Origin of the sequence: Pseudarthrobacter sp. YAF2, assembly GCF_052113345.1 — a bacterium.
Lineage (GTDB): Bacteria > Actinomycetota > Actinomycetes > Actinomycetales > Micrococcaceae > Arthrobacter.
The window spans coordinates 114,181-219,620 of record NZ_JBFRDA010000006.1 but is presented as its reverse complement, the minus strand read 5'-3'; the positions used below and the strand labels follow the sequence as shown (position 1 = coordinate 219,620).

At 63.1% G+C, this 105,440-nt stretch carries 84 protein-coding genes and 8 pseudogenes; 36 read left to right on the top strand and 56 right to left on the bottom strand.

The annotated features are described in order from the left end of the window. The first annotated feature begins 206 nt into the window (after nt 1-206). Nucleotides 207-2,624, top strand: coding sequence for a TOTE conflict system archaeo-eukaryotic primase domain-containing protein (locus tag AB4Y79_RS08665; RefSeq protein WP_441860452.1), 2,418 nt, complete (start codon nt 207-209; stop codon nt 2,622-2,624). A 2,423-nt stretch (nt 2,625-5,047) separates the two neighbouring features. On the opposite strand, the gene AB4Y79_RS08660 is transcribed toward AB4Y79_RS08665, so the two are convergent. Then, nucleotides 5,048-6,439 carry an MFS transporter gene (locus AB4Y79_RS08660; protein ID WP_441860451.1) on the bottom strand — a complete coding sequence of 464 codons (1,392 nt, stop codon included), beginning with the start codon at nt 6,437-6,439 and terminating at the stop codon, nt 5,048-5,050. Nucleotides 6,440-6,612: 173 nt separating this feature from the next. Beyond that, nucleotides 6,613-7,404, bottom strand: a complete 792-nt coding sequence (locus tag AB4Y79_RS08655) for an IclR family transcriptional regulator (protein ID WP_441860449.1) — start codon at nt 7,402-7,404, stop codon at nt 6,613-6,615. A gap of 55 nt (nt 7,405-7,459) precedes the next feature. Here AB4Y79_RS08655 and AB4Y79_RS08650 point away from each other — a divergent pair, with 55 nt between their 5' ends. The 5 genes from AB4Y79_RS08650 to AB4Y79_RS08630 all read left to right on the top strand — a co-directional run bounded on the left by AB4Y79_RS08650 (nt 7,460) and on the right by AB4Y79_RS08630 (nt 13,440). Then, complete coding sequence (locus AB4Y79_RS08650) at nt 7,460-8,509, top strand: Ldh family oxidoreductase (RefSeq protein WP_441860448.1); 1,050 nt, start codon at nt 7,460-7,462, stop codon at nt 8,507-8,509. Further along, complete coding sequence (locus AB4Y79_RS08645; RefSeq protein ID WP_441860446.1) at nt 8,502-9,770, top strand: iron-containing alcohol dehydrogenase; 1,269 nt, start codon at nt 8,502-8,504, stop codon at nt 9,768-9,770. Before AB4Y79_RS08650 ends, AB4Y79_RS08645 begins: the two co-directional genes overlap by 8 nt. After that, nucleotides 9,767-11,194, top strand: a complete 1,428-nt coding sequence (locus AB4Y79_RS08640) for an NAD-dependent succinate-semialdehyde dehydrogenase (RefSeq protein ID WP_441860445.1) — start codon at nt 9,767-9,769, stop codon at nt 11,192-11,194. The genes AB4Y79_RS08645 and AB4Y79_RS08640 overlap by 4 nt, the downstream gene beginning before the upstream one ends. 70 nt (nt 11,195-11,264) lie before the next feature. Next, nucleotides 11,265-12,461 carry an enolase C-terminal domain-like protein gene (locus tag AB4Y79_RS08635; RefSeq protein ID WP_441860443.1) on the top strand — a complete coding sequence of 399 codons (1,197 nt, stop codon included), beginning with the start codon at nt 11,265-11,267 and terminating at the stop codon, nt 12,459-12,461. A gap of 34 nt (nt 12,462-12,495) precedes the next feature. Further along, nucleotides 12,496-13,440, top strand: a complete 945-nt coding sequence (locus AB4Y79_RS08630; RefSeq protein ID WP_441860441.1) for a DUF4862 family protein — start codon at nt 12,496-12,498, stop codon at nt 13,438-13,440. Nucleotides 13,441-14,044: 604 nt separating this feature from the next. Here the strand turns inward: AB4Y79_RS08630 and AB4Y79_RS08625 are convergent. Continuing rightward, nucleotides 14,045-14,986, bottom strand: a complete 942-nt coding sequence (locus AB4Y79_RS08625; protein ID WP_441860439.1) for a 2-hydroxyacid dehydrogenase — start codon at nt 14,984-14,986, stop codon at nt 14,045-14,047. Between the two features lie 156 nt (nt 14,987-15,142). Between AB4Y79_RS08625 and AB4Y79_RS08620 the strand changes: the two are divergent. Both AB4Y79_RS08620 and AB4Y79_RS08615 read left to right on the top strand, forming a co-directional pair. After that, nucleotides 15,143-15,247 (top strand): annotated as a pseudogene (locus AB4Y79_RS08620) (gluconokinase); the annotation flags it as partial. Nucleotides 15,248-15,447: 200 nt separating this feature from the next. Continuing rightward, nucleotides 15,448-15,690, top strand: coding sequence for a hypothetical protein (locus AB4Y79_RS08615; protein WP_441860437.1), 243 nt, complete (start codon nt 15,448-15,450; stop codon nt 15,688-15,690). A 79-nt stretch (nt 15,691-15,769) separates the two neighbouring features. On the opposite strand, the gene AB4Y79_RS08610 is transcribed toward AB4Y79_RS08615, so the two are convergent. From AB4Y79_RS08610 to AB4Y79_RS08595, 4 genes are read right to left on the bottom strand one after another with little or no spacing between them, the layout of a single operon-like run. Next, nucleotides 15,770-16,591, bottom strand: a complete 822-nt coding sequence (locus AB4Y79_RS08610) for an ATP-binding cassette domain-containing protein (RefSeq protein ID WP_441860435.1) — start codon at nt 16,589-16,591, stop codon at nt 15,770-15,772. Next, entirely contained in the window at nt 16,588-18,354 is a 1,767-nt protein-coding gene (locus AB4Y79_RS08605) for a dipeptide/oligopeptide/nickel ABC transporter permease/ATP-binding protein (protein ID WP_441860433.1), read from the bottom strand. The genes AB4Y79_RS08610 and AB4Y79_RS08605 overlap by 4 nt, the downstream gene beginning before the upstream one ends. Continuing rightward, complete coding sequence (locus AB4Y79_RS08600) at nt 18,347-19,399, bottom strand: ABC transporter permease (RefSeq protein WP_441860432.1); 1,053 nt, start codon at nt 19,397-19,399, stop codon at nt 18,347-18,349. The genes AB4Y79_RS08605 and AB4Y79_RS08600 overlap by 8 nt, the downstream gene beginning before the upstream one ends. Before the next feature lie 16 nt (nt 19,400-19,415). Continuing rightward, nucleotides 19,416-20,990, bottom strand: coding sequence for an ABC transporter substrate-binding protein (locus AB4Y79_RS08595; protein ID WP_441860431.1), 1,575 nt, complete (start codon nt 20,988-20,990; stop codon nt 19,416-19,418). A gap of 291 nt (nt 20,991-21,281) precedes the next feature. Here AB4Y79_RS08595 and AB4Y79_RS08590 point away from each other — a divergent pair, with 291 nt between their 5' ends. The 9 genes and pseudogenes from AB4Y79_RS08590 to AB4Y79_RS08550 all read left to right on the top strand — a co-directional run bounded on the left by AB4Y79_RS08590 (nt 21,282) and on the right by AB4Y79_RS08550 (nt 29,493). Continuing rightward, entirely contained in the window at nt 21,282-21,914 is a 633-nt protein-coding gene (locus tag AB4Y79_RS08590) for an RraA family protein (RefSeq protein ID WP_441860430.1), read from the top strand. 48 nt (nt 21,915-21,962) lie between these two features. Continuing rightward, nucleotides 21,963-23,312, top strand: a complete 1,350-nt coding sequence (locus tag AB4Y79_RS08585; protein ID WP_441860429.1) for an MFS transporter — start codon at nt 21,963-21,965, stop codon at nt 23,310-23,312. Nucleotides 23,313-23,403: 91 nt separating this feature from the next. Next, nucleotides 23,404-24,210 (top strand): LamB/YcsF family protein, encoded by an 807-nt coding sequence (locus tag AB4Y79_RS08580; protein ID WP_441860428.1) that lies wholly within the window; start codon nt 23,404-23,406, stop codon nt 24,208-24,210. A 41-nt stretch (nt 24,211-24,251) separates the two neighbouring features. Then, nucleotides 24,252-25,030 (top strand): annotated as a pseudogene (locus tag AB4Y79_RS08575) (carboxyltransferase domain-containing protein). Continuing rightward, entirely contained in the window at nt 25,014-26,063 is a 1,050-nt protein-coding gene (locus AB4Y79_RS08570; protein WP_441860426.1) for a biotin-dependent carboxyltransferase family protein, read from the top strand. The pseudogene AB4Y79_RS08575 and the gene AB4Y79_RS08570 overlap by 17 nt, the downstream one beginning before the upstream one ends. Before the next feature lie 129 nt (nt 26,064-26,192). Continuing rightward, the gene (locus tag AB4Y79_RS08565; protein ID WP_441860424.1) at nt 26,193-26,996 is read left to right on the top strand and encodes an SDR family oxidoreductase; all 804 of its coding nucleotides are present in this window, start codon (nt 26,193-26,195) and stop codon (nt 26,994-26,996) included. Nucleotides 26,997-27,071: 75 nt separating this feature from the next. Beyond that, nucleotides 27,072-28,241, top strand: coding sequence for a pyridoxal phosphate-dependent aminotransferase (locus tag AB4Y79_RS08560; protein WP_441860422.1), 1,170 nt, complete (start codon nt 27,072-27,074; stop codon nt 28,239-28,241). A 7-nt stretch (nt 28,242-28,248) separates the two neighbouring features. Next, nucleotides 28,249-28,863, top strand: a complete 615-nt coding sequence (locus AB4Y79_RS08555; protein WP_441860420.1) for a TetR/AcrR family transcriptional regulator — start codon at nt 28,249-28,251, stop codon at nt 28,861-28,863. A 30-nt stretch (nt 28,864-28,893) separates the two neighbouring features. Then, nucleotides 28,894-29,493: a TetR/AcrR family transcriptional regulator gene (locus AB4Y79_RS08550; protein WP_441860418.1), complete on the top strand. Its 600-nt coding sequence runs from the start codon at nt 28,894-28,896 to the stop codon at nt 29,491-29,493. 33 nt (nt 29,494-29,526) lie between these two features. Here the strand turns inward: AB4Y79_RS08550 and AB4Y79_RS08545 are convergent, their stop codons facing one another. The 12 genes and pseudogenes from AB4Y79_RS08545 to AB4Y79_RS08490 all read right to left on the bottom strand — a co-directional run bounded on the left by AB4Y79_RS08545 (nt 29,527) and on the right by AB4Y79_RS08490 (nt 40,355). Continuing rightward, nucleotides 29,527-30,033 carry a hypothetical protein gene (locus AB4Y79_RS08545; RefSeq protein ID WP_441860417.1) on the bottom strand — a complete coding sequence of 169 codons (507 nt, stop codon included), beginning with the start codon at nt 30,031-30,033 and terminating at the stop codon, nt 29,527-29,529. Nucleotide 30,034: 1 nt separating this feature from the next. Then, on the bottom strand, nt 30,035-30,244 hold the full coding sequence (locus tag AB4Y79_RS08540; RefSeq protein ID WP_441860415.1) for a hypothetical protein: 210 nt from the start codon (nt 30,242-30,244) through the stop codon (nt 30,035-30,037). Nucleotides 30,245-30,262: 18 nt separating this feature from the next. Beyond that, on the bottom strand, nt 30,263-31,324 hold the full coding sequence (locus AB4Y79_RS08535; protein ID WP_441860414.1) for an L-idonate 5-dehydrogenase: 1,062 nt from the start codon (nt 31,322-31,324) through the stop codon (nt 30,263-30,265). A gap of 1 nt (nt 31,325) precedes the next feature. Next, entirely contained in the window at nt 31,326-32,102 is a 777-nt protein-coding gene (locus AB4Y79_RS08530) for an SDR family oxidoreductase (protein WP_441860412.1), read from the bottom strand. A 613-nt stretch (nt 32,103-32,715) separates the two neighbouring features. Next, nucleotides 32,716-33,561: a fumarylacetoacetate hydrolase family protein gene (locus tag AB4Y79_RS08525; protein WP_441860410.1), complete on the bottom strand. Its 846-nt coding sequence runs from the start codon at nt 33,559-33,561 to the stop codon at nt 32,716-32,718. Nucleotides 33,562-33,563: 2 nt separating this feature from the next. Next, nucleotides 33,564-34,349, bottom strand: a complete 786-nt coding sequence (locus AB4Y79_RS08520) for a 2-keto-4-pentenoate hydratase (protein WP_441860408.1) — start codon at nt 34,347-34,349, stop codon at nt 33,564-33,566. A 90-nt stretch (nt 34,350-34,439) separates the two neighbouring features. Continuing rightward, on the bottom strand, nt 34,440-36,020 hold the full coding sequence (locus tag AB4Y79_RS08515) for an aldehyde dehydrogenase (NADP(+)) (RefSeq protein WP_441860407.1): 1,581 nt from the start codon (nt 36,018-36,020) through the stop codon (nt 34,440-34,442). A gap of 44 nt (nt 36,021-36,064) precedes the next feature. Further along, nucleotides 36,065-36,481, bottom strand: a complete 417-nt coding sequence (locus AB4Y79_RS08510; protein WP_441860405.1) for an ester cyclase — start codon at nt 36,479-36,481, stop codon at nt 36,065-36,067. Next, nucleotides 36,478-37,059, bottom strand: coding sequence for a flavin reductase family protein (locus tag AB4Y79_RS08505; protein ID WP_441860403.1), 582 nt, complete (start codon nt 37,057-37,059; stop codon nt 36,478-36,480). The genes AB4Y79_RS08510 and AB4Y79_RS08505 overlap by 4 nt, the downstream gene beginning before the upstream one ends. A gap of 45 nt (nt 37,060-37,104) precedes the next feature. Further along, nucleotides 37,105-37,623 carry a flavin reductase family protein gene (locus tag AB4Y79_RS08500; RefSeq protein ID WP_441860402.1) on the bottom strand — a complete coding sequence of 173 codons (519 nt, stop codon included), beginning with the start codon at nt 37,621-37,623 and terminating at the stop codon, nt 37,105-37,107. Beyond that, nucleotides 37,620-38,930 (bottom strand): annotated as a pseudogene (locus tag AB4Y79_RS08495) (flavin monoamine oxidase family protein); the annotation flags it as partial. The gene AB4Y79_RS08500 and the pseudogene AB4Y79_RS08495, both read right to left, overlap by 4 nt. Before the next feature lie 27 nt (nt 38,931-38,957). Then, entirely contained in the window at nt 38,958-40,355 is a 1,398-nt protein-coding gene (locus tag AB4Y79_RS08490) for an LLM class flavin-dependent oxidoreductase (RefSeq protein WP_441860400.1), read from the bottom strand. 345 nt (nt 40,356-40,700) lie between these two features. On the opposite strand from AB4Y79_RS08490, the gene AB4Y79_RS08485 reads away from it, so the two are divergent. The 5 genes from AB4Y79_RS08485 (at nt 40,701) to AB4Y79_RS08465 (ending at nt 46,311) form a co-directional block, all read left to right on the top strand. After that, nucleotides 40,701-42,065 (top strand): MFS transporter, encoded by a 1,365-nt coding sequence (locus tag AB4Y79_RS08485; RefSeq protein WP_235509896.1) that lies wholly within the window; start codon nt 40,701-40,703, stop codon nt 42,063-42,065. Nucleotides 42,066-42,123: 58 nt separating this feature from the next. Further along, nucleotides 42,124-42,981 carry an HpcH/HpaI aldolase family protein gene (locus AB4Y79_RS08480; RefSeq protein WP_056393941.1) on the top strand — a complete coding sequence of 286 codons (858 nt, stop codon included), beginning with the start codon at nt 42,124-42,126 and terminating at the stop codon, nt 42,979-42,981. Between the two features lie 111 nt (nt 42,982-43,092). Further along, a complete protein-coding gene (locus AB4Y79_RS08475; protein WP_441860398.1) occupies nt 43,093-43,929 on the top strand; it encodes an IclR family transcriptional regulator in 837 nt (278 codons plus the stop codon). 1,174 nt (nt 43,930-45,103) lie between these two features. After that, nucleotides 45,104-45,379, top strand: coding sequence for a hypothetical protein (locus AB4Y79_RS08470; RefSeq protein WP_441860396.1), 276 nt, complete (start codon nt 45,104-45,106; stop codon nt 45,377-45,379). A gap of 173 nt (nt 45,380-45,552) precedes the next feature. Continuing rightward, nucleotides 45,553-46,311: an SDR family NAD(P)-dependent oxidoreductase gene (locus AB4Y79_RS08465; RefSeq protein WP_441860459.1), complete on the top strand. Its 759-nt coding sequence runs from the start codon at nt 45,553-45,555 to the stop codon at nt 46,309-46,311. 392 nt (nt 46,312-46,703) lie between these two features. Here the strand turns inward: AB4Y79_RS08465 and ppgK are convergent, their stop codons facing one another. The 12 genes from ppgK to AB4Y79_RS08405 all read right to left on the bottom strand — a co-directional run bounded on the left by ppgK (nt 46,704) and on the right by AB4Y79_RS08405 (nt 60,882). After that, on the bottom strand, nt 46,704-47,495 hold the full coding sequence (gene ppgK / locus AB4Y79_RS08460) for a polyphosphate--glucose phosphotransferase (RefSeq protein WP_441860394.1): 792 nt from the start codon (nt 47,493-47,495) through the stop codon (nt 46,704-46,706). A gap of 195 nt (nt 47,496-47,690) precedes the next feature. Next, complete coding sequence (locus AB4Y79_RS08455; protein WP_441860393.1) at nt 47,691-48,692, bottom strand: sugar phosphate isomerase/epimerase family protein; 1,002 nt, start codon at nt 48,690-48,692, stop codon at nt 47,691-47,693. A gap of 46 nt (nt 48,693-48,738) precedes the next feature. After that, nucleotides 48,739-49,911 carry a Gfo/Idh/MocA family protein gene (locus tag AB4Y79_RS08450; protein ID WP_441860458.1) on the bottom strand — a complete coding sequence of 391 codons (1,173 nt, stop codon included), beginning with the start codon at nt 49,909-49,911 and terminating at the stop codon, nt 48,739-48,741. A gap of 143 nt (nt 49,912-50,054) precedes the next feature. Next, entirely contained in the window at nt 50,055-50,333 is a 279-nt protein-coding gene (locus tag AB4Y79_RS08445) for a hypothetical protein (RefSeq protein WP_441860392.1), read from the bottom strand. A gap of 241 nt (nt 50,334-50,574) precedes the next feature. Beyond that, complete coding sequence (locus AB4Y79_RS08440; RefSeq protein WP_441860390.1) at nt 50,575-51,495, bottom strand: alpha/beta hydrolase; 921 nt, start codon at nt 51,493-51,495, stop codon at nt 50,575-50,577. 569 nt (nt 51,496-52,064) lie between these two features. After that, a complete protein-coding gene (locus AB4Y79_RS08435; RefSeq protein WP_441860389.1) occupies nt 52,065-52,808 on the bottom strand; it encodes a sugar phosphate isomerase/epimerase family protein in 744 nt (247 codons plus the stop codon). A gap of 43 nt (nt 52,809-52,851) precedes the next feature. Continuing rightward, complete coding sequence (locus AB4Y79_RS08430; RefSeq protein WP_387449750.1) at nt 52,852-53,739, bottom strand: carbohydrate ABC transporter permease; 888 nt, start codon at nt 53,737-53,739, stop codon at nt 52,852-52,854. After that, on the bottom strand, nt 53,739-54,698 hold the full coding sequence (locus AB4Y79_RS08425) for a carbohydrate ABC transporter permease (RefSeq protein WP_387449752.1): 960 nt from the start codon (nt 54,696-54,698) through the stop codon (nt 53,739-53,741). Before AB4Y79_RS08425 ends, AB4Y79_RS08430 begins: the two co-directional genes overlap by 1 nt. A gap of 9 nt (nt 54,699-54,707) precedes the next feature. Next, entirely contained in the window at nt 54,708-56,036 is a 1,329-nt protein-coding gene (locus AB4Y79_RS08420; RefSeq protein ID WP_441860388.1) for an ABC transporter substrate-binding protein, read from the bottom strand. A 67-nt stretch (nt 56,037-56,103) separates the two neighbouring features. Next, nucleotides 56,104-56,892, bottom strand: a complete 789-nt coding sequence (locus AB4Y79_RS08415) for a hypothetical protein (RefSeq protein ID WP_441860387.1) — start codon at nt 56,890-56,892, stop codon at nt 56,104-56,106. Then, the gene (locus AB4Y79_RS08410; protein ID WP_441860386.1) at nt 56,889-57,971 is read right to left on the bottom strand and encodes a Gfo/Idh/MocA family protein; all 1,083 of its coding nucleotides are present in this window, start codon (nt 57,969-57,971) and stop codon (nt 56,889-56,891) included. Before AB4Y79_RS08410 ends, AB4Y79_RS08415 begins: the two co-directional genes overlap by 4 nt. A gap of 517 nt (nt 57,972-58,488) precedes the next feature. After that, a complete protein-coding gene (locus AB4Y79_RS08405; protein WP_441860457.1) occupies nt 58,489-60,882 on the bottom strand; it encodes a GH116 family glycosyl-hydrolase in 2,394 nt (797 codons plus the stop codon). A 463-nt stretch (nt 60,883-61,345) separates the two neighbouring features. Here AB4Y79_RS08405 and AB4Y79_RS08400 point away from each other — a divergent pair, with 463 nt between their 5' ends. Beyond that, a complete protein-coding gene (locus AB4Y79_RS08400) occupies nt 61,346-62,026 on the top strand; it encodes a TetR/AcrR family transcriptional regulator (RefSeq protein ID WP_441860385.1) in 681 nt (226 codons plus the stop codon). 143 nt (nt 62,027-62,169) lie between these two features. Then, entirely contained in the window at nt 62,170-62,595 is a 426-nt protein-coding gene (locus AB4Y79_RS08395; protein WP_056393970.1) for a Dabb family protein, read from the top strand. 452 nt (nt 62,596-63,047) lie between these two features. Here the strand turns inward: AB4Y79_RS08395 and AB4Y79_RS08390 are convergent, their stop codons facing one another. After that, nucleotides 63,048-63,359: a 4a-hydroxytetrahydrobiopterin dehydratase gene (locus tag AB4Y79_RS08390; protein WP_387449766.1), complete on the bottom strand. Its 312-nt coding sequence runs from the start codon at nt 63,357-63,359 to the stop codon at nt 63,048-63,050. Nucleotides 63,360-63,738: 379 nt separating this feature from the next. Between AB4Y79_RS08390 and AB4Y79_RS08385 the strand changes: the two genes are divergently transcribed. The 3 genes from AB4Y79_RS08385 to AB4Y79_RS08375 all read left to right on the top strand — a co-directional run bounded on the left by AB4Y79_RS08385 (nt 63,739) and on the right by AB4Y79_RS08375 (nt 66,155). Continuing rightward, nucleotides 63,739-63,945: a ribbon-helix-helix protein, CopG family gene (locus AB4Y79_RS08385; RefSeq protein WP_240685144.1), complete on the top strand. Its 207-nt coding sequence runs from the start codon at nt 63,739-63,741 to the stop codon at nt 63,943-63,945. Beyond that, nucleotides 63,942-64,310: a type II toxin-antitoxin system death-on-curing family toxin gene (locus tag AB4Y79_RS08380; protein ID WP_441860384.1), complete on the top strand. Its 369-nt coding sequence runs from the start codon at nt 63,942-63,944 to the stop codon at nt 64,308-64,310. Before AB4Y79_RS08385 ends, AB4Y79_RS08380 begins: the two co-directional genes overlap by 4 nt. A gap of 921 nt (nt 64,311-65,231) precedes the next feature. Continuing rightward, nucleotides 65,232-66,155, top strand: coding sequence for a phosphotransferase family protein (locus AB4Y79_RS08375; protein ID WP_441860383.1), 924 nt, complete (start codon nt 65,232-65,234; stop codon nt 66,153-66,155). Between the two features lie 260 nt (nt 66,156-66,415). Here the strand turns inward: AB4Y79_RS08375 and AB4Y79_RS08370 are convergent. The 5 genes and pseudogenes from AB4Y79_RS08370 to AB4Y79_RS08350 all read right to left on the bottom strand — a co-directional run. Further along, nucleotides 66,416-67,357, bottom strand: a pseudogene (locus AB4Y79_RS08370) (sugar phosphate isomerase/epimerase family protein); the annotation flags it as partial. Nucleotides 67,358-67,386: 29 nt separating this feature from the next. Then, nucleotides 67,387-68,568, bottom strand: coding sequence for a Gfo/Idh/MocA family protein (locus AB4Y79_RS08365; RefSeq protein ID WP_441860382.1), 1,182 nt, complete (start codon nt 68,566-68,568; stop codon nt 67,387-67,389). 10 nt (nt 68,569-68,578) lie between these two features. Next, the gene (locus AB4Y79_RS08360; RefSeq protein WP_441860381.1) at nt 68,579-69,715 is read right to left on the bottom strand and encodes a Gfo/Idh/MocA family protein; all 1,137 of its coding nucleotides are present in this window, start codon (nt 69,713-69,715) and stop codon (nt 68,579-68,581) included. Then, nucleotides 69,712-69,870 (bottom strand): annotated as a pseudogene (locus AB4Y79_RS08355) (sugar phosphate isomerase/epimerase family protein); the annotation flags it as partial. The pseudogene AB4Y79_RS08355 and the gene AB4Y79_RS08360, both read right to left, overlap by 4 nt. A 106-nt stretch (nt 69,871-69,976) precedes the next feature. Continuing rightward, nucleotides 69,977-70,126 (bottom strand): annotated as a pseudogene (locus tag AB4Y79_RS08350) (glycoside hydrolase family 32 protein); the annotation flags it as partial. A gap of 222 nt (nt 70,127-70,348) precedes the next feature. Here AB4Y79_RS08350 and AB4Y79_RS08345 point away from each other — a divergent pair. The 3 genes from AB4Y79_RS08345 to AB4Y79_RS08335 all read left to right on the top strand — a co-directional run bounded on the left by AB4Y79_RS08345 (nt 70,349) and on the right by AB4Y79_RS08335 (nt 74,528). Next, nucleotides 70,349-71,833: an MGDG synthase family glycosyltransferase gene (locus AB4Y79_RS08345; protein WP_441860380.1), complete on the top strand. Its 1,485-nt coding sequence runs from the start codon at nt 70,349-70,351 to the stop codon at nt 71,831-71,833. 743 nt (nt 71,834-72,576) lie between these two features. Further along, nucleotides 72,577-73,557, top strand: coding sequence for an alpha/beta hydrolase (locus AB4Y79_RS08340; protein ID WP_441860378.1), 981 nt, complete (start codon nt 72,577-72,579; stop codon nt 73,555-73,557). A gap of 26 nt (nt 73,558-73,583) precedes the next feature. Then, on the top strand, nt 73,584-74,528 hold the full coding sequence (locus AB4Y79_RS08335) for an alpha/beta fold hydrolase (RefSeq protein ID WP_441860377.1): 945 nt from the start codon (nt 73,584-73,586) through the stop codon (nt 74,526-74,528). Between the two features lie 1,265 nt (nt 74,529-75,793). On the opposite strand, the pseudogene AB4Y79_RS08330 reads toward AB4Y79_RS08335, so the two are convergent. Next, nucleotides 75,794-76,092, bottom strand: a pseudogene (locus AB4Y79_RS08330) (cyclase family protein); the annotation flags it as partial. Between the two features lie 489 nt (nt 76,093-76,581). Between AB4Y79_RS08330 and AB4Y79_RS08325 the strand changes: the two are divergent. Next, nucleotides 76,582-78,216, top strand: coding sequence for an amidohydrolase (locus AB4Y79_RS08325; protein ID WP_441860375.1), 1,635 nt, complete (start codon nt 76,582-76,584; stop codon nt 78,214-78,216). Nucleotides 78,217-78,289: 73 nt separating this feature from the next. Here AB4Y79_RS08325 and AB4Y79_RS08320 read toward each other — a convergent pair whose 3' ends face one another. From AB4Y79_RS08320 to AB4Y79_RS08300, 5 genes are all read right to left on the bottom strand, one after another. Then, nucleotides 78,290-78,421: a hypothetical protein gene (locus tag AB4Y79_RS08320; RefSeq protein WP_441860374.1), complete on the bottom strand. Its 132-nt coding sequence runs from the start codon at nt 78,419-78,421 to the stop codon at nt 78,290-78,292. Nucleotides 78,422-78,796: 375 nt separating this feature from the next. After that, nucleotides 78,797-79,486, bottom strand: a complete 690-nt coding sequence (locus AB4Y79_RS08315; protein ID WP_441860372.1) for an ABC transporter ATP-binding protein — start codon at nt 79,484-79,486, stop codon at nt 78,797-78,799. Next, complete coding sequence (locus AB4Y79_RS08310) at nt 79,483-81,147, bottom strand: branched-chain amino acid ABC transporter ATP-binding protein/permease (protein ID WP_441860371.1); 1,665 nt, start codon at nt 81,145-81,147, stop codon at nt 79,483-79,485. The genes AB4Y79_RS08315 and AB4Y79_RS08310 overlap by 4 nt, the downstream gene beginning before the upstream one ends. Before the next feature lie 67 nt (nt 81,148-81,214). Beyond that, a complete protein-coding gene (locus AB4Y79_RS08305) occupies nt 81,215-82,072 on the bottom strand; it encodes a branched-chain amino acid ABC transporter permease (RefSeq protein ID WP_441860370.1) in 858 nt (285 codons plus the stop codon). A 96-nt stretch (nt 82,073-82,168) separates the two neighbouring features. Then, the gene (locus tag AB4Y79_RS08300; RefSeq protein ID WP_441860369.1) at nt 82,169-83,353 is read right to left on the bottom strand and encodes an ABC transporter substrate-binding protein; all 1,185 of its coding nucleotides are present in this window, start codon (nt 83,351-83,353) and stop codon (nt 82,169-82,171) included. A gap of 375 nt (nt 83,354-83,728) precedes the next feature. Between AB4Y79_RS08300 and AB4Y79_RS08295 the strand changes: the two genes are divergently transcribed. Then, complete coding sequence (locus tag AB4Y79_RS08295) at nt 83,729-84,700, top strand: helix-turn-helix domain-containing protein (protein ID WP_441860368.1); 972 nt, start codon at nt 83,729-83,731, stop codon at nt 84,698-84,700. Between the two features lie 741 nt (nt 84,701-85,441). Beyond that, nucleotides 85,442-87,034, top strand: coding sequence for a GMC family oxidoreductase (locus tag AB4Y79_RS08290; RefSeq protein ID WP_441860367.1), 1,593 nt, complete (start codon nt 85,442-85,444; stop codon nt 87,032-87,034). Nucleotides 87,035-87,247: 213 nt separating this feature from the next. Here the strand turns inward: AB4Y79_RS08290 and AB4Y79_RS08285 are convergent. Beyond that, nucleotides 87,248-87,628: pseudogene (locus tag AB4Y79_RS08285) on the bottom strand (aldehyde dehydrogenase family protein); the annotation flags it as partial. Between the two features lie 693 nt (nt 87,629-88,321). Between AB4Y79_RS08285 and AB4Y79_RS08280 the strand changes: the two are divergent. Next, the gene (locus AB4Y79_RS08280; RefSeq protein WP_441860365.1) at nt 88,322-88,594 is read left to right on the top strand and encodes a hypothetical protein; all 273 of its coding nucleotides are present in this window, start codon (nt 88,322-88,324) and stop codon (nt 88,592-88,594) included. A 101-nt stretch (nt 88,595-88,695) separates the two neighbouring features. Here AB4Y79_RS08280 and AB4Y79_RS08275 read toward each other — a convergent pair whose 3' ends face one another. From AB4Y79_RS08275 to AB4Y79_RS08245, 7 genes are all read right to left on the bottom strand, one after another. Continuing rightward, a complete protein-coding gene (locus AB4Y79_RS08275; protein ID WP_441860364.1) occupies nt 88,696-90,252 on the bottom strand; it encodes a glycoside hydrolase family 32 protein in 1,557 nt (518 codons plus the stop codon). Then, the gene (locus AB4Y79_RS08270; RefSeq protein ID WP_441860363.1) at nt 90,249-91,346 is read right to left on the bottom strand and encodes an ATP-binding cassette domain-containing protein; all 1,098 of its coding nucleotides are present in this window, start codon (nt 91,344-91,346) and stop codon (nt 90,249-90,251) included. The genes AB4Y79_RS08275 and AB4Y79_RS08270 overlap by 4 nt, the downstream gene beginning before the upstream one ends. Beyond that, on the bottom strand, nt 91,343-92,305 hold the full coding sequence (locus AB4Y79_RS08265; protein ID WP_308931142.1) for an ABC transporter ATP-binding protein: 963 nt from the start codon (nt 92,303-92,305) through the stop codon (nt 91,343-91,345). The genes AB4Y79_RS08270 and AB4Y79_RS08265 overlap by 4 nt, the downstream gene beginning before the upstream one ends. Next, nucleotides 92,302-93,228, bottom strand: coding sequence for an ABC transporter permease (locus AB4Y79_RS08260; RefSeq protein WP_441860362.1), 927 nt, complete (start codon nt 93,226-93,228; stop codon nt 92,302-92,304). The genes AB4Y79_RS08265 and AB4Y79_RS08260 overlap by 4 nt, the downstream gene beginning before the upstream one ends. 10 nt (nt 93,229-93,238) lie before the next feature. Continuing rightward, nucleotides 93,239-94,216, bottom strand: coding sequence for an ABC transporter permease (locus AB4Y79_RS08255; protein WP_441860456.1), 978 nt, complete (start codon nt 94,214-94,216; stop codon nt 93,239-93,241). Nucleotides 94,217-94,322: 106 nt separating this feature from the next. Further along, nucleotides 94,323-96,002, bottom strand: coding sequence for an ABC transporter substrate-binding protein (locus AB4Y79_RS08250; RefSeq protein WP_441860360.1), 1,680 nt, complete (start codon nt 96,000-96,002; stop codon nt 94,323-94,325). Between the two features lie 78 nt (nt 96,003-96,080). Beyond that, nucleotides 96,081-97,151: a LacI family DNA-binding transcriptional regulator gene (locus tag AB4Y79_RS08245; protein ID WP_308931139.1), complete on the bottom strand. Its 1,071-nt coding sequence runs from the start codon at nt 97,149-97,151 to the stop codon at nt 96,081-96,083. A 240-nt stretch (nt 97,152-97,391) separates the two neighbouring features. Between AB4Y79_RS08245 and AB4Y79_RS08240 the strand changes: the two genes are divergently transcribed. Both AB4Y79_RS08240 and AB4Y79_RS08235 read left to right on the top strand, forming a co-directional pair. Next, entirely contained in the window at nt 97,392-98,459 is a 1,068-nt protein-coding gene (locus AB4Y79_RS08240; protein ID WP_441860359.1) for a LacI family DNA-binding transcriptional regulator, read from the top strand. 11 nt (nt 98,460-98,470) lie between these two features. Continuing rightward, complete coding sequence (locus AB4Y79_RS08235; protein WP_441860358.1) at nt 98,471-99,466, top strand: aldo/keto reductase family protein; 996 nt, start codon at nt 98,471-98,473, stop codon at nt 99,464-99,466. Nucleotides 99,467-99,532: 66 nt separating this feature from the next. On the opposite strand, the gene AB4Y79_RS08230 is transcribed toward AB4Y79_RS08235, so the two are convergent. The 5 genes from AB4Y79_RS08230 to AB4Y79_RS08210 are packed head-to-tail and all read right to left on the bottom strand — an operon-like array spanning nt 99,533 to nt 105,366. Beyond that, complete coding sequence (locus tag AB4Y79_RS08230; protein WP_441860357.1) at nt 99,533-100,489, bottom strand: carbohydrate kinase family protein; 957 nt, start codon at nt 100,487-100,489, stop codon at nt 99,533-99,535. A gap of 29 nt (nt 100,490-100,518) precedes the next feature. Continuing rightward, nucleotides 100,519-102,036, bottom strand: coding sequence for a glycoside hydrolase family 32 protein (locus tag AB4Y79_RS08225; RefSeq protein ID WP_441860356.1), 1,518 nt, complete (start codon nt 102,034-102,036; stop codon nt 100,519-100,521). 23 nt (nt 102,037-102,059) lie between these two features. After that, a complete protein-coding gene (locus AB4Y79_RS08220) occupies nt 102,060-102,971 on the bottom strand; it encodes a carbohydrate ABC transporter permease (protein ID WP_441860355.1) in 912 nt (303 codons plus the stop codon). A gap of 8 nt (nt 102,972-102,979) precedes the next feature. Then, nucleotides 102,980-103,909 (bottom strand): carbohydrate ABC transporter permease, encoded by a 930-nt coding sequence (locus AB4Y79_RS08215; RefSeq protein ID WP_441860354.1) that lies wholly within the window; start codon nt 103,907-103,909, stop codon nt 102,980-102,982. Beyond that, on the bottom strand, nt 103,906-105,366 hold the full coding sequence (locus AB4Y79_RS08210) for an extracellular solute-binding protein (protein ID WP_441860353.1): 1,461 nt from the start codon (nt 105,364-105,366) through the stop codon (nt 103,906-103,908). Before AB4Y79_RS08210 ends, AB4Y79_RS08215 begins: the two co-directional genes overlap by 4 nt. Between the last annotated feature and the right edge of the window lie 74 nt (nt 105,367-105,440).

Here is a 105,440-nt window from a genome sequence, read left to right as displayed (position 1 = left end):
TAAGGGACATCAGCGCCGGGAACAGGGCATGCAGCGCCAGTTCCCGCCTAGGGCCAGCAGCATCACATCCAGCCGGCGCTGCAGGACCGCCCGGCGATAATGGGCCGGACCCGGACAGGAGTAACCGTTTCACTTCATATCGTCTAGACTGCCGCGGATTCCGCAAGTTTCCGTGGTTCCCTGCCGGCTGTATGAGAATTGGAACCGTGATTGAAGACACTCCTGAAGTTGGTGCGCAAACTGCATTGCCGGGCCTTTCCCGTGCGGCAGACAGGGCGTTAAGACGTGAGCTCGAGGAGCTTCGTCTGGACAACGCCAGACTGCGGAAGCTCTTGGAACTCACGGAAGCGGAGTCAAAGCCAGCCCACTTGGCTCAGGCTGTACTTCCTTCAGTGGTGCACCATGGTCCGGTCACCATGGATTCGTCTCCGGAAGCGAAAGTCCGGCTCTTCCAGGATCTGTTCAGGGCGCGCAATGATGTGTACGCAGTCCGGTGGGAAAACTCGCGGGACGGGCGCTCCGGCTGGGTTCCTGCCGTCGCCGGTGGTTGGCGTAAAGGCGCGAACATCGCAGGCGCCAGGTTCCTGCCGCTTACTCCATTAGTCGTTGCCGACCATTTGCGCGGAGAGCAGCACATTGGCCTCTATCCCTTGACGGAACAGGACACCTGCTGGTGGGTCGCAGCGGACTTTGACGGCGGCGCCGCAATGCTCGATGCACTTGCGTACGCTAAGGCTGCTCGGTTTCGAGGTATTCCCGCGGCCCTGGAAGTGTCCCAGTCCGGTCGTGGTGCCCATGTTTGGATCTTCTTCAGCGCGGCAGTCCCTGCCTCTGCAGCTCGCCAGCTTGGCACCGGCCTCATTCATGAGGCGATGGCACTGCGAGGCAGCATGAGCCTGGCCAGCTACGACAGGCTTTTTCCCGCCCAAGACGTTCACTCAGGCAAGGGTATGGGGAACCTGATAGCCGCACCGCTAAACGGCAAGCGCCGGCAGCATGGCACCACCCTGTTCCTCGACACCACGACCCTCGAACCATATGAGGACCAGTGGGCGTATCTTTCCAGTTTGGATCGGCTTTCGGACCGTGAAGTTCGCGAACATATCCGGAGACTTCCGGCAGTTAAGCTGGGAAATGAAGTTCGCCGGCTGGAATTGCCCCAATCGTCCAAAATTGTTCCGCGCCCCGCGATGATTGTCCGCGCAGGTTTCGGTTCCCGTCTGACGATCAAAGCTGCGGACCTTGGACCAGCAATGATCGCGGCCGTCAAGCATGCCGCGTCCATGCCGAACCCGGAGTTCTATGAACGCCAACGCCAGAGGCGGTCCACCTGGAACATTCCTCGATACCTGCGGAACTACGACGAAACGCTTGACGGCGACCTTATCTTGCCCCGTGGTTTGTTGCCCCTGTTACAGCAACTCGTCGAATCGAGTGGCAGCTCGCTGCGCATTGATGATCAACGGGCGCGAGGCACGGCTCAAAGCTTCGAGTTCTCGGCCAGCCTGCGCTCCGAACAACAAAGCGGCTTGGACGCCGCCACTGCCGCCGAGCACGGAGTCCTGGTAGCCCCGCCCGGTACGGGAAAGACTGTGATGGCGTGTGCTGCGATGGCACTGCGCGGCGTCTCAACCCTCATTCTGGTTGATCGCAAAGCCTTGGCGGAGCAATGGCGCAGCCGCATCCGCCAATTCATGGACGAGCAGTGCGGCCAAATCGGAGGTGGCCGTTCCAAGACGACGGGGCGGGTCGATGTCGCGCTGTTGCCTACGCTGGCACGGCGGGAAAATGTTGCCGAGCTGACCGCCGACTACGGTTTCGTCATCGTAGACGAATGTCACCACGTCCCGGCGGCAGCGTTCACCCACGTCATGAACCAGATCCAGGCCCGGTACTGGCTGGGGCTGACGGCAACACCATACCGCCGCGACAAGTTGGACTCGCTGATCTATCACCAGCTCGGCCAAATCTCCCACACGATTTCCCCAGCTGTTCCGCAGCAGCTGCCAACCCACGCCCACGCGATTGCCGAACCGACGCTGGCCTTGGAACTGCACCGGACCTCATACGTGTACGACGGCGCCGCAGACCCCAGCGAACCGGGCGGGATCTCTGCCATCTACAAGGACTTGATCGCCAACGAGGAACGCCTGCAGCAAATCTACGACGACGTCATTGAAGCCTACGAACAGAACTCCCGAATCCTCCTACTGACGACGTGGAAAGCCCATCTTGAGTCCCTGAGGTCCCGGTTCGAGGCGGCTGGTCTGAACCCGGTGGTTTTCACCGGGGCGATGAAGGCCAAGGAACGACAGGCCGCCGTCGACCTCCTTGCCAGCACGGATGATGCGCAGCCTCTGCTGGTCTTGGGCACCGGCTCATACATTGGAGAAGGCTTTGACTGCCCAAAACTGGATACCCTGTTCCTTGCAGCGCCTGTGTCGTTCAAAGGCAGACTGGTCCAGTACGTCGGCCGGGTAATCCGGCCGTACCCGGGGAAAACTGTGTCGACCGTTCACGACTACTACGACGAATCCACACCCGTACTGGCCGCGTCCCTGAACAAGCGGGCTCCGGGGTATGTCTCGCTCGGGTTCCCTGATCCGCGGAAGCTCAAAGCCTAGGTCTAGCTGTTCCGGAGGCCGCTTCTCGGACGCGTCCTCGTTGTCCCTACTGGAGCGCAGTTCCCGCCAGCTGACGCCGTAGGTTTAAAGACATGACAAACTTCCATCGCTTGCCTGATTCTCGACCCCAGTTTGCTAGGAATCAGCCGCGAGGTAACTTTGAGGAGCGATTCGGAATCCTCTCCAAGTACTCCGGTGTCTGCGGTGTTTGCGGAGCTCCTTGGATCCCCGGGGAGAGGATTTTCAAGTTGCCAGAGTCCCGCCGTTCCACTCAGAACCCGTGGGTCTGCCGAGGCTGTCGCTTCCCGGAGAACCACTCCGAGCCAACACTTGCGGATGTATTCGTTAAGTTGAACCACCGCAATCACACCGGCCGTACACCCGGGCTCAACCGGCACGACGTCCAACACTTGCTTGCTCTGCACGGATCGCTCACCGGAGAAGCCGCGCTCGCGATGGATGATCTGCCAGCAATGAATAAGCTTCGGAGAGCTCACCAAGAACGAGTTTCGACAAACCTAAATCGCGTTGAACTCCTGGATCTTTTGGAATGCTTTGTCCGTGGCGGTCTAGTTAAGCGCGTGGGGCGGACTCGTTACTACTGCATCCCCTCGAAGATCGAGTCGGCCGGCTCCTAGACTGTGGCTCAAGTTCTTGTTCGGCGCATTAGGGCTGAGCGCATTTCCTAGACGGGCCCCTGCGTCCATGTGTCCGTGAAGCGAAGTTTCTTCACGGGATACCGTCTTACGGTGCTGGTGAGGGACAGGTTCGCCTTGAGAGGACGTGACCTGGCTGACCACCGAGCGTGAGTACCGTACTGCTTTCTTGCGATGGAGAGGCGCTTCCTTTGTCCTATAGCAAGTAACTTGACTCGTTCCGTCGACGAGCGAGAGTCGCCCGTGCCACACGGCAGTGTCGCTGTCGGTTCCTGTCTCGCCCAAGGCAGCAGCGACCGCTTCAATTCACGGGGATAGATATTGGTCAACCACTAGCGTCATGGCTTTGAAAGATGAAGGAGGCAGCCCGATTTCAGGTTGATTGAAGAAGTCCATCGACTTGTGGTGACTCGTGTCACGCTGACGAGGGGGAGCTCGTACAGGCGTTCATGCACCTTGCTGATTTTTCGACCTAAGGGAGCCTGTGGACATTGTCTACACTTTTCGTCTCGGACTGCTTTGTACAGCCCTCGAACTGCTCCGGATTCCGCATGTTTTCGCGGGTTCCCAGTGTTTTCAAGGGCTGGAAGACAGTTCGAGTCCCACCTCGGGCACAGTGTTTCTGCAGGTCAAGGGCCTGTTTCTTCCTCTGGTGTTGACAAAGCTTGACTTTTTGGAAGGCTTCATGCCTGAAGATGGGGGCATCACTAGCGCATGCGCTGGATCGGGCACCGTTCCCTGTGACCAGCAGTTCAGATGTTTCTTTCGAGGAATCAACCCGGATCCCTTGCTGGGTGGGAGCTGGAATCAGGGTGTAAGCCATCCAGGTCGGATGGGTGCGTCCCTGCGGTGTCGCCTCTAGTGGACGGCGGCGTGGCACCTTGGGGTGGGGCGCGGACCCTGAGACGGCGCATATGTGGGAGACCTCCAACACGGCCCGGGAACTGGAGGCCCTCATAGGTTTGGCGGTTCTCACCGAGAACGACACGAATTCGGTTGCTCTTGGCACTTTTTGGTCCGGAGGGGCCAACGCGATCGTCGTCGAGGCCGATGGAATTGGGTGCTGGTGCGGGTCCCGCGGATGCCTTGACACCGTCGGTCCGCCCCGGGAATAGTCCGGCAGCTAATGAACGATCAGCAGTTGGCCATGTTATTTGATGATCAAAAAGTCAGGTGACGAAGCAGCTGTCTACGGGCGTGTGCTCGCTGAGTTGGTTGAGGGCGTGCCCGAGGCAGAAGGGCTGATCAGCCCCTCAGTCCGAAGCATCGCCACTGTGTTGCTGGGCCTTGCCAATATCCTGGACCTTGACTGGATCGAACTCACAGGACCCGGCTTCGCGGCCACTAGGAAACGCTATATCAATGAGGTGAAGACACTCATTGAAAATGCATCCTTCACCCGAGGGGTCCAGACCATTGCCGTGGAACCAGGCGGCACGGGACCGGAAGTGGCCGCACTCGGTGCAGCCTCGGTCGTACTTCACAGGAGCCCTACGCCACATCGCATACGCGCTTGGGGTGGGGGTCCCTCTGCTGGAAACCCCCACCCTACGGTCGACTGGTTGCCATCATTTCCTGTCGCAGCATGCCCGACGATTTCTGGGACCCGACTTGGCCGAGATGAGGCAGCACTGCTTGAGGCTAGTGGACTGGGCTCATCTCATTGGGGCGGGATCGGTAGGCGGTCTCGATATGCCGAACCCGTGCCCAGGGCTGCTGCGATCGGACAATACCGACCTCTGCCTCGCTGCCCTACCAATATGCGGTCTAGTTCGACGCCACGAGGGGGCGGTCAGCGTCTTGGCGGGGGTTCAGGGTTTTGAACATCCGTGGGAGGGTTGCGGTGAGGATGGCGGCGAGGATCAGGATTCCGCCCATGAGGTAGCTGGGCAGTGTGTAGTTGCCGGTGGCGTCTTTCAGTGCGCCGAATACGGTGGGGGCGACGAATCCGCCGAGGTTGCCGAGTGAGTTGATCAGGCCGAAAGCGGTGGCGGCGGAAGCGCCGGTGAGGAAGTAGCCGGGGATTTGGTAGAACGGTGCGCTTTGGGCGCTCAACCCGATGGTGGCTACGCAGATCGAGATCATGATCAGGATGGGTTGATGGAAGGCTGCGGAGGCGCAGATTCCGACGGCGCCCAGGATGGCGGGGACGGTGGCGTGCCAGTAGCGTTCACCGGTCTTGTCTGAGTGGCGTGCCCAAAGGATTGCCGGGACGACGGCTGCAACGGCTGGAATTGCGACCATGAGGCTTACCTGGAAGGTGGTCATCTTGATTCCGGCCTGGGTTTGGAATGCGACAACCATGAGCGGGAGGAAGAATGCGAGGGCGTACTGGCCGAATTTCAGGCAGAAGTAGATGAAGGAGAGCATGAGGACGCGGATGTCGCCTATGGACCGGAAGACACTCCTGGTGGAGTGGCTGGCTTCTACGAGTGCGTGTTCTGCTGCGATCGAGCCTTCGAGCCAGTCGCGTTCCCGGGTGGTCAACCACGTGGCTTCGGCGGGTCGGTCCACAAGCTTGAAGAGGCACAGGACGCCCACGAGCATGGCGGGAACACCTTCGATGACGAACATTGCGCGCCAGGATTCGATACCGAAGTAGTGGTCCGGGGTGAGTAGAAGCCCCGTAAGGGGGGAACCGAAGATGGCCGAGAGCGTGCCGCCCAGGACGAACAGGGACAGCATTGTTCCCCGGTATTCCTTGGGCACCCAGAGCGTGAAGTACAGGATGACGCCGGGGTAGAACCCGGCTTCTGCCACGCCCAGGAGAATGCGGAGGATGTAGAGGCTTGCTTCGCTGTTGACGAAGCCGGTCGCTGCGGCCACCGCGCCCCAGGTGATCATGATGCGGGCCAGCCATTTGCGTGCGCCCACCTTGTACTGGATGAGGTTGCTGGGGACTTCGAAGACGGCATAGCCGACGAACAGCAGTCCGGACGCCAGGCCGAAGGCGGCGGTGGTCAGTCCGAGGGCTTGGTTCATTTGCAACGCGGCAAGGCCGATGTTGGTCTTTTCCAGTGAGTTGAAAAAGTAGGCTACGGCGAGGATTGGCACCAGGCGCAAGGTGACTTTGCAGATGGTGGCGCGTTTCTCGGCGGCCGAAAAGTCGGATGGCAGCGACGCTTGGGCGCCGGTCGCCGTACTGCGTATGTCAGTCACGGTCACTCCTTTGTGTCGTGGCCCACAAAAGGGCCGGTAAGTAACTGAATACGCTCTTCCCGCACGGGACGGGAGCTCGCATCCCGGATAGCGGGACGTTTCATGCGGGCGTCCCGGTATCCGGGCCGACAGTACCGTCCGATCGGCCGTCCTGCTGCGCGAGGAGCTGAATGTCAGGCAACGGTTGAGCGTCGAGGCCGTTTGGCGGTTCCGATGGCGCTGCTGAGGGCCATTGCCGTGGCCAGTACGGCTGGCGCGTAGCGTTTGGCGATGGCCAGTTCGGTGGCGCCGGTGACTGAAATGGCTCCTGCTATGGGGCCGCCCTGGCCGTTGAAGACGGGGGCGCTGACGCAGAAGAGTCCCAAGCGGGATTCTTCGACGTCGTAGGCCACTCGCTCTGTGCGTACGCGGGCCAGTTCCCTGCGTAACTCAGCGGGATCGGTGACCGTTTTCTCGGTCTGCTGCAGCAGCGGACCGCCCAGGACTGACTCAACGAATTCCGGATCGCTGAAGGCAAGGATTGCCTTCCCCAGGGCGGTGGCGTGCATCCTGGCGCGGCCGCCGACGCGGGAGTGTGGAACTTTCAGGGTTCTGGTGGTGATTTTTTCGATGTAGAGCACCTCGTTGCCCTCGCGGATGGCGATGTTGCTGGTGAGCTTTGTGACTTCGTTGAGGTTGTGCGCAAAGGGAAGCGCAAGGTCCCTCAGGGTGCTGGACGAGGGAACCAGGGAGCCGAGCTCGAAAAGCCGGACGCCGAGGCTGACACCGTTGGTGCCGCGCTCCAGGGCTCCCCAACTGATTAGGTCCAGGATCAACCGGTGCGTCGTGGACTTGGGAACGCGGGAGCGGCGGGCGATTTCACTGATGCTGAGCACCTGGTCCGGTGCGGTGAACAAATCGAGCAGCGCGAGGCCGCGCGACAGGGACGACGCGGAACCGGCGTCCTGCTCTGCGGGACGGGGCATGGGTAGCCGCCTTTCGTGTGTGGATGATCTTAGGAGTTATACAGAGGAGGGATCAGTGAAAACAAGCGCCAAGGAAAGCGCCTCCGAAGCAATTGTCGTACCGAGCGACGATCTCCGGAAGGTCATCAGCGATGCTTTGACGGCCAACGGGGCATCGAGGCCCAACGCCGACGTGCAGGCCGAAAATCTGGTCGAAGGTGAATTGCGTGGACACGCCTCCCACGGCGTCCGCCGGTTGGCCGTGCTGGTCGAACGGATGCGTCGCGGCCTTATCGTCGCCAACGCGGAGCCCCGTTTGGAGTGGGTGGCTCCCAGCGTCCTTCGGGTTGACGGGAACCGGGGTTTTGGGCCGGTCGTGGCCTATAGGGCCATCGATGAAGTCGTTGCCAGGGCCGACGAAACCGGGATAGCGATGGCTGCTATTTCAAACTCGAGCCACATCGGGATGCTGGCACCCTACGTGGAGTCGATCGCCCGCCTGGGGCAGGTGGCGGTGCTCCTGACCACCAGCGAAGCACTTGTGCACGCATGGGGTGGCAGGGGAGCGAGCGTCGGCACCAACCCCATTGGCATCGGGGTCCCGACCTCACGGGAACCCCTAGTGCTCGACATGTCAACAGCGTCAGTGTCAATGGGAAAGATCATCGATTACGCCGCTACCGGCCGGCCACTCCAGCCCGGGTGGGCAGTGGATGCCCTTGGGCGGCCAACCACCGACGCCCCCGCAGCAGTCCAAGGGGCGCTCTCACCCTTTGGCGGACCCAAGGGATATGCCCTGGGGATCGCCCTCGAAGCACTGGTGGGCACCGTGACGGCCACGGCGTTCGGCACCAATGTAGTGGGAACGTTGGACACCCAGTTCCCGGCTACGAAGGGCGACCTCCTGATCAGCGTGAGCCTGGAACGGCTCGGGCTGTTGGGGATGCTGCCGGCATTGACCGACTATTTGGACCACGTAAGGGACAGTGGAGTTTCCGGCCCGGCAGATGTTCCCGGGGACCGGGCGCGGCGCACCCGTGAAGGACGCGCCACAACCGGGGTGCCGATTGACGACGAAGTATGGGCACTCGCCCTCAAATACGCGGAAGGACTTTCCCATGACTGACATTGCCGCTTCATTCGGCCTGCTGAGGCTGCCCGATTCCATAGTTTTCGGCGACGGCAGCCGGGCAAGTATCGCCCGAACCGTCGCAGCGCTGGGCCACCGGGCCCTGGTGGTCTGCGACCCGTTCCTATCCAAGACCGGGGCGTTCACAACGTTGCTGGCCGAACTCGAAGCCCTGAACGTGTCAGTGACCGTTGACACGCAGGTCGTCCCCGAACTTCCGGTCACCGTGGTCGAAGACGCCATCGAACGGGCCAAGACCACCGACCCGCAAGTCATTGTTGGGTTCGGTGGCGGCAGCGCCCTCGACCTGGCCAAGCTCATCGCCCTGGGCCTGGCCCACGGAACCCCGCTCAACAGGTTCTACGGTGAAAACCAGGTCCCCGGACCGGTGACTCCGCTCGTTGCCGTGCCCACGACGTCGGGCACCGGCAGCGAGGTCACCCCGGTAGCGGTACTCGCCGATCCGGACCGTGAACTGAAGGTCGGTATCTCCAGCCCGCACCTGATTCCGCGGGCCGCCATCGTGGACCCCAGGCTCATGGTCGGCGCCCCCGCCGCTGTCACGGCCAGTGCCGGCGCGGACGCACTGGTCCACGCCATCGAGGCCTACACCGCCAACAACCACTCACCGGAGTGGGCCAGTCAATTGCCGGTCTTCGTGGGAGAGAACTTGCTCAGTTCAACCCTTGCCCTGGAAGCGATCAGGCTGATCGGGCTTTCCCTTCGCGACGCGGTCAGGGACGGCGAAGATTTTGAAGCCCGCTCACGCATGGCATATGCAAGCCTGCTGGCCGGCATGGCATTCGGCGCCGCAGGCACCCACCTGTCCCACGCTGTCCAGTACCCGGTGGGCGCCCTGACTCACACCCCGCACGGGCTGGGCACGGGCATGCTGCTGCCCTATGTCATGCAGGCGCTGCTGCCCACGGATACCCGCCGCCTTGCCGGCGTCGCCGGTGCCCTCGGCGTCGCCGGAACCGGCATCGAAGAATCGGCACAGAACGCGGTCGACGAAGTCGCCGCCATCATGGCGGACATCGGCCTCCCCGTGGACCTTGCCGCCATCGGCGTCACCGAACCAGACCTTCCCCGAGTTGTGGAGCTGTCCCTGACGGTGCGGCGGCTCGTCACCAACTCTGTCATTGACCCTACGGAGGAGAACCTCCACCGGATCGTCCGGGCCGCGTTCAGCGGCGACCGCACCGAACTCAAACCCCTTCCAGCCACCGCCTCGAATGAAAGCGAAACGAGCAAGTGAACCACAAATCAGACCTCTTTATTGATGGCCGTTGGACCCCCGGATCTACCGGTAACAGATTCCCCGTTCTGGACCCTGCCACCGGTGCCGAGCTTGCCTCCTTCGCCATTGCAGATGAAACCGACTGTGACGCCGCGGTCCACGCCGCGGCCGCGGCTCTGCCCGCCTGGTCCGCCACGGCGCCCAGAGTACGTGGCGAGATTCTCCGGCGCGCCTTCGAGATCCTGACCGAGGAAAAGGAACAGTTGGCCGAAACGATCGTGCTGGAAAACGGCAAGTCCTACGCCGATGCCCTGGGGGAGGCCTCGTACGCGATCGAGTTTTTTCGCTGGTTCGCCGAGGAAGCGGTCCGCGTCCGCGGCGACTTTCGGCTCTCACCCAGCGGCGACAAGCACATCGTCGTCACACACCAGCCCATCGGCGTCGCCCTCCTCATCACCCCATGGAACTTTCCGGCCGCCATGGCTACCCGCAAAATCGCACCGGCTCTTGCCGCTGGCTGCACCGTGATCCTCAAGCCAGCCCGGGAAACACCGCTCACCGCGGCGTTCGTCGTCGACGCCCTCCGCCGCGCTGGCGTCCCGGACGGAGTCGTCAACCTCGTCACGCCCGTCCCGACCGGTCCCGCCGTCGCCCGGATGCTCCACCACCCCGATGTCCGCAAGGTCAGCTTCACCGGATCCACCGAGGTCGGCCGAGTCTTATTGCATGAGGCGGCCGACAACGTGGTGAGCGCCTCCATGGAACTGGGCGGCAACGCGCCCTTCGTGATCCTCCCCGGCGCAGACCTGAAAGCTGCCGTGGAAGGGGCCCTGATCGCCAAGATGCGCAACGGCGGCTCGGCCTGTACCGCGGCCAACCGCTTCTACGTCCACTCTTCACTGGCCACGGAATTCGCAGAACGCATGGCCACCGAACTCGCCACCTGGCGGGTAGGCCCTGGATCGGATAAAGCAAACCAACTGGGAGCCCTGGTCTCCGTCAACGAACGCGACAAAGTCGCCGAACTGGTCGCTGGTGCCATCAAGGCCGGCGCGACGATACTGACCGGAGGCGAATCATCCGAACAGGGAGCGTTCTACGCCCCGACCGTGCTTACCGGTGTAACCCACGACAGTGAGATCACCCAGACAGAAATCTTCGGACCAGTCACGTCCGTTATCGAATACGACGACGTCGACGACGCCGTGCGGATGGCCAACGACACCATTTACGGACTGATCGCCTACGTGTACGGCGAACAGGCACCGGCATTAGCTGTGGCACAGGGCATCGACGCAGGCATGGTCGCCGTCAACCGTGCCGTCCTCAGTGATCCCGCCGCCCCCTTCGGCGGAATGAAGCAAAGCGGACTCGGCAGGGAAGGCAGCTCCGAAGGAATCCTGGAATTCCTCGAAGAAAAATACATCGGAATCGACCTGTAGCTGCAAGCAAACGCCGTGCAGAATCGAATTCAAGAAATTCTGCTTCTGACCAGATTTGAAAGGCCTTTTCATGATCCATGCAAAAATTTCCTCGGTCCGGATGATCGAGCTGTCGGCCCTGCTCCCAGCAGAGACGAAGGACCGCGGATTCCCGCCGCAGTCACGACCCATCAGCGTCTACACCCAGTACCATCCTGCTGAGGGATGGCCGGCCCCCACTGATCCCCGCCGCAAGGCCTCGCTCTACCTCGAGATTGCCACCACCTCAGGTGTCACTGGCCGCTACGGTCCCATTGACCAGGAAGCCGTCGCACCCCTGCAGGAGGGCATGGCGGCGTCCATCCTTGGCCTCGATGCCCTCGCTAACAATTTCGTCTGGGACATGCTCCAACGAGCAAACCGGCATTCCCGGCATGGCAACCGTAAGATCGCCATCAGCGCCATCGACAACGCCTTGTGGGACCTTCGGGGCCGCCTTCTTGGAGTACCTGTGTGGCAGCTGCTCGGCGGATCCGGCCGCACTCGCATCCCCGCTTACGCCAGCACCCTCGGAACGTTCCACGGGGAAGGCGAAGTCGAAGAAACGGCCGCCCGGCTCCTCGACGAGGGCTACACTGCCCAGAAGTGGTTCTTCGCCGACGGCCCCGCCCAAGGGGCAGAAGGACTTGAACGCAACGTGGCCCTCGTGGAACGTACACGTGCAACCGTCGGGTACCGGGCCGAGCTGATGTTCGACGCCTTCATGAGTTGGGACCCCACCTACGCCCGCCGATGGGCCTCCCGCGTCGAACACCTCCACCCCGACTGGCTCGAGGAACCTTTCCCCACCGGCGCCATCGAGTCATTCGCCCAACTGCGCGCCGCCACCTCAATCCCACTTGCCACTGGCGAACACCTCTACGACCGCCACGACATCCTTCCCTTCCTTCAGCGCGGACTCCTCAGCGTCCTGCAAGTCGACCCGGAATGGTGCGGAGGCGTGACAGACCTGGTCAAAATGTGCTCTCTGGCAGAAACATTCGGCGTCCACGTCATCCCGCACGGCCACGGAATCCACGCAGCCCTCCACGTCGTAGCAAGCCAATCACCGGAAACCTGCCCCCGCGTCGAATACCTCTTCCACCACATGCCCGAAAGGCACTACTTCGAAGAAGACACCCCGATACCGGTCGACGGATCCTTCGCCCTGCCGACGCGTCCCGGCTTCGGCATCGAATTCGCCCAGGACCGCGTCAAAGAATCCCGCGACGTCTTCGCGGCGGGATGAGCAGCGCAACCATGGACCTTTGCGAAAGGCCACGATGACAAGCATCATCTATTCCGCCTACAACGCAGCGCCCATCGGGCTCACAGAGGACACCGCGGCCGAAGACCTTTGGTATAAAGCCCTCCGGGCAGAGGAGCGCATCGACGGTCTGGAACTACCTCTCCTCCAGGGAGGCCTACACCCACAGGGGCTGGACCGGCTTGGGGTCCTACTTGACCCCGACTGGTCCAACACCATCAGTGCAATGCCCCTGACCCTCATATCCGCCATATCCGACCCGCACTACGGACTGGCGTCGGCCGATCATGCTGGCCGCCAACGTGCCCTCGAAGATGTCGCTTCCGCCCGGGAAGAAACGCGGCGGCTGCAGGAACAATTAGGGCCGCTGTCGGTGCGCGCATTCGCCCTCCAGTCTGCTCCACGAGCAGAGCGCTCCAGCCCCGAAGCCTTCACCGATTCCCTCCAGCAAATCGCAGGTTGGGATTGGGGCAACATCGAACTGCTCGTGGAACATTCGGACGCGCTCATTCCAGGCCAGGCACCGCAGAAAGGCTACCTCGCCCTGAACGACGAAATGGCCGCGGTGCAGTCAGCCGTGGACCTGAAGGCCCGGCGAATCCGTCACCTGCTCAACTGGGGCAGATCAGCCATCGAAGGACGCAGCTCAACCACCCCCGGCGCGCACATCGACACACTCGGGCCAGCGCTTGGCGCCTTCACCTTCTCCGGGGCGGCACCCACAGCTACCAGCCGCAGCACCGCATGGGAGGACGTGCACCTGAGTCTGGCCACAGACGACCCGGCATCACTGCTCACGGCTGACGCATTACGAGCGGTAGTTGCGAAGGTCCCGGACGGTCTGTCCTTCCTAGGTATCAAAGTAGGTGCACCCGCCAGCTCGCGCGGAGTGGACCGGCTTCAGCTCGGGCTTTCCATGCTCGCAGCCGTGACCGACGTTATCGGCTCAACCCGGGCCTGAGCAGATCGAATCGACATTGCCCGGCCGTCTGTCAGGTTGGGGTGTATCGCTTCAGTTGGCCGTTGAAGATTCAGGGGCCAAAGGCACTTGGGCGGACACGATTTATTCGCCTGTACGGTGGCAACGAGTACTCAAGCACCCACTCGGTCCGGTTACCTTCCAGGCTGGGCATCAAATCGCCTTTCTGGATGTAGCGGAACGGGTACGGTTCACTTTCAGGTCGCCACCAACCGCTTGTGGAGGCGTGCACGCCGGTGACTGCCCGGGTAACGGGGCCAGAGTCCAGAGTGGATGTTTGCTTCATAGTCGTGCGCTCGTCCCCACCGCCACGGCCTCCGCGCCACCTCGGCTGCCGTATCCGAATGGAGTCTCTCCCGTTCCCTCGGAGGGCGCGCGGCCGGTCATCGCGGGGGACGGCCCGTTTGGCGTGGTCAATCCGTCCTGGGAGCGGTGATCACGGAGTCGGTCTTCGAACTTCCGATGGACGAGCTTTCTGCTTTTCATGACAGTTGTCGATTCTCTGCGTCGGATCAGCAGTGTGGGGCTGGAACGGGTGCTTTGTCGCATGGGGCTGAGGCTGTGGCCCGGGGCAATGGGTGAAGGGTCAGAACGGGCCGGCCTGGACCAGGTTCCCGGGCCACTCTCCATTTGCCAGGGCCTTCAACTGCGCGGCGAGGAGCTTCACGATGCGCGGTTCGAAAGCGGATGCGTTGCCGCCGATGTGCGGTGTGATGAGTGCGTTGGGAGCGGACCACAGCGGGTGGTCAGCCGGCAGCGGCTCCGGGTCCACCACATCCAGGGCGCAGTGCAGGCGGCCGGAGACTACTTCCGCGGTCAGGGCGGCGGTGTCCACGACCGGTCCACGTCCGACATTCACCACGAGTGCGCCGTCCGGCAGGGCAGCGAGAACGGTGGCGTCCACCAGCTTGTGGGTGTGGTCATTCAGGGGCGTCACGGCAACCAGCACGTCGTGGGTACGGGCAAGTTCGGCGAGCTTCGAGGAAGCGTGAACCCGCCCCTCGCCGTCCTCGCGTGCGGAACTGCCGACCCGCGTGATCTCTACCTCGAACGGCGCCAGCCGTTTGGCGATCTCATGGCCAATGCCACCGATGCCGACCAGGAGGACCCGCCTGTCCGCGAGCGAGGAGCGGCGCTGGGGCAGCCAGCTGCCGGTCTGCTGATTCCGTACCGCGTCGTCGATCCCGCGGAGCTTGGCAATGATGAGGCCGATGGCCAGCTCGGCCGTTGCAGCGGCATGAACGCCGGAGGCGCTGGCTACCGCGGCCGCGGGTCCGGCGGCTTCCCGGACGCCGTCGAAGCCCGTGGACTGGGTCTGCACGAACTTCAGGTTCGGGGCTTTGGACAGTGAGCCAAGGACGGCGGACGCATCGATGTACGGGAGGATCACGCCGTCGATGTCCGCCAGGTCCACGCCGTCCGGATCGGACTTCAGGTCCCACACTGCGGCGTCGATTCCTGCAGGCAGGGGCTGGAGTTTGGCGAGCAGGTCCCGGTCGGGGAAGGTGACGGTACGGACTGTTTGCATCGGTGCGCCTCGTTGGTTGTCCTGGGCTCAGATGGCCGGTGTTGTCTTCGGGAATGCGTTGACTTCACCATTCCTGATCTGAGAAATCTTTCGCATGTGTGACAATCATCGCACTTCATCCGAGGCCAGGAAAGAGTTCTGTGGAGGCAAATTCACATGAGTAATAAAGAGATTCCGCCCGTGGTTGTCATGGGTGTCTCCGGGTCGGGAAAATCGACCGTTGGAGCGTTGCTGGGCCAGCGGCTGGGTGTCCGGTTCATCGACGGCGATGACCTTCACCCGGTGGGGAACAGGGAGAAGTTGCGGGAGGGATTTCCATTGGATGATGATGACCGGCGGCCATGGCTGCGGGTCATCGGGCGGACGCTGGAGTCCTGTCAGCGGGAAGGAAATGGGGTCATTATTGCTTGTGCGGCCCTGAAGCGCGTTACCGCGATCTTTTGCGGGAGCACGCCCCTGACGTGTTGTTTCTGCACCTCGAAGGCTCCGCGGACACCCTCGGAGCCCGGATGGCTGCCCGGAACCATGAGTTCATGCCTGCCTCGCTGTTGGCGTCGCAGCTGGCAGCACTGGAACCGCTGGGTGCTGATGAAGCACATGTACTGCTGGACGTGGGACGCTCCCCGGATCAGTTGGCAGCCTCCGCTGCCACCGCCGTTCGCGCGGGGACGGCGAAGCCAGTCACGACGCCGGCCGGGGAGTAGGCGCCGCACGGCGCCGTCTGTGAGTGGTGCGGAAAGCCGGCCCGGGCATGTGCCCAGGCCGGCGTTGTTCTTCTGCGAATCAGGCGACAGCTTTCCGGCGTTCGCCAATGTCAAAGCCCGGACCGCCAGGGACGGAGTCGATGAGCTTGCGTGTGTAGGGGTGCTTCGGGTTGCCGTAAACACTGTCCACATCACCCATTTCCACCACTTCGCCGTGAAAGAGCACCATGATGTCGTCGCTGACGTGGTGCACCACATCGAGGTCGTGGGAAATGAAGGCCATGGTCAGGTCCAGTTCCGCACGGAGCCGGCTGATGAGGTTCAGGATCTCCGCTTGGACGGACAGGTCCAGGGCGGACGTGATCTCGTCGGCGATGATCAGTTTGGGCTCAACGGCCAAGGCGCGGGCAATGGCAATGCGCTGGCGCTGGCCGCCAGAGAATTCATGCGGGTATCTTTCGGCCACCTCCGGGTCGAGTCGAATGGTGGAGAGCCAGTGCGAGATCTTATTGCGGTGGACCCGCGGGTTGGAACGCACGGGATCGATCGCCTCAGCCAGCGTCTGCCCAATGGTGCGGCGCGGGTTCAACGAGGAGTACGGGTCCTGCGGAATCATCTGGACTTCCCGGCGCATGGCCCGGAGCTGGGCGCCGGTCATTTTGGCCACGTCCTGGCCGTTGATGGCGATGCTGCCGCCGCTGACCGGGTTTAGTCCGACGATGGCCTTGGCCAGGGTGGACTTTCCCGAGCCGGATTCGCCCACGATGCCCAAGGTCTTGCCCCGGGCGATGGCGGTGGAGACACCCTTGAGTACCTTTGCAGCTGAGTGTCCGGATCCGAAAGTGACTTCAAGATCCCGGACTTCAAGGACAGGCGCGGCCAGGGTTGAAGAGGTCGTCATGGTTTGTCTTTTCCTTCCGTCGGAACTGAGCCGGCGGCATCCTCGGGGACCTCGTCATAGGTGAACTCTTCCGCGCGGACGGAGACGAGTTCGGCCTTGCGCTCGGCGATGCTGGGCGTCGCGGCGAGGAGTGCCTTTGTGTAGGGGTGCTTGACGTCACCGGCCGCCAGTTGCGCTCCGGTGAGCCGTTCGAGGATCTTCCCGCCATTCATCACGATGACTTTGTCGCAGAGCGCCTGCACCACGCCGATGTCGTGGGAGATGAACAGCATGGCCGTGCCCATTTCCCTATTGATGGAGCGGAACTGCCGCAGCACGTCCGCCTGGACGGTTACGTCCAGGGCCGTGGTGGGTTCATCGGCAATGATCAGGCGCGGATCCGTCACCAGGGTGGAGGCGATCATAGCCCGCTGGAGCATTCCGCCGGAGAGTTCGTGCGGGTGCTGGTTCATCCGCTTTTCTGGTTCCGTGATGCGGATATCCGCCAGTGCTTTGACCATCCTGGCGTAGGCCGTCTTCCGGGATTGGCGAAGGTGGACCCTGCTGACCTCGGTGAGCTGGGAGCCCATCCGCAGGGCAGGGTTGAAGCTGGTGCCGGGGTCCTGGTACACGAGCCCGATGGAGGTGGCCAGTGCCCGCGGGTCGTTCTTCTTGAGCAGGTTCAGTTCGCCCAGACGCATGGTACGCGCGGTGACGACGAGTTCTTCCGGGAGGAGTCCGGCTATGGACATGGCGGTGAGTGATTTGCCGGAGCCGGATTCGCCCACGAGTCCCACCACTTCTCCTGCATGGATGCTGAGGGAGACGCCTTTGACCAGTGGCACCCCGTGCGGGGTGCTGACGGTGAGGTTGTCCATCTCCACCAGGGCCTCGCTGTCTGCCCGGAGCGATGCCGGTACCTCGGAAGCGGCTTTGACGCTGCCGAACTTCCGTCCTCCGCGTGGATCGGTGGCAGCGGCCAGGCCGTCGCCGATCAGCATGGCACTCAATCCTGCCACGGTAATCATGATGGAAGGCATCACCGCCTGCAGCGGCTGGGAGTAGATGTTCACGAGTGCTTCGTTGAGCAGCCGGCCGAAATCGTAATCCGGGTTTTGGACGCCGAGGCCGATGAACGAAAGGCTTGACAGCTCAATGAGGGTGGTGGCAAAGACAGTTGCCGTCAGCACCAGGAGCGGCTCTGCCATGTTGGGCAGCAGATGCCGGCCGATGATCCGCGGACCGGGCACGCCCAGCAGCCGGGCGGTGGAGACGTAGTTCCGCTGCGAGATAGAGGCGGCCATGTTCGCCGTGAGCCGCGCGAACGCAGGAATGCTGGCGATGGCAATCGCCAGCACGGCAGACCAGGCGCCCTGGCCAAGGATGGCGGCGATGAGCAGTGCGAAAATCAGGCTGGGGTAGGCGACGGCGGCGTCAATGACCCTCAGGACGGCGTTGCGGACCCGCGGGGGAGCCAGCCAGATGAAGGTGCCGATCAGGATGCCGCCGACGACGGCAATGACTGTGGTGGCTGCGGTCATGATCAGCGTAAGCCGGGTGGCGACCAGGGAGCGGGCCAGGATGTCCCGGCCGAAGTCATCTGTTCCCAGCAAATGTGCCGGACTGGGCCCTTGGGACGCGTCCGTCGTGAGCTTTTCGGCGGCTTCGGTCAGGAACATTGGCGCCAGGACGGCTATCAGGACCATGACGCTCATGAGGGTAATGCCGAGGATGAGTCCTGTTGTCCACCGGATACGGCGTTTTGCGCGGCGCTGTTCAGCCATGGGACTTTCCTCCTCCGAGGGTGCGTGGATCGATGATGCCGAGGATGACGTCCACCAGCAGGTTGAGGATGATGGCCAGGAAGCCCAGGACCAGGATGATGCCCTGGATGACGGGGTAGTCCTTGTTGATGATCGCCGTGACGATTTCCTTGCCCAGTCCGGGCCAGTTGAAGACGTTTTCGATGATGATTGCTCCGCCGAGCATGCCGGCGAGGATCAGTCCGGCGAGCGTGAGGGTGGTGGTCATCAGGTTGGGCAGGGCATGGCGGGCGTACAGCCGCAGCGAGGGCAGCCGCCATCCGCGGGCGGTCCGCAGGTAGTCCTGTTCCAGGACGGTTGCTGTTTCGCGGCGCACTACGCGGGCGATGGAGCAGATGGGGGCGACCGAGAGGCCAACCACCGGCAGGATCAGGGAGCTCAGGGTTGCGGCACCGGCCGCCGGGAGGACTTTGAGGACGATCGCGAAGATCACTACCAGCATGGTGGCGATAACGTACTGCGGCACTGCCTGGAAGAAGCCGGTCAGCATGCCGAAGGTCACGTCGAGCCACTTCCGCCGTCCGCCCCGGGTCATGATGCCCACCGCCATTCCTGCCGGAACGGAGAGCAGCAAGGTCACCAGGATGCCCAGGAGGGCGATTTCGGCCGTAAACGGCAGCTTGGTGGCGATGATCGATGACACGGAGGTGCTGTAGGCGAAGGATTCACCCAGGTTTCCTGTCAGCAGGTGTCCGATGTACTGGATGAACTGCAGGTACAGGGGCTGGTTCAAGCCCAGGCTTTCCCTGATCGCCTCGATCTGTTCGGTGGTGGCGTCAGCGCCTGCCACGGCCACGGCCGGGTCCCCGGGGAGGAGCGGCACCATGAAAAAGGTCACGACGACGAGAAGCGCCACGGACAGCAGGACACCGCCTGCGCGGCGAAGGGCATAGGCGCCCCAGGGGGAGAGGCCCCGGGGGCCGCCCCGGGGGCCCTTGGTGGCCCCCGGGGTTTGGCTCTCTTCAAGGATGAGTGTTTCCTTGGAGAGCATCGTGGGTTCTGTCATCTTCCTGAACCTTTACTTACTTGGTGATCCGCAGGGTGCCGTAGTCGACGATGCCCGAGGGCGCCTGGATCGCGAATCCCGGGCGCTGGGCAACGATCTGGGGCTCACCCACGAACGGGTAGATGTCGTTGTCCTCCAGGGCACTGATCTGTGCCTTCGTGTAGGCGTCGCACCGCTGGGTATCGTCCGTGGCGGCCTGTGCCTGCGAGATGTCGGCGAGGATGTCGGCGTTTTCGCCGCCGCCGATGTTGCGGCCGCCCTTCTCGGTGGGGACGCCGGCGATACGGGTCAGTGATGCAGCCACGGTGCCGACAAAGTTGGCGTCGCCCTGGACGGTCATGTCCCAGGTTTCCGGCTTGGTCTGCGTCATGGTGGCCCAGGTCCCGTTGTCCACCAGGTTCAGGTCCACGGTTGCGCCGGCGGCGCGCAGGGCCTCCTGGACGTAGGTGCTGCCGGCACCGTTGGGGCCGATGCTGGTGGTGCCCACCATTTTGAAGGTTTTTCCGGCCAAGACTGCTTTGGCGGCCGCGGTGTCCTCCTTGGTGATATGGGAGTTGTCCTGGAGGGCGCAGGCCACGGTGGGCGCAACGATGGAGTTGTAGGTAATGCCCTTGTTGGCGTAGGCCGCGGCGTTGAAGGCCTGCTGGTTCATCAGCTGCGCCACGGCCTTGCGGAGCGCAGGGTCGGTGAAGGGGCTGCCCGGCCGCTGGTTGAAGAGCAGGAAGATCCCGGCGAAGGGCACCGTGGTGATGGTGTAGTCCTTGTTGCTTTCGAAGCGTGCCGTGTCGGCAGGGGCGATGTCGGAGACATCCATTTCGCCGGTCAGGAGCTGGTTGGCCACGGTGGTCTTGTTAACGCCGGGGAAGAACCGCACGGTCTTCGCCGGGGTGCCCTCCGGTTCCTTGGACCACTTCGGCCACGCCTTGTAATCCTGGCGGAGCGTCATGTCGTAGCTGACGCCATGGCTTGCTTTGGTCAGGGTGTAAGGGCCGGAGAAGGCCCCCTGTACGGATCCTTTGGCCAGGCCGTCTAGGTCAGCGAGCCCCGCTGGACAGATGATGCCGGTCTGCGCCAGGGTCAGCCCGCCGATCAGTTCGGACCAGGGCTGGGCCAGCTTGATCGAGACCTTCCCTGCGGAGTCGTCGGCGGTGATGGTGGGCTGGCCGGGGCCGAAGACCAGCTTGCCAAAGTTGTTCTTGGTGGCCGGGTCGGCGAAGTAGCTCAGCGACTTGGCAACGATGCTGGGCGTGATGGCGGTGCCGTCCGCGCAGGTGGCGTCTTTGCGGATGGTCAGGGAGGCGTCCGTTGCGGTGGAGGTCCAGTCGGTGGCCAGGCCGCCGATGAATTTTCCGTCTGCGTCCCGGCGGACCACGGTGTCGAAAAGGAAGCGTGCCACCTCGTAGTCGTCTTTCGCGTTGGCCTTGGCCGCATTGAAGGTGGTGGGGTCCGCGTTGAGGGCGGTGCGGATCGTGTCCGTCGACGGACCGGAGCTGCCGCCGCTTCCGGCGCTGGTGGTGCCCGTGGTGCAGCCGGTCAGCAGCAGCGCTGCCGCTGCCGCGGCTGCGGCCAGGGGGGTAATTCGTCCGTGCATGGTGTCTCCTCGGTACAAGGGGAATCTGCGAGAGAGTTCGCGAATGAGAAGAGTTTCTCTTATTGTTTCCGTCAAGTCAACGGAAATTTGTGAGCTGACACACGCTCGTTACCTGACTTGCCGAAAATTTACGTCCCGGCAACAAAGCCCGGACTTATTCCCGCGACAGGACCGGCCCCTTGACGAATCGGCAAACAAACGCGAAACTTTTCTCATATGTGATTGCCGCCTCATATGATCGTCCTGAATCGAGAGCCGGCGTCGTCCGCTGAACCAACAAAGGTGACAACAATGGCAACAACCCTCGAACTCACAGTCCGCAAGACCTCCTGGACCCGTCCGCCCCGGGAACTGGTCAAGGCCTTCGAAGCCTTCCCGGTAGCCAACATCGGCGACGCCATGGAGCGCCTGGGCATTGTCGACGGCGGCATCAGCCCCATCTGGCCCGGCGCCCACTGCGTAGGTTCGGCTCTTCCGGTCCTCGGCGCCGCGGGTGACAACGCAGCCGTGATCGAGGCCCTGAACTACATCCAGCCCGGCGACGTAGTGGTCATTAATGGTTTCGGCCACGAGCACCGCGCCCTGGTGGGGGAACAGCTCTCGCAGCGGTTCGAAGCCGCGGGGGCCACCGGTGCCGTGATTGACGGCTACATCCGGGACCGCCACACCATCACCGAAATCAAGTTCCCGGTGTTCGCCCGTGGTGTCACCCCTGCCGGCCCGTTCAAGAACGGCCCGGGCGTGATCGGCGAACCAGTGGCCATCGGAGGGATTGTGTGTGCTGCCGGTGACATCGTTGCCGCCGATGATGACGGCGTCGTGATCATCCCCCAGGCCCGCGCTGCCGAAATCCTTGAGCGCGTCATCGCCGTCGCGGCCCACGAGGCCGAAATGACGGCCGAAATTACCCGCGAATACAGCTGAATGCGCTATCCCGGCGCCACCAAGCAGCCCTAGACTGAAAGACATCCAATGACTACTGCATCGACGGACTCAGTGGAACTGAACACCGCACAAATCAAGGTCGTCACCGCTGACGGCAAAGTGGTGCGCAAGGCGACCTTCGCAGGCACCATGGGCTCCTTCGTGGAGTGGTACGACTACGGCATCTACGGGTTGCTGACCACCTACCTGGCCATCAACATCATGGGCTCGAAGGACATCGGATCCCTCCTGCTGACAAACGTCGGATTCCTGGTCAGCTTCCTGGCCAGGCCCTTCGGCAGCGTGATCTGCGGCTTCCTGGGCGACAAGCTGGGCCGCAAAAACCTCCTGGCAGTCCTGCTGCTCCTGATCTCGGGCGCCACCGCCTGTATCGGCCTCATCCCGTCCTCCTCAGTGATCGGTTGGGCGGCCCCGGCCCTGCTGATCCTCCTCCGCATCCTGCAGGGGTTCTCGGCCGGCGGCGAGGTGGCCGGCGCCATGGCCTTCGTGGGCGAATACGCCCATAACCGCCACCGCAACTTCGCCATGAGCTTCATCGCCGTGGGCTCCTTCTGCGCCCTGCTGTTCGGCAGCGCCCTCTCCGCCGTGCTGATCACCACGCTCGGGGATTCCACCATGGAATCCTGGGCCTGGCGCATCCCGTTCCTCTTCGCCCTTCCGCTTGGCTACGTCGGCTACTACATCCGGTCCAAGATGGAGGACACCCCGCACTTCGCCGCCCTGCGGGAGCGCAATCAAGTCGAACGCAATCCGCTGCGCGCAGTCTTCACTTCCAAGCGCCACCTGAAGGCCATCGCGCTGACGATCTTCCTGCCGGCCCTGAACGGCCCGGGCTACTACCTGCTGTTCGCCTACATGCCCACCTACCTCAAGACCCAGTTGGGTACGGGCAACAACTTCTCCATGGTGCAGGCCCTGATTGTGACCGCCTTCAGCCTGGTAGCCATCATCATCAGCATTCCGCTGATGGCGCGCCTCTCCGACCGGATCGGCCGCAAGCCGGTCCTCGCCGGCTCGGCCGTCCTAATGGCATTGGTCTCCTACCCGATGTTCCTGATGATCGTCACCGGAAACATGCTGCTCGCCTGCGTGGCAACCGTGGTGTTGGCCATCGCGTTCTCCGGCCACGCCGCCGTGGTGCACACCGTCCTGACGGAAATGTTCCCCACCACCGTCCGCTACAGTGCCTACAGCATCGGCTTCAGCATCAGCACCATCATCTTCGGCGGGAGCGCCCCGCTGGTGATGACCGAGATCATCAAAGCCACCGGCGACAGCATGGTCCCGGCCTACGCCTCCATCGGCACGGCGATCATTTCCTTGGCTTCGGTCTTATTCCTCAAGGAAACCAAGGGCCAGCCGCTGGCCACCCACTAACAAACCACGCACGACGGCGGCCTGCCGCCACTGCCGGCAGGCCACCGTCGTTGGACCATAAGCACCACACCACGAACCATTGGGAGTCACCTTGGGCATCAATTCAGTCGCCGTCGTCGCAGACCTCGGCGAGAGCTACGGAAACTACACCATCGGCGACGACGAGGCCCTCCTCGGCCTGGTCACGGCCTCCAACATCGCCTGCGGCTTCCACGCCGGGGACCCGCGCGTCATGGACGCCACGGTCAGGTCCTGCGTGGAGCGCAGCATCGAACTGGGAGCCCACCCCGGCTACCCGGACCTCGTGGGCTTCGGGCGCCGGCTCATCGAAGCCAGCGAGGACGAAATCCGCACCGATGTCCTCTACCAGATCGGTGCACTTGACGCTTTCGCCCGGATCCACGGCGGCAAGATCAGCCACGTCGCCCCGCACGGCCGAATGGGGAGCATCGCCCAGACGGATGCCAAGCATGCCCGCGCCATCACCGACGCGATTAAGGCCTACGATCCCTCCTACATCGTGATCTGCCAGAACGGCCTCCTCGCGGACGAATCCCGCAAGCGCGGCCTCGAAGTGGGCTATGTGTTCCTGGCCGACCGCGGTTACGGCGAGGACGGCATGCCCGTCTCCCGCAACACCGAGGGCGCCCTGCTGCACGATCCCGCAGAGATCGGCCGCCGCGTAGTCCAGGTAGTCACGGAAGGAACCGTCCGCGCCGTCACCGGCAAGATCGTTCCGCTGGGCCACGATGCCGACGTGGTGCTCCTGCACGGCGACCACCCACAGGTCCTGGAAAACGGTACGGCCCTCCGGGCGGCCCTGGACGAAGCCGGCATCAACGCAACAGGCCTCCAGGAAGTCCTCGCCGAGAAAGCAAAGTCCGCCTCGGCAGCCTGATCCGCAGTCCCCGCCCCCGTCCGCACCACCGAGCAGGAAACATGACCACGGAACCCCCGCCAGCAGCCACCCTCCGCCATCCTCCTGGCGTGGAGGCTGAACCCTTTGGAGATTCGGCCCTGATGCTCAGGATTGCCGACGACGACGCCGAGGTCCGGCGGGCAGGTGCCAGGCGGCTGCGGGATATCCTCCTGGAGGTGCGCCCGTTCGGGGTGTTGAACCTGGTGGCGGGGGCAGAATCCCTCCTCGTGGAGTTTGACTGTCTCGCAGTCAGCCACGGCCAGCTCGCCCAGACAGTCCGGCTGGCTGTGGCGGGTATGGGGCTCCTGGACAACGGCCCGGCGCCCGGGGCGAAGGACTTCGTTATTCCTATGGTGGTCAGCGGGCAGTTCTCGCCCGACCTGCCCGGCGTGGCCGATGAGCTGGGGCTCAGTTTGGAAGCGACGCTGGAAGCATTCACCGCCTCTGCGCTGACCATCAATCTCCTGGCAGCGGCCATGGCGCCAATGATGGCCGGCGTGCAGTTCCCCGGCCAGGTCAGCCGGTGTGCCGAGCCCGGACCGATGTTGCCCCGGGGGCGGTGATGGTGGCCGGAACGAGCGCCATTATCCAGCCTTTTCCAGGGCCCAGTGGCTGGAAGGTCATTGGCCGCACGCCACTGACCATTTGTGACATCCATGAGGATCCGGCCACATCGTACCGGCCGGGGGACCGCGTCCGCTTCGAAGTAATCCCGGAGAGCCGTTGGGCTGAATTGGAAGGCCGGTTCCTCCGGCCCGCAAACAACCAGGAAGGAGGCCTGAGTGGCAGCGAAGCCTGACCAGGACGTCACCCTCACCATCCACGAGGCCGGCTGGCTGTCCACCTTTCAGGACCTGGGCCGCGAAAATTCCGAGTATCTGGGCGTCCCCTGCGGTGGCGCAGCCGACCAGCACTCGGCGGCCACGGCCAACATCCTCGTGGGGAACCGGCGCGGGGCTGCACTGATGGAAATCATGGGTGGGAGGTTCGCCTTCACCCCCTCCCACGACGCCTTCATATCCGTCACCGGGACCTCTGCCGATCTGACCGTCGGGGGAGTACCGGTGCCTATGTGGCTTCCGGTCTGTGTTCCTGCCGGCACCCGTGCCGTAATTTCCAACGCCACGGACGGGATGCGCAACTACCTGGCCTTCAGCGGGGACCTGGACGCGCCGCGCTTTATGGGCAGCGCCGCCCCGGAATCCAGAATGGGCTTCCCGCAACAGTTGACGGCAGGTCAGAAGGTACGGCTCTCCAGCGGGTACCGGGGCTTCAGCCAGCCCTACCTGGGCCAGCCGCTGTTCCGCCTTCCCGTTCCCGTCCCCGACTTCAGTCCCAGGGTCTGGATCGTGGACGTGGTGGAGGGCCCGGAAGCGGACAGGACACCGGGGATCAGGGAACTGCTGCAGGGCAGCCTGTACACCGTGGGCGGCAAATCCAACCATGTAGGCCTCCGCCTGGATGGGCCGGTGATCCACCCCGAAGGGCTGGGAGAGATCATCTCGCACGGTGTCCCTATTGGCGCCTTCGAGATCCCGCACGGCGACGAATTGATTATCCTGGGCCGCTCGCGCACCCTGACCGCCGGCTACCCCATCGTGGCCGTGGCCGCCAAGGCGTCCCTGCCGCTCCTGGGCCAAGCCAGCCCGGGACGGAAGATGACCTTCCGGTGGGTAAGCCAGGAGACCGCCGTCGAGCGGTGGCGTGAACAGCAACGGCTGCTCTGGCAGCTGGAAGAACGTGTGCGCAGCCTGTTCTCCGCCGTCGGGCTTCCCCTGGCCCGCGACACGCAGGCCGCGAAAAGAGCGGCTCCTGGCACGCAGGCCGCCTGAACTGTTGACGCAAGCAGTTTCAAATGAGAAACTATTCTCAAATCCAATCTTGTTATTGTTTTGGCCGGGTTTCCGGCTCCCACCTGCCGCGCTGCCTCACTGGAGCGCGCCGGACGAAAGAGATGCACCATGGAGCTTCTGAACGGCAAGGTCGCCATCATCACCGGCGCGGGTACCGGTATGGGCCGGGAAACCGCCAGGGTCCTCGCAGCCGAAGGCGCTGCGGTCGTGCTCGTCGGACGCCGGCAGGACGTGCTGGAGGATCTGGCTGAAGAAATCCTGGCAACCGGTGGCAGCGCCTATGTGCGCACCGCGGACATAGCCACCAAGGATGAAGTGGAGGCCCTGGTGGCCTGGACGCGCGAAACCCTTGGCCCCGTGGACATCCTCATCAACAACGCCGGCAGTGCCAGCAAGGTCCTCAACGTCCGTTGGATCCCCGAGGAGGAATGGAACCAGGTCCTGGACGTGAACCTGAATGCCGTATTCCTGCTCACCCAGGCAGTGCTGCCGGACATGTTGAGCCGCAATACCGGAACCATCATTACAGTCTCTTCCCTGGCAGCAGTGACTCCGAACCTGCTGGGCGGGGCGGCCTATGGGGCTGCCAAGGCGGCGGTCCGGAACTTCATGACGTACCTGCACACCACCTTCCGGAACGACGGACTGCGCGCCGTGACCATCCTCCCCGGCGAGACAGCCACGCCCATCCTGGACAACCGCGCCCGGCCGCCACACCAGGAGGAACGCGAAGCCATGGTCCAGCCCGAAGACGTGGCCCGCGCCATCCACCTGGTGGCCACATTGCCGCAGCGCACCGTAGTCCAGGAACTGGTCATCGCCCCTACCGTGCAGCGCGACACCTCCGGGGACATCGAGATCAGCCGGTGGACCGGCGCGCCCGAAGAAGACCTACCCAAAACCACCGCATAGACGCGGCCACGTCAGCCCCCGGACCGTTGGCCTGGACTCTCCTCCAAAAACTTTCCTGTCTGAAAGGACACCCTTGTGACCACACCTGCAGCTCCCAGCATCCTCAGCTTCCCGCCGTCGGAAGCCGTCCAGCGCATCCTCCGGACATCCCTGCGCGTCCAGCAGCCCCAGTCCAGCGGTGACCTGGTGTCGCTGGCCATGGGCGAGCCGGACTTCGAAACCCCGCAGCAGGTGCGCGACGCTGCAGCCCAGGCTCTGCAGGATGGCCACACCCACTACTCGCCGCTGCTGGGCGAACCCGCATTGCGGGATGCACTCGCCGTCAAGATCGGCGCACTGCTGGGCTCCGGCGTCAGCACCAGCGACATCCTGATCACCCAGGGCGGCACGGCAGGACTCGCAGCCACCATCCTCGGCACCGTGAACCCGGGGGACAAGGTGGTCATCCCGGATCCCACCTACTCGCTGTACGCGGACCTGGTGAGCATGGCCGGCGGCACCATCGTTCCCGTGCCCCTGGCCGAGGACCTGCACTGGGACCTGGAGAAACTGGGCCCCGCCCTGGAAGGGGCCAAGATGTTCGTCTTCTGCAACCCCTCCAACCCCACCGGCATCGTCCATTCCCGCGCCGAGCTGGAGGCCCTGGCCGACCTTGTTGCCGGCACCAACATCCTGGTGCTCTCCGATGAGGCCTACAGCGACCTTGTCTACACCCCTGAGCCATTCACATCCGCCCTCGAAATCGAGGGCCTCGCCGGCCGCACCATCTACTGCCAGACCTTCTCCAAGAGCTACGCCATGACCGGCTGGCGCGTGGGCTACCTCTGGGGACCCGCCGATGTCATCACCGCCGCCGCCAGGGTGCACAACACCTTCAACGGCTCCATGAACACCGCGGTCCAGCTGGCAGCGCTTACTGCGCTGCAGACCTGTGGTCCCGACATTGAGCGGATGCACGCCTCCTACAAGCTCCGCCGTGAGCTGATGTACAACGGGCTGAAGGATATTCCCGGGCTGACGGTGAGCTCACCCGAGGGTGCGTTCTACCTTTTCCCCAAGTACGACGCCGATCTGCCGGCAGGGGAAATGGTGGCGCACCTGCGCGGCTACGGCGTGGCAGTCCGTCCCGGCAGTGAGTTCGGCCGCAACGGCGAGCACCACCTCCGGCTCTCCTATGCTGCCAGCAACGACTCGATCACCAAGGGTGTGGAACGGCTCGCAGCCGGCTTCGCAGCCCTGAAGTAGCCACCCCTTGGCTGCCACCAGCGCCGCTCCAGGGTTGCGCAGCGATACGTTGCGCAACCGGAAGCACATCATCCGATCCGCCGGCCGGCTTTTCGCCGAAGGACGGCAGGCCACCATGGCGGATATCGCCCGCGCTGCCGAAGTTTCCACCGCCACGGCATACCGGCATTTCGCGTCCGTGGACGAGGTCCTTGCCAGGTTCCGGTTCGATGTGGGCAGCGAGCTGCTGGACTACAGCCGGCAGCACCAGGCCAGCGGGCTGGAGCTGTTGCGCCTGGTGAGCCACAAATGGGTGGAGCTGGTGGTGGCCCACGGCAAGGCCATGGTACACACGAGGTCCGGCGAGGGTTACCTCGCCCGCCTCCGCACCGGCGCCACCCATTTGACCGTCCAGGCGGATGCCCTCAGCCCGGCCCTGCGGGACACCTGCAAGGACCTCGGCGTGGACGATCCCGGCGACGAGGCCATGTTCCTGTGGAACGTCCTGTTCGATCCGCGCGAAATCTTCGACCTCATCGAAACGCTCGGTCTGAGCCCTGAGGACACGGCCCGGCGGCTCGTCGCCACGCTGGTGGGGGCCTTGAAGGGCTGGTGCGGCCCGGACGCCGGGCGCAGGCAATAAGCTTGGAACGCAACAGAAAGGGGCTGGGGAGTGCGAAGCGACACCCAACGTAACCGCAGGGAACTCGTGAATGCGGCGGGCGCGCTGTTCGCCGCGCGCCGCGGGCCCATCAATATGACTGACATCGCCAAGCACGCCGAGATCTCCACGGCCACTGCCTACCGGCATTTCGCCTCTGTTGAGGACGTGCTGGCCGAGTACCGCTTCAATGTGGGCCAGAAGCTGAGGGACTACAGCCTCAAGCAGACCACCGGCGGACTCGAATTGCTCGAAGCGGTCAGCCGCAAGTGGGTGGACCTGGTGGTCAAGCACGGCGGCGCCATGCTCTACACGAGGTCGGGCGAGGGCTACCTTGCCCGGCTCCGCACAGGTGCCTTCTACCTCACCGTCCAGGCAGAAGCGCTGCAGCGCCCGCTTGAGGAAGCCTGCGCCGAGCTCGGGTTGAGCCCGCTGGGGGACGAAGCCCTGTTCCTGTGGAACATCCTCTTTGACCCCCGCGAAATTCTCGATCTGATCAATACTGTTGGCTTGACCAGGCAGCAGGCCAGCGAGCGGCTGGTCGCCGCGCTGTGCGGTGCTCTCAAGGGCTGGGACCAGGACAAATCAGGCCGGACGAAATCCGCCGGCTGATCTGACTCCTGGTCCTGCCGGTCCGCGTGCCAGTCAGCTCCGCTCAACAAGGCGTACGCTTCGCAATGTGATTCCGCGCATCTCGCGCCGGATGATATCTGCCGGAATGGCGGCCAGGGATGCGACCTCAAACAGATCCAGTTGGCTTGTCTTCAAGGCCATCACGGTCAGCGAGCGACGGCGCGCCTCCAGTTCAGATTTACGCTGGATACAGCAGGCCAAGGCCTGGGCACTTCCTTGGATGGCTTTGACGTGCGTTGCAGCGGACCACCCGGCCGGCTCGAGTTCCTTGTACCCCAGGCCGAGACGCCGTCGAACGTCGACTTTCTTGACGCCCGCAGCATCAGCGAGGACCGGCACCGGGATACGGTCCGCCAAGGCTTGAGCGACGCTTTCATTCAGGCGGCGGATGGCGGTGCGGATGCTGCTGTCCGCCTGGGCGATGTGCTGCCTGTTCAGCGCCAGTTGGTGGCGGAGCGATTCCTGGTCGATTGGTTCGAAGCGCCGGTGGCGGCCGGGCTGCAATGGCTGGACGGCCAAACTAGTGCCTTACCGCTTCGGGATCGAGGACCCACGCTACGGGGGCGCCGGCGAACGGTGGCATAAGGCTGCCCTCGAAGAACAGCTGGCCGTTCTGCTGGTCCCCATCGGGGTTCCACGTGCCGCTGACGGGGCAGTGCGTTCCGGTGACTGCCGTCATGGGCAGGGATGACCGGCAGCGCCGGGCGGTTGGTTTGAAGGTGGAAATCATGGCGGGCTCCAGGTGGCGTTATTCGTTGCGGAAGGAGATCAACACCTTGCCGGACTTGGTGGCGTCCTTGGCAAGGTCGAAGGCCTCGAGGGCCTGCGTGGAGGGGAATTCGTGGGTGACCACCGGGTCCACGTACAAAGAACCGTCGGCGAGGGCGGCCAGGACGTCGTCGATCTCGTCGTTGAAGCGGAAGGAACCAACCAGCTGGAGTTCGCGGGTGATGGCCAGGGAAATCGGGACCGGCTGGTCCCCGGTGGGCAGGAGGCCCACCATGACCACGCGCCCGCCGCGCATGGCACCGCGAAGGGCGGATGCCAGCCCGCGGTGGTTGCCGGAGGATTCCAGCACCACATCCGCCTCGACGGCTGCGATGGCGTCCGCATTGGTGGCGAGGATAGTGCCCGTGGCGCCCACCGCCGTCGCGATCTTCAAGGGTGCTTCATGCATGTCGACGGCGGTGATTTCCGTGGCCCCTGCGCGCTTGGCGACTGCGACGATGAGGCTGCCGATGGGGCCGCTGCCGATGACGAGGACCCGCTTGCCGGCGAGGTCGCCGGCCTGAGCGACGGCGTGCCAGGCGACACTGGCAGGTTCGGCGAGGGCGGCCGAGCGCAGGGACAGGTCGCCGGGGAGGGGCCGGAGCATCCTGGCAGGCAGGACGGAGTACCGGCTGAAGGCGCCCTGGGTGTGCGGGAAGCGGGCGGCGCTGCCCAAGTACGTGCAGCCGGGGGAGAGGTTGGGGCGGTCCTCGGGGTAGCGGGCGCCGGTTCCGCCGGGGGTGGCAGGGTGAACGGCGACGTTGGTGCCGGCGGCGGGTCCGGAGCCGTCCGCGGCAGCCTGCACCACGGTACCCACCACTTCGTGGCCGAGCACGAGGGGCGCGCGAAGGATGGATTCGCCGGCAGCGCCATGAAGCCAGTAGTGCAGGTCCGAGCCGCAGATGCCGCCATAGGCGACGTCCACCACGGCTTCGTGGGGTTGGGGAGCTGCGTGCTCAATGGTTTCGATCCGGAGGTCGCCCACCCCGTGGACCACCACGGCCTGGCCGGTCACTGCCTTTGATGGTGCTGTTGTTGTCATGTCAGACCACCGTTGTCATTCCGCCGTCGATGAAGATGGTCTGTCCGTTGACGTAGTTTGACGCGTCCGACGCGAGCCACGTCACCGGCCCGGACAGGTCCTCCACGGTTCCCCAGCGGCCTGCCGGGGTCCTGCCGAGGATCCAGGAGTTGAAGGCTTCGTCGTCCACGAGGACCTGGGTCATCTCGGTGTGGATGTAGCCGGGCGCGATGCTGTTAATCTGCAGCCCCTGGGACGCCCACTCTGCGGTCATGGCGCGGGTGAGGTTGCGCAGCCCGCCCTTGGCTGCCGTGTAGGCGCCGATGGTGGGCCGGGCCAGGTCCGACTGCACTGAACCGATGTTGATGATCTTCCCGCGTTTGCGGTCCAGCATCCTGCGGGCGGCTTCGCGGCCCACCAGGAAGGCGCTGGTGAGGTCGGTGGCGAGCACTCGGTTCCAGTCCGCGATGTCCAGTTCCAGGAGGGGGACACGGTGCTGGATGCCGGCGTTGTTCACCAGGATGTCGAGCGGGCCGTAGGCGGCTTCAGCGTGGGCTACTCCCGCCGCCACTTCGGTTTCCGAGGTGATGTCGAAGGAGACGGCCCCGATCTTGTCCGCACCGAACACTTCCGCCAGTTCTTTGCGGCTGGCTTCCAGCCGGGCCGGGTCCAGGCCATGGAGTACGACGACGGCTCCCGCCTTGGCGAGGCCCGTCGCCAACGCCTTTCCGATGCCCCGGCTTGACCCCGTGATCAGGGCTCTGCGCCCGGCTAAATCGAAGGGTGATGCGTGGTCCATGGAAGTGCCTCTTCTCAACGTCGTCTGCGGAGCCATTGTGGTGTCTCACGCCACTCCATTGAGCCTAAAGCCGGCCTCCTGCAGAGTCAAGAATATTTTCTCATTTGCGAGTATATTATTGTTTCACGACTGCTGGTGATCCTGTCGGCCTCCGCGCCCGTAACCCCGTCTGGGTGCGGGTTGCCGCCCCACATGCACGTCCTCATGGCCATAGAAGACCCGTCCAAGAAAAGTAAACACGACGGAAACCCGGCCCAGGACAAACCTGCTCTTCTCTTCCCCATGGAAACCTGAAGCAGGAATCTTTAGCTGGTCTCGCACCACACGACCGGAGCTGAGCCGAGTCCTACCTGTCCACGATTGCGGTCAATCGGCTTATCTATGGCTGGAATTGGGAGCCATTGGGGAAGCTGCCCTCGCAGCATGGTGATGCCCTGTCCGCCGCTGCCGCGTCCGGTGAACATTGGTCCCGGCTCGGTTACCGCATCAGTGGCTTGTTCGACTCCAACGAACTCTCCGGCGAGCCAACGTCTAGCCTGGGCGGCAAGCCTAAGAACAAAAGCGGGCTGCCGGCCCCCAAGGGTCCAGCAGCCCGCTTTTTTGGTTTTGCCCGTTATTGCATCAGGTGGCGCATCTCGCCCACCCCTTTCACCCAGGTGAGCAGTTCGTCCCCCGGTTTGAGGAAGCGCTGGGGGGTACGGCCAACGCCCACGCCGGGTGGCGTGCCGGTGAAAATTACATCGCCGGGCAGCAAGGGCGTTACCTGTGAAAGGCGGGCGATGATCTCGGGCACCGGGAACACCATGTCCGATGTGCTCCCCTTTTGGATTTCTTCGCCGTTGATGGAACAGCCCAGTTCAATCCGGTCCGGGTCCTCAAACTCGTCGGGGGTTACCAGCAGCGGCCCAATGGGTCCAAACCCGGGAAACGACTTCGCCAGGCTGTACTGGGGCGCGGGCCCGGATGACTGCAGAGTCCGCTCTGAGAGGTCCTGGCCCACGGAGACGCCTGCCACGTACTTCCACGCCTCTTCGGCAGGAATGCCCGTCCCGCCGCGGCCCATCACCACGACGAGTTCCACTTCCCAGTCAACGGTGCCGGGCGGCAGGGAGATGGTTCCGTGTGGACCGGTCAGGGCGGTGACGAACTTGGTGAACACCGTGAGGTCATCGGGCACGGCCAGCGAGGCTTCCGCGGCGTGGGCAGCGTAGTTCAGCCCGATCGCGAAGACCTGCCGGGGCTGCGGCGCGGGGTTTCCGAAGGAGGCCGGCGGAACGTCGGCCAGCGGGGTCCCGCGCCATTGCTCCAACGTGTAGGCGACACTGCGGAGTTCTGACCAGCGTTCGTAGCAGTCCTGGATCCGTGGACTGAAATGTCCGCCCGTTTCCCTCGCCACATCGATGACGTGGTCATCGGGCGTCACCAGGTGGAGGCGTCCGGAAATGTTGGCCAGGCGCATGATCAGGCCGAAACGTCGAATTCCACTGTGCCCCAGCCGTCGAAGGTCCCGGACCAGCGGCCGGCTTCGTTCATCGGAACGGCCTGGAGGCAGCTGCCGGGAAGGATGACCTGGCCTGCTTCGAACTCCACGTCGTAGTCGGCGAGGCGGTTGACCAGCCAGGCGACGGCGGCAAGGGGGTTGCCGAGGATGTTTCCGGTGGTGCCGGAAATGATTTCGCGGTGGTTGAAGGTCAGGACACCGCGGGTGTCGCGCAGGTTCAGGTCGGTGACCTTCCGGGGGGTGCCGCCGAGGATGACGGCGCCGGTGGAGCCGTTGTCGGCGAGGGTGTCCGGCAGGCCGATGGCCCAGTCCTTCACGCGGGAGTCGATGATTTCGATGGCGGGCAGCGCGTAGTCGATGGCGTTGATGACGTCCGCGATCGTGGTGTTCCGGCCGCCCAGGCGGGAGCGGAGCACAAAGGCCGGTTCGAGTTCAACGTAGGGTGCAATGAAGTTGTCGCGTTTGAGGGTGGTGCCCTCGAAGGCGAAGAGGCTGGCGAGCAGGTGGCCGTAGTCCGGCTGGTCCAGGCCGAAGGCGTCCTGCATGACCTTTGCGATGTTGCCGAGCTTGTAGCCGACGAGCCGGTCACCGCCAGCCAGCGCGTGTTCGACGTTGATCTTCTGGACCTGGAATGCGGCGTCCGCGTCCAGGCCGGGCCAGCTCTCGGTCGGGGCCGGTATGGGCTGTCCCTGAAGCCGTGCGGTGCGGAGCGTGTCGGCGACATCGTCGAGTGTGATGGTGGACATGGTTCCTCAGTTCTGTGTGTTGGGGTTCCGGCCCCGGGCGACTCGTGGCGGGAGGCGTGCCCGGGGCCGGAAGATGGGGCGCGGCGGGGCCTAGCGCTGTTCGGGTTGCCCGTCGATGAGGCGGTTGACGTGCCAGGGGTTCGCGTCCTGGAGCGGTGCGGGGCGCAGTTGCTCCGGGAAGTTCTGGTAGGCCACGGGGCGGAGGAAGCGTTCGATTGCCAGGGTGCCAACGGACGTCGTTTTGGAGTCGGAGGTGGCGGGGTAGGGGCCGCCGTGGACCATGGCGTGGCCGACTTCGACGCCTGTGGGCCAGCCGTTGATGATGATCCGGCCCACTTTTCGCTCAAGGGCGGGTATGAGGGGTGCGGCGGTGGCGTAGTCGTCTTCGGTGATGTGCAGGGACGCGGTGAGCTGGCCGTCGAGCTTGTTGGTTGCTTCGACCAGGTCATCGATGCCCTTGTAGCGGACCACCAGGGACGCAGCCCCGAATATTTCCTCGTGCAGTACCGGGTTTGTGGTGAAGACGCCCAGGTCGGCGCTGAACACGGCCGGTGCCGGTGCGTTCTCGCCGGGGCCTTGCTGGCCCCGGCCGAGGAGTTCGACGTCGGTCTCGGCGTCGAGGGCGTCGTGACCGTGCTGCCACGCGGAGGCGATGCCGCTACTGAGCATGGTCTGCCCGGAGAGTGCAGCGATTTCCTTTGTGACGGCGGCAGCGAACCGGTCGCCGGCGTCGCCTGCGGGGACGAAGGCCAGGCCGGGGGAGGTGCACAGCTGCCCCGAGCTGCCGGTTACGGAAGTGACGTACTGCTTCGCCAGGGTCTCTGCATCGCCATCCAGTGCGCCCGGGAACACGTATACCGGGTTGATGGAGGACATCTCGGCATAGACGGGAATGGGCTCAGACCGTGCAGCCCCGGTGCGCATGAGGGCCGTGCCGCCTTCGCGGGAGCCGGTGAAGCCAACGGCTTTGATGTTCGGGTCTGCCACCAGGGCCTGGCCGATGCTCGCACCGGATCCATACACCAGGGAGAACACGCCTGGGTGCAGGCCCAGGTCCGTTACGGCCTTGACGATGGCCTGGCCGACGAGTTCGGCGGTGCCGGGGTGGGCGTTGTGGGCCTTGACGATCACGGGGCAGCCTGCGGCGAAGGCTGAGGCGGTGTCACCGCCGGCAACGGAGAACGCGAGCGGGAAGTTGCTGGCTCCGAACACGGCAACCGGGCCCAGTGGGATCTGGCGCTGCCGGATGTCTGCACGGGGCAGGGGCGCGCGGTCGGGGATGGCCGGGTCGATGCGCACGCCACGGAAGTCGCCCTGGCGCACCACGTCGGCGAACAGTCGCAGCTGGCCGACGGTACGCGCCCGTTCGCCGCGTAGCCGGTCCAGGCCAAGGCCGGTTTCGGTGGAGGCCCGTTCGATGAGTTCGTCACCGATGGCTTCGATGTTTTCGGCGATGGTGTCCAGGAAGCGTGCGTGTTGTCCGGGGCCTAGTGCGCTGAAGGAATCGAAGGCGTCAGCGGCGGCTTCGGTTGCAGCCCGCAGCTGGTCTTCGCTGATCAGCGTGTACGCGGGTTCCAGTGCTTCGTTGGTGGCCGGGTTGATCCCGTTCGTGGTTCCGGTGGTTCCGGCGGTGGTTTCTCCGGCAATCAGGGAGTGTCCGTGAAGTGTCATGGGGTGCCTTCCGAGGCAGTAGAAAGTGGGTCGGGGGTTTCTGGCTAGGCGTTGCCTGGCCCTAGGTGCCAGATTCCGAGTGCTGAGAGCAGTTCGCGGGGGTCCCAAATGACCCATTCCTCGGCGAGCTTGTCATTTTCGAAGCGCAGGAACGATGCGCCGGTCACGTTGACGCTGCGGCCGGTGGCGGGGACGTCCATGAACTCGCCTTGGTGGGTGCCTGTCGTTTTCCAATGGACTGCCACCTTGGTGCCGTCCTCCACGATGTCCAGGATTTCGGTGCTGGAATCGGGGAACGCGGTGTGCATGGCTTCGATGGTCTTCCTAAGGCTCGCGTAGTCTTCGCTTCCCGATTTGGACCGCCGGACATAGTCCGGTGCCAGCAGCTTTTCGAATGCTGCGAGATCACCGTCGCCCCAGGCGCCGTTCCAGGCTTTGAGGATGGCTTCGCTGCGGGTCATGATGCGCTCCTTGCTGGTACTGATTGCGGTGCGGCCGGTGCTGCGCTTTCGGGCGCCGGGATTTCGATGGGGAGGTACTGTCCGAACTTGCCACCACGGAACAGCAGTGCGTCACCGTTTCCTTCAGTCATGTTGGTGACCGCGCCGACGACCATGTAGTGGTCTCCTACTACGACTTCTGCGGTGACCATGCAATCGATGTAGGCGGTGGCGCCGTCGAGGTGGGGGGTGCCGAGGGGGCCGGGGGTGCAGGGGAGGCCCTCGAACTTCTGCGGTCCTTTCTTCGACAGTGACCGGCAGATGCTGATTTGCTCGTCGGAGAGGATGTTGGCGGTGAACTTTTGCAGTTTGCGCAGTTTCGGCCAGCTTGAGGAGGACTTGTCCACGCAGAACATGACCAGGGGCGGTTCGAGTGAGAGGGACTGGAAAGTGCCCACGACGAGGCCGAGCTTTTCGTCGTCGTCATTGATGCCGGTAATGGCTGTGACGCCGGTGGGCAGTTTGCCCAGGATCTGGCGGTAGAGGGCAGGGGTGATGTCGCTGTCGGGAGTTTTTTCAGCGGCTGGGGTGATATCCATGTCAGGGTTTCCTTGAAAAAGGTAGATGCGGCCACGCAGTGCGGATTAGGAGGCGGCTTCGCGGAAGCTTCCGAAGCGGCCGCCGTGGAAGATGAGCGGAGCCGAAGCCCGCTCACCGGATGTCATGTCCAGCACGCTGGCGATGACGACGATGTGGTCACCGGCGGTGAACTGCTGTTCAATCCGGCAGTCGAACCAGGCAAGGGAGCCGTGGAGGTGCGGGGTGCCCCAGCCCGATTCGGACCACGCAACGGTGCTGAGCTTGTCCTCGCCTTTGGCGGACAGGGCGCGGCAGATTTGATGCTGGTCCTCGGCGAGCAGGCTGACGCTGAAGATCCCGGCCTGGGAGATCTTTGGCCAGCTGGTGGAGGAGTGCATCACGCTGAAAGTTACGAGCGCCGGCTCCATCGACAGCGACGCGAAGGTTCCCACGATCATGCCGTTCTGGGTGCCGGTCACCGGATCTGTGGAGCAGATGGCCGCGACGCCGGTGGGCAGGTGCCGCATGACGGCCCGGTAGGTGACCGGGTCGATGGTCCTGGGGGCGATGGCGGTGGCGGTCATGGTTGTTCCTTCAGTTCTGCGTGGACAGTGCGGCCCGCGCGCAGTCCGCTTTCGATGGCGCCGTCGAAGAATCCGGCCCAGATGTTGGCGATGTCGCCGCTGGCGAAGTGCAGGGCGCCTTCGCTGGCCTGCTGTGCGGCGTGGTACTTGGTGAGTTGGCCGGGGCGCTGGACCAGCCACGTCTCTTCGGCGTAGGGGTCTTCGCCCCACTTGTGACCCGTGACCTCGAGGACTTCCAGGTCGTCCCGCCATACCTTGATCGCTTGCTGGACCTGGTTGATGTCGGTGACATCGATGCGGTTGGCGTCGGCACCGAAGCCCACCAGCACGGCGTCGTCCTTGCCGACGAATTCGGTGCGGATCACGGAGAGCGGTTTGTCCTGGGCGGAGTAGGCGAAGAAGGGCTTGATGGGACCCTTGACCCGGATCCAGGCTTTGACGCCCTGGGATGCGGTTTTTTCCCGGCTGGGTGCGAGCTTGCCTTCGGACAGGGCGGGCTGGACATCGAGCTTGTGCAGCACGTTCTGCGGCAGGGTGATGACCACCTTCTTGGCCGCGATCTCCTGCCCGTCGGCGTAGGACACTGTGGCTCCGTCACTGGTATGGCGCACTGCGTTGACGGGGGCACTCAGGCGGATCTCCGCATCCGTGTCGCCGGCAATCGCGTTCACCAGGGTGTCGTTGCCGTCCTTGAGCCGATAGATCGCCGAGGCCTCGTGCATCAGGTGCCAGTGCCCGGAAGACCCGGCGTTCCAGCGCAGCGCGTTGACGTAGGCGCACTGGTTCAGGGGCGCGTTGAAGTGGCCTACCCAGGCGGCTTCGTTCGCGTTGCGCTCGTCCTCGGAGAGGTCCAGTTTGTCCAGCATTTCCTGCAGGTTGTACTGGTCAACTTCTGTCAGTCCAGGGTTGGTAAGCGGTGCATCGGGACGGGGCAGCCACTTCACGGTGTCTTCGAGCAACCGCGTCATGCCCGGGTCGATCAGCTTCATGAAGTCGTCCAGGTTGCCGCGGCGCACCTCGTCGCCGGCGAGCCAGTAGGTTTCTTCCGAGCGCGGGCCGCGTGAGACCTCGAGCCCGTAGCGGGTGACCTCTGCCCAGACATGGGGCTGGGTCCAGTGCAGCCAGTTTCCGCCGAGTTCCAGTTTCTGGCCCAGGCGGTCTTCAGTCCACAAGCGGCCGCCCAGGCGGTCCCGGGCTTCCAGTACAACTACCTTGTGACCGCGGTTGCTAAGCTCACGGGCGGTGATGAGGCCGGCGAGACCGGCCCCGATGACGACGACGTCAGTTTGTTCAGTCATGGAAAGGTCCTTCGTTGTTAATTCCGTGGTGCGGGATTAGCGTGCGGCGTCGCTCAGGTGCTTGGCGCGCTGGGCCGTTGCTGGGTGGCCGTCCAGCGTGTATTTCTGGCCGAAGAGCTTCTCGCGGAGGGTGACCGGTTCCTGGTCCTCGTCGCGGGCCGGGGCGATGATGCCCTGGGCGCGCAGTTCCGGCAGGGCGAGTTCGATGAATTCCTCCCAGCCGCCGGGCTTGGTGATGTAGCTGAGGTTGATGCCGTCGATGTCTGCCTCGTCGCGCCAGCGGCGCAGTTCCGCGGCGACGGTTTCCGGGGAGCCGATGATCGTGGATCCGGTGCCGCCAACGGCAAGGAACTCGGCGATCTGGCGCGGGGTCCAGTCCCTGTCCGGGTCGGCCTTGGAGAACATGTCCACCATGGACTGTCCTGCCTTGGTACCGACTGAGCGCAGGGGAGTGTCCAGCTCGTACTCGGACATGTCGATGCCGGTCCAGCCACTGAAGCGGGCCAGGACGGCGTCGATGGGCGCATTGTCCACGGCCCTTTGGTACTTTTCCTGCGCTTCCTCGTCCGTGGGTGCCACCACCACGGTGAGAAGGATGACGATCTTGACGTCGCGCGGGTCGCGGCCGGCGTCGGAGACGGCCTGGCGGAGCTTGGCAACGCTGCGCTTGGCACCCTCCACGGATGTGCTCTGGATGAAGACGGCCTCGGCGTGCTTCCCGCCGAACTCCATGCCCCTGGCGGAGGAACCGGCCTGGAACAGTACCGGGGTGCGTTGTGGGGAAGGCTCGCACAGGTGGAAACCGGGCACCGTGAAGTGCTCGCCTGCGTGTTCGATGGGGTGCACCTTTGCCGGGTCGATGTATGTCGCGGATTCGGCGTCGCGGACCACGGCGTCCTCTTCGAAGGAGCTTTCCCAGAGCTTATACACCACGTCCATGTACTCGTCGGCCATGTCGTAACGCTCGGCGGGGGTGAGCTGCTGCTGCTTGCCGAGGTTGCGGGCGGCGGCCTCGGAGTAGGAGGTGACGATGTTCCAGCCGACCCGGCCTGAGGTGAGGTGGTCCAGTGAGCTGAACTTGCGGGCCAGCAGGTAAGGCGGCTCATACGTTGCCGAGACGGTGACCCCGAAGGTCAGGTGCCTGGTGACGGCGGCCATGCCGCTGATGAGCACGGTGGGGTCGTTGATGGGAAACTGTGCGGCGTCGCGGAGGGCGGCGTCGCCGTTTCCGCGGTAAACGTCGTGGTAGCCGACGTTGTCGGCGAAAAAGATCCCGTCGAAGCCGGCCTTTTCCAGCATCTGCGCGATGCCCGTCCAGTACTGCAGGTCGGTGTAGCGGTAGCCCTGGTCCGCATCGTTCCGCCACGACCCGGAAGTCAGGTGAGACGGGGCGAAGACGTCAAAAGCGAAAAGGCTGAGAGGTTCGTTTTTCATGGCAGCGGTGCTTCCTTGGACTCGTGCCGGACAAAGCCGTTACTGGAATGGTGAGCGTTCAATTTGTGAACATTGCGTTCAATCTAGAATGTAAGCCAACTCACTGTCAAGAGGTGACCGTGATAGCGGAGGTGTCGCCGCCGGCGCGACCGCGTCCGGCGGGAGCGCAGGGACTTGTTGCGGTGTAACTCTTGACAGCCAGTGTGGCCCATGCCATATTTTTGATCACGACGTTCGAGAAATGAACGGCCCCCGGTCAATGTTTCGGCCGAAGTCTCCTCTTCGCGCTGATTCCACCGGCGCCTGCATCCCTCCCCAGCAGCACGATCTACAAGGAAGTCCATCGTGAATTCATCTGTAACACCTTCCCGCCGGCTGCCCGTGCAGTCCCTGGCGCCCCAGGACCCGCAAAAAAAGAAGTTCCTGATCAAGCTCAGCGGCGTGATCGCCGGCGGTATGTTTATTGACGGCTTCATCCTGGGCGGCATCGGTCTGGTCATGCCCGCTTTGACGGCTGACCTGAGCCTGTCCGCTACCATGCAGGGGCTTATTGGGGCCTCTGCCCTGATTGGCATCTTCTTTGGCGGCCCCATCGGCGGTTACCTCGCGGACAAGGTCGGCCGCAAGCCGATGTTCATTGTCGACCTCGCGATCTTCCTGGTCGGTTCCGCCGCCCAGTTCTTTGTTGCGGACGCCTGGCAGCTCTTTGTCATCCGCCTGCTCATGGGCATGGCAATCGGGGCGGACTATGCCATCGGCTGGCCGCTTCTTGTCGAATTCTCACCAGCCAGGTTGCGCGGCAAACTCATGGCATTCCAGGAGGTTGCCTGGTACGTGGGGTACCTGCTGTCCTACGCTGTGGGCTACTACATGTCCACATCAATCCACGCCGACTGGCGCATCATCCTGGGCATGAGCACCGTGCCGTCGCTCATTGTGTTCCTGCTCCGGTTGGGATCACCTGAATCCCCGCGCTGGCTCCTCAGCAAGGGGCGTCGTGAGGAAGCGTTTGCCATCGCCCACCAGTTCATGGAGGACGCGGACGTCAAGGATCTGGAGCACGAGAAGTCCGAGAAGCCGAATTTCGGCAAGCTCTTCTCCCCGCAGTACCGAAACTCCACGATCTTCGTCTGCATGTACTGGGTCTGTAATGTCACCCCTTACTTCGCCATCGCCACCTTCGCGCCCATCGTTTTGGAAAGCCTGGGGGTCGAAGACGGCCTGGCAGGAGCGCTGGTGCTCAACGGCGTCGTGGTGGCCGGTTCCCTGGCCGCGATGTTCCTGATTGAAAAAGTGGGACGCCGCAAACTGTCCATCCCGCCGATGTGGATTGCCGCCGCCGCCCTGGTTGTCATCGGCCTGTTCTCCCACATGTCGCCGATGATCATCCTGATCAGCTTCATCATCTTCTCGTTTTTCAACGCAGTCTCAACGGCCCTGACCGGCGTCTATCCCGGCGAGGTCTTTCCGACCGAAATCCGCGGCGCCGGCGTCGGCTTCGCCACCGCCTTCTCACGGATCGGCGCAGCGGCGGGAACGTTCATCCTTCCCCTGTCCGTCGATGGCCTGGGCGTCGGAACCACGATGCTGATCGCCGCAGGCATCTGCGTGCTGGGTGCAGTGATCTCGCAGTACCTTGCACCGGAAACCAAGGGCCTGAGCCTGAGCGACACCTCCGCGCCGCTGGGCAAGCCTGCCCTGCAGCACTAACCATTCAACAACCACCATGGACGCCTGGCCGGGACCTCCCCGGCCAGGCGTCCAAGTAATGCCACCCAACATCATTGAAATCTGCCGAAGGGACACCATGAAGATCTACGGTGAAAGCGCCAACTCCACCAGCCTGCCCACGCCCCGCCTGAACCTCGACGACGGCGGCACCCACCCGGGCGCCTGGGTCAGCTTTCGGGACCCGGCAGCGGTCGACATCCTGGCCGCCGAAGGATTCGATTGGATCTGTATCGATGGCCAGCACGGCGGTGCTGAAATCTCCGAACTGCAGCCCCTGATCGAAGCTGCCCATCTGTTTGGCGTGCCGTCGATCGTCCGCGCACCCGGGCACGAGGCCGGCACTGTTGGCAGGGTGCTCGATGCCGGCGCAGGCGGCATCATCTTTCCCACCGTGGAAGATGCAACCACGGCAGCGGCCCTGATAGCGGCCACCCGCTTCGCTCCACGTGGAAAGCGCAGCTACGGCCCCACCCGTCGCAGTCCCCGCTACCCCAAACCGGTCCCGGGAAACCAGCAGGACGATGCACTGTGCATCCTCATGATCGAAACGGCCGCCGGTCTGGCAAACCTTGACGCCATCCTGTCCACCGGACCCGACGCCGTCTTTGTTGGCCCCTACGATCTCTCCCTCAGCCTGGGGATCACGCTCGAGGAACTCACCGGCGAAGGCGCCGACGGCATCCTCGCCGATGTTGCCCGCCGCTGCATTGATGCGGGCGTAGTCCCCGGCATCTACACCGGGGAGCCGGTTTTGTCCGAAAAGATGATCACACTTGGCTTCCGCTTCATGCCCACGGCGTCGGACAACGGTTTGCTGGCCGTGGCCGCACGTGAGGCCGTTGCAGCATCAGCCCGGTTGGCGGCACGGGCCTCCGAATCAGCTGTAGCGGGGTGACGTCGCCTGATTCCTGAACGCCCCGTTCGCTCTATGGAGGCATAGGATGGTGGAGACAGCCAGTCGGGGCATCATTGCCTTGAGCAGACGTGAACGGAACCGGAGTTTAATGTGGCAACGGAAACAGGCCTGGACGTACAAGCGGTAACAGACGGCGACGATGTCGCGGCCAGCGAGGCAGTAGACCTCACCAACAAGTCCGTTATCAAGGCCACCGTCCTGCTCAGTGAGCTCGGCCGGCACAGGGCAGGCATCACTGTCACCGAACTCGCCCAGGCTGTCGGAATGACGCGCCCCACCGCATTCCGCCTGTTGCTGAGCCTGGAGCAAACGGGGTTTGTTGACCGGGTCGACAACCGCTACACACTGGGCTGGGAGATGGCACGGCTGGGCCGGCTGGCCGACCCCTATACCGGCGCCGTGGCCAGGGTGCAGCCCATCCTGGAGGAGTACGCGGCAAAGCTAAAGGAGACCCTGAGCTTTGCCATGGTGCGTGAAGCACTGGCCTATGACGTTATCGCTGAAGCCTCCGGTTCCCGGTACCTGAACGTCACCATGTATGTCGGTGAAACCTACCCGGTGCACGCCAGTGCAACGGGCAAGCTCCTGCTTGCGGAGATGACCGACGAGGAAGTTATCAAGGCGCTGCCCAAGAAACTGGAAGCCTATACGCCGAGCACCATCACCAAGCGAGACGCGCTCATCCACGAACTGCATACGGTCCGCGAACACGGATACGCCCTGCTCAACAACGAACTCGAAGAAGGACTATTCGTTGTGGCGGTGCCGGTCCGGGACGTGGCAGGCGCCCTGGTTGGCATCGTGTCGGTCAACGGACCAGAGCAACGGCTGAACTCGGAGAGCCTGCCGGACACGATCAATGACCTTCGAATGGCGGGCAAGGACATCGCGAAGGCGCTCCTGGGCTTCGAGCCGGGCGACTCCTGACTGAAGCTCCTTTTGGTGTCACTTGGCGATAAGCCAGGCTGAGTAGTGGGGGGCAATCTGCGGGACGTACCGGCGTTTACCTGCGATTGCTTTGGGGACAGGGAGCTTAGCGGTGCGGCCTATAGCGGGCGAGCCAGACAACCATCGGGGCGGCTCCGTCTCGAACGGAAGTGCGGGCGGCTGTCCTTCAGTGGCGCCAAGCTGTTGCCCTCAGGTCAGCGTGGGGCATCCGCCATGGCCAGCAGATGTTCGAGGGATGGATACTTCCAGCGCACGTATTGGACTGGTATGCCCACGCGCTCGGCCACGAGTCTGTGTGTCAGCCCGCGTCCTTCCATGTCGCTGTTGATTTCCCTCACGCACTGAGCAAGAGCTGCCGTCCTGCGTGCGTCGCGTTCCCGTATTACTTCAGCGGGGTCTCTGCGAGGCTTTTGCTTCTGCTGCCGACGCCAATGGGGTCTGGTCATCCTGCCACGTCCGGAAAGAGAGAACGCTCGTAGCCGGCTGGCTGAACGGGAACAACATGCGGCGTGGCAGACGCAGGTACGATCTGCGACGGCGCGGTGTGGCGGAGGCCGGCAGTGGACTTTTCCCCTCGTTTCATGGCCATCATCTCCGTTGGTGAGGGGTCTTGCAGCAGCAACCCTAGAGCAATAAATTGAACGTCACGTTCATTGAATGAACACTTCAATTGTGGCCCTCCTTACCTTCCATTGCAAGGCCGGAGCGCCCGAAATCTTCCCAGCAGAACGGAATCAGAACATGCCCACATACTCTCGTACTCCACGGCTCCGTCGCACACCCCCGCTCCCCGCACCGGTCCCGGACTGGTCGAAGTTGTCCCGCGGGGACGTGGTGCAAGTGCTCCCCAGGAATGGCCTGAGCGCGGTTGGGCAAATCGACATGCTCTCCCTGGATCGAAGTGTTTTCTGGATCATCCAGGAGGGAGGGCTCGGCCGGCTGCTGGTCTGCAGCGCCGACAAACCAAAGGTTGTCGTTATCGCCCGAGGCGACGCCGAGAAGTAGGAAACCTTTACCGCCCTGCATTGCGCGGCTGGGGTGAGGTATGCCACACTAATGTCACGTTCAATTTACGAACGCAGCGTTCAAAAATATTTACCCGGGTTTTGGGACGGGGTTGTCCTGCAGCCGCCACAAGGAAGGAAAACTGATCATGTCGATCTCCATCGGCCACCGCGCTATTTTCGCCGCTTTCGGCCACCGTTACGCAGCCCCGTCACACCCCCGGGTGCCCTCAATGCAGGCACCGTCGCCCGCAGCGGAAGTCACGGCCTTCGAGGCTGTCCCCTTCGAGGCCGGGGAGCTGAAGTGCTCACCGTGGGAGGGGCTGTACCTCGACCAGGCACGTCCGTTCACCGCAAGCGGCGATGAAGCATTTCCCCGCCGCCAGCTTGACGCATTCCTCACCAACCTGATGTACGGCGAGTAAGTCATGTCCGGCATGCTCTACGCTGACCCGGCGGGTGAGCGCGTTCAGTCATTGGCCGAGGCCACTCAAGATGCAGATGAGTGCGATACCGGAAGCTGCTTCTTTTGCAGTAGCCCGGAAACGGACTAATTCGCTGGCAGCAGACCGACCACCTAAACAGATTGAGCAGAAACATGGAGCTTGAGGGCAAGACAGCTCTGGTGACCGGCGGCGGTCAAGGGATCGGCCGTGGAATCGTAGACTGTTTCCTGCAAGAGGGGGCCCAGGTGGCCGTAGTCCAGCGCAAGCCCCTCGACCCTGACCTCCAAGCCCATCCCTCAGTACTCGCCATCCAAGCGGACCTGGTGGACACAGGCGTCCATTCCTCCGTCGTCAACCAAGCCGTGGACCGCTTCGGCGGCCTCAACGTCCTGGTCAATAATGCCGGCACCATGATCGAGCGCGGCGTCTCCGACATCCTGCCGGAGGAGTGGGACATGATGATGGCACTGAATCTGCGGACCCCACTGTTCCTTGCCCAGGCCGTGCTGCCGTTCATGCGGCAGGCGGGAGGCGGAAGCATCATCAACATCGGCTCAATCGAAGGTCTCGCCGCCAATCCAGAGCACGCAGCATACGCCGCCTCCAAAGCCGGCATCCACGGCACGACCAAGGCCCTCGCCGTGGACCTGGGTCCGGACAACATCAGGTGCAACGCCATCGCACCAGGATGGATCACCTCGGAACTGAGCGAAAACTACCTGCAGTCCCAATCGGATCCCGCCGCCGCGCGCAACGCGCTGCATCGGCTGCACCCCGCGGGCCGCTTGGGCGAGCCCAGAGACGTCGGCGAACTCGCAGTTTTCCTGGCCAGCCACCGCTCAGCCTTCCTGACCGGTGAAGTCATCACGCTCGACGGCGGGCGCACAGCCAAACTACCGCTGCCCTTCTAAGCCGCACCAGGCCAACGACCGGTTAGACGTCCAAGCCCGTCACCACGGCCGCCTGGCTTCAATCGGGGATCCCTGCGCCTTCTGCCTGGGCGCTTCGCCAGGGACTCAAGTTCACCAGGCGGCGGGATTGGCGGGCACGCCAATGACTAGGTAAGCCATGCCAAGTGCTTGTGCTGGCCTGCTGTTCGGATGCATTACCCGACGTCTTTCCAGTGTTGGTCTGTCCATAAAGAAGTCGACCCGCCCGGCTTGGAGATTACGCACAAAGATTGTCCTTGGGTACGGGCGTCGGCTGAGCCCAGCGTCTCAGCGGCCACGGCTGGATTGCCCCATTTCCGGAGCCCAAAACGGGCCGCCCCCGTGTTGGGTTGGGGCGTACTTCAACCTGCACGTTACAACGGGGACCTTGATGGCGGTTCGGCAATTGCATCCGGGTGAAGAGCAGCTATCTGAAGGGCGGCGCCGATGATGCCCGCGTCGTTCCTTAGTTTGGCCGGCACGATCGGGGCATTCAGTTTCAGCCTGGGAAGGTACTCATCGGCGCAAGCCGAGATCCCGCCGCCCACTATGAACAAGTCGGGGGAGAAGAGGAATTCAATGTGAGAGAAGTAGCGCTGCAGGATCACGCTGTATTGCTCCCAGTTCAGGTTGTATCTCTCGCGGGCGACGGCCGATGCCTTGGTTTCCGCGACAATCCCGCCGACCTCGAGGTGGCCCAGTTCAGAGTTGGGTACCAGTTTTCCATCGAATACGAATGCCGAACCGATCCCTGTTCCCAGCGTGATTGCCAGGACTTTGCCATTCACACCTTTGCCAGCACCAAATTTCACCTCAGCCAAGCCAACAGCGTCCGCGTCATTGATGACCTCAACACTTCGATCAAAACGGTCTGTGAAGAGGGCTTGAATATTCAAGCCAACCCACGACGGGTCCAGATTCGCAGCGGAGCGGGCAACGCCATGCTGGACGATCCCGGGGTAAGTAATCCCTACCGGTGCACCCACCGATTGCGCTTCCATTCGCTGCTCCAGTTCCCGGACTACTTCTGCAACAGCGTCAGCGACGGCCTGGGGAGTGCGTTGACTTGGGGTCGCGATATGGACCCTGTCTCCTTCAAGGCGGCCAGTGGTGAGGTCAGTGACGCCGCCCTTGATGCCGGTGCCGCCGATGTCGATACCCATCATCGAAAGTTAGGTCATGCCGATGTTTGCTCCTCTGTTAGCTGTTTTATGAATCTTCCGGTTCTGACGTTTGCGTGGCGCGAACCCGGGCAGGAGCGATCGCAAACGGGCTTCCGGACGAGCAGCGGCGACGTGCGTGCTTTCAGGGTCGGTGACCACACCGCTTGTTGCATCGGCCGTCAGCAGTTCCTGCAACCGTTAGCCGTTGCTGTTGAAGGCGGCGTCGAAGCTGGTTTGTGAGGCGGGGAAGTCGTATTTTTTGAGGTTGGCGAGGGCTTCGGGGGCGCCGTGGAGGCGGTCCATGCCGGCGTCTTCCCATTCCACCGAAATGGGGCCGTTGTAGCCGATGGCGGCCAGCGCCCGGAAGGAGGTTTCCCAGGGGACGTCGCCGCGGCCTGCGGAGACGAAGTCCCAGCCGCGGCGGGGGTCTCCCCAGGGCAGGTGGGAGCCCAGGACGGTGTTGCGTCCGGTTTGGCGGATCTTGGTGTCTTTGCAGTCCACGTGGTAGATCCGGTCTTTGAAGTCCCAGATGAAGGAGACGGGGTCGATGCCCTGCCACATCATGTGGGAGGGGTCCCAGTTCAGGCCGAAGGCTTCGCGGTGGCCGATCGCTTCGAGGGTCCGGTGCGTGGTCCAGTAGTCGTAGGCGATTTCGGAGGGGTGGACTTCGTGGGCGAAGCGGACGCCGTGTTCGTCGAAGACGTCCAGGATGGGGTTCCAGCGGTCGGCGAAGTCCTGGTAGCCGGCGTCGATGACTTTTTCGGGGACGGGCGGGAACATGGCGACGTATTGCCAGATGGCGGAGCCGGTGAAGCCGACGACGGTGTCCACGCCGAGTGCTTTGGCGAGCCGGGCGGTGTGTTTCATTTCCTCGGCGGCGCGTTGGCGGACGCCTTCGGGGTCGCCGTCGCCCCAGACCTTAGACCCGACGATGGCTTCGTGGCGGAAGTCGATGGGGTCATCGCAGACGGCCTGGCCTTTGAGGTGGTTGGAGATGGCCCAGACCTTGAGGTTGTACTTGTCCAACACGGCCAGCTTGGAGTCGACGTAGCCGGGTTCGTCCCAGCGCCAGGCGTCCAGGTGGTCCCCGGAGACGGCGATCTCAAGGCCGTCGTAGCCCCAGCCGGAGGCCAGGCGCGCGACTTCTTCGAAGGGCAGGTCGGCCCACTGGCCGGTGAACAGGGTAAACGGGCGGGGCATGCAGGGCTCCTTGGTCTTGGGGCTGGCGGCGGCTGGTGGCGGGGCGCTAGTGGCGCACGACGGTGAGGGTGCTTTTGTTGGCCGCGGATTCCTCCACGGCGTCCAGGACGTACTGGACGTTCAGTCCTTCTTCGAACGACGGCGAAGGCTGGGTTCCGTCCCTGATGGCCAGCAGGAAGTCGCGGACCTGGTGGGTGAAGGTGTGTTCCCAGCCGATGATGTGGCCTTGCGGCCACCACGCCTCCAGGTAGGGGTGTTCGGGTTCGTTGACCAGGATGCGGCGGAACCCCTGCTCACGGACCGGAGCTGTTGCGTCCAGGAAGCGAAGTTCGTTGAGGTTTTCGAGGTCGAAGGTCAGGGCGCCTTTCGTGCCGTATACCTCGATCTGGAGGCTGTTCTTCTGGCCCGTCGCCACACGGGATGCTTCGACGGAGGCGCCGATGTTTCCAGTAAGCCAGAAGGTTGCCCACGCGGCGTCGTCCACGGTGACGTCCTCCAGGCCGTCCGGGCCCGGCCGCTGGGTGACGAACGTCTTCAACACCCCGGAGGCCTCAAGGATGCTTTCCCCGGTAAGGAACTGGATCTGGTCGATGGCGTGGGAGGCGATGTCGCCCAGGGCGCCGGAGCCGGCGGTTTTCCTCCGGAGCCGCCAGGTCATGGGGGCCTGGGCGTCGCCGAGCCAGTCCTGGAGGTAGGCTGCGCGGACGTGCCGGATGGTGCCCAGGCGTCCCTCGGCGATCAGTTCCCTGGCCAGGGCCAGGGCCGGGACGCGCCGGTAATTGAAGCCGATCATCGACTGCACCCCCCGGGCGCGGGCCTTGGCGGCCGCTGCGGTCATGAGTTCGGCCTCGGCCAGGGTGTTCGCCAGGGGCTTCTCCACCAGCACGTGCTTGCCTGCCTCCAGCGCTGCGATGGCGATCTCGGCATGCATCCAGCCCGGCGCGCAGATATCCACGATGTCGATGTCATCCCGGGTGATCACCGTCTGCCAGTCCGTAGCCGACTCCGCCCAGCCATACCTGGCGGCGGCCTCGGCCACGGCGCCCGCGTCCCGGCCCACGAGCACCTTCTGTTCGAAGGCCGGAACATCGAAGAAGCTGGCCACGTTCCGCCACGCGTTCGAGTGCGCCTTGCCCATGAAGGCGTAACCGATCATCGCAACCCCAAAGGTACGTCGGCTTTCGAGCGGGAGTTCAGCGAGGCCTGAGCGAGACGGCATGGTGCCTCCAACGTCGGTACCGATCAGCGGCGTGTTCTTGTGTGACTTCTCGTCCAAAAGACTTCCTTTCGATGCAGGAGCGTGGAGATAGGGGAGGCCGGCAGGGCGACAGTGTGCGCGGAATCGGTGCCGATCTGGTTGTGTCAGTGGCGCTTTTCATGGATGGTGCCGCAGGGCACGCTCGGATCAATCTGGACGGTGTACAAGTCGACGTCTTGCTGCGTGACGAGGATGCCGTGCCTGTGTTCGAACGCGGCAGGTATCAGTTGGTCGACGACTTCGTTGATTTTCTGGTCCCGGCTCTGTGTGTCGTCCTCCGTCGTGACCTGAACAGAAAGCGAGAGCGGTTGATGACCAAACAGGTCGCTGGGTGTGATGAGGCTCTCCTCGTCGGTGGGCGGCCGTTGGGTGTCGTGGAACATGTGCCCTCCTGGGCTGGTGAATTAGCTGGCAGGGGAATGGACGAACAGATCATCTGCCTTGAGTTCGGGCCTAGGACCCCTTGGCGCCGGCAGACGATCCAGCCTCAGGATGACTGCCATTGCGCGCAGGCCGTTTTGGTGACGCTCAATCGTGGCGAGAACTCACAGGCAGGCTGATCTCTAGGACGGGCCGGAGCCCGGGATTGCTCATCAGTCAACATGGAGAGGGGACCTGGGGTGGTCACCGCGTTGAGGTCTCCGTGCTCGCCGACGAGCTATCGGCAGATCGACCGTAAGCCCACGGTGAGGTAAGCCACTCAATCATGCGATTGATGCTGCGCTGGGCACCGATCGTCGTCGGTTCGTTGAGGTGTCCGTGCTCTGTTCCGTGTTCCCTGACGGTTAACAAGTCCACGCCCGCGCTAGCGAGTTCGGCGGCAAAGGCGTCGCCGGATGCGCGGATGGTGTCCACGTCCGAGTTGAGGATGAACGTGGGTGGGAAGCCGGAGAGATCATGCCCACCAGGGAACGCGTAAGGGTCGCCCAACTGCTTGGGGGCGCCGTTCACATAGTTCAAAGTCAGCCCTGCGACGCCTTCCGGTGTTAGGGGGATGCCAGGGGCCGGTGTTAGTTCGGCGAGCTTTGCCTTCAGTTCGCTGCGGAACTGCGGCAATTGAGGGTGCAGGAGAGGGTAGGCCAGTAGCAGCCTGGAGGGCATGACGAGGCTCTGATCGCGCAGACGCAGAGTCAATCCTGCTGTGAGGGTCCCCCCTGCGCTTGCTCCACCCAGTGCCCAGCCGGCGGGACTCTGCGAATGCAGTTCTGTGTTCGCCCAAGCGAGGACAGCCTCTATCTCGTCGACCGCTGCGGGGTAGTAGGCGTTACCGGCGCCCGGTTCGGCGCCGAGGTCGAGGGCCCACTGAGGGACCGGAGCGAGTCGGTAATCTACTGCGACGACGGAAATCCCGGCCTCGGCCAGGCTGGTGGCGACCCAGTCGCTCTCGGCCATGTCGAGGTCGCCGTAAATGTAAGATCCCCCGTGGCACCACACCACGCCGACCGGCTCGGCGCGGGACGTCGATGGTGTATAGATGCGGATCGGGATTTCCCCGTGCGGCCCTTGGAGTTGTCGGTTCTCGATGTGGACGGTGTGGTCTGTCATGGTCTATTCCTTTCTGGGCGCGGGCGGGGGGCGCACTGCGCGGATCCGGACGGTTGTACGCCTGGACTTGAGCTCGCGCAAGAACATGCTTCCGAAACCAGCACTTTTATAAGGCGAGTCGGATATAGGTTCCTGGCAGATTTTCTGCAATGCGCCTGGTCGACGCTCCGTCGTGCATCAACCACAACAGGGATCCATCGCTCGTAACGTCATCCACCCGGCCGTGGTCAATCAGCCGTCCATTCCTGAAAATTTCAATGTCTTGATTCTTGAGTGTTATCCAGTCGTCGACAGGCTTCCATGGGGCAGGCACGTAGGTTGTCTTTGACTGGGAATCAGGCAACGTAGGTCCTTGATCTGCGCGGAGGAGGTCCACCGAAGCGTCTGCTCGATTGCCGTGCGTCGAAGTAACGTACTCTGGCGCGCCGGAAGCTGGACTGCGTACTGCCCGTGAACGCATATCCGGCTCTCGGGGCTCATCGGTGCTGGGAATGTATTGAGTTGCTTCTAGACGGTTCCCACGGGCCCTGTGTGGCCGAGGTGCGGGAGGCGGGCCAGGGCAATAGCGGTCATGCGCCCGGTTCTTCGACGCTGGACAGGTATGCCAGGGACCTGCTGATCCCCTCAAAGAGGTCCCCCGAGTAGTCATCAAATTCGACTACACCTGTTTCCAGTGATGTGGCTGCCCGGAGGATGGCCGGGACGTCCATTGCTCCCTCGCCGGCAGGGAGCTGGGCCGTCGTGTCGATACTGATCGGGCCGTCCTTGATATGGATGAACTTCACCCGGTCACCGAGCCGTGTCAGCAGATCAGCGGCATCTTGCCCGGCCACAGCCGCCCAATATGTATCGACTTCCAGAACAACTTCGGGCTTCAGCTTGCTGGCGAAGTACTCGAGGGCCGTGTCGCCGTCGATGGTGCTCTCCAGTTCCCAGGCATGGTTGTGGTACCCAACGCGGATGCCGTACTTGGCCCCTTTCCGGGCCGCAACGTTAAGTTTCTCCGCTGTGGCCAGGATGCTTTCTGGGTCCTGCCAGTGTTCTGCCGGCAGGAACGGATCGATAACTGTCGTGATGCCGAGTTCCCTCGCCGCGGCGAAGATCTCATCCTGGTCCTGGCTTAAAAGCGGGGCGTGGCCGGAAGGAGCCGTGAGGCCGTTTTTCTTCAACGCGGCGCTGAGCTCTTTGACTGTAGCCACGAAGTTGTACGGTTCCACTTTCTTGAAGCCGATAGCAGCGACTTTCCTGATGGTGCCAGGCAAGTCTTTCTGGAGGGAATCGCGAAGCGTGTACAGCTGGAGGGAGTAGGACATGTTTTCCTTTGACGATTTTCTTGCGTCGAGCTTGTCGCGTGTGTCAGCGTCCGGCGAGGGACCCGCCGATTCCGCCGACGCTGAAGTACCTGTTCAGGGTGGCGAAGACGATGATTGGCGGGACCATCATCACGACGGCCAGGGCCATGACTGAACTCCAGTCGGTAAGGTTCTGCTGGAAAAATGACTGGACACCCAGTGGCAGGGTGATGATCTCGGTTGATCGAAGGAACACGATGGCCACGAGGTAGTCGTTCCATGCGAGCAGGAAGGAAAAGATCGCTGTGGAGAGCACTCCTGGCAGGGAGTTGCGCAGCACGACCTGGGTAAAGGACCCGAAGACCGAGCAGCCATCGATCCAGGCTGCTTCCTCCAGGCTCATCGGAATGGAGTCGAAGTACGCGGCCATCATCCATGTCGCCACGGTCATCGTGGACCCCACATAGATGATGGTCAGGCCCAGAAGGTTGTCCACCAGCCCCATCCCGGCGAACAGGATGAACAGCGGTACCACGGAGGTGATGATCGGCAGGGACTGCATGACAAACAGGAGCAGCGAGTAGCCGGAGACTGCCTTGCTCCTGCCTCGGGAGAGGACATAGCCGGCCGGTGCCGCCACGGCGACTGATACAACGACCGTCGCCAACGTGGTGATCAAACTGTTCTGCAACCAGGTGGTGGCGAGTGTTTGGGAGAAGATGTAGCCGAAGTTCTCCAGAGTAAGGCCTGTGGCAGTACTAGTCCGTCCTGGTGTTAAGGACAGAACGATCGTGACCATGATGGGGATAAGGACGATGGCGGTGAGGAGGAGAACCAGGACGAACCTCCACCAACGCCCGCGCGAACCGGCTTCAGGAAGCACAGGGGGTTTGCTTGTGGCTCGCGGAAGCCGGCGGCCAGCTTCCGTGGGGGTATGCAGTACTGCATTCATTATTCGATGCTCGACTTTCGGATCTGGCGGTAGAGAATGACCGACACCACGACGAGGGTGAGAGTCATGAGGAAGGCGATAGCTACGCCCGGGCCCGTCTGGAAGTTCTGAAAGACGGTGCGGTAAGCCAAAACCACGAGGGAAGTAGTCGCATCGACGGGACCGCCACCGGTGAGGAGGTAAATGGTGGGGAAGTCATTGACACAAAAGATCGTCATGAGGATCCAGCTGATGTAGGTCGAGCGGGAGATCAGCGGGAGAGTGATCTGGCTGAACTGCTGCCACCGGCTGGCTCCGTCCATGCTGGCTGCCTCGTAGACGGAAGTGTCCACGGATGCCAAGGCTGAGGATGTCATCATCATCATGAACGGGAAGCTGACCCACACCTTGAAGATCATGACGGTAACTGCGGCCAAGGTAGGGTCGGCCAGAAATAAGGGGGTACCCAGGCCGAGGCCGCGGAACAGTGCAGGGACAGGACTGTCGGGCGTCGCCACCAGCCAGTTCCAGGCGGCTGCGGAGACGACGATAGGCACTACCCATGGCAGGAGCAGCAACACCTTGAAGACTCCGTTTGCCGGGATCTTGGTGCGCAACAGCAGGGCCAGTCCCATTCCGACAAGCCAGGAGCCGAACACCCCGACGAGGGTGAACAGCACGGTGAATCGGGCGGCCTTCCAGAACGCCGACGACGAGAGCACACTTGCAAAGTTCTCCCCACCGATGAACTTGCCGGTTTCGATCAGGGAACCGTCATGTGTGGCTTGCACTCCGGCATAAATGAGTGGATAGGCATAGATGAGGACCAGGAGGACCACCGAGGGCAACAATAGCCAAAAGAAGGTCCGGCGGGTTTGGGTACTGAGCTTGCTCTTGCGGTTTCCCGGCCTGCCGGGCCCGCCGGGGGATACGCCCCGGCGGGCCCGGTCCAGGCCAATGCGGGCAGTGGATGAGGACACGTTTCAGCCTTACTTTTTCATTACTGATTCAATGCCGGACTGCAGGTCCCGCAGTGCGCTCTTCGCATCGGTCTTACCGCCAAGTACCGTCTGCGTGAACTGGCCAAGGAACTGCCCACCTTCAACAGCTGCCAGCGCTGCGAAGAGCCTGGTGCCTTGGGCGCTGAACGTCTTGGAGATCGGCTGCCAGTCCTTGATGATCTTGACGTTGTTGGCATCCTTCTGGAACTCGGGAAGCTCTGTGATGGATTTGAACACCGGCATGGCTCCCACCACACCCTGCTTCCACAGTTCCTTCAGCTGGCCCAGGTAGTAGACGAGGAACGCCTCAGAAGACTCCTGCGACGGGGTGTTCTTGTACATCATGATGTTGTTGCCATACGTGAGGGTCGCTTTGTCGCCGTGTGGGCCAGCGATCGGATCGGCGACCAGGATGTCACCTGAGGTGTCCCCGGTGCGCTCGGTAAGGCCAGGAGAGTGGAGTCCGAAGGCAATCTTCTTGTCTTTCCACTGGCTGGTGAGGCTGTCCTCGTTGTAGCTCACTGCGGCCGGGTCCACGATGCCGTTGGAGACGAGTTCGCGGATGAACTCCACGGCCTCAACGTTTCGGTCATTGAGGGCATCCGGCTGGCCGTCCTTGGTAAACAAGCCACCGCCGTTGTTGAGCAACATCTGGACCACGGACTGGGTTCCGATGTTGTTGCCGGCTCCGGCGCCGGTACCGAAGCCGAACGCCCCGATTGCTTTGAGTTTCTTGCCGGCTTCCAGCAGTGTGGGCCAGTCCTTGGGAAGTTCAGCTCCGGCCTGCTCGAAGAGTGACTTGCGGTACCAGAACACCCGCGGATCCAGCTGCCAGGGAATGGCGATGTAGCCCTTGTCGGACGCAAAGGGTTCGAGCACGCCGGGGAGGAAATCATCGAACATGCCGTTCTTTTTGAGTTCCTCGACAACTTTGTCGGCGTAGGCGATCTGGTTCTGCTCTTCGAACTGGAACGCCTGGAATCCGGCACCGGTGGATACTGCCGGCCCCGTCTTGGAGGCAATGGCCGAAGAGAAGGTCTGGTAGTAGTTGTTCCACGGGATTGACTGATAGGTCGCTCGGGCTTTTCCACCTTCGGGTGCATACGATTCCGTGATTTTCTTGGCTGCATCCGTGTACGCGGCTGGACCCCATGGCATGTCCCAGAACTTCACGGTGCCCCCGGCGCCCGAACCTCCGCCCTGGGAGGATCCTGCGCCGCAGGCGGCAAGAAGCGGAACTGCGGCAGCTGCCGCGGTGAGTCCAAGGAAGCCGCGGCGTGAGACTGATGTGGCGGTAGTGCTGTTGGGATTCGTCATTGTTCTTTCCTTTTCTGGCCTGGTGTCCCGGGCCTTGCTCTTCGTTGAGATGGATGGGTTGGGCCTGCTAGGGGTATGCGATCGCGGTTCGGAATTCCGCGAGGTCCGGTGCGGTGGAACCGCTGGCAGCCAGGGCTGCCAGGCGTTTCCAGGTTGCGCGGTGGGATGATTCGTAATGTGCTGGAGAGATCAGTGCACCTTGGGGGTCTGTTCTCTTCAGCGTTGCCGGGCGGGCTGTGTCAGGAGCAGGGATCGAGAGGTCGACGCAACCGTTCCTGGTCAGCATCCGGACACGCACGTCGTTGTTCAAAGCGTTTGAGACTACGGCCACTATGGTCAGGGGCGTCCCCGATCCGGTGAGGGTGGCAGCAACGGCAAAACCGTTCTTGTTGGTGCGGAGAGTGCGAACGGCATCAAGGGGTCCCAGAAGTCTCGCGGCCAGCACCAGGAGTTCGGCCCTCACCTGCACGATGGGAATGCTGTCGCGTATGTATGCGGTTACTTCAACCAGGGCGCTATCAGGCGCTGCCTGTTGGTAGACCTCCACTGCGTGGGCTACGGCAGGGTTGGAAGCCCAGCGGAAGCCGAGCACCACGGGCACCGACGTGCTGGCCGCAATTCGTTCAAGGGACTGCGTGTCGCCTGGTTCCGGCGCGATCACCGCGACCCCGGCCGCACCTTTGGTGATGGTTTCGGCGGCTCGATGCGCCCAACCTTTCGTGCCGGAGACGCCCCGCAGCGCAGCCGTACCGGCCTGTCCCGAGGCCAAGGACATGGGCAGGGACGCGATGACAGACGAGACCGCGCCAGTCTGAGCGGCGCCGTTCTCCGCATGAACGTCGAATGTGGTTCTCATGCTGCGGCCTCTTCTCGTTTCAGTGCTGCTGACGCCGCCGCGTCGGCTGTTGCGAGTGCAAATTGCAGGTCCTGGATCAGAGTGTCGGCGCTTGGAGGATTGGCTTCGCCCCGTGCCAAGAGGGCAAGGAACTGCCATTCCCCTTCGTAACCATTGGCGTCAAAAGGGCCAAAGACTTGGGTCTTCTCGCCGTCAGACAGTTCGGCCACGGCGGATCCGGCCTGCACGTAGGAGGGTGTGAAAGTCACCTTCAGTGCTTGGGTGTCACTTATCGCTTCGAATGTCCATTCAGGTTCCCAGTTGTCGGACATGACGGCCTGAAGATCAATGGTTCGGCCACTGGCCTGGGCGACTATTAGGTAGCCGAACGGCTTCAGTGCCTCGGCGCGAAGTACCTCGAGATCGGTGAACGACGGTACGAATCGGCGCACCAGCGGAAGGTCGTGGATCGCCAGACCCATCACGCCTCCGCGGATCGAGCCCTCCAAGACCGCGGGATCGCGAAGGTCAGGAGCCGGGGGAGTGGCCGGGCGGGCAACGACCTCCGTGGCGAAATCCTCAAATCGGGGATTTGGAGGCAGCACGATTGATGACCGCAAGGTGTGTGCTGTCTCGGCCAAGTCGCCCCAGGCTTCAACCGCTGCTGCCCACCCCGGGTCGAAAGTGTGCATCGCGCCCACAATGATTGGCACACCGGTCTCGGCAGAAACGTCCGAGATCCGGGCCGCTTCTTCACCGCTCATGGCAAATGGCTTTTCACACAGGATCGCGCGCTTGCCGGCCCGGCACGCGGCGATGACCTGCTCGGCGTGGAACTGGTGCGGGCTGCAGATCACTACTACTTCGACCTCCGGGTCTGCCAGCAGCGCTTCGACGCTGGTGGAAAAGCGTGCGCCTACACGTCCGGCAACTGATTCAGCAATGCCCTCGTCAACGTCCATCACATGGGCGACAAAGAATGTTCGGGTGAGCCTGGCCAGGGTGGGTAGGTGAATTGCCTGCGTCACTGGGCCTGCTCCCAGTATTCCGACGCCTAAAAGCGCAGGTGCTGTTGTCTCCTGCTGTTCGACAGCGGACATGTGCATCTCCTCATTGATCTGAACACTTGCGTCACCCGGTGTGGGCTAGGCCACTCGAAAACGAACTGGTCGATTACTTTTCACCAAATATAAACAGGTGTTCTGAATTTGGCAAGAGCGCGACGGAGCTTGGTACGGAGGGATGTAACAGGTGGTCGTCAGCTTCACTCAAGAGCCCGGACCGTAAAGGTCGTCCAGCGGTCCCGGCAAGCCGTCGATGCCGCCGCATGAAAATTGTCCCGACATGGGGGCGGGCAGGCCCCGTGAGTCACATGCCCGAGGAAGTTGGCGTGATGGAAGCAGGGATGCCTGAAGGAATACTCGTCACTGCGACGCTCGTACGTTCATGCCAGGTCGAACTAAGGCATGAACGGCTTTTCGATACTGGCCGATGAAGTGCCGGCATACCGCATCCGACGGTGGCCCGAACCTTTGACTCACGGACGGGATGAGAACGCAGGGTCTCGGCCCCGACCCTGCGTTCTCAGTTTGGTGCACGCCCGTTAGGTCTGCGCTGTCACTGGCGGCGGGCCGACGCGTACGTGTCCCAGGCGGCCAGGGCTCGCACGTAGTAGGCCGCCCGGTAGGTGGTGGTGTCGTAGCCGTTCCACGCCTCGGGGGTATTGAAGGCGTAGGCGCCGCCAGCGGCCGCGGTGGGGCTGTATATCTGGTGCACCAGACCCTCCGCGAGCTCGTTTCCATCGGCGACCAAGTCGGGTCGTCCGAGTCGGTGGCCTTCCCGGATGAGCGTTCCGGCGACCTCGAAGTTCGTTCCAGTCCACACCTCTGCCGCTTGGAAACCGACTTCCCTGGGCCGGTTGGGCAGGAATGGGTAGGGCTTGCCCCCGCTCGGGACGAGGTTCGGCGCTCCGAGCGTATGCCCTGTGGAGTCCTTCACCTGCGTGAGAAGGTCAAAGGTGTTCGTCAGGTGCGCGGCCATGCGTTCGGGCGGATTGATGTCGGGCAGCGCGAGCTGCTCGGCCACATGCTGAGGCCACAGCACGTCGACGAAGACGTCGGAGGATCTGGCGCCTGCATCGGTGAACTTGTAGTAGCTCCCGGTCCAGAACGCGGCCTCGTACGCGGCCTGGGAACTGGCCCGCGTGTGATTGAGGGCGTCGACATTGACCGCCGAGGCTTCGGAGATCCCGAGCCGTTTAGCGTCCTGAGTAGCGGCTGCCATGATCTCTGTGGCCAGGATGTACAGGCCGGAGTTGTAGACCCCGTGCACTCCGCCGGATTGCCCCATCACGTCATAGGTGCTGGCGAAGACGGCCGGCTCCGTGGGAAGCGTGTCTCCCTGCGGTATCCGGGGTTGGACGTCGTGCGTCCATGCACGCAGCATCGCCGGATATGTCTCGCGCAACAGAGAATCGTTGCCCGAGCTGCGATACGCGCCGTACGCGCGGAGGAGGTACTTGACCGGACGGTCGAAGAAGGTATCTTCGGGTGCGGCTGGGCCGGTAGATTTCTCCCACAGCAGCCACGGCGCGCTCAGCTGCCACCAGATATAGCCGTCGATCGGCGGATTGAAGCCCGGGCTGCCGGGCGCCCGGCCGTTGGGGTCTTGGGCAATCATCTCGGACGTCGCGCGGACAGAGTCGGCTTCGATGGAGGGAAACAGCTCACGCAGGGCAATCGCCATCTGACCCTGGACGTCGACCTCCCCGGCGTCGGCCCAGCCACCGCCCGTGAGCGTGTGAAACAGGTGGGTGCCAGGGACTGCCGCGCCTACCCGGGGTACGTCGCTCTGGTGTGGAGTGGAGACGAGGCCGGATTCCCAGAAGGAGCCGTTGAACGTGAGCTGATTGAGTTCGTTCAGCGCGGCCATGCGGACCGCGGGCGACACCGTGTCATCGAGCGCTACCGGCTTCCACCAGCGTTCCACCGCTTCCTTTGCCTCGTCCACGCGTGCGAGGTTCCGCGCAGCGATGGCAAAGCCCTGGTTGCCGGGATAACTGCCCGGGACATAGTTGTTTTGCGCGTCTTCACGCGCTCCGTAGAAGGAGGTGTAGCGCCGCATCCAGGATGTGTCGCCCGCAGTACCGAAAGTGATCTGGGGGAAGTCCCAGGCCAGGACGAAGTGAACGGTTTGCGTTTTATGGGCCGGCAGGTTCATCTCAACTGCGAGGGCGCTGGCGGAGTTGCTGCCGTCGAGGGCCGAGTTGGGGAGACTGCCGGTTGCACTGAAGGGGGTGTAGATGTCAGAGCCGTCGCCGTCGGCGTTCCAGGATGTTGCGTAGGTGACTCGCTGTCCGGGTTCACTTCGCACAGCAGTGGTCCACTCGCTGTTCTGCGAGTCTGCGGTGTTAGCGGGGCTGGAAGCCCCCAGTGTGATACCGGTGATTTTGTTACTGTGATCCTCGGTCTCGCGGCTGGTGTAGCCGGTGCGGACACTGGGAACGGAGCTGGGGGTGTTCTGTACTGTGCTGCCCACGTGTGCTGGAGCATTGGGGAAGGTGAACATGGTCGACACGTTCGTCGGCTTGCTCGTTTCGTTCGTGAGTTCCACATCGAAGTAGGCCACGGGCTGGGATGAGGATTCGTCGTTGCCGGCCACGATTGGTGTCCAGAACGTTGTTGACACGGATGTGGAGGGTACGGGGTCGGCGTAGTCGATGCGGCCGAAGGGGTAGAGCGCACTGTATGTCCCGCTCCCAGCGTCCAGGATCGACCAGGCAGGGAGGACGGACCCGAACTCGGAGCTGTTGACGGCGAGCGTCTTGGTCGTGGCAGTTTGGCCTGGCTGCTGTTCACGAATGTGTATCGCGGCCTGGGGCAGGATGCGCTTCTCGTAGTTCGTGTTTGTGGACCCGCCCATGTTCCATGGACCGAAGGTCCCGGCCTGATTGATCATGAAAGAACCTGCTCCGAGTCCGCCGAGCGGAATCCCGAGGCCGGGCTGAGCCATGGGGTTGCCGAGCTGGAACGGCGAGGTATTGGGTTCGGAGGTATCGCCTGCACAGCGTTGCCAGTCGTGAGTGCTGCATGGGGTGCTCCCGATGAGTCCAAGAGGTCGCTGGTATGCGGCTTCACCCAGGGCAGAGGGCTCCGCCGGTTGCGCGGTGGGTGCCAGCGGTGGCGACGCGACGGCTGGTGCGATGGCCGTGGCTGCTATGCCGGCTGCGACGGCAACGCCGGTTAGGCGTCGGGTGTGGCCTTTAAACAAGGTTGGTTTTTTCATCGGGCTGTTATCTCGTGCTGTTCGAGAGCGGACATGTACATCTCCTCATTGATCTGAACACCTGTCTCACTGGATGTGCGCGTGGCCATCCAAAAGAAACCGAGCGATTCGGTTTCGCCAAACATAAACAGGTGTTCCTGATTTGGCAAGAGGGCCATAGGATGGGATACCGAGGAAGGGAAGAGGTGGCATGTCAGCTTCACTCACGAGCCGAGGCCCGTATAAAAAAGGGGTGCTGCGGCGCCAGGAAATCGTCGATGCGGCTGCACGCATATTCGCCAGGCATGGGTATCACGCGGGCTCATTGCGTCACATAGCCGAGGAAGTTGGCGTGACCGGAGCGGCTCTGATCCGCTACTTCGGCAGCAAAGAAGGGCTGCTGATAGCGGTTTTGCGCCACTGGCAGGAAGAATCGTCCCGCTGGCAGGGACCCCATACAGGTCTTGAACACATCCGGGCCCTGATTCCGCTCATGCGCTACCACACGACGCACCGGGGGTTCATTGAACTTTTCCTGACCCTAAGCACTGAGGCCTCAAATCCAGAACATCCCGCCCGCGACTTTATCGTCAAGCGTTACGAAGATTCGCTCCACGGATTCAATCGGCACTTAAGCATTGCCAGGGACGCCGGCGACATCCTGCCGCTTCCTGACGATGCAATCGATCTGGAGTCGCGCTCTTTGATCGCACTGATGGACGGGATGGAGCTCCAGTGGCTGCTCAATCCCGACCTCGACCTCGTAACCAACTTCCAGGCGCAGGTGAACATCACAATTTCCCGCTGGACCGGAAAGAGCATCGAGGAAGTCACACTTGAGACAGAGAAATGGCTGGAACGGGCCGACTCCTCACGGGCTGCCGCGCCCTGAAGCGCCCCGCTGAGGACCACACGGCATAGAGGGCTGGAACGGCGCCCTGCCTGGCCCGCTCGGTCTCGGCAGCCCTGGCTTCACTAACCCAGACAGGGAAGGAACGCCGTTCCCGCCTAAGAGAACAGAGGAGCAGGGCGCACATGACGGATGACGCCGAAAATGAACGCGAAATATCGCTGACACGGCCTGACTATGGCCCGGGGATTGTCCGGCACATCGTGCTGTTCCGTTACCGTGACGACATCGACGGCAAGGACTTACAAGAAATCGAGCAAAAGTTCCACGAGATACAAACATCCAAGCGGGATGGGCGCCCCTACATCCTGAGTATCGAGTCCGGGGCACAAAACAGCCCCGAAGGATTAGGGCAGGGATTCCATCAGGCCTACATAGTGTCTTTCGCGTCGCAGGGTGATCGGAACTATTACGTCGGTGAACCATTGATCACTGACCCGGCACTGTATGACCCGATGCACCACGCTTTCAAATCCTTCATCACGAACTACATCAGCGGTCAGGAGAGTAGCGTCCTCGTCTTCGACCTTCACGTTCAAGCGCCGCAGTGAAGCCGTTGTTGGTCAACCAGCCACCGGCGACGAAGCACGCTAGGGCGGGTACTTGTCGTTAGATATCCCCGGCCTATTTGAAAGGCCGATAATGGTGATTCTGTCAGTCTTCTGAGGCGGGGAACTGGCAGTTTTGGCGCTGCCATAAGGCTGCCCAGCGCAGGAATCTTATTTTCATCATTCGTGGCTGCCTGCGTGGTGAGGCCAAAGTGGCCATTATTCCGGCTACAGCAGGTTGAAGAAATGCACGCGGGGAAGTGCTGGAACGTCCAGCGACAGCATATGGTCGAGCAGGGCGGGGGTGACTCCGGGACTGCCAGGAGTTTGGCACCCGTCTGTAATGCGGCGTTGGCGTGTCCTGCGGCGAGGATGGTGCCGGCCCCGACGGAGGCTCTTGGCGTATCCGCTTGGCGCCTCGACGATCTGTTCGCCGCGTGCCCGGCGGCGCGGACTCATTCCGTGGCGGCGACTCCGAGGCCTGCGGCGTGGCCGCTGATGGTGCGGGCCAGGTCGATGTCGCGGCTGGTGATCCCGCCGACGTCGTGGCTTGAGAGCGTGACGCCGACCTCGGGGTAGGTGAGTGTGAGGTCGTGGTGGTGGTTGGCCTGCTCGGCGGAGGTTCCGATGCGGTTTACGAGCGCCAGGCCGGTGGAGAACTTCCGGGTCTTGAAGGTGGCGGTGAGGGCCTCGCCGGTCACGTGCCAGCCGGTGAGCCCGGCCTCGGCGAGTTCGGCGGCGGACAGCTTCCGTTGGGGATCAGTCATGCTGCGATCATGGCTCCGGATGGCCGCCGTGGGCTACCCTTGAAGCGCCACTCCTCCCAAGGGTGATGGCAGGCCGGCGACTGAGGGCAAAACGTCGAAACTGCGCGGGGATAACGTTGTCACGACCCGGCAGGTGAGAGAAAAGGCCCAGTCACGATGCCAGGGGCGTCCTCCGAGCCTTCCCCCGGCCAAATTCGAAGGCTGATAACGGCCGTTCGGTAAAGCTGACAACACCCTTCGGAGGTAGGCGCCTGGCCGACTGAAAGAGACAGCCAGCAAGACTTTATGCCTGCGGCCACGGCCCCTTGAGCTCGGGAGTCGAATCAAAGGCGGGTGCGGATTGCTGGAGGTGTCAGTACCGTTTTGGTACCATAAGGGCATGGCTATGAATCTTCGTGTCCCTGAAGACCTCGATCGGCGGCTGGAGAAGTTGGCTGCCGAGGAACACACGTCCAAGTCCGCGCTGCTGTTGCAGGGGGCAGAGTTGGTTCTGCAGCGCCACGCGCGGCGGCGTGAGATCAGTGAGGGCCTTGATTTTGTTATGAGTCATGATGCTGAGTTGCTGAAGCGCCTTGAGGACGCGTGACGGCGTACCTGGACATTGAGGATGCACTTCAGGTAGTTGATCGCTACGGCTTCCATATCCGTGATGTCGGCTTGTTGGCCTCGGCGTTGGCCAGGCCGGCTACGACTGTCATGGGCGCGGAGGCTTATCCCGAACTGGCGGTCAAGGCGGCCGCGTTGTTGGAGTCGGTCGCACGGTTCCATCCACTCATTGATGGGAACAAACGGACCGCGTGGACGCTCATGGTGCTGTTGCTCTGGATCAACGGTTACCGGCATGGCTTCACCACGGAGGAAGGCTTCGACCTCGTCGTCGGAGTCGCCGCGGGCACTATCGACTTGTTGGACTCTGCCGCCCAGATTTCTGGGCATCTGGTGCCCCGGTAGCCCTTGACCCCCTGAAAATGGGGTGTGGACAATGTCCACACATTTCGTCTCGTACTGCCTCGTACAGCTGCCGGACTTCTTCGAATTCCGCATGTTCTCGCGGGAGCCGAGTGTTTGCAAGGCCCGGAATACAGTTCGAGTCCCACCTCGGGCACGACGTTTTCCCTCGTCAGGGGCGATTGCTTTGACGTGTTGACAAAGCTTGTGTCCCGTCTTCTGGCGAGTTGGTCGCGGGTGTGGCCTGGCTGCCGCGGGGCCCTATTCAGGTGTGCGGTTGGCGGGTTCAGGGTCCTGGCTGGTGGCCCTCCTGCTGTCCTGGGGTCTATGCGGTCCTCGTTCCGGTTCTGTCGGGTAGACCCGGGCTGGCCTACACCTATTCATGGTCCGGGGGAGCGGAGGACGACATGACTGTACGATCTCGCTAAAGAGCCGCCCCTGGGAGGCGGTCTTAGGGCGTGCCCGCGAGAGTCGCGCCCCGAGGGTTGTCCTGGCAATTGGGGTGTGGACAGGGTCCATACTTACGTCTGTTTTATTGGAGGGCCGTGAGGACGTGAGCCCGATGCCTGGTTGGGCCATCAAGCTTTCGATCACGGTGCCTTGGAAGTTGGTTCTTGGAGCACAATGTGACTGCGATTTGGGGTGGTTTGATCCATGAACGGCGGCGCTTAGGCCCCCGACATGGCGACTTCCGATGTCTCTCCGCGGGTGTAAGAGGCAGTCAGGCCGGCTCTCGCCTGCTGCCCGGTTGTCTCGAATCGTTAGGGTTTCGAGGCGGGCAGAGGTTTCGAGACCTCGCATCGGGCTGAGTCGTGTTTGGTAAGTGGTCGGGCTGTGGTCGTTCCTCGGCCTGCCGGTGATCGTCAGCATGCATTGTGGGAATGTCCGGTGCCTCGATGAAGCGCCAGCTCCTAGAATGGGTGGGTGAATCTTTCGCATCTCGGCGCCCCGATGGGGCCGATGATCCGCGTGCTTGGCGGGTTCGCCAACCGGATGTACCGGCTGGACACCGACCAGGGGTCGTTCGCAATAAAGGAGCTGAACGTCGTCGACCGCCGCTGGACCTATCGCGTCGAGGACGTGTTCAGGTTTGAGCGGGCGGCCTTCGCTGCCGGCATTCCGATGCCAGAGCCAATCTCGGCCAGCCACTATACGCTCGTTCACCGATGGGTCGAAGGCGAGAAGGTGCCCGAAGCGCCGGTGTCGGCAGCGTACGCGTTTGAGGTCGGCGAGATCCTCGCTCGCATCCATGCGCTCGACGTCGCATGGACGAATGTATCGATCGAGGACCCGACGTCACAAGACTGGTCCGAGCTCGCCGCGCGGGCGACGGCAACCGGACAGCCGTGGGCCGATGAGCTCGCCTCTCAAGTGGAGACGTTCCTCGCGATTGCCCACTTCGTCGACACCTGCGAACGGCCAGGCCCCGTCGTGCTGACCCACAGGGACATCCAACCGTGGAATCTGCTCGCTCGAGAGGGGCGGCCGGTGGTGCTCGACTGGGAGCTCTCGGGGGTGCTCGACCTGTCCAGTGAACTCGGCTCGACCGCGCTGAGCTTGGCAAAGGGACCAGGCTTGGAGGACATCAAACCCCCCATTTTCCGCTCCGTTCTCGCCGGCTATGTCGCGGGAGGCGGAGTGCTGCCACCACCAGGTCCAAGTTGGTTTGTCTTTATGATCGGCGGCTGGTTGGGGCACGCGAGGTGGAACATCCTCCGGTGCCTCGCCGGTGTCGAGTCGAGCACCGGCCCTGGCCTCACGCTCTCGCACGAGTCCGTACGCAACGGTGTGCGCGGCCTCCCCGACATGTTCGGGCGACTTGGAGAGCTCGAGGCGCTGCTCTTATGAAAGTGGCCTGCATCCGTGCGTGGCCCGGAGCCTGTTGATAGACCTGACACGGTCGCAGATCAGATCAGATCAGTGCGAAGCGGTGAGGAGGCGCAGGTCCACGCTGATCTTGGCCCAACAGACCTCACGTTCATCCGCGATCTCCGTGATCGTGGCTGAGTTCGAGGAGTGCGTTTTCGTCGTTCGACTCGACGCGTTTCGAGAGCAGCGCCATCCCTGTCTGATCGATCACGACGCAATGATGAGCTCCTTTGCCCGTTTTTGAGGTTGGCGAGGGCTTCGGGGGCGCCGTGGAGGCGGTCCATGCCGGTGTCTTCCCATTCGATGCTGATGGGGCCGTTGTAGCCGATGGCGGCCTGGGCGCGGAAGGAGGCTTCCCAGGGGACGTCGCCGCGGCCGGCGGAGACGAAGTCCCAGCCGCGGCGGGGATCGCCCCAGGGCAGGTGGGAGCCCAGGACGGTGTTTCGGCCGGTTTGGCGGATCTTGGTGTCTTTGCAGTCCACGTGGTAGATCCGGTCTTTGAAGTCCCAGATGAAGGAGACGGGGTCGATGCCCTGCCATATCATGTGGGAGGGGTCCCAGTTCAGGCCGAACGCTTCGCGGTGGCCGATGGCTTCGAGGGTGCGGTGCGTGGTCCAGTAGTCGTAGGCGATYTCGGAGGGGTGGACTTCGTGGGCGAAGCGGACGCCGTGTTCGTCGAAGACGTCCAGGATGGGGTTCCAGCGGTCGGCGAAGTCCTGGTAGCCGGCGTCGATGACTTTTTCGGGGACGGGTGGGAACATGGCGACGTATTGCCAGATGGAGGAGCCGGTGAACCCGACGACGGTGTCCACACCCAGAGCGCGGGCGAGCCGGGCGGTGTGTTGCATTTCCTCGGCGGCGCGTTGGCGGACGCCTTCGGGGTCGCCGTCGCCCCATACTTTGGGCCCGACGATGGCTTGGTGGCGGAAGTCGATGGGGTCATCGCAGACGGCCTGGCCTTTGAGGTGGTTGGAGATGGCCCAGACCTTGAGGTTGTACTTCTCCAGGATGGCGAGTTTGGAGTCGATGTAGCCGGGTTCGTCCCAGCGCCAGGCGTCCAGGTGGTCCCCGGAGACGGCGATTTCCAGGCCGTCGTAGCCCCAGCCGGAGGCCAGGCGCGCGACTTCTTCGAAGGGCAGGTCGGCCCATTGGCCGGTGAACAGGGTAAACGGGCGGGGCATGGTGGGGCTCCTTGGCTGGTGGCGGGGCGCTAGTGGCGCACGACGGTGAGGGTGCTTTTGTTGGCCGCGGATTCCTCCACGGCGTCCAGGACGTATTGGACGTTCAGTCCTTCTTCGAACGACGGCGAAGGCTGGCTTCCGTCCCTGATGGCCAGCAGGAAGTCGCGGACCTGATGGGTGAAGGTGTGTTCCCAGCCGATCACATGTCCTTGCGGCCACCAGGCGGCCAGGTAGGGGTGTTCGGGTTCGTTGACCAGGATCCGGCGGAACCCCTGCTCGCGAACGGGCAGGGTAGCGTCCAGAAACCTGAGTTCATTCAGCGACTCCAGGTTGAAGGTCAACGCGCCGTCGGTGCCGTACATCTCTATCTGGAGGCTGTTCTTCTGGCCCGTCGCCACACGGGATGCTTCGACGGAGGCGCCGATGTCTCCAGTAAGCCAGAAGGTTGCCCACGCGGCGTCGTCCACGGTGACGTCCTCCAGCCCGTCCGGGCCCGGCCGCTGGGTGACGAACGTCTTCAACACCCCGGAGGCCTCAAGGATGCTTTCCCCGGTAAGGAACTGGATCTGGTCAATGGCGTGGGAGGCGATGTCGCCCAGAGCTCCGGAGCCCGCGGTTTCCTTCCGCAGGCGCCAGGTCATGGGGGCCTGGGCGTCCGCCAGCCAATCCTGCAGGTACGCGGCACGGACATGTCGGACCGCACCCAGGCGCCCCTCGGCGATCAGTTCCCTCGCGAGGGCCAGCGCCGGGACGCGGCGGTAGTTAAATCCGATCATGGACTGGATGCCGCGCGCACGGGCGGCACGCGCGGCCTCGGTCATCGCTTCCGCCTCGGCGATGGTGTTCGCGAGGGGCTTCTCCAGGAGCACGTGCTTTCCGGCTTCCAGCGCCGCGATGGCGATTTCGGAGTGCATCCAGCCCGGGGCGCAGATGTCCACGATATGGATGTCATCGCGTCCCAGGACCTGGCGCCAATCCGTGGCCCACTCGGCCCACCCGTACCTGTCCGCGGCCTCGGCGACCTTTTCCGCGTCCCGGCCCACCAGGACCTTCTGCTCGAAGGCCGGAACATCGAAGAAACTGGCCACGTTCCGCCACGCATTGGAATGGGCTTTGCCCATGAACGCGTAGCCGATGGCCGCGACACCGAGGGTTTCGCCTTCCGGGTGGCCATTCTGGGGGTTGGTGGGGGCAGGTGCGGAGCTGGTCATGAGTGGGTTCCTAGAGGGTGGCGGCCGTCGGTTCCCAGTCCTCGGGGAGGGCCGGCGACGTTACGGCGGAGCTGTCAACGCCCAAAAAAGTGCCGGTTTCGGCGGACTCGGAAATGGAAACCAGGGTATCGACCACGTGGTAGGCGAGGGCTCCCTGGGCGCGGTGCGGGACACCGGCGCGGAGGGAACGGGCCATGTCCAGCACGCCCATCCCGCGGCCGTTGGCCGGTCCCGTGGCGCGAATGGTTTCCGCTTCTTCGGCTCCCGCGCGCCAGAGCTTGAGGTCGCCGTCGAAGTAGTTGGGGTCAGGCAGTTCCAGGGTGCCCTCGGTGCCGGTGATCTCCACGAAACCCGTCCGGATGCGCGGGGACTCGAAGCTGTAGACGCTGTGCGACGAGGCACCGCCCTCGAACTGCAGCATCGCGGAGACGTGGGTGGGGACCTCGACGGCGAATTCCTCCCCGGCCTTGGGCCCGGAACCGACCACGCGGACGTCCTTGGCTTTGGACCCGACGGCGGCGACCTTCCGGACCGAGCCGAAAGTCAGGACCAGGGCAGTGATGTAGTACGGGCCCATGTCGAAGAGCGGACCCGCGCCGTGGGCGAAAAGGAAGGCCGGGTTCGGGTGCCAGGACTGCGGGCCCGGCGTCTGGAACATGGTCAGGGCCGTCAACGGGGTGCCGATGTTACCGCGTTCGATGATCCGCCGGGCCGTCTGCAGTCCCGCGCCCAGGAATGTGTCCGGTGCGCAGCCCAGGCGGATGTCTGCGGCGTCGGCTGTCTTCAGGAGCGCCAGGCCGGATTCGCGGTCCAGGGAGAACGGCTTCTCGGTTAAGACGTGCTTGCCGGCGTTCACGGCCGCCGTGGCCACCTCCACATGCGCGGCCGGGATGGTGAGGTTCACGATGATTTCGACGTCGGGATGGTTCAGGGCCGCGTCCACCCCGCCCCACCCTGGGATGCCGTATTCCTTGGCCCGCGCTTCCGCGGCTTCCTCGAACAGGTCGGCGATGACGTGGACCTTCAGGTCAGGGAAGACCGTCAGGTTGTCCAGGTAGGCCTTGCTGATGTTGCCGGCCCCGATGACGGCGACACCCACGGGTCCCCGTCGGGTGGAAGGTGTGGTCTGGTGTGTTGCGGCGCTCATGCCTTCACGTCCTGTGCTGCGTTGTTCTGAAGGAAGGCGAGGCTTTCGGCGACGCCTTCGAAGATGTCTCCGGCGTAGTCGTCGAACTCCACGACGCCCACTTCCAGGGACTTGGCGGCAGCAACGACGTCGAGCACCGGCATGGTGCCCTGGCCGTCGGAGCGGTAGAGGACCACCTTGTTCTCCCGGGCTTCAACGGCGACCATGACCCAGTAGACGCGCTGGTGTAGATGGCCACAGGGTGGGAAGCCAGAGGTCCCCTCCGAGTCCGCTGGTGTTGAACTCGTCCCAGACGATGCTGCCCGAGAAGATGTCTTCGGAATCGTCGCAGCTGATGGCCACCGGCTGCTCGGTCCAGGTCAGGAGGTCGGTCGAGGTGGCATGGCCCCAGGACATGTTTCCCCAGACGGAGTGCTTCGCTCACGGGGGGGGAAGAAACAGCATTTATGGCTTGGGGTCATCTTTCATCGTGCAGTTGGATGTGAAACCGGGCTTCGGCAGCGTGGCCCTTGGCCGGCGGTTGGAGAGAGTGCGGAGACCAGGAGGGGCTCTTGTGGCGCCCGTAGATGACGTCATCTGATCGAGTACACGTTGGGGCCAAGCGGTGATGATACGGCCCGCTAGACTCTCTTCATGCGCAGAACGTCGGCACGCGGCCCCGACGCCGCCGGGAGGGAACGCGTACTTATCCTGTCAGCAGGCGTAGGAGCTGGGCATAACAGCGCCGCGGCGGCGTTGCAGCAGGCCTGTTCCGCGCGTGCCGACATCGACGAGGTGCAGGTACTGGACGTGCTGCAGGTGAGCAGCGTGCTCTACCGCACACTGCTGGGCAAGGGGTACTTCGTCCTGGTCGAGGACTTGCCCTGGCTGGTCGAGTGGGGCTACGACATCAACGACCGTCCGTTCCGGCGCCGGGGCCCAGTAGACCCCTGGACACGGGTGAACCCTCTTCCAGTGATCGGTGCGATCAAGCGATTCCGGCCCACCGCGATCATCTCCACGCACTTCCTGCCAGCCCAACTGCTGGCATCACTGCTCCTTCGTGGCGTGATTGACGCGAGGACCGCCGTCGTCACGACGGACTACGACTTCCAGGGCCTGTGGCTTACGGGCGCGTTCCACGCGCTCTTCCTGGCCAGGGAGGAGGGGAGGGTGGAACTGATGGCGCTGGGTTTGCCCCCCGACCGCGTCGCGGCCACGGGCATCCCGATCGCTACCCAGCCGAACGTAGCGGCTGCGCGCGGTGCAAACGAGCCCCCGATGTTGCTCATCTCGGCGGGCGCGACTGGCGGCGACTATGCCGTCTCGGTCGTGCGGCAGACGCTGCACATGCGCTCGTCCTTCACTGCCACGGTCTTGTGCGGACGCAACAATGCGCTGCGACAGCGTATCGAGGAGCTGGTGGCGCCCGCGGGCGACCGTTATCGCGTGCTCGGGTTGACGGCGGAGATGCCGCAGCTGCTTCGCCGCGCCGACTTGTTTGTGGGCAAGCCGGGCGGGCTGTCGGCGTCGGAGTGCATGGCTGCAGGGCTGCCCATGGTGCTTGTGAACACCATCCCGGGGCAGGAGGTTCGCAACGGCGATTACCTGATGGAGCAGGGGGCGGCGGTCCGCTGCAACACTCCCGCGACGATCGGCTGGAAGATCGACGAGGTGCTGCGGGAGCCGGGTCGCCTGCAGCGGATGCAGGCGGCGGCGCGGAGGACGGGCCGCCCTGACGCTGCGGCGGACGTGCTGACCGGACTGCTGGACGGACCGTCCCGTCCCCTGGTCGTGACACGCGCAGCGCAGAAAACGATCCTCGCCGAGAGCGAGCGGCGCGTCGTTGCGACGGATCTGGCGGGGCCCTCCTCGCTGGTCCGCATTGTCGACTTGGCTGGGGCTAGCACGGTCGCGCTGCTGCGCGCAGAGGAGCTGGGAGATCTGCAAGAGCGGTATGCCACCCCGGACGGGGGTCTGGTGCTCCGGCGCGGCGACGCGCTCATGTCGCTCAGGGGAGAGGAGCGGCGGCTGCTCCGCGCCATTCTTCGGGGGGACGACGAGCTGCCCGTCCGCGTCGAGGGGCCCTCGCCACCCCCTCGCATCGTTCCCGCGGGACCGGCCGGACACGACCCATAAAGACTGAATTGCTGCAGTCACCGGAGGAGTTATAAAGGACAGGACGCCCGTCGGGCCGTGCAGGCAGCTATCTGCCAGGTGCCCCCGACGTCGAGCCTGAAAACCTCGCCGGCCGCGGCAGGACCTGGAGCTCGACTCACTCGACTTTCTCCACCTCGGGAAATCATCGCAATGACATGGGCGTGGACATTCCGGGACGCGAATATCCGGCTGTGGCAACGGTTGACGGCATGGTCAACTACCTGGCCAGCCACGGCTCAAGACAACTTGGCCGACCAAGGTGGTAGCCCTCTTTCGACATTGCCGTTGGGTGTCCACTGTTGTGTGTGTACCAGGTCTCCGGCAGCACATTTGGGTGGCGACCGCTGCTGTGCGAATCCCGGGGACAGGAGCTGGCCAGCTCCCTGGAACAGCACGGCAGCGATGGTGTGGGCGGGGCGGCTGCGCCGGTACAGTCCGTGAACCACTGCCGGCGTCTTCGGGGCCGCCGGCTGCGCTGCTTGGTCCGAAACCCCGGGCAAGGAAGGGCCCTCAGCGGACCGAGGTCCCTCCAAAAGACACTGCGGGCAAAACAGGCAACAAGAACGAAGGCCCCCGGGCCGGCCGACGTTCGGCATTTCTGGTCTTCCGGCTAGCATTATTGGATGACCACTGCGGTCCACAATTCCGAAAGTGCCTTCTCGCTGGCACGCCGGGCGCGAGGAGTGGTGCGCCGCGTCCCGGTCTGGACATGGCGGCTCCTCATGCGCTCGGTGAGCTCACGTGAGCGGACGAGGTTAAACAGCGAACCCATCACGGAAGTGGACTACGTCCACGACATAAATTACCTGGGTGACAATGTGCGGGCGCACCACCTGGACGTGCTCACCCCTGCTGCTCCGGCTGGGGACAGCGCTGGGAGGAGGGCCGGGAACCAAAAGTCCCTTCCTGTCTACGTCTATTTCCACGGCGGAGGCTGGACGTCCGGGGACAAGTCAGCGCTGACCAAGTACTGCGCGAACCAGGCGCTCGGCGGGATGGTTGTGGTCAACGTCAACTACCGCCAGCCTCCCCGTTTCCAAATGGACCATGTTCTGAGGGATGCAAACGCAGCCTTGGCGTGGGTAAGGGCGAACATAGGCCAATACGGCGGGGATCCGGAATGCGTGATCTTAGGGGGTGACTCCGCCGGCGGTCAGATCGCGGCTTTGCTCACCGCTACCATCGTCAGGCCTGAGCTCGCCGCGCATTACTCCTTGAAGCCAGCTGTCCCAGGGAAGCACCTGAAGGGACTGGTTCAGCACTGCAGCGTGGTTGATTTCTCGGTGTTTTTCAAGAGCGGCTTTGTCCTCAGCCTGAACTTCGTCCGAATGTTGCTGCCATCGGCCGGCAAGGCTAGGGGCTGGATGCACAGTGCCTTCTCCACTGGCCCGGGCATGGAACGGCTAAGGGCCGCGGCCGGCTTCGTGGCTCCCATTGAGTGGCTCGACGCCCGCTTCCCACCGGTCTTCGTCACTACGTCCGAGCGCGACTTCTTTTACGAGGCGAACGTTAGCTTCATTAAACGGCTTCAACAGAACGCCGTGCCAGTAGACACGTTGATCTACTCCTGGGCGAATGCCAACACTGAACACACATGGCAGCAGGACTACCGCTATCCGGAATCCCAGGAAGTATACCGGCGCCTGCGCGCTTTCGTCCGGAATGTCTCACAGCAGCCTGTTGACCATGACCCCGCGCCATAGGCAGCCGTCCGGGCTATGTTTGGACCATGGCAGCGCAGACGCAGGGTCAGGAACCGTCCGAGGTCGATCCAGAGGGGAATGGCTCCGCGAGGGTTGATACGGCTGCCCTGCGGGATGCCCAACTGGGGGACGTGGACTGGACCATCCCGCCTGCTGGTTCCGTGACCATGCGCATCCCCGTACCCAGCGGTCAACTTGCGGCCTTGGCAATGGGTGACCCTGACGATCCATGGATCGTGTTGGTTCCGGGCGCCACTGGCTCGAAAGAGGACTTCTCGCTCATGATGCCGGACCTGGCCGGCGGGGGCTTTTTTGTACTGAGCTATGACCTGGCCGGCCAGTATGAGTCAGCAGCAGCGGGGCCGGAGAAGCTGGTTCCACCAAAGCGGCGTTACGACTACGAACTCTTTGCCGAGGATTTCCTTGCAGTCATCGAGGCCGCCGGCAAACCCGTGCACATAGTGGCTTATTCCTTCGCTGCCATTGTTGCCCAAATCGCCTTTTCGAAGAGACCGGACCTCTTCAAGACCCTAACCCTTTTGAGCTGCCCGCCGGAGCCCGGCCAAAGCTTCCGTGGCGTCAGCCGGATCGGCCGTTTCAGCAGCTGGGCCAATGACCGGATCGGGGCAGCCCTGCTGATTTGGGGTATTCGCAGGGGTTTTGTCCCGGTTCCCAAGGGGCGCCGGCGGTTCGTCAACTACCGCTTCAGTTTTACCCGCCGGGCCTCTGTCCGGGACATCTATGGACTAATGAAGAATGCACCGGACCTGAGGAAGTTCCTGGCCGACGCCGCGCTCCCGAAGTTCGTTGCGGTCGGTGAGCATGACTTATGGCCTTTGCACCTGCACCGGCGATTCGCGCAGGCGATCGGAGCCCGGATCGTCGTCTACCGCGGCGGGCACAGTCCCTGTGAAACTTCGCCACACCAGTTCAGCCGTGACCTGATGGTCCTTTACGGGAAGGATAGCTGAACGGCGTCGGAACACGCGTCATCGGCGGTCCCCCATGCACGCGCCGGTGTATACGTCCCAAGCGGCGCTTAAGCTGCGGTTCCTCCCTGAACTCGCCCTGAATGTCACACGGGACATCTCGAGGCGCCGCCTCAGCGATGGCCAGTTCGCAAACGGCCGCGACGAGCCCCCGACGCCTTTGCGGTTCCGGAGGCGTCACCGATTTTGAGCAGATGAACCGCCGCTTCTCAGCCTTCCCCAGTTTTCCAACGAACGAAGGAACGAAGCGGCATGACTTCGGCATCAGCAATGATTCCGTTCGCAGGGCGCCTCTTTCGTTGTTGTTTCTGCCCATGCCAGGTTGCTCCCGGTCGGCCACAGAGCTTGGGTATGTTTTGCCCAGGGGCTGTTTGATCCCTAATCGGCTCGGGGCGGTGCCCGCGGTGACCGGCGCCGTTTCCTTAAGAAAGGGGACGGAAGGGTCGATGTATGAGCTCTGTTTGTCCTGCCTATGGGGTGTTTATACTGATGCTCCTATCGTTGTCAATGGTCGCTCGGCCTCGTGCCGCGGACGTTACCGTGGCTGCGGTTCCGGCCTCAAAGGGTCGCTGTTGCGGTCACTGCGCGAGGGCCTGCGGCCGCCCCTTGACCCCGGATTCTTTGCGGCCATGGTCAGGCGGGCAGCGCACGGGCCAGCAGACGATGTGGCTGGGCGATTGCGGGGGATTGGCAGTTGAGCCAGGTTTCGTAGCGTTTGTGGAGGTCGTTGTCGTGGCTGAGTCCGCGTTCCAGCCTGGATAGGGTGGTGGGCTAGACGTGCAGGGCGTCGGCGGCTTGTTGGAGGGCGGAGGTCCAACGCGGTGTTGACGAGGTGCGCATCAGTCCCGGAGAACCGGGCGTGACTCAGGGTATATCCGACCGGCGTATGCGGTGTCTTGAAAATGACTCGTCCGCGCCGTTCCCCGGGCACGGTCTGGCCGCCCGGGCTGACCTGATCAGAAGACTGTCCACCTCTGGTGTGACCCACTACAGATGCGTCTCCGATGCTACCCATGCAGAGTCCTGCCACTTGTCCGGTTCAATAGAAGGAGAACACCCAATGGCAATCATCGCCGAGGAATTTGAGTTCGTTGTTGGCGTCGATACCCACGCCCGCACACACGCTTTCGCAAATGCGTCCGGGTTCCACATTTCGCCCGGGAACAGCCCGAGATTGGGGATTGGCACTGGCTGCAGAGCCTGACCGGTCTGAATACCGGTGACCAGACCAGGTCGCCTCCGGAAGCGAGGCCGTCCCACTGGGTCGAGCACTGTAACGGCATCGCAATCACGTCGTCGGCCCCGCCGAAGCCGTGGGGAAAGCCTTGCTTTCCGTGCTCGGCGTCCAGTCCTGTGTCTGTCCTGGTGTGCACCGGGTTCGTCCGGTGGCGCCAGCCCCTCTGCGGACCATTTGCATCGAAGGGTTGTGACAGGAAAAGACATCGCCTGTGCGCACCAACTGTGCGGCTTCAAGGCGCTTGCGGTATGGACCGAGGTCGGCCAAGGCCGGATCAGCTACCCGCCAGGCGTTCGACGGCGGGTGCATCGTTCTTGAATCGCCGCCTGTTCCCGAGGGGCTGGTTCTGTTTCCCCAGCTGGCCGCCCTTTTTTACAGGACGCTGCCAACAGCGGACTACGTAGAGATGGGGGAGCCCCGCATGGGCTGCTCTGGACTCACACGAGGAAGCGAACGAAGCAATGCTGGCCTTCCTCGCCAAATAGACCCTCGTGCCGGGTGGATCCTTGTCCGGCAGGGCTCCCAGTCGGCTACCCGGCCGGGCATCGCCGCGATCTAGCCACTGATGCCGCCTGGGACACCCCCTGCCGCAGCACCCCTGACGCTGTGGAGGATGTTGGGGATTTTGAGGCGGGCGCGCAAAGCTAAGTGTTGTGCGCGAAATGACAACCGGTCTCGTTCCACGCCTCCCTAGAGTCGTCTCCATCACTACTGAAGGGGATGGGTTGTTTGATTGGTAAGGCGGCGGATTTGGTGCTGGTGAACGGAACTATCGCAACGTTGGACAGTGCCCGACCAGTGGTTTCGAAGCTGGCTGTCAGGGACGGCAAGGTTCTTGCACTGGACGAGGAGGCAGAGCTGGCATGCGGGCCTGACACCAGCATCATCGACCTCCACGGCTCCTACGTGATGCCGGGCCTGCTTGACGTGCACAACCATCACATGGTTGCCGGGCAGATGGACTTGTTCGAACTCAACGTGCCCCCGGTCCTGAGCCTGGATGGACTCTTGGCCGCGGTTGAGCGCTACGCTACGGGCCTGGGACCGGATGAATGGCTGGTGGGTGGTAGCTGGGGTTCCGGGCTCCTGGCCGAGATCAACTCAGCCGAGGCGCTCGCCCGGCTGGACGCAGCCACGCAAGGACGCCCGGCGCTGCTCAAAGACGACAGCAAACACAACCGCTGGGCGAACTCGGAGGCCCTGGAGCTCGCCGGTATTGGTGGGCAGACCCAGGATCCGGAAGGCGGCCAGATCCTCCGGGATGCCTCAGGCAAAGCGACCGGGGTCCTGATCGAAGCCGCAGGGGTGCTGCTTGAGCAGACCCTGGCACGGCTTCGCCCGGAATCCGTGCAGAGGCTGGGGCAAGCGGTTGAACGTGGCATCGGCATCCTCCACTCTTACGGCGTGACGGGCTTCCAGGACGCCGCTTCCTCCCTCCAGCAGATGCAGGCGCTGAAGGCGCTTGACGACGCCGGGCAGCTGAAGGCCTGGATTGTCACGTCGATGCCGGTGAACGATCCGATTCTCGGCACCCACCCGCTGGGGGAAGACATCATCGCCCACCGGGACGGGTTTCGAAGCGAACACCACCGCCCCGACTTCATCAAGATCTTCCTGGACGGCGTCCCGCCGGCAGGCACCGGAGCCTTCATCGAGCCGTACCTCCCCGGCGTCGGCTTCCCGGAATGTCACTGCGGCACCACGGCATTGCGGGCGGACGAGCTGGAGGGGTGGCTGCTGCGAACAGCGGACCGCGGCATCTCTGCGAAGATCCACTGCACCGGGGACGCCTCGGTCCGGTTGGTACTGGACACCGTGGAGAAGGTACGTGCCGCAGGCTATTCCGAAGTGAAATACCACATCGCGCATGGCCAGTTCGTCCAGCCGGATGATATTCCCCGGTTTGCCGAACTGGATGTCACTGCCGACATTTCTCCGTCGCTCTGGTTTCCGGGCGTCATCACCCAGGCAATAGCTGCGGTCCTGCCGGCAGAGAGGGCGTCCAGGATGCAGCCGAACCGGGCACTCCTCGATACCGGTGCGAGGATCGCAGGCGGGTCGGACTGGCCGGTGAGCATCTCCCCGAACCCCTGGGAAGGCATCTACGGATTGGTGACCCGCATGGACCCCACGGGTATGTTCCCTGGGGCGCTTTGGCCCGAGCAGGCGGTCAGCTTGGACGAAGCCATCAGCATCTACACCACCTGGTCCGCCGAGGCGATGGGCCTGGATGATGTTACCGGTGCACTGACGCCGGGCAAGTCCGCCGATTTTGTGGTGCTCAGCGCCAATCCCCACCAGGTTGACGTGGACGAGGTCCGCCACATTACAGCTACCCAGACATGGTTTGCCGGCCAGAAGGTTTACGACGGCGGTCCCACGTCCGGCGCCGATCCTGACGATCGCCTTGTTGCCGGAAACCTGGGAGTGTAACGGCGTCGTTGGATAGTGCTCAACCCCGGGTTCCGGCTCAAGCAGAGTGGTCGGAACCCGGGGTTGAGCCGCGTTAAACAAGGCGGGTGGTGACGGTTACCGGGTTGGCGATGGGGTCCCTGGTGGGCGATGTCTCCTGGAGAGCCATCACGAGTTCTTCGAGCGGCTCGCGGGGAGCGCCGGCACTGTTTGTGTGGACCTCCAACGTGACCTGGTTGGCTCTCTTGCGGACGGTCTTATCGATGCCCAGATGGCTTTTGAGGGTCGGTCACGAAACCCAGCATCATGCGGACCTCGTCCACGGTGGACTGGCTGCGCATGGCGAAGGTCACCTGGCCCAGTCCCCGTTGAGCGGTCAGGGCCGCGATGCCCTCTTCGAGAGCGGCAAGATCAACATTGGGCTGTGCGGTTCCGGTGTTCGGCGTCTTTTACGCGTTCGGCAGTCTGACGGTACCGACGAGCGCACCCACGTGACACGGGCAAGCGAGTCAGCCGGGCGGGATATGACCAAAACATGTCCACGTGCACGTTGCCCACATGCTCCTCCATGTTCTCGGAAAAGCCATTTTGGCCTGGAGCATCAGCCCAGGTAGGCCTTTTGCAGCGTGTCCCGGCTGGCAAGCAGTGCCTCGGCGCTGCCTGAATAGGTGACGCGCCCGCCGGTGACCACGAGCGCGTCGGTGGCGATCTGCAGGGCCAGATGGGCGAATTGTTCCACTAAAAGGACACCCACACCCGTCTCGGCTATGTGTTTCACAATGGGCATCAGGCGCAGGAAGACCACCGGCGCCAGCCCCAAGGACATCTCGTCTATCAGCAGCAACTTCGGCTGTGCGGCAAAGGCGCGGGCCAGGACCACCATTTGCTGTTCGCCGCCGGAGAGCAGGCCCGTCGCCGACCCGAGCCGTTTCTCCAGTTCGGGGAACAGAGCCAGGGCGCCGTCGAAGTCGGACGTGGTCCTGGCAGTGATCTCGAGGTTTTCGCGTACAGTCAACGACGGGAAAATTGCCCTGCCCTGTTCCACATGGGCAATGCCGAGCTTGGCCCGTTTCCGTCGTGAAATCGAGGTGATGTCGGTGCCGTTGAAGGTGATCTTGCCGGTGCTGGCCTGGACAATTCCAGAGACCGATTCGAGCAGGCTCGTCTTTCCTGCTCCGTTGGGACCCACCAGGGCGGTGACGGTGCCCGGTTCCACAGTCAGCGAAACGTGGGAAATCACCGGCCCCGCACCACGGCTTATCGCTACGTCGTCAAGTGTCAGCGTGGTCATATCAACTCCGTTTCGCCCATGTAGGCCTTGAGGACTTTCGGATCGGCAAGCACTTGTTCCTGTTCACCGCTCGCCAGTACCTCACCGAAATCCAGGACAGTGATGTACTGGCACACGCTGCGGACCAGGTCCAGATCGTGTTCGATGATGAGGATCGTCGTTCCGTACCGCTGTGGAACCTGCCGGAGCCTTTGGCCGAAGGCGACGTGTTCCTCGTGGGAGAGGCCTGCCGCCGGCTCGTCCAGGATCAGGAGCCGTGGGCGGGCGGCAACGTTGGCAGCCACCTCGATAATCCGCCGGGTGCCGACGTCGACGTTGGAGATTCTGACTCCAGGTTCCGGGCAACCGAAGAAGTCCAGAATGTCTGTAATTTCTTCCCGGCCCGCCTTTCCCCGTGCGATGAAGTTCATGTACTCGTAAACCGTCAGGCTGGGGGGCACGCGATCTTGCTGGAACGTGCGCCTCAGTCCTGCCCTGGCCCTTTGGTGGGGCGCCAGGTCGTTGAGCCGGTCCTCTCCGAGCCAGACGTCGCCGCTATGTTGTGGCAGGAATCCGGACACGGCATCGACAAAGGTGGATTTGCCGGCGCCGTTCGGGCCGATCAGGCCCACTATTGTCCCTTCTGCGATGGTCATGCTGACGTCTTGAAGTGCCTTGATTTGTCCGAATTCGACGGTAACGTTCGCCACTTTGAGCAGGGCCTTTCCCTCCACGGCGCTTCGGGGAGCGGCGTCAGGTGATTCCTCCGGCATAGACACCAAAACCGCCGTGGCCGGGCCGGACTTGCGCTGCTTGCGGCGGGACAGGGCATTGCGGATGTCCTGGCCGAGATTCGAATTGCTGGTCAGCGCCTGGATGCCCATGGCACCGAAGACCACCAGGCCCCAGTCCTGGGGGATACCCCACCGCTTGAGCAATTCCGGAATCAGGACCCAGAGAATGCCGCCGAACAGGGCCATTTCCACCAAGTGCGCGCCCGCGACGATCGAGAGGACATACAGCGCCAAGGACTGGAGCGTGGTGAATGCAGAGGGAAACGCCGTGGAGACCTGGCCGGCCATGAGGCCGCCGCCGATGCCGGCGATCGCAGAACTGGTCGCAAAGGCTGACAGCTTGGCGATCCGTACGCTGCTGCCGGCCGAAGCCGTTCCGCGTTCGGAGAAGGCAACGGACCGCCAGCTGCTGCCCCATCGGCTCTTCTGGAGAAAGAACACGGCAAGGGCGATGGCTACCAGTGCGATGACTGTCAGGAAGAAGTAGGCCCGGTCCGTGCCGAACAGATCAGGTCGCGGGATCTTGGTGCCAGTCACAGCACCTGGGAACTGCGTCTTGACCAGGGTCAGGTCCGCCGCCGCCGCAAACCCGAGAGTGACTACGGCAAGATTGACACCTCGCAGCCTCAATGCCGGCAGACCAATGACGGTTCCAGCAAGTCCCGATACGATGCCGCCAGCCACAATCCAGACCAGGAGCCCACCCGGTGCCCCCACGAGGCTCAGCCAGGAAACGATCCAGGCACCGACTGCCGCGAAGGTCAGCTGGCACAGCACAATCATGCCCGCGGTTCCGGTGACCACACCCAGACCGATCAAGGAGATAGTGGCGACCATCGCCGTCGTTGCCAAATACACCAGGTAGCCCGGCAGCAGGATACTGACCATCCATCCAATGACAAGTGCCGCGGCACCAACGGCCAAAGCAATTCCTGGCCGCAACGAGAACTTATTTCTAGCGAGCTGCATCCCACACCTCCCGGCGCTGGTTCCAAAGAAGGAAGACGACAATGACGACGAGCGGGATCCAGTCCCGCAAGAGGATCAGCTGGCTGAACTGGGCCGCAGCACCCTGCGCCATTCCAAGCAACAGCCCGCCGATCAAAGCCAGGTCCAGCCGTTTGATGCCGCCCAGCAGGGCTGCTGCGGAGGCAGAAATCACCAGCATCGAAAGGGACACCGCATCGCTGGTCTGGGTCGGGGCCACAATGGCGACGGCAATGCCAACAATGATGCTGGTAACGGCCCAGACTCCGATGGCCAGCGGCTTGACCGGCACGCCCAGAAGTTCGGCGGCCACAGGCCTGTCCGCGATCGCCCGGAGTTTTACGCCGATGGAGGTTTTGCCCAGCACCAGCTTCGCCGCGATGGCGACGACCAGGGCGAGGATCACCATGACCACGGTGACTTGGCTGATTACCACGCCCTCGAAAGTGAACGCCGGTCCGGAGAAAAGGGCACGGAACGTTTTTGGTTTGGTGCCGAAAAGAATGAAGGAGATGGATATCAGGAGCAGAAGTGCGGCCACCGTCACGGCCGAGCGGGCGCTGATGGATGCCTCCGGCAGCCAGATGGCGATGACTAGGCCCAGTAAGGCTGACATCAGGGCACCGACGATGATCCCCAGGGCAATGGCAGGAATTTGGGGAATCCCCATGCCTGCAAACGTAACCGCCAGGAACGCCCCGAACATGCCGACGGCGGCTTGGGAGAAGTTGATGACCCGTACCAACTGGGCCATGAGCGTAAGGCAGACTGCGATGACGGCGTAGACGCCGCCGGCCGCAAGGCCTGCGAATGCACCCTGAAGCATTTTTTGCCTCCTTAGGAAGCTGGAAATGAAGGTGGATGAGGGGTGGAAAGCCAGGCGGGCGGTGCAGGAGCACCGCCCGCCTGGCGAATGGCGGTTCTACTTGACCGTCATCCAGTCGTCGGCCGCGCTCTCCCAGGTTGTGGATCCCGGACGGATAGTGATGGGCCAGCCTGCAGTATTCGAGGAGTGGCTGTCACCGGCTCCGAAGATAAACGGGGTGCCGGTCATGGGGTTCTCGGACGGTTTGGTTTGGGCCTTCAGGGCTGCGGCCACCGTTTCATGCGTCACGTCGCCCTTGATGGTCTTGAGAGTTTCCAGAAAGTGCGTTGCCGCCAGGTAGCCGCCCTGGCCGAAGGAGGTCAGCGGAATGTTGTTCTTTTCCATGAGTTGCCTCCAGTCGTCGTTCGCAGCAATTCCATCCACCGTGTAAGGGGAGAACTCCGCAGGGACATAGACACCCTTGCCCACAAAGCTTGCAGCCTGGGCAAACTGGACCGAGTAGGTGGAGGTCAGGAAGAGGAAGGTCATGTCCTTCATGCCCTGGGCCTCTGCAGCCTTCAACACTCCACTGGCGTCCGGTTCCACGCCGTTGGAAAATATCGCGTCGCAGCCGGCCTCCTTGGCCTTGACCACGTAGGGCGTGAAGTCCGGGGCTCCATAGGGGACGGTGTCATCCAGCATCGCGAAGGTCTTGCCCGTCGCCTTGGTCCACGCGTCAAACGCTTTTTGATAGGCAGGCCGCGTGGAGCCCGCGATTTCCAGGAGCCCGCAGATCTTCTTCAGGCCCAGCTTTTCGCTGCCGTAGGTAAGGGTGAGCTGGCTGTCGAGGTACGGTCCGGCGTTGACGGCGGAGCCGTTCGGAGTCGTGAAGCAGTACGGGTCCACGCCGGTTCCCTGGATGGAGGCCAGTCCCTGCTGCTCGTAGTACGCGGAGTTGACCTCGCAGTCCAGCAAACTGGCCGAGCCCACCATCGCCACGGCTCCCTTGCCTACGGCGTCCCTTGCGGCAGCGGTGGCCCCCGCGGGATCGCTCTTGTCATCGAGTACTTCGTACTGGATGGGCCTTCCGTTCAGCCCGCCGTCGGCGTTGAACTTGTCGAAGACAGCCTTGGCCGCCTGCGACGCTTCAGCGAAGGTTACGGGGCCGCTGAGTGCGTTGACAGAGGCGACCACGATCGGCTGACCTGTTGCAGTGGAGCCGGCGGTATTGCCTCCGCAGGCGGTGACTGCCATCAGGCAAACGGCGCCGATGGCAGTGGCTACCAGTATTTTCTTGCTCATTTGGAACTTTCCCTCTCGCGTCACGGACGGACGTCGATGTCCGTTCGTTGGGTACTCGGGCTTCCCCGAAAGACTTGCTGTTGACAATTTACGGACCGGCATGTCCGCCTACGTTGTAAAAACAGGCATGCCACTTGTCAGAATGCGAAGGACTTCAGGGGGCGGCCAGGAGGCTGTGTACGTTACTGCCGTACGGGTTGGCGGGACCCTGGAGGGTAGGCTGCGGCGGGTGTTGTGAAACGGGCAGACCGCCTGTAACAGATTCGACATGACTTTTTGCGAAACAGGCCTAAGATGTAGTCGAGATCACATCGATCGCATGCATAAACTCGTTGGCATATATTCTCATCGACCCCCAATGGGGAGGGTCGGGCGATGAAGGAAGAGGGCAAAGTGGCGCTCACACTCTCATCGCGGCAGGAAGTCCAGACGGCGGAAGCGCCGGATTTCGATACTTGGCGCCAGCTTGTCTCGGAGTCATTTGTCCCGCTGGACGTCACGTGTGACCGCAAGGACAACTTCCAGGGCAGGATGCGATCCCGGTCTATGGGAGACGTTTCCGCGGTGGAAGTATCCGCGGAGGGCCATAACGTCCTGCGAAAGCCGTCGCTGATCCGGGACACTGATGGCCACTACTTCAAGTTGAGCATCATGCTCGAAGGGTCCGGACTCCTGATCCAGGACAACAGGGAGGCCCTGCTGCTGCCGGGTGACATCGCTGTATACGACACCCAGCGTCCCTACACGCTCGCCTTCGAAGATTCGTTCCGCTGCCTGGTGCTGATGTTTCCGCCGCAGCTGATGGACCTGCCGGCCAGTTCGGTGGGTCAGCTGACAGCAGTCAGGATGGGCAGGGACGAACGGCTGGGCAGAGTGATCAGCCCGTTCCTGGTGGAAATAGCGCGGAACCTGGACCAATTCTCCGATGCCATTGGCACCAGGCTGGCATGCAACGCAGTGGATCTGGTGACCACCATGTTCTCGGCGGAGCTGGATCTGTCCAAGGGGACCGCCAGCAACCCGCGTGCCGAACTCATGCACCGCATCCGCGCTTTTATCGAAGCCAACCTGGGCGACTCGGATCTGAATCTGGCAACAGTTGCCGCTGCCCATTTCATCTCAACCAGATACCTGCACAGCCTCTTCCATGACGAGAACGAGTCGGCAGCTAACTGGATCCGCAACAGGCGGCTCGAGCGGTGCCGCAGGGAGCTGAAGGATCCAGTCCATGCCAGGCGCTCAATCAGCTCGATTGCCTCAAGATGGGGCTTCAACGATGCCGCCCACTTCAGCCGCCTATTCCGCGCCGCATATGGGGAGACACCGAGCAACTACCGCGAGCGGTAGCGTTCTGCTTTGCCGTTTTGCCGGGTCGCAGGTCGGGGTCGGGCCTTTCATCCGGCAGGACCTCGGCGCAGGCGGAGCGTGTGTAGTCGTCCACGGCGACGTGGACGTAGTCAAAGCCTGGGTTTCTGCCTGAGGAGCGGCGGTCCGTGGCCCATGGAGCCCGGATCTGCACCCCAATCACCGGATCCAGGTCCCACAGGTGCGGCGTGCCCGTACGGGCCAGAATACGAGTGATCGTCCGGGCGCTGGTGCGGCAGCGCATGGCCAGGTCCGTTGGGCCTTCGCGGTGCTCAAGCCGTTTGGCCAGAACGTCAGATTCGACTTTCGCCGGAGTGGCGTGGGGGCATGACCTTGGTCTGGAGCTGCGGTCTTCAAGGCCGTCCCAGTCGTGAGCAGGTACCGGCTGAACCGGCGGTGGGCAAGCAGGAACCTGGCCAGGCCGAAGCCCGTCGGGCCTGCCTCGTAAACGACTCGCACGCCTTGCTTTGAAAAGGAGGTTCCTAAAGCTGGACGCTCCGGATACGGTCCGGCGACAATGGCCTTCAGAAGGAACCAAGCCCCGGGCCTGGCACGGGAGCCGCTACCTCCTGCTACAGATCGTCTAGGCAGGGACCGAGATGCCAATTGTGCGCATGTGTCATACCAGCACTGCGCTGACGTCCATGGCTATGTCGCGGGTTGGAACCAAAATTGAAGGGAGCCGCCATTTGCTGTGAGGCGCAATATCGCGAAAGGTCAATGATGACGAATACCCCATTTGATTTCATCGTGGTCGGTGCCGGATCCGCCGGATCCGTCCTCGCCCGAAGGCTTGTCGACGACGGCAAGAAAGTCGCAGTGTTGGAAGCCGGCGGTGATGACAACAATCCGATGATCGCATCTCTAACCTCCCTGGGAGGATTGTGGCATGGGCCAGAAGACTGGGACTACTTCACCACCGAGCAGGACCATTGCCTCGGACGCAGACTTCATTTGCCGCGTGGCAAGGTTCTCGGTGGATCCCATGCCCTCAATGCAGCCATCTGGGTCCGCGGGGCAAAGCAGGACTATGACACCTGGGCCTACATCGGCAACCCCGGCTGGTCCTGGGACGACGTGCTGCCGGTCTTCAAGGAGATCGAGAACTATGACGGGGGCGGCTCAGAGACCCGCGGCGATTCAGGGCTACTGGACGTTGTCAAGGGATTTCCACTGAATTCCGTGCAGGATTCCATCCTCGATGCCGCCCAGGAAATCGGCATCAAACTCAACGACGACTACAACAGCGGTGACGTCGAAGGCGTGTCCAAGATGCAGTTGAACATCCGTGGCGGCAAGCGGTTCAACACCTGGCACGCCTACCTCAAGCCAATAGTCCGCGATGAGAATCTCACCCTGATTACAGGGGCGCACGTCCGGCGCCTCGTCATTGAAGCAGGAACCGTCACCGGCGTCGAATATGAAAAGGATGGGACGCTGCACATGCTAGCAGCGGCTGAGACCGTCCTGACGGCTGGCGCCCTCAACTCTCCCGAGTTGCTGTTGCGCTCTGGCGTCGGTCCGGCGGAGGAACTACGCCTTGTCGGCGTCGAACCTGTCCATGACCTTCCCGGAGTGGGCCTGAACCTTCAGGACCACTTTCTTTCTCCGGTCATATACACGACCACGAAGAGGGGAGTCCCCTTTCCCGAAATCGGACCGGCCGAGACACATCTGTTCTGGAAGAGCGAACCCGATATGGCGGTGCCGGACACCCAGCCCATTCACTTCTCCTTCCCAATGTATGACCCCGAATGGATGGAAGGACCGGAAAACGGCTTCACGCTCATGGCCGGCCTCGTCCGGCCTGTGAGCCGGGGAACCCTCAAACTCTCGGGCCCCCGCGCCGAAGATCCTCTGCTCATTGACTTGGGCGCCTTGCGTGAGGAGCAGGACGTGAAAGCCCTTGTGGCCTCAGTACGCCAGTGCCGGGAGCTTGGCCGCGCACAGGCGTTGGCCCAATGGGGCGCCGTCGAGCTGTACCCGGGGCCGGGCGTGTCCGATGACGAACTGGAAGATTATGTGCGTCGGACCGTGGTCACCTACCACCACCAGGTGGGAACCTGCAAGATGGGCGTCGACACTGACGCCGTCGTCGATCCACGCACCTTAAGGGTTCGTGGCCTGGCAGGGATCCGCGTTGCAGATGCATCCGTTATGCCGCTGGTGCCAACAGGCAATACGAATGCACCGACGATCATGATTGCGGAGCGGGCCGCGAAGTTCATCAAGGCCCAACGAAACGCCACTGCCGAAGACCACACTCATGATGCGGCGCTGGAAGGCAGCCGGGACGACTTCGTGGGGGCCCCGTAAGCAGCTGGACCCCATTTTTCGGGAATTCCTGGGCAACGGCTTGGGCGCAACAATTCGACAGCAAGGAAATGCCCCCGCCACTGACAGGGGCATTTCCTCCTCTTGCCACGTGATGACCTGCTCCTTTGATGTATGGATCGGCATCGGCGATGAGGCGTTGCCGGTGCCTAGGGGGCGAGCGCCGGCCAGGCGGCTCTTAGCCGTTGATTACCTGGGGCCCATCGAGGGCTTTGAGGCCGGGTTGTCGTTGTCGATGTCCGCTACCAGGGTGGTGGGGTAGAAGTAACCCGGCTGGCTTGCGTCGGGATTGCCCCCGAGCAGTATCTTGGCTCCGCTGTCGCGGCTGGCCTCAACCAGGTCGGCTACCATCTCATGCTGTGCCTTGGTCTGCAGCGGTCCCAGGACATTGTTCTCGTCGAGCCCGTTGCCCGTGGGCATCGAGGCGGCGACGGCCGTGAGTTCTTAACGGACCGCATCGTAGATATCCTCGTGGACGTAGAGCCGCTTGACGGTGTCCGAAGAGGACTTGATGATGGCCTTACCCGCGGCGGTGGAGCCTGTGAACATGATTTTGCCGATCGCGGGGTGGGCGGACCCACGACATCTCCGCGTCCCAGGGCGGCTCCAGCCTCAACCGGAGCCATCTTCAAAGCGAGACCAGTCCTGGCGGCGATACTGTCAGGAGCGACCTAAATTCACCGGTTGTTCGGGCATTTTGCGGGGAGGGATCATGTTGAGCCTCGGCATCAGGGAATTCTTTGGCTTGCGGTGCTGGTTCCTGAAATTCCGCCGGTGCAGGGCTAACGCAAGGACGAGCAAAGAAGAACATGGATGGCAGGTAGATTATGGGCGAAACAGCGTGGCAGGTAGATGTCTGTGACGGATCCTGTTGGGTCGCCCAGGCGCCGCGCCAAAGGGGTCAGCGGGCAATGAAAGCCTTTAACTGCCCGAAGGGCCACTTGGTTGTTTCCCATGTTGTCAAGAGGAACACAGCCGGCGGCCGGTGCTTAGGGTATTCCGGCCCGATAGCCTGAACCAGATCTGCTCATCATCGAGCCGGGGAACCGATGAAGCGCTTTGCCGCACAGCCCTTTGTGTCACTGCTTCTGCCGACCGGGTGTGCACCCAGGTCATTATCGTGCACGTTAGCCCGATGCCCGGCAAAACAAGTTGGCTGGCGCACCGTGATCCTCGCCTCTTCAGAGGCTAAGAGGGAATAGCAGGGGCGGGTTTGGGCTTGTTCCTACTGAGGCGCCGACCGCTGGCTGCCTCGTCGAAAGGACACTCTTGCCCATCGCTTTCATTCCCTTCTCCATGCGCGCCTCTGTCCGTGACGAGCACCGCCGCACCTTCCGCACAGACATTGAGCGCGTGTCCGACGGACATCTCCGCTGGACACCCCTGGACGTGCTCAGGTCAACGAACACCCAGGCTGAATTCCGCGGCGCCGTCCACAAGGGCCCGCATACCGCTACCGATGCGAGCCTCGCCCGGTACCTGGAGGACCGTCTCGCTGCCGAGAACATCCACCTGGATCTCTGCGTCACCATCGAACGGTAAGCCGATCTTCGAAGCCCCGGACCATGTACGCGGCTCGCTGCACGCAACCGGTCAGGAGATCATCGCAATTGGACTCGTCCCTCGAACCACCGGGCCACCGTTCAGGGGAACAGGCTCCGGGGACCCTCATGGATTTCGGCCATCGTCCATGCGTCGAGGGAAAGTATCTGGGCCGTCCCTTCGGCGGCAAGCCTGACTTGTTCCCCGCCGAGGGTGGGGTAAACGCGGGCCGTGAGCGGGATTCCGTTGGCAAAAATTTCGACGGCGGATCGGTCCAGGATGACACGCAGGTGCACCCGCCCTTCGGGCATGGGGACGGGTCCGGCCTTCTCTTCCACATCAACGGTGGGATCGAGGCTGCTTCGCGCGCGGTCCAGGCGGAGCGTGCCGTTGGTGGAGCCGTCGGTTGCCCTGAGCAGCTCGATGACGGTTTCCTCGTCGGGTATGGCGGAGGTAAGCGTGTCCGTGGAGCCCAGGACGCCCAGCCGCAGCTGGGCGCCTGGTGCCAGTTGGAGGTCCAGTTCGAGGTCGAGTTGCGTGCCGGACAAGCCAAGTTCCAAGGCCGCCGATGTACTGGACAACGTCTGTCCGGGCAGACTCACATGGTCACGGCGCAGCTTCTTGATTTCCGGGACGGGTGCGAAGCGGAGTGTACCGTCGCCGGCCGCCGTGACGATCCGAGGCAGGCTCATGACTCCTGACCAGCCGGCCTCCACCATGGCGGCATCACTTCGGCCTTCCTGCATCCAGCCGAACATGATATGTCGGCCGGATTCATCCTGGAACGATTGCGGCGCGTAGAAGAACCGGCCTCCGTAGTCGAGACGGTGCAGCGCTGCGGGCTCGAAGGTATCCCCGGCATACCGGCCGGTCCAGTACAGCGGGTGGCGGGTGTCGCCGTCGTCCCATGCGGAAAAGACCAGCACATCGGGGGATCCATCAGAAGGGGCAGACCCCAGCGAACCCTTCCCCGCCCGGAACAGGTCCACGCATTCCCACATGGTCCCCGTCCAATCGTTGTCCTCAGGATCGCCCTGCGAGGCATCGCCGATGAATAACGGCCCGATGTAATCCCACGATCGCAGGTTCGAGGACTCGTACAAGAACGCCGTTCCGCCGCGCCCACGAATGCCTGAACCCACCAACTGCCGCCACTTCGTTCCCTCACGCCAGACGCAGTGATCGCGGTACGCCGTAATGTCCGCGCCAACCGGTGGCGCTGCGATCACGGGGTTTCCGGGGTCCTTGGTCCAGGTCAGAAGGTCCGGAGAGCCTACTGCGATGCAGGGCAGTTCTTTGCCCTGCAGCCGCCCAGAATAAACCAGGGTGGGGGTGCCGTCGTCGTTCACCAAGACCCCGGACCAGCAGCCCTCGGCGTCGGGTCCTGCGGACGGTTCCAAGGCAACAGGCTGGTCCGTCCACGTGATCAGATCGGTGCTGGTGGCATGACCCCACCGAATGCGGTGGTGGAATGCGCCTTCTGGGTTGTACTGGTAAAAGAGGTGGTACGTGCCGTTCCATTGACTGACGCCGTTGGGATCGTTGAGCCAGCCGGCGGGTGACACGAAGTGGAAGCGTGGCCGGAGAGGATCGGATTCGGCGCGGCCAACCAGCTCATCCTGAGGCACGGTGGCGAGCGGGTGGGTCAGTTCAGTCATGCGGAGGCCTTTTCGTGAGTGTTCGACGCCGGGAGGTTGGGTTGCGTCGGTTCGCCCGCCAGTGCATGGCCGTTGTTGCCAGCCCACGGCTGGTAGAGGTGGCAGCGTACCCAATGGCGCTTTTCGCGGTCTCCAACCTGATGTCGCACGGGTTCCTCGGCCGAACAGGCCTGGTTCGGGTCGCCGTCGTAAGCGCAATGCGCCGACGCCATGACCGCTTGCCGCAGTTCGGCACGGCGGACAGGATCATACGAACCTGCCCTGGCGGGGTCCGGGACAGCCGAAACGAGGAGTTGCGTGTAGGGGTGGCCGGGGCTTGAGAGCAAATCCAGGGACTCGCCTTCCTCGACGAGTTCCCCGGCGAACATCACCGCCGTCCGGTCTGCCAGGTAGCGGGCGGACGCGAGGTCGTGGGTGATGTAGAGCATGGAGATGCCCTGCTCGTCGCGGAGCTTTCGCATCAGGTTCAGCACGCCGATCCGGACTGAAACATCCAGCATGGAGGTGGGTTCGTCGGCCAGGATGACTTGTGGTTCAACGGCGAGGGCGCGGGCAATCGCAACCCGCTGGCGCTGACCGCCGGAAAGCTCGTGCGGGTAGGAGTTCAGCATGTCCGCCTGCAGGCCCACGGTGGTCATAAGCTCTTCGAGACGGCGGTGGGTCTCCGTCTCGGAGCCGCCGCCCTTCCGGTGGATCGCCAGCGACCTCCGCAGGAAGTGCTCCACTCTGTGGGCAGGATTCAGCGAGCCGAAGGGGTCCTGGAAGACCATCTGCAGTTGGGAGCGGAAGGCTCGCGATGCTTGGAAGCGGTCGCGCTTGAGGACGTCGACGCCGTCGATCAGGATCTCGCCGGAGCTCGGCTTTTCGAGCCGGGCAACGCAGCGGGCGAGGGTGCTTTTGCCCGACCCGGACTCTCCCACGAGGGCAACGATTTCGCCGCGGTCAATGGTCAGGTCGATGCCGTGCAGGGCCCGGACGGTCCCTTGGGAGAACAGGCCACCGATGGGGAAAGACTTGCCCAGTCCGCGGACCTCGAGGGCGGGCGTTTGGGTGGAAACGTCTGGACGTGGTGAAGACTGAACAGCGTGGCTCATCGTGCGGCTCCTTCCATGATGGCAGCGTCAGCCGCCGAAGCGTCGGCACTGACAGGTGCCACGAAATGTCCGGGTGCCACTTCGGTGAGGTCCGGGATATTCCGGAACTTCACGCCGTCGGGCAGTCCCGTCAACGGAACCCGCGGACCGGTGAGCGGCGGGAACGCACCCATCAGCGCCCGGGTGTAGGGGTGGCGGGGGTCGGCGTAGACGTCCTGGGCCTTCGCGGTCTCCACGATCCGGCCGCCGTACATCACGGCCATGCGGTGCGAGAGTTCCACCATGAGGGACATGTCGTGGGTGATGAAGAGGACGGAGAAGCCCAGTTCGCGCTGGAGTTCCTTGATTTGCGCCATGATTTCCTGCTGCACCACCACGTCCAGGGCCGTCGTGGGTTCGTCCAGGATCAGCAGCGAGGGCTTGAGCGCCACGGCCATCGCGATCACCGCGCGCTGGCGCATGCCACCCGAAAGCTGGTGCGGGTAGGACTTCAGGCGTGCGGGGTCGATCCTCACGAGTTCGAGCAGTTCACCCGCGCGCCGCAGTGATTCCTTGCGGGAGTAGCCGGCATGGGTGGTGAAGATGTCCACGATCTGTTCGCCGATGGTCAGCACGGGATTGAGCGAGTTCATCGCTGACTGGAAGACCATGGCCACGTCCTGCCACCGGAAGCGCCGCAGCTCATCCGGGGTCATGGCCAGGACGTCTTTGCCACCAAAGGAAATGCTGCCGCCGGCGATCTTCGCGGGATCCTTCAGGAGCCGCATGATTGAGTTGGCGATAGTGGATTTCCCGCAGCCGGATTCTCCCGCGAGGCCGAACACCTCTCCAGTGCCGATGCTGAAGGAAACGCGGTTGACGGCGGTGGTGGAGCGGGTGTCGCCGATGTACTCGACGGTGAGGTCCTTGACGTCCAGGACCGGTTCGTGGGAGCCGAAGGAGACTTGGGAGATGGTCATTTGGCGGCGCTCCTTTCGGTATCTTTCGGGGTTTTGATCTTCCGCAGCCGCGGGTTGGTGACCTCGTCCACGGCGTAGTTGATGAGGGCAAGGGCGAAGGCGACCAGCGCGATGCAAACACCCGACGGGACGAACACCCACCAGCTGCCGGTGAGCAGGGCGCCTTCGTTGCCGGCCCAGAAGAGGTTGTTGCCCCAGGACACTGTGCTGACATCGCCCAGGCCCAGGAACTCCAGTCCCGCTTGGGCACCGATGCCGTAGATGACGCAGGCCAGCAGGGTGCCCATGACGATCGAGGCCATGTTGGGCAGGATTTCGCGGAACATGATCCGCCCGGCCCGTTCGCCGGACACTACGGCCGCGGCAACGAAGTCCTTGGAGCGGATGGATAGTGCCTGTGAGCGCAGGACGCGTGCTGAGCCTGCCCAGCCGGTGACGACAAGGACAAGAATCACGGTGCCCAGCCCCGGAGGCAGGAACGCGGCCAGGATGACCAGCAGCGGCAGGCCGGGAAGGAGCAGGAAGACGTTGGTCGCCAGGGACAGTGCTTCGTCGATGAATTTTCCGAAGTACGCGGAGGCCAGTCCCACCAGGATCCCGGTGAAAGTGGAGGCGAAGCCCACGGTCAGCCCCACGAACAGGGAACTCCGGGAGCCGTGGACAGTCAGCGCGAGCACGTCCTGGCCTTTGGCTGTCGTTCCCAGCCAGTGCTCGGGAGAGGGTTCCAGGGAGGCCATGTCGGTGATCCGCGACGGGTCGCCCGGGAAGAGCACCGGTGCGAGCAGGGCCAGTGCAATGAAGACGAGCATCACGGCCGTCCCCGTCATGGCCTTTTTGTTGGTGCGGAGGCCGTGGACGAAGCTGCGGTTGGGCTTGCGGGCAGCTGTGGGCTCAGTGGGCTGCTTCAGAATTGCGGTTGTCATGATGGGTCCCTCAGTTGCTGCGCACGCGCGGGTCGAGGCGGACGTAGAGGACGTCCACCATGAAGTTGGCCAGCAGCACGGCGGCGGTGATGGTCAGGAACAGGCCCTGCATGAGCGGGTAGTCGAGGCCTTGGACGGCGTTGAGGAGCTGGTAGCCGACGCCGGGATACGCGAACACCACCTCGGTCAGCATGGCACCGCCCACCACGAAGCCCAGGCTCATGCCGAAACTGGTCACGGAGGGGAGCATGGCGTTGCGGGCTGCGTAGCGGAACATGATGCGTCCCGGACGTAGTCCCTTGGCCTCGGCCATGGTGATGTAGTCCTCGGAGTTGGTGGCGATCATCGTGTTGCGCATGCCAAGCATCCAGCCGCCGATCGACACCAGCACGATTGTCAGCGCTGGAAGCACCAAGTGGGCGCCGACGTCGGAAAGAAACTCCCAGGTGAAGCCGGGTTCCACACCGTCACTGAACGCGTGGCGCAGCGGCGACCAGCCCAGGATCACTCCGAACAGGTACAGCGCGCCCATAGCCAGCCAGAAGTATGGGAAGGAGCCGATGAAGATCAACACTGGCGGCAGTGCGGAGTCGATCGCGCCGCCCCGCCGCCAGGCGGCCAGGATGCCGAGCAAGTTACCTGCGACGGCGGCAATCACCAGTGCGGTGCCGCCGAGCAGGAGGGTCCAGCCGATCTGGGCGGCGATGACCTCGGTGACCGGGGCGGGGAAGCGGGAAATCGAAATGCCCATGTTGCCAGTGACAATGTTGTGCAGATAGTCGATGTACTGCTCCCAGATGGGACGGTCGTCCACACCGAGGAGCTTACGCAGTGCGTCGATCTGTTCCGGCTGCATCTTGCCCTGGGTACGGGCAAACATGCGCGAGACGGGATCCCCGGGCATGAAGCGCGGGAGCAGGAAGTTCAGGGTGATGGACGCCCAGAAGGCGATGAGGTAGAAACCCAATCGGCGCAGGATAAAGCGCACGGTTTCCTCCATTCAGGTATTGCGGCAATGGGGAGGGGGCGGCATGCCCGGCGCGGTGATCCGGCGCCGGGCATGCCGGGCTGCTGGGCCCTGCGAGGCCCAGCTGTTACTTGCGCGGTTGCAGAGTGGTGAGAATCAGCACCGTGGTAGGAGAACGATCGGAAAGTGTGGCATAAGGGTTGTCCTGGGACGGCCACCCCGTGAAGTGGACGTCCGTGTAGTCGCCCCATTCAGGTCCTGAGAACAGCGGCACCAGCGGGGCGGCATCGTTGTATTCTTCCTGGAGCTTGTACGCGACGTCCTTCTGCTTGGCTTCATCGCCGGCGGCAACGAAATCCTGCAGGAGCGCATCGGCTTTGGGGTCACCAAAGCGGTGGTAGTTGTCGAAGGTCTTGGTGCCGACCGGCTTTACTGTGGCGCTGCCCATGGCGTTGTTGAAGTATTTGAACGGGCTGGGATCGTTGGCGCTCCAGACAATGCCGGAGTCAAACGTGCCCTGTTCGTAGCCGGCCACCACGGAGGCCCAGTCCGGGGAGTCCACCTTGGCCGTGACCCCCACTGCTTGGAGGTTCTGTGAGATCACGTTGGCCACAGACAGCCAGTCGGAGGAGCTGGCGCCCACGGAGATCTTGAACTCGAAAGGCGTTCCATCCTTCAAGGTGCGCTTGCCGTCGGCCCCCTTGGGGTAGCCTGCTTCGTCCAGGACTTTGTTGGCTTCGTCCACATTGAGCTTGGTCCAGCTGCAGTTGTCCTTGACGGCCGGGTTCTTCCACTTCTCGTAGTTACCGGAAAGGCCGGTGCAGTCGGCCTGCTGGGCGTAGCCGCTCATCCCGATCTTGGTCACCTGGTCGCGGTCCACGGCCATACTGAGCGCCTTGCGCACCTTTGGGTCGTTAAACGGAGCCTTGGTGGTGTTGAGCTGCCAATTGATCATGGCACCCGTGGGCGGGAACCAGTAGTGGCGGTGCTCTTTATCTTTGGAGATAAAGGTCTTCTCGATGTTGGGGATGAACTGGGTGGACCAGTCGACATCCCCGTTGACGCTGGCCAGATTGGCTGCGTCGTTGCCGGACATTGCAAGCATCTTGATGCCAGCAATCTTCTGTTTTTCCGGCTGCCAGTAGTTGGGGTTTTTCTTGAGTGTGTAGGACTGAGCCTGGAAGGAATCGACCTCGGTGTAAGGTCCTGTTCCCACGGGCGTGGCGTTGGCGTCCTTGGCCGGGTCGGCGATCGCAGACCAGATGTGCTTGGGCAGAATGGGTAGCTGGCCCACCTCGTAGAGCGCCGGAGACCAAGGCTTGTTGAAGGTGAAGGTCACCTTGTTGGTTCCTTCGGCGGTGGCGCCGACGAGGTACTCGTAGCCGCCCTTGAGCTTCTTCTGCAGCTCGAACGTGTAGGCGACGTCGTCGGCCACGAGTGGCTTGCCATCGGACCACTTCACGCCGTCGCGCAGGGTGAAGGTGATGGATTTGCCGTCAGCAGCAGTCTTCCATTCGGTGGCGAGCCACGGCGTCGTGTCTCCCTTGGCCGGGTTGAAGACCAAAAGGGGTTCGTAGATCGCCTGGTTGACCATGGGATTCACCGCGGGTGCAAAGGGATTGAAGTTGCGGTCGAACGTGCTCATGTCTTCCCGCGGGATGGTGAGCATGGCGTTCGTGTTGTCCGAAGTCGAGGAGCTTGTGCCTGATTTGTTGACGGTGGCCGAGCAGCCGGTCAGCATCAGTGCGCCTACCGCCAGGCCGGCCGCGGTGATGCGGGCAGACCTCAGGAATCGGGGTTGTGTCATGATGGGTATCTCTTTCCTATCTTCATCAGCAAGGTGAAGGGGTGGGGGAGGGGTTGCTCTTCGCTATTGATTTCGCGGTCAGACCGAAGAGCGTTCTAGCAGCGGACAGTCGACTAATTGCTGGTCGGCAATTATCGGCTGTCCTGCTGTCAGGGCTGCGAGCGTCTGGACTCCCAGGGCGCCCATTTTTTCGAATGGCAACGCAACTGTGGTCAGCTTGGGCCTGAGGTAGGCCGCAATCAGTTCCTGGTTGTCGAAGCCGATCACGGCGATGTCTCCGGGGATGGTCAGGCCCCGTTCCTTGATGGCGTCGTAAGCGCCCATCGCCATGCGGTCGTTCAGGCAGAACAGCGCGGTTGGCCTGTCCTCCTGTGGGTAGCGGTCCAGGATGCGGCACGCGGCCTCATACCCGCCGTCCGCCGTTGCATATCCAGACACCACGAGCTCGGGGTCCAGCTCCAGTCCGGCTTTGGCGAGTGCTTCGCGTGCACCCGCCAAACGCCCGATTGCTGCGGGAATGTCCGGATCCAGGTTGATGACTCCGATCCTGCTGTGGCCGGCCTGGAGCAAACGTTCGACGGCGACACGGCCCCCGGCACGTTCGTCCGGGACGATCGAGGGCAGCTTGCCGTCGGCGTCGAAGCAGTTGATCAGGACGGTGGGTACTTCCTTGGTGCTTTCCGGCACGTGCACGCCACGGTGGAACGTGGCCGCGTAGAGAAGTCCTTCCACGCGCTGCTCCAGCAGCTTCTCGGTCGCGGCGTCTTCCAATCCCTGGTTGGGTCCTACGGCATCGGCCTGGTCGGAGGGTGCGATGAGCAGGAACTTGCGGTCCAGCCAGGCCTGGTCTTGTGCACCCTTGATGATGTCGACGGCGAACGGTGCCGTGACGATCTCGGTGACGATGCCATACCAGTCACTGCGCTGGGATGCCAGTGCACGTGCTCCGGCATTAGGGCGGTAGCCCAAGGCCTGAACAGCTTCGTTGATCCGGGCGCGGGTTTCCTCGGAGATGCTGGCATTCGCGCGGTTACTCAGGACGAACGAAACCGCGGTCCGGGAAACGCCGGCGTGCTTGGCAACATCGTTCATGGTGACACCCCGCTGCCGCGCAGCGGCCGCATGATTCGAGGTAGTGGTCTTCGCCATTGAATGCTCCGTTGTGGGGGTGATGCTGCCAGGATAAGTAACGCGCGTTACTCGCTGCGTGTGATAGAGATTACGCGCGTTACTGGAATGGTGTCAAGGGGCACCTTGCGAACTTCACCGCCATCGCCTTCATTGACACAGCCTGTGCCGGATGGAGGCCTTCCTTGCCGGCGAGGACCGGATGGCGAGAGGTTCTGCAAGCGCTTGCGTTCAACGCCACCATCGACCTAGCATGGGCGCATGACAGCTAGCGTGGAATTGGTCGCTGAGATGGCAGGTGTCTCGGTATCGACGGTCTCTCGGGCCCTTCGTGACATTCCGGGCGTATCGGCGGCGACCCGCAAGCGCGTGCAGGACCTGGCGCGCGAACTGGGCTATTCGGCGTCTCCTGCTGCTTCGCGGCTCGCGACGGGCCGGACGCAGACCGTCGGCATTGTGGTGCCGGTCCTGGCGAAGTGGTTTTTCGGAAAGGTCATCGGCGAAGCAGCGCATACGCTCCGGGAAGCCGGGTTTGACGTGCTCCTTTTTGAGCTGGCCACCCTTGCCCAGCGGGAGCGGTTCTTCGGCGGTGCGCATCTGCATGGCCGGACTGACGGGGTCATCATCATCGCGCTGCAGCCCACCAAGGGCGAGCTGGAATCGCTCGCTTCCCAAGGCCAGGCAGTGGCGTTGCTTGGTGCGGAAGCGCAGGGCATCGGATCAGTATCAGTGGACAACGTCAGCGCCGGGCGGGCTGCCGTGAGGCACTTGCTAAATCTGGGCCACGAACGGATCGCATTCATCGGCATCCGTGATGACGACGGCAGCAACCTCGGCGGTGTCCCTCCCTTGCAGCGGCTCATGGGCTACCGGGAGGCCCTCTCCACGGCCGGGCTGCCCCAGGACAGGACGCTTGAACAGTTTGATGAGAACAGTGTGGCCGGGGGCGCCCTCGCCATGTCGCGGCTGCTGGTCACGGACCAGGTCCCCACGGCAGCTTTTGTTGCCTCCGATGAGATGGCCTTCGGTGCACTCAAAGTCCTCCGGAAGGCTGGCTTGGATGTTCCCCGGGATTTCTCCGTGCTGGGGTTCGACAATCATGAGCTCTGTGACGTCGTGGACCTGACAACCATGGACCATGAAGTAGCCGAACAAGGACAGGACGCCGCCCGGATCCTCCTGGACATCCTGAAGGGAGGGCCCCCTGCTGCCCTCGTGCGTCCTGCGCGCCTGGTTGTGCGGGAGACCACTGCACCTCCCCGTGCACTGCGCTTATCTGCCAGCACCCCGGATTCTCCCCCTTCCGCCGGACACCCCGGCACCCCTTGAAAGGAAACTTCATGCAATACCGCAAACTCGGCACCAGCGGCATGTACGTTAGCGCCATAGCACTGGGCAACTGGGCTACGCATGGCGAAACCGTGGAGCAGGACCTCGCCACGGAATGCGTCCGCAAGGCGCTGGATCTGGGCATCACCACTTTTGATACCGCGGACGCCTATGCCGGCACCAAGGCCGAATCCATGCTCGGTGAGGCCCTGAAGGGAGTCCGCCGCGAAGGCCTGGAAATCATGACCAAGGCGTTCTTCCCCACCGGGCCGGGCAAGAACGACCGCGGGCTGTCCCGTAAGCACGTGATGGAATCGATCAACGGTTCGCTGAGGCGTCTGCAGATGGATTACGTGGACGTTTACCAGGCTCATCGCTACGACTACGAAACCCCGCTGGAGGAAACCATGGGGGCCTTCGCTGACATCGTCCGTGCCGGCAAAGCCCACTACATCGGCGTGTCCGAATGGACCGTGGAAGAGATCCGGGCCGGCGCAGCGCTGGCGGCCGAACTGGGCATCCGGCTGGTGTCGAGCCAACCGCAGTACAACATGCTGTGGCGTGTGATCGAGTCCGAGGTAGTGCCGGTCTGTGACGAACTGGGGATTACGCAAGTCTGCTGGTCACCGCTGGCCCAAGGGGTGTTGAGCGGCAAATACGGTGCTTCCACAGCGCCGGCCGGCAGCCGTTTCAGCGACGAAGACGGCGGATTGAAGACCGAGCACAGGTTCCTGCAGCCGGAGGTGCTGGAACGGGTTGAAAAGCTCAAGCCGATAGCCCAGGAGCTGGGCGTGCCATTAGCCACCTTGGCCGTAGCCTGGGTGTTGGCCAACGCAAACGTTTCCGCAGCGATTGTCGGCGCCAGCCGCCCCGAACAGCTCGACGAAACAGTCAAAGCTGCCGAATTGGTCCTGGAACCCGAAACGCTTGAACTGATCGACGATGCTCTTGGCGATGTCGTGGAGCGCGACCCTGCAAAGGTCGAGTCTTTCCCGGAGCGGGTTTAGGCCGGCGGCCGCGGTGACCCATGGGCGGCGCGGCCAAGGCAGGTTCTTGGCGGGGAGTGCCAGTTGCTACGAGTAGGAATGCAGTTGGGGCTGATGCTGAAGCTTTGCGCGGAGTTCCTCTTCAGTGGGCGGCCGGGCACCGGCCCTGGATACGGTGATCGCGGCCGCAGCGGCCGCTGTGTGTCCGAGCTGGTCAAGGATCGAGGGCGCGAAGCCAGCGGTTGCCCGGGTGAGGAGTCCCAGGATCAGGGCTGACATGTAGGAGTCGCCGGCCCCGATGGTGTCAACCACAGGGGTCTTTACTGCAGGAATGGTGAGGGACGAGGCGGGCGTTGCGAGCAATGATCCTGATGAGCCCCTGGTGATGACAGCCAGCTCCGCTCCCAGATTCAGGATGTATGTCGCGGTGTCCTCCAGGGCCTTTTCCGGGTACAGCCATTCGGCGTCCTCGTCGCTGAGTTTGACGACAGTGCTGAGGTGCACCAGTTCCTCGAACGTCCGCCGTGCTTCCGCATGGGTTCCCAGCAGGGCCGGCCTGATGTTGGGGTCGTAGGTGATGGTGCACTCGCTGCGGAGTTCCTGGAGGATGGCTTTGACCCTACCGGCGCCCGGTATGAGGAAACTCGCGATCGAACCGGTGTGGACCACCTTCGGCGGAGGAAGTGCAGGATCCAGGGGTTCCACGTCCCACGTTACGTCGAAAGCGTAGTCCGCCGAGCCGTCGCGGGCGATGGTGGCGGTCGCCGTCGACGTTCTCCCCAACGACCGGGCGCCGGGCAGGATCATCACGCCGGCGCCGGTGAGGTGCTCTTCGAGTGCATCACCACGGCGGTCAGCGCCCATGGAAGTGAGCAGCCCCGTGCTGACTCCAAGACGGGCCAGGCCGTAGGCGACATTGGCCGGCGACCCGCCGGGATACTCATGCGTCCCCTCCGGGGTGGTGACGACGTCGGTCAGGGCTTCCCCGACAACGACGACGTCCAACACCTGCCGCGGAGGGTATGGTTTGCGGTTGTTATCCATTTTTTGTTGTTCCTTGCTGTGGTGCCGCGCTACGCGAGCTGCGTGACCTGGAGGCTGCTGATGGTTGCAGCACCGCCGACGGCGTAGACGGCGAGGCTGGTGCTTGTTTCGGCAGGGAAGATCAGTTCGGTCATGGTGACCTGGCCGTCTTGGGCGAACACTTCAACAGAGCAGCGGTCCACGAAGATGGTGAGGTCGTAGGAGCCTTGCTTTCCCCGGACGGGAGCGGTATCGATCGAGGGGAAGGAGGGGTGGAAATCTGTCCGCCCGGATTCCCGGCGATCCACGAACAATGTGGCTTGGTGCGGCCGGATGCCCACGCGGGTTCCCTTCGCGCCGTCACCACGCAGGATGAGGCCGAATTGCTCTGCGCTCCCGGGTGCGAAGCTCACGTCGATGCGCTGGACCGTGCCTTCCGCGCCATCAAGAAACCGCACGTCGTCGTCGATGGTGGTTCCGGAAAGGCAGAACGACTCCGAGCCCGCCAAGGTAGTCCGGTCATTCGCGGGCTGCTGGACCAGGCACAACTTTCCGTCGTTTGTCTGGAGTGAAATTTCCCGGGGGAGGCTCATGGGGCTGCGCCATGGTGTGGTGGGGATGCTGTTGGCGTATTCCCAATTGTTCATCCAGGCGATCATGAGCCGGCGGTTGTCCGGGGCGTCGCTGAAGGAGACGGCGGCGTAATAGTCCCGTCCCCAGTCCAGCCATCGGTAGTCCCCGAGCCGGTCAGGGTCCTGAAGGCCTTCGGTTACGGTGCTCGTGGAGGTGAATGCGGCCCCGTCAAAGTCGCCGATAAAGTACTGGCCGGCTGAGCCCTTGTTGGGCCCGCCGGGGTTGAGGTTGACGGTGAGGACCCACTTTAGGTTTGCCGGATCGCCGTCCACGGGCAGCGGAAACAGGTCGGGGCATTCCCAAACGCCACCGGTGGCGTTTGCAGGGCCAAAAGTGCTCAGGAGTTCCCAGCTTTTCAGGTCGTCGGATTTGTAGAGGACCACTTGGAAGTCTTTGGCTTCGACGGCGACCATCACCCAGTAGCTGCCCGCGTCGCCGTCGTACCTGAAGACCTTGGGGTCGCGGAACTCGGCGGACCCGCGGCTCAGTACGGGGTTGCCTGCGTATTTCGTCCAGGTGTAGCCCCCGTCCAGGCTGTAGGCCAATGACTGGGCCTGGACGCCCTCGTGCAGTGAACCCGTTTTGAAGGCACTCGTGTAGATCGCCACGAGCGGGGCGACGGACCCGCTGCCGAAACCGCTGGTGTTGTGACGGTCGTAGACGATGCTGCCGGAAAAAATGTCTTCATCCTCGTCACAGGCAATGGCGACCGGGTGTTCGGTCCAGGTCTGCAGGTCGGTCGAGGTGGCGTGACCCCACGACATGTTTCCCCACGTGTTTCCCAGCGGGTTGTTCTGGTAGTAGAGGTGGTAGAGGCCGTCATGAAAAATCAGGCCGTTGGGGTCGTTGAGCCAGGTGTCTTTCGCGGTGTAGTGCAAGGCAGGGCGGTAGCTGCCTGCTGTGCCGGCCGTATGAGTCGAAGTAAGTGTCTCCACAAGGGTCCTTTTCAGAGTTTGAGTTATTTGCTCGCGCCGGCCGTGAGGCCTTCGCGGAGGGTGCGTTGGCCGAAGATAAAGACGACCAGTGCGGGCAGCATGGATAGGATCACGCCGGCGAGGACCACCGAAATGCTTCCGGTGCCAAGGTTGCCCTGGAGTGTGACCAGGCCGAGGGGGAGGGTGAAGTTCTGTTCGCTGATGGTGAGGATCAGTGGCCGGAAGAACTCGTTCCAGTGGAAGTTGAAGGCAAGGATCCCGACGATTGCCATGCCAGGGACCGCCAATGGAACGTAGACGGAACGGAAGATCCGCCATGGTCCGGCGCCGTCCAGGGAGGCCGCTTCTGCGAAGTCGTTTGGCAGGCCCAGGAAGTATTGGCGCATCAGGAAGGTGCCGAAGGCGGTGGGAATGGCCGGCAGGATCAGGGCCAGCAGGGTATCGGACAGGCCCATCCCTCGAATGAGCATAAACACCGGGACGATCGTGACCTGAACCGGGACCATCATGGTGGCCAGCACCAGTGAGAAGATGGCGTTCTTGCCGCGGAAGTCCAGACGGGCGAAGGCGTAGCCGGCCAGGGTGGCGGAAGCCATCTGGCCAAGTGCGATCAGTCCGGTCACCAAGGCGCTGTTCAGGACCAGGAGGCCCACGTTGATCTGTTTGAACACCTCCTGGTAAGCGGTGAAGTCCGGGTTGATGGGCAGGAAGGACGGCGGCAGGTTGAAGGATTCCGACGGCGTCCGCAGGGAGGTGGAAAGGGTCCACAAGACAGGGCCGAGGGTCAGCGCGGCTGCCACGGCCAGGGCCGTGTACCTGCCGACGGTTCCGGCAGCGGGCAGGCGGCGGTGGCGGTAGGGCTTGCGGGTGGCCGGTGTGCCGGTGGTGGAACCCGGGTGCTCGTTGGTCCCGGTGTGCAGGGTCTGGCTGGACATGAGGGACCTCACTGGTAGAAGACGAAGCGGCGGCTGAGGCGGAATTGCAGGGCGGTGACGGCAAGGATCAGCACGGTCAGTACCAGGCCTATGGCCGAGGCTTCGCCGAACTCCAGTTGCTGGAAGGCAGATTCAAAGATGACCATGACGGCGGTGCGGGTGGAATCGCCGGGACCTCCGTTGGTCAGGACGTAGGGCTGGTCAAAGACCTGCAGGGCACTGATGATGGCCATCACGGAGGCGACCAGCACGGTGGGGCTGATCAGCGGAAGGGTGACATTGCTGAACTGCTTCCAGCCTGTGGCGCCGTCCAGGTTGGCGGCTTCGTGCAGTTCCTTGGGAATGTTGGTCAGGGCGCCGAGGAAGAGGAGGAAGGAGAACCCGAAGTTCTGCCAGACGTAGACCAGGACGACGACGGCGGCGGAGGCCACGGGACTGGTCAGCCACGGGACTGCGGGAATGCCGATGAGCGACAGGAGCCAGTTCACCACGCCGAACTTTTCGTTGAACATGTACCGCATGAAAATGGACACTGACGCGGCCGACAGCACCAGGGGAAAGAAGAAGGTGGACCGCAGGAACACCCTGAGCCAGGACGGCATCCTGGCCTGCAGCATGGAAGCCAGGCCAAGCGCGATGCCGAGTTGAAGCGTGACTGCTACGACGACGAACACGATGGTGTTCAGGAACGACACCCGAACGGTGGGGTCCTGTGCCAAGGAGGCGAAGTTGGCGAAACCGACGAACTGGGGTGCAGAAATGATGTCCCAGCGGAAGAAGGCCAGGACCAGCGAGCCGATGATCGGCAGGAAGGTGAACAGGGCCATCCCGAGTACCGTGGGAGCAAGGAAGATCGTGGCCAGCCACCGCTCAATCAAGGGTCGGCGGGCGGCCGCTGGTTGCGACGTTCGGCGTGGAGCGGCGGCAGTGGTGGTCATGAGTTACTCCTGAGGGCCAGTTCGAGATCCCGCTGCAGGGTGCCCATCGCGGCCCGCACATCAGCGGAACTGCCGCTGACGGCAGTGGAAACGTTTTTCATCAGGGCAGTTTCGACGGCGGCCTGCTGCGGCGGAGCGGGGATGGGGCCGGAGGTGGGGAACCTGTCGAGGGTGTCGTAGAAGACTTTCCAATGCTTGGGTCCGGTGGCCGCGTAAAAGGACTCATTGACCATCGAGCGGCGGGTGGGGGTGGTGTTTGGTTTGGGAATGGCCAGCTGCATTGCTTCGCGGCTGGAGCAGAACTTAACCCATTCCCAGGCGGCGTCCTTGTCCTTGGCCGTGCGCATGATCGCATAGCCGGCGGCACCGAACTGATGCCGCTGGCTGCGCCAGCGGGGGAAGAACTGCACATCGAACTGGTCGGCGGTCATGCCGGCGTCGTGCAGGCCCTGCGCCCAGTAACCGCCGGCCGGCGTGGTGCCGATGCGGTTGTTGCCGAACAGTCCAACTAAGGCGTTGCCGCCCCCGGCTTCAGGACGGACGCCCAGTCCTTCGGCAACGAGTTCGCGCAGGTAGTCGAAGGTCTCGATGACGCGCCCATCCTCGGCGTTGGGCGAGAGCCACTGGTAGCCGCCGCCGCGGGTGGCCCGGGCTGGGTCGGTCGGGTAGAAACGGTCCCAAAGCCAGTCCCCGCCGGGTGCCTTGGTTTCGGTCAGGAAGCTGGTGTTGTTGGCGTATAGCCATGGCACTACTCCACCGAAAAGGCGGTTGGTCCAGTAGTAGGGGGTGAAATCGGCTGGGCGTGCTTTCCGCAACGCACGGAGGATGGCGCTGAAGTCGTCCTGGGTCCAGTCTTCCCTGGGCCGGTCGAGCCCGGCCTGGGCGAAGGTGGTGGTGTTCAAATACATGTTCGCCGCGTTCCAGTCCAGCGGAAGCTGGTAGAGGTTGCCTTGGTACATGAAGGCTTCCAGCAGGCTCGGATGAACGTCGTCGAAGTAATCCCTCATGTCCGCTGCGTCCCGGCGGACATAATCATCCAGCGGTTCGGCGAGCTTGTCGGCGAACAGTTGGGCGCCCTCAGTGGCTACGTAGACGACGTCCGGCGGTGTTCCGGCGGCGGCCATGGTGAGGATCTTGGAAAAAAAGTCCTTCCAGTCCGCGCCCTGGATCGCCTGCAAGCGGACCGGAATATCAGGGTGGGCGGCAGTAAACGCCTGAACCAGACCCTGGCGGGCCGCCGCGTCGGCGGCCGTTCCAAGGATGGCGATGTTCAGGGCTTTACTCCCGCGGCCTGGAATGTCGCTTCCGGTCAGTCGGGGCCAGGCGCCCACCGTGGCTCCCGCGACGGCCAGGCCGGTCAGGCCCAGCAGGGACCGCCGCGTGAGCTGTGAAAGCCCGCTGCCGGACCGCGGCGCATACGAGGGGTTTGCTTTCCCCGGTGTCTTTTCAGACGTCATTGTCGGCTTCTCCTAACACGTGTTAAGTAGAGTAAGTAGCGCACCTAACACGTGTCAAGCAGGAACTTTTGCTG

What these genes read in the sequence shown, in the direction of transcription:
- AB4Y79_RS08655 (WP_441860449.1), bottom strand. Translation starts at nt 7,404, where the DNA reads ATGCCCCGTCCCGCAGAGCAGGACGCCGGTTCCGCGTCGTCCCTGTCG.
- AB4Y79_RS08645 (WP_441860446.1), top strand. Translation starts at nt 8,502, where the DNA reads ATGACTGACATTGCCGCTTCATTCGGCCTGCTGAGGCTGCCCGATTCC.
- AB4Y79_RS08635 (WP_441860443.1), top strand. Translation starts at nt 11,265, where the DNA reads ATGATCCATGCAAAAATTTCCTCGGTCCGGATGATCGAGCTGTCGGCC.
- AB4Y79_RS08630 (WP_441860441.1), top strand. Translation starts at nt 12,496, where the DNA reads ATGACAAGCATCATCTATTCCGCCTACAACGCAGCGCCCATCGGGCTC.
- AB4Y79_RS08625 (WP_441860439.1), bottom strand. Translation starts at nt 14,986, where the DNA reads ATGCAAACAGTCCGTACCGTCACCTTCCCCGACCGGGACCTGCTCGCC.
- AB4Y79_RS08610 (WP_441860435.1), bottom strand. Translation starts at nt 16,591, where the DNA reads ATGACGACCTCTTCAACCCTGGCCGCGCCTGTCCTTGAAGTCCGGGAT.
- AB4Y79_RS08605 (WP_441860433.1), bottom strand. Translation starts at nt 18,354, where the DNA reads ATGGCTGAACAGCGCCGCGCAAAACGCCGTATCCGGTGGACAACAGGA.
- AB4Y79_RS08600 (WP_441860432.1), bottom strand. Translation starts at nt 19,399, where the DNA reads ATGACAGAACCCACGATGCTCTCCAAGGAAACACTCATCCTTGAAGAG.
- AB4Y79_RS08595 (WP_441860431.1), bottom strand. Translation starts at nt 20,990, where the DNA reads ATGCACGGACGAATTACCCCCCTGGCCGCAGCCGCGGCAGCGGCAGCG.
- AB4Y79_RS08590 (WP_441860430.1), top strand. Translation starts at nt 21,282, where the DNA reads ATGGCAACAACCCTCGAACTCACAGTCCGCAAGACCTCCTGGACCCGT.
- AB4Y79_RS08585 (WP_441860429.1), top strand. Translation starts at nt 21,963, where the DNA reads ATGACTACTGCATCGACGGACTCAGTGGAACTGAACACCGCACAAATC.
- AB4Y79_RS08565 (WP_441860424.1), top strand. Translation starts at nt 26,193, where the DNA reads ATGGAGCTTCTGAACGGCAAGGTCGCCATCATCACCGGCGCGGGTACC.
- AB4Y79_RS08540 (WP_441860415.1), bottom strand. Translation starts at nt 30,244, where the DNA reads ATGATTTCCACCTTCAAACCAACCGCCCGGCGCTGCCGGTCATCCCTG.
- AB4Y79_RS08535 (WP_441860414.1), bottom strand. Translation starts at nt 31,324, where the DNA reads ATGACAACAACAGCACCATCAAAGGCAGTGACCGGCCAGGCCGTGGTG.
- AB4Y79_RS08530 (WP_441860412.1), bottom strand. Translation starts at nt 32,102, where the DNA reads ATGGACCACGCATCACCCTTCGATTTAGCCGGGCGCAGAGCCCTGATC.
- AB4Y79_RS08525 (WP_441860410.1), bottom strand. Translation starts at nt 33,561, where the DNA reads ATGCGCCTGGCCAACATTTCCGGACGCCTCCACCTGGTGACGCCCGAT.
- AB4Y79_RS08520 (WP_441860408.1), bottom strand. Translation starts at nt 34,349, where the DNA reads ATGTCCACCATCACACTCGACGATGTCGCCGACACGCTCCGCACCGCA.
- AB4Y79_RS08515 (WP_441860407.1), bottom strand. Translation starts at nt 36,020, where the DNA reads ATGACACTTCACGGACACTCCCTGATTGCCGGAGAAACCACCGCCGGA.
- AB4Y79_RS08510 (WP_441860405.1), bottom strand. Translation starts at nt 36,481, where the DNA reads ATGACCCGCAGCGAAGCCATCCTCAAAGCCTGGAACGGCGCCTGGGGC.
- AB4Y79_RS08505 (WP_441860403.1), bottom strand. Translation starts at nt 37,059, where the DNA reads ATGGATATCACCCCAGCCGCTGAAAAAACTCCCGACAGCGACATCACC.
- AB4Y79_RS08500 (WP_441860402.1), bottom strand. Translation starts at nt 37,623, where the DNA reads ATGACCGCCACCGCCATCGCCCCCAGGACCATCGACCCGGTCACCTAC.
- AB4Y79_RS08490 (WP_441860400.1), bottom strand. Translation starts at nt 40,355, where the DNA reads ATGAAAAACGAACCTCTCAGCCTTTTCGCTTTTGACGTCTTCGCCCCG.
- AB4Y79_RS08480 (WP_056393941.1), top strand. Translation starts at nt 42,124, where the DNA reads ATGCCACCCAACATCATTGAAATCTGCCGAAGGGACACCATGAAGATC.
- AB4Y79_RS08470 (WP_441860396.1), top strand. Translation starts at nt 45,104, where the DNA reads ATGTCGATCTCCATCGGCCACCGCGCTATTTTCGCCGCTTTCGGCCAC.
- AB4Y79_RS08465 (WP_441860459.1), top strand. Translation starts at nt 45,553, where the DNA reads ATGGAGCTTGAGGGCAAGACAGCTCTGGTGACCGGCGGCGGTCAAGGG.
- ppgK (WP_441860394.1), bottom strand. Translation starts at nt 47,495, where the DNA reads ATGATGGGTATCGACATCGGCGGCACCGGCATCAAGGGCGGCGTCACT.
- AB4Y79_RS08455 (WP_441860393.1), bottom strand. Translation starts at nt 48,692, where the DNA reads ATGCCCCGCCCGTTTACCCTGTTCACCGGCCAGTGGGCCGACCTGCCC.
- AB4Y79_RS08450 (WP_441860458.1), bottom strand. Translation starts at nt 49,911, where the DNA reads ATGCCGTCTCGCTCAGGCCTCGCTGAACTCCCGCTCGAAAGCCGACGT.
- AB4Y79_RS08445 (WP_441860392.1), bottom strand. Translation starts at nt 50,333, where the DNA reads ATGTTCCACGACACCCAACGGCCGCCCACCGACGAGGAGAGCCTCATC.
- AB4Y79_RS08440 (WP_441860390.1), bottom strand. Translation starts at nt 51,495, where the DNA reads ATGACAGACCACACCGTCCACATCGAGAACCGACAACTCCAAGGGCCG.
- AB4Y79_RS08435 (WP_441860389.1), bottom strand. Translation starts at nt 52,808, where the DNA reads ATGTCCTACTCCCTCCAGCTGTACACGCTTCGCGATTCCCTCCAGAAA.
- AB4Y79_RS08430 (WP_387449750.1), bottom strand. Translation starts at nt 53,739, where the DNA reads ATGAATGCAGTACTGCATACCCCCACGGAAGCTGGCCGCCGGCTTCCG.
- AB4Y79_RS08420 (WP_441860388.1), bottom strand. Translation starts at nt 56,036, where the DNA reads ATGACGAATCCCAACAGCACTACCGCCACATCAGTCTCACGCCGCGGC.
- AB4Y79_RS08415 (WP_441860387.1), bottom strand. Translation starts at nt 56,892, where the DNA reads ATGAGAACCACATTCGACGTTCATGCGGAGAACGGCGCCGCTCAGACT.
- AB4Y79_RS08410 (WP_441860386.1), bottom strand. Translation starts at nt 57,971, where the DNA reads ATGTCCGCTGTCGAACAGCAGGAGACAACAGCACCTGCGCTTTTAGGC.
- AB4Y79_RS08405 (WP_441860457.1), bottom strand. Translation starts at nt 60,882, where the DNA reads ATGGCTCAGCCCGGCCTCGGGATTCCGCTCGGCGGACTCGGAGCAGGT.
- AB4Y79_RS08400 (WP_441860385.1), top strand. Translation starts at nt 61,346, where the DNA reads ATGTCAGCTTCACTCACGAGCCGAGGCCCGTATAAAAAAGGGGTGCTG.
- AB4Y79_RS08395 (WP_056393970.1), top strand. Translation starts at nt 62,170, where the DNA reads ATGACGGATGACGCCGAAAATGAACGCGAAATATCGCTGACACGGCCT.
- AB4Y79_RS08390 (WP_387449766.1), bottom strand. Translation starts at nt 63,359, where the DNA reads ATGACTGATCCCCAACGGAAGCTGTCCGCCGCCGAACTCGCCGAGGCC.
- AB4Y79_RS08385 (WP_240685144.1), top strand. Translation starts at nt 63,739, where the DNA reads ATGGCTATGAATCTTCGTGTCCCTGAAGACCTCGATCGGCGGCTGGAG.
- AB4Y79_RS08365 (WP_441860382.1), bottom strand. Translation starts at nt 68,568, where the DNA reads ATGACCAGCTCCGCACCTGCCCCCACCAACCCCCAGAATGGCCACCCG.
- AB4Y79_RS08360 (WP_441860381.1), bottom strand. Translation starts at nt 69,715, where the DNA reads ATGAGCGCCGCAACACACCAGACCACACCTTCCACCCGACGGGGACCC.
- AB4Y79_RS08345 (WP_441860380.1), top strand. Translation starts at nt 70,349, where the DNA reads ATGCGCAGAACGTCGGCACGCGGCCCCGACGCCGCCGGGAGGGAACGC.
- AB4Y79_RS08340 (WP_441860378.1), top strand. Translation starts at nt 72,577, where the DNA reads ATGCGCTCGGTGAGCTCACGTGAGCGGACGAGGTTAAACAGCGAACCC.
- AB4Y79_RS08335 (WP_441860377.1), top strand. Translation starts at nt 73,584, where the DNA reads ATGGCAGCGCAGACGCAGGGTCAGGAACCGTCCGAGGTCGATCCAGAG.
- AB4Y79_RS08315 (WP_441860372.1), bottom strand. Translation starts at nt 79,486, where the DNA reads ATGACCACGCTGACACTTGACGACGTAGCGATAAGCCGTGGTGCGGGG.
- AB4Y79_RS08310 (WP_441860371.1), bottom strand. Translation starts at nt 81,147, where the DNA reads ATGGTCAGTATCCTGCTGCCGGGCTACCTGGTGTATTTGGCAACGACG.
- AB4Y79_RS08305 (WP_441860370.1), bottom strand. Translation starts at nt 82,072, where the DNA reads ATGCTTCAGGGTGCATTCGCAGGCCTTGCGGCCGGCGGCGTCTACGCC.
- AB4Y79_RS08300 (WP_441860369.1), bottom strand. Translation starts at nt 83,353, where the DNA reads ATGAGCAAGAAAATACTGGTAGCCACTGCCATCGGCGCCGTTTGCCTG.
- AB4Y79_RS08295 (WP_441860368.1), top strand. Translation starts at nt 83,729, where the DNA reads ATGAAGGAAGAGGGCAAAGTGGCGCTCACACTCTCATCGCGGCAGGAA.
- AB4Y79_RS08290 (WP_441860367.1), top strand. Translation starts at nt 85,442, where the DNA reads ATGACGAATACCCCATTTGATTTCATCGTGGTCGGTGCCGGATCCGCC.
- AB4Y79_RS08275 (WP_441860364.1), bottom strand. Translation starts at nt 90,252, where the DNA reads ATGACTGAACTGACCCACCCGCTCGCCACCGTGCCTCAGGATGAGCTG.
- AB4Y79_RS08270 (WP_441860363.1), bottom strand. Translation starts at nt 91,346, where the DNA reads ATGAGCCACGCTGTTCAGTCTTCACCACGTCCAGACGTTTCCACCCAA.
- AB4Y79_RS08265 (WP_308931142.1), bottom strand. Translation starts at nt 92,305, where the DNA reads ATGACCATCTCCCAAGTCTCCTTCGGCTCCCACGAACCGGTCCTGGAC.
- AB4Y79_RS08260 (WP_441860362.1), bottom strand. Translation starts at nt 93,228, where the DNA reads ATGACAACCGCAATTCTGAAGCAGCCCACTGAGCCCACAGCTGCCCGC.
- AB4Y79_RS08250 (WP_441860360.1), bottom strand. Translation starts at nt 96,002, where the DNA reads ATGACACAACCCCGATTCCTGAGGTCTGCCCGCATCACCGCGGCCGGC.
- AB4Y79_RS08245 (WP_308931139.1), bottom strand. Translation starts at nt 97,151, where the DNA reads ATGGCGAAGACCACTACCTCGAATCATGCGGCCGCTGCGCGGCAGCGG.
- AB4Y79_RS08240 (WP_441860359.1), top strand. Translation starts at nt 97,392, where the DNA reads ATGACAGCTAGCGTGGAATTGGTCGCTGAGATGGCAGGTGTCTCGGTA.
- AB4Y79_RS08235 (WP_441860358.1), top strand. Translation starts at nt 98,471, where the DNA reads ATGCAATACCGCAAACTCGGCACCAGCGGCATGTACGTTAGCGCCATA.
- AB4Y79_RS08230 (WP_441860357.1), bottom strand. Translation starts at nt 100,489, where the DNA reads ATGGATAACAACCGCAAACCATACCCTCCGCGGCAGGTGTTGGACGTC.
- AB4Y79_RS08220 (WP_441860355.1), bottom strand. Translation starts at nt 102,971, where the DNA reads ATGTCCAGCCAGACCCTGCACACCGGGACCAACGAGCACCCGGGTTCC.
- AB4Y79_RS08215 (WP_441860354.1), bottom strand. Translation starts at nt 103,909, where the DNA reads ATGACCACCACTGCCGCCGCTCCACGCCGAACGTCGCAACCAGCGGCC.
- AB4Y79_RS08210 (WP_441860353.1), bottom strand. Translation starts at nt 105,366, where the DNA reads ATGACGTCTGAAAAGACACCGGGGAAAGCAAACCCCTCGTATGCGCCG.